The sequence below is a fragment of the Devosia sp. 67-54 genome, assembly GCF_001899075.1.
Taxonomy (GTDB): Bacteria; Pseudomonadota; Alphaproteobacteria; order Rhizobiales; family Devosiaceae; genus Devosia_A.
Genome location: NZ_MKVA01000002.1, coordinates 307,221 through 389,111, shown reverse-complemented (window position 1 = coordinate 389,111; position 81,891 = coordinate 307,221). Strand labels below are relative to the sequence as shown.

Sequence of the window (81,891 nt, the reverse complement as noted above, 5' to 3'; positions counted from 1 at the left end):
GCTATGGATCGTCGCCTTGGTAGGCCATTACCCCACCAACTAGCTAATCCAACGCGGGCTCATCCAGAACCGATAAATCTTTCCCCCGTAGGGCGTATCCGGTATTAGCTGAAGTTTCCCTCAGTTGTTCCGAAGTTCTGGGTAGATTCCCACGCGTTACTCACCCGTCTGCCACTCCCCTTGCGGGGCGTTCGACTTGCATGTGTTAAGCCTGCCGCCAGCGTTCGTTCTGAGCCAGGATCAAACTCTCAAGTTTGATATCTGACTTGGTCGACGCATGCACGTTTGCTTGACGAGGACACACACCTGTCACTGCAGATCCGAAGACCTGTGTGATTGGTAGTGTACCTCTGAGAAACGTACCGTCGAAGTCTGTTTGTCCAATCTCACGATCGGACCGCAAGAACCTCGCCGTCCACGTTTCCCTTTCTTCCATCTTCACAATGTCAAAGAGCGGACCCTGGGAACCTCTTTCGAGGGCAGCGTCAGTGGAAGCAGGGCTTCCTAATTTTTGGGAACAAGATTTTGCTTCCGGTTCCCCGGCAGCACATCTGCCCTTTCAGAAATCGCCGCCGCCGGGCCGCAAGGCCGTCTGCATCAGCGAGGCGGGTTATATGGCTGGCCTATTTGCCTGTCAACACCCGAAAATGACAAAACCGACAAAAAACCAGACGCCGCTTTTGCCACCGAAAAACCCCAGCCGTTCCGGGCCTTTGCGCCCGCTCGTCCGGTAGCCGCTATGTGGGAAGGGGGGCAAAACTCTACAAGGGGCCCGAAGATTTTTTGGTGCCCCTCGCTCCGAAACTTGCCGCAATTGGGTTTGACCAAGAGCCGGTCGCGTCGGCTTGACGAAGCCGGGGCGGCCGCGCCATCAATTTGCGGCCTTATTCGACCCGCCTGCGCGGATCCCGGGGCACCGGCGTGAATCGCGAACATCTGGGGGCGGGACCAAGGGTGAATCCGGCGCAACGCAATCGCACATTGGCCTTGGTGCGCGCCGGCTTCGAGGACGGACCGGCGCTGACGGTTGCCTCTACCGACGGCGAGATTCCGCAGGGCCGCGAGCTGAGCTTCGCCTGGCTCACCGGCACGGTGATGACCGGCCTCACCTCGGTGCTGCTGATGGGCGCCGCGCTCTATGTGAGCTTCCAGGGCCAGGACACCTTCTCCACCGCCTACGAGGCGCTACAGATCGTCACCAACAACGCCGACACCGCCACCGACCTCATCAACAAGACCAACCGCATCCGCCCGGTCACCCAGACCAAGTCGGAGACCGAGATCGTCGAGGCCTCGATCAAGGAAAGCGTCGACGGCCGCGACATCATCAAGAAGCAGCCCTTCGAGCGCATCCGCGCCACCCTCGCCACCGCCGCCACCGCCCTCAGCGACGACGTGCCGGCCTACGATCCGGCCTCGCTGATCGACTCCACCCAGCCGATCATGACGCCCGACGACACCAACACCAACATCTATGGCGGCGCCGTCGAGGGCGAGGTGACGATCAAGACCTCGGCCCTGCCGCTGACCTACGTGCCGCCCAAGGTGGTGAGCGACAAGATGGCGGAGGCCTATGTCCGCCAGACGCTCGACAATTTCTTCTCGGAGGGCGGCGGCGACGACATCGATTCCAACGGCAATGGCGACACCGGCCCCACCGCCTATGCCGCCGAGCCGGTCAATTCGCTGCGCGATCTGGGCGTACTCGACGATGGCGGGCTCGGTGGCGTGGCCGAAAACGTCACGGTGATGCCCAAGAGCACCCTCGCCGACCAGGCCAGCCTCGGCCGCACCGAGCGCATCCTCACGGTCAAGGAGCCGACCAATCTCGAGGACATGCTCAAGAAGAACGGCTTTACGGAACAGATGATCGACGCGATCACTGCGACGCTCAAGAATGTCTATCCCGACCCGGTGTTGCCGGCGCATGCGCGCCTGCGCATCCTCTTCGGCGCCTCGCGCACCTCCGACACGCTGATCCCCTACCGGCTGTCGATCTACGTGCACGACGACACCTCCAACACCGACAAGCACGCCGCGACCGTCGCCCTCACCGACCGCGGCACCTACGTGCTCGGCCTCGCGCCCTCGGAGATCACCTTCCCCGAGGAAGACACCGAAGAAGTCAACGTTTCCAACCTTCCGACGGTCTATCGCGCCATCTGGGAAACCGCGCGCAAGCACGACATTCCCGACAAGATCACCAAGCGCATCGTCGCCATGTACGCCTACGACGTCGACCTGACCAAGAAGATTTCGCCCGGCGATTCCATCGAGGTGCTGGAGACCGAAAAGGACAAGGACGGCAACCAGGACCTGCTCTACGTCGGGCTGAAACTCGGTTCCACCCTGCGCCAGCTCTACCGCTTCCGCACCGACGACGGCGCCGTGGATTTCTACGATCCCGACGGCGAAACCGGCAAGCGCTTCCTCACTCGTCGGCCGCTGCAGGGCGGCGGCCGCCTCGCCAGCCGCTTCGGCTGGCGCGTGCATCCGATCTTCCACACCCGCAAGCTGCACACCGGCGTCGACCTCGCCAGCCCACGTGGAACGCCGATCTATGCGGCTGGCGACGGCATCGTCGAGCGCGCCGGCTGGTCCTCGGGCTACGGCAACTATACCCTGATCCGCCATGTCAACGGCTACGAAACCGGCTACGGCCACCAGAGCAAGATCATCGTCAGGCCCGGCGACAAGGTGCGCCAAGGCCAGCTCATCGGCTATGTCGGCTCGACCGGCAATTCGACCGGCAACCATCTGCACTTCGAGATCAAGATCAACGGCAATTTCGTCGATCCGCTCAGCGTCAAGCTGCCGCGCGACCATGCCCTGCCGAGCCAGGACGGCGACGCCTTCCGGCAGACCATCGCCCAGATCAAGGATCTGATGAAGCGCGACGGCGAGGCCATGCCCCCGACCCAGATCGCCGCCGCAACGCCGGCCACCCCGGCCAGCAACGGCTAGAACGTTTATCTACGCTCTGTCCGATCGGCCGCAAGAGCGCCCGATCGTCCAACCGCCTGTCGTCTGCGCTCTGTCCGATCGGCCGCGAGAACGTCCGATCGTCCAACCGCCTGGTGTTTGCGCTCTGTCCGATCGGTCGCAAGAGCGCCCGATCGTCCAGCCGCTCAGGCGTCCTCGCTCGCCGCATACACCGCCAGTTCCGCCCCGCCCGGCTCGCGGAAGAAGAATCGCCGCCCGCCGGGAAAATCATAGGCCTCGCGCGTGATCGTCCCGCCGGCAGCGACCACCGCCTTCTCCGCCGCGGCGAGATCGTCGGTGCGGATCACCGCCATCGGCGCCGCGCTGCGGTCGGCCGCGTCGGCGTTGACCCCGAACAGCAGCCCGGCGCCGCGGATTTCGGCATAGCTCCCGCCATAGTCGACATGCGTCCAGCCGAACGCGTCGCTGAAGAACGCGCGGCTCTTGCCGGCATCCGCCGACGGCAATTCGAGGTAGTCGAGGGTGAAATCGGCCATGCGCGCCCGCTCCATTGTTCTCTTTTTGTTCTAACGCACGCCGTCCACAAGATCAAGCGCCGCCGATGCTGCTGCACCGGCGGCCACGCCGCTCAGCTACACCGCCGCACCGTCCTCGAGCGGCTCCAGCGCCACGAGGCCGCGCCCGCGCAGCAGACCGCCCACATCTGGATCGCGCCCGCGGAACAGCCGGTAGGCCTCGGCGAAATCGCGCGAGCCTCCCGCCGAATAGACGTAGGTGTAGAGCCGCCCGGCCGTCGCCGCGTCGAACGGATCGCCGGCCTCCTCGAAGGCCTCGAAGCCGTCGGCGTCCAGCACCTCCGACCACAGATAGCTGTAATAGCCGGCCGAATAGCCGTCGCCGGAAAAGATGTGCAGGAAATGCGGGCTCGCATGCCTCAGCGCGACTTCGCGCGGCATGCCGATGCGTGCAAGCGTTTCGCTCTCGATGACGTCGGCGTCGATCGGCTCGCCCGCCGGCCGCGTGTGATACGCCATGTCGAGCAGCGCCGAGGCCAGAAACTCCACCGTCTCGAAGCCGGTATTGGCATTGCGCGCCGCCTTCAGCCGCGTGAGCAGGTCCGGCGGTATCGGCGCACCCGTCTTGTAATGCGTCAGCCGCGCCAGCACCGGCGGCGCCTCCAGCCAGTGCTCGTAGAGCTGGCTCGGCAGCTCCACCCAGTCACGCACCGTGCTGGTGCCCGAAATGCGTGGATAGGTGACGTTCGAGAGCAGCCCATGCAGGCCGTGTCCGAACTCATGGAACACGGTTCTGGCCTCGTCGAGCGACAGCAACGCCGGTTCGCCCTCTGGCGGCTTGTTGAAATTGCAGGTGTTGACGATGATCGGCAGCACCTCGCCGCCCAGCTTCTGCTGGTCGCGGAACGAGGTCATCCACGCGCCGCTGCGCTTGCCCGGCCGCGCGAAGAAATCGCCATAGAACAGTCCGATGGTCCTGCCGTCGCGCTCGACGCTCCACGCTCGCACGTCCGGATGGTAGCCCGTAATGTCCGGGCGCGGCGTGAAGCTCACGCCGAACAGCCGGCCGGCGGTGTAGAACGCCGCCTCCACCACCTTTTCGAGCTGCAGATACGGCTTGATCTCGCTCTCGTCGAAATCGTAGCGCGCCCGCCGCAGCTGTTCGGCGTAGAAGCGCCAGTCCCAGGGCTCGAGGCGGAAGCCGCCGCCCGCCGCATCGACCAGCTCCTGCAGCGCGTCGCGATCCTGCTCGGCGCGCTTCACGCCCGGCGACCAGATCTGCTCGAGCAGTCCCTGCGCCGCCTCGGGCGTCTTGGCCATCGTGTCGGCAAGCTTGTAGGCGGCATAGGTGTCGTAGCCGAGCAGTCGCGCGATCTCGCTGCGCAGCGTCACGATCTCGGCGATGATCTTGCGGTTGTCGTGCGAATTGCCGTTGCGGCCGCGATCGACGAAGGCGCGCCACACCTTTTCGCGCACGCCGCGATCCGTCGCGTAATGCAGGATCGGCTCGACGCTCGACCGCGACGTCGAGGCGGCGAAGGGCGCGTTGAGCTTGCGCGCACGCGCCAGCTCCGCCGCCGCCGCGCGCGCGTCCCCGGGCAATCCGTCCACCTCGGCCTCGGTGAGCGCGAACACCGTCTCCTGCTCGTCGCCGAGCACGTTCTGCGCAAACTCGGTCGCCAGCACCGCCAGCCGCTCGATGATCTCGGCAAAGCGCGCCCGTTCGGCGACGCTCAGCTGCGCGCCGGCGCGCACGAAATCGAGATGATAGCGCTCCAGCACCCGCGCCGATTCCGCATCGAGGCCCAGCCCGTCGCGCTGCCGGTAGAGCTGGTCGATGCGCCGGAACAGCGCCGCGTTGAGAAAGATGCCGTTCCAGTGCCGCGCCACCACCGGCGCCATGTCGCGCTCCACCGCCTGCAGCTCGGGATTGGTGTTGGCGCTCGCCAGCTGCGAGAACACCATGTCCACCTTGCGCAGCAGCTGGCCGCTGAGCTCCAGCGCCGCGATGGTGTTGTCGAAGCTCGGCGCTTCGGGATTGCCGGCAATCGCCGCCACCTCCCGGTCGTGCTCGGCCAGCGCCCGCTGGTAGGCCGGTGCGAAATGCGCCGTTTCGATCGCCTCGAACGGCGGCACGCCGAACGGCGTGTCCCAGGCGGCAAAGAATGGATTGGTCATCGTCATGTCCTGAAATCCCGGCCGAAACGCCATGCTGGCTCTGCGCTCATTGGAATCGGCCGGTCCGGCTGTCAACAAAAAGGGCGGCTCGCAAGCCGCCCTTCAACTCGTTCGATGCGTTACGCCGCGGTCGCGGGCGTCACCGGCTCGCCTTCGAGCTCAGGCACCAGCAGCAGCCCCGCATCGCCGGCATCGACATTGACGGTCTGGCCGTCCTGGATGTCGCCGGCCAGGATCGCCTCGGCCAGCCGGTCCTGCACCTCGCGCTGGATGACGCGCTTCAGCGGCCGCGCGCCATAGGCAGGGTCGTATCCCTCGTTCGCCAGCCACTCCTTGCCCTTGTCGGTTAGGTGGAGCGTGATGTCGCGCTCCTTGAGCAGGGCGCCGAGCCGCGCGAGCTGGTTGGAAACGATGGCGCCCATATGCTCGCGTCCGAGCCGGTGGAACAGGATGATGTCGTCGATCCGGTTGAGGAATTCCGGCCGGAACGCCGCCTTCACCGCATCCAGCACCTTGCCGCGCACCAGATCCACGGTCTCCCCTTCCTTGAGATTGACCAGATACTCGGCCCCCAGATTGGAGGTCATGATGATGATGGTGTTGCGGAAGTCGACCGTGCGGCCCTGCCCGTCCGTCAGGCGGCCGTCATCGAGCACCTGCAGCAGGATGTTGAACACATCCGGATGCGCCTTCTCGATCTCGTCGAACAGCACCACCTGGTACGGCCGGCGCCGCACCGCCTCGGTCAGCACGCCGCCCTCCTCATAGCCGACATAGCCCGGAGGCGCGCCGATCAGCCGGGCCACGGAATGCTTCTCCATGAACTCCGACATGTCGATGCGCACCATCGCGTGCTCGTCGTCGAACAGGAACTCGGCGAGCGCCTTGGTGAGCTCGGTCTTGCCGACGCCGGTGGGGCCAAGGAACATGAACGAGCCGATCGGCCGGTTCGGGTCCTGCAAGCCGGCTCGCGACCGCCGCACCGCCCGGGCGACCGCCTCCACGGCGTCCTCCTGGCCGATGACGCGCGCGCCGATCGCCTTCTCCATATTGACGAGCTTTTCGCGCTCGCCTTCCAGCATCTTGTCGACTGGAATGCCGGTCCAGCGGCTGACCACCTGCGCGATATCGCCGGCCGTCACCGTTTCCGACACCATTTCCGACTTGGCCTCGCCGCCCTGCTCGGCCTCCTTGATCTTCTTTTCAAGACCCGGGATCACCGCATAGGCAAGCTCGCCCGCCTTGGCGAAATCGCCCTGGCGTTGTGCCACCTCGAGCTGGCTGCGCGCCGCATCCAGCTCTTCCTTCATCTTCTGGGCGCCCTGCACGCGCTCTTTCTCGGCGAGCCACTTCGCCGACAGCGCCTGCGCCTCGTCCTCGAGGCCGGCCAGATCGTGCTCGAGCTTTTCGAGCCGCTGGTGCGACGCCTCGTCCGGCTCCTTCTTCAGCGCCTCGCGCTCGATCTTGAGCTGCATGATGCGCCGGTCGAGCTCGTCCAGCGCCTCGGGCTTGCTGTCGACGGCCATGCGCAGCCGCGCCGCCGCCTCGTCCATCAGATCGATGGCCTTGTCGGGCAGGAAGCGGTCCGCGATGTAGCGGTTGCTGAGCGTCGCCGCCGCCACGATCGCCGAATCCGAGATCCGGATGCCGTGATGCAGCTCGTACTTCTCCTTGAGCCCCCGCAGGATCGAGATCGTGTCCTCGACCGTCGGCTCGCTGACGAACACCGGCTGGAAGCGACGGGCCAGCGCCGCGTCCTTCTCGACGTGCTTGCGGTACTCGTCGAGCGTCGTTGCGCCCACGCAGTGCAGCTCGCCGCGCGCCAGCGCCGGCTTCAGCAGGTTGGACGCATCCATCGCGCCGTCGGTCTTGCCAGCGCCGACGAGCTGATGCATCTCGTCGATGAACAGGATGATCTTGCCGTCCGACGCGGTGATCTCGTTGAGCACGGCCTTGAGCCGCTCTTCGAACTCGCCGCGGTATTTCGCGCCGGCGATCAGTGCGCCTAGGTCGAGCGCCAGCAGCGACTTGCCCTTGAGGCTCTCCGGCACGTCGCCATTGACGATGCGGATCGCCAGCCCTTCGGCGATGGCGGTCTTGCCGACGCCCGGCTCGCCGATCAGCACCGGGTTGTTCTTGGTGCGCCGGCTCAGCACCTGGATGGTGCGGCGGATTTCCTCGTCACGGCCGATGACCGGGTCGAGCTTGCCGTCGCGCACCGCCTGCGTCAGGTCGCGCGCATATTTCTTGAGGGCATCGTATTGCGACTCGGCCGACGCGCTGTCGGCGGTGCGCCCCTTGCGGATCGTCTCGATCGCCTGGTTGAGCGCGTTCGCCGTCACTCCCGCCGAGGCGAGAATCTTGCCGGCATCGCTGTCCTTCTCGATGGTCAGGGCCAGCAGCAGCCGCTCCACGGTGACGAAGCTGTCGCCCGCCTTCTGCGCCGCCTGCTCGGCGGTTTCGAACACGCGCGCCATCTCGCGGCTCAGATAGATCTGGCCGTTGTCGCCGGAGACAACCGGAATTTTCTTCAAGGCGGCTTCGACGCCGGCGCGTACCGCCTTGCTGTCGCCGCCCGCACGGTCGATCAACCCCGAGCACAGCCCCTGGTCGTCGTCCATCAGCACTTTGAGTAGATGCACCGGGGCGAACTGTTGATGGCCGCGCCCCAGGGCCATTTGCTGCGCACTCTGGATGAACCCGCGCGCCCGCTCGGTGTACTTTTCGATATTCAAGGCAACTCTCCTTTTGCCACGGCCTCCTGCCCTGTCAGGCACAGGTTTGACCGCTCGAAGCGTTGATTTCGGACCGCCCGCAATGCGGCACGGTTCCGTGACTTCAGGCAAGATATAGGAAGAGCGCGGAACAAAAAAAGGCCGGACGAACCGGCCTTTTCAAATGCGTCCGGGGCCGTTCACTCGGTCCGGTTGAACAGCTTCACCGCCAGCAGCAGCAGGAGCAGCGACGAGGCGATCACCAGCGCCACCTGCAGCAGCAGCGGCACCTGATAGCTGCCCCACCAGATGCCCGGATCGAGGATCGCCCGCGCCTCCGTCGACATGTTCAGCCGGTCGAACACCACCGCCCGCACCGGCTCGACCGCATAGGTCATCGGGTTGATGTGGGTGACCACCGTCAGCCACGCCGGCAGCCGGCTCAGCGGAAACAGCGCGCCGCTGAGGAACATCAGCGGCGTGATGATCATCTGCACCAGCGGCATCGCCGACTGCACCTGCTTGACCCGGCTCGCCAGCACCAGCCCCAGCGCCGTGATCATGAAGCTCATGATGAACAGCAACACCAGGAGCTCGAGGATCATCAGCGGGTCGTACGGCACGCCCACCAGCCCCGCGAGCAGGATCACGATCACCGCCTGCAACGTCGCGACGCTCGCCCCGCCCAGGCACTTGCCGGTGAGGATCGCCGCCGTCGACACCGGCGCCACCAGCATCTCGCGCAGGAAACCGAACTCGCGGTCCCACACCATCGAGATGCCCGCAAAGGCGGCGGTGAACAGCACCGACATCGACATCACGCCGGGAAACAGGAACGTCTTGAAGTCGACCCCGCCGGTTCCCGACGCCACCAGCGCGCTCAGCCCCCCGCCGAGCACGAACAGGAACAGCAGCGGCTGGATCACCGAGGAGATCACCCGCGCCGGATCGCGCCGGAAGCGGATCAGCTCGCGGTTCCACACCACCAGCGTGGCGCGCAATTCGTGGCCGAAACCGCCCTTGGGAACGACGACCCGCGCAATGGCGGTATGTGTGAGAGTGTCGGCCATGCTCTATCTCCCGCGGAACCGCGCCGCCATTGGATTGAACCCGCCCTTCTGCTCGGCGTCGCGCAGCGAAGTGCCGGTGAAATTGAGGAACACGTCGTCGAGCGTCGGCCGCGCCACCGCCACCGATTTGATGGCGACGCCCAGCTTTTCGAACAGTTGCGGCACGAACGCCGCGCCTTCCGCCACCGAGAACGTCACCAGCCCCTCGACCATCTTCGCCTCGAGCCCGAACTTGTCCTTGAGCGCCGTGATCGCCGCCACATCGTCCGCCGTCGCGATCGACACCCGGTCCTTGCCCACCCCCGCCTTCAGCGCCTCGGGCGTATCGAGCGCCACGATCCGCCCCTGGTCGATGATGGCGATGCGGTCGCAGTTCTCGGCCTCGTCCATGTAGTGCGTGGTGACGAAGACGGTGATCTCCTCGCGCTTGTGCAATTCGCCCAGATACTGCCAGATCGAGGCGCGCGTCTGCGGGTCGAGCCCAATGGTCGGCTCGTCGAGGAACAGCACCTTGGGCGAATGCAGCAGCCCGCGCGCGATCTCGAGCCGCCGCCGCATGCCGCCCGAGAACGTCTGCACCAGATCGTCCTTGCGGTCCCACAGCCCCACCATCTCCAGCACGTCCTTGCGGCGCTGCGCTGCGCTGGATTTGTCGACGCCGTAGAGCTCGCCGTGGAATTTGAGGTTCTGTTCCGCCGTCAGATAGCCGTCGAGCGTCGGTTCCTGGAACACCAGCCCGATCGAGCGCCGCACCGCGTCGCGTTCGGTCGCGACGTCGAATCCCGCGACTCGCGCCGACCCCGACGTCGCATCGGCGAGCGTGCACAGGATCTTGATGGTCGTCGACTTGCCCGCGCCGTTGGGACCGAGGAAGCCGAACGTCTCGCCCGGATGGACGACGAGGTCGATGCCCTTCACCGCCTCGACGGTCTTGAACGTCTTCACCAGCTTTTCGACGGCAACGGCCGGCACGGCGCTGCCTGATGAGCCATGCATGCTGAGCTCCGGGGTTCTCTAACACTGTTAGATGTGCTATTAGCCTAACATCGTTAGAGAAGGCAAGGGCGAATGGCGATTACGCGCGACGATGTGATCCACACCGCGATCCAGCTGCTGCAGGAGGTGGGACTGGACGGGCTGACCCTGCGCCGCCTCGCCACCGAGCTCGGCGTCTCCGCCCCCACCCTTTACTGGCACGTCAAGGACAAGCGCGAATTGCTCGACCTCATGGCAGAGCAGATGGCGCACGACGCCGGCGAGCAGATGCCGCCCTTCCCCGAAGGCCTGCAATGGTGGGAGCAGATCGCCGAGAGCATGCGCCGGCGCTATCTCGGCATTCTCGCCTATCGCGACGGCGCCCGCGTCGTCGCCGGCAACCGCCCCACCGAGGCGGCGCTGCCGATGATCGAGCGCTACATGAAGCTTTGGGTCGATATGGGCTTTCCGCCCGACGAGGCGCTCGCCACCATCCTCACCTTCGGCGATTTCATCGCCGGCTCGGCGCTGGAGGTGCAGGCCGAGACTGAGCGGCGGCGCCTGCAGCAGCCCGAACAGCAACGCGCCATCTGGGACAAGATCGATTCCTATCCGACGTTGCGCGCCGCGGCTCGCGCCCGCGCCGAACGGCGCGCCGAGGACCCGCATTCGAGCTTCGAGCACGGTCTTGCGCTGCTGATTTCCGGCCTGCGCCAGCGCCACGCCGAGCTGATGGCCGAACGGGCCAGCCCGGAAAACGTCACCCAACTCTCGGCGAAACGCGGCCGCTAAAGCCTGGAAACAACAGCCGAAGAGCAGACCGCCGCGCCTTACTCGGCGACGGTGGTCGATCCGTTGGCCGTCAGGAACGCCGGCAATTCGCCCACATCAGGTTGCGGCGCGTTGGCGGGATCGCCCTGCCCGTCGCCATTGCCGCGGCCACGCCGACGGCGGCGATCGCGGTGCCGGCGGCCTTCGCCCTCGCCCTGCGCCGCAAGGCCTTCGCCGCCCTCGGCGGCCGGCTCGCCCTGCGGCGGCGCCGGCTGGCCGGCGCTCTCGCCGCCCTCTTCGGCATCGCCGTTGAAGCCGGGCTGGTCCTGCGGCGGCTGGGGCTGCTGGAAGCGCTGCATCGGCTCGGGCGAGGCGAAGCGGTCGTTGATCGGCGGAAAATCGTCGTCTTCGTCGATCTCGGGCACCTGGTTGGGCTGGTCCGGCCGGAACTGCGTCTGCGCCTGCGCGGCCGCCACGATGCGGAAATAATGCTCGGCGTGCTGCAGATAGTTCTCGGCCAGCACCGGATCGCCGGAGGATTGGGCGTCGCGGGCGAGCTGCAGGTATTTCTCGGCGATATGGGCGGCGTTGCCGCGCACCTTCACGTCGGGGCCGTTGGACTCGAAGTTCCGGCTCAGCGGGTTGACGTGCTTGCGCCCGCCATTGTTGTTGCGTCCACGCTGGCGGTTCTTGTTGTTCTGGTTTGGTCTCATTGGTCGCGATAAGCCTTCAAAATGAGCCTATGGAGGTTGCGTGTCTCAGGCCCGCTCGGCCGATGGCGCCCTCAGCGGGCGGCCCATGAGGGGCGGGAACTTGTCCGAGAGCTGTTCGGGCTGAACCACTTTTGGCTCATCACGTCAGGCAGGGGTCCGAACCGGGATACCCTTGCTGGCAATCCAGCATCGCCGATGAGCGGGTGGCCGTCACCTTGGCGCTCAACCCGCGCCACTGACAGCACCGGGAAACTAGCCGGTTCGTTCCACCTTTCCAAGCGGAAAATGCCCGTTTTGCTTGACTGGTTTCCTTATCCTCAAGAATGGGAAGCCACGACTACCCGATCAAGACCCGCCAGGTCCTTTAATATTTCCACCCGCCCGAAACCGGCCCGGCTGAACACCCGGCGCACCGCCTCCGCCTGGTTGTAGCCGATTTCGAGCAGCATCTGCCCCTTCGGCACCAGCCGGCGCGCCGCCTGCGAGGCGATCGCCCGGTAGGCCTCGAGCCCGTCCCAGCCGCCGTCGAGCGCCACCTTTGGGTCGAACACGCGAACCTCCGGCGCCAGTTCCGCGATCGCCGCCGTCGCAATATAGGGCGGATTGGAGACGATCAGGTCGAACAATTCGGTATGCGGCACCGCCTGCCACCAGGCGCCCTGCCGGACGTCCAGCCGCGCCGCGACCCCGTGCCGCTCGGCATTCTGCCGCGCCGTCGCCAGCGCCGCCTCCGAGATGTCGGTGGCAAAGCCCCTGGCCTTGGGCAGCGCCTCGAGGATCGAGACGATGATCGCCCCCGAGCCGGTGCCCAGATCGACGATGCGCGGCGCCCGCTGCCCCGCCAGCCGGGCCAGCGCCTCCTCGACCAGTTGCTCCGTCTCCGGGCGTGGCACCAGCGTTGCGTCGCTGAGCGCGAATCTGAGGCCCCAGAACTCCTGCTCGCCGGCAATCCGGCTCACCGGTTCGCCGGCGAGACGCCGGAGCGCGAAGCGGTCGAGCTCGACCAATTGCTCAGGTGTGGCGGCCTGCCGCTCGCGTCGCACCAGCCCCATCGCATCGAGCCCGAACGCCGTCTGCGCCAGCAGCCGCGCATCGAGCTCGGGCGTATCGAGACCGGCGGCGCGGAAGCGGTCGCGCACCTGCCGCCAGGCGACGCCGATCGCAACCGGGGCGCTCACGCGCCGTCCATGGCGGCGAGCTGGGCCGCCTGGTCCTCGGTGGTCAGCGCCTCGATCAGCTCGTCCAGCGCATCGCCGGCGATGACCTTGTCGAGCTTGTAGAGCGTCAGGTTGATGCGGTGGTCGGTTACCCGCCCCTGCGGGAAATTGTAGGTGCGGATGCGCTCCGAGCGGTCGCCCGAGCCCACCTGCTCGCGCCGCGCATCGGCCCGCGCCGTATCGCGCGCGTCGCGCTGCGCCTCGTACAGCCGGGCCCGCAGCACCGTCATCGCCTGCGCCCGGTTCTGGTGCTGGCTCTTCATACCGGAAGTGACGACGATGCCGGTGGGCAGGTGTGTGATGCGCACCGCCGAATCGGTGGTGTTGACGTGCTGGCCGCCGGCGCCCGACGAGCGCATCGTGTCGATGCGGATGTCCTCGGGCCGGATCTCGATGTCGATCTCCTCGACCTCGGGCAGCACCGCCACCGTCGCCGCCGACGTATGAATCCGGCCCGACGCCTCGGTCTCCGGCACGCGCTGCACGCGATGCACGCCGGATTCGTATTTGAGCCGGGCATAGGCGCCCTTGCCGGCCACCTTGGCGATCACTTCCTTGTAGCCGCCCACTTCGCCGGGGGCTTCTTCCATGATCTCGAATTTCCAGCCCTTGAGGTCAGCATAGCGCTGGTACATGCGCAGGAGGTCGCCGGCGAACAGCGCCGCCTCGTCGCCGCCGGTGCCGGCGCGCACTTCCAGAATGACGTTCTTTTCGTCCGCCGCATCCTTGGGCAGCAGCAGGATGCGGATGGCCTGCTCCATCTCGGAGATCTTCGGCCGGAGCTCGAGGATTTCGGCATTGGCCATCTCGGCCATGTCCTTGTCGCCCGACTCCGCCAGCTCCTCGGCCGACCGCAGCTCGTCGACCGCCCTGCGCCAGGCGCTGATCGGCCGCACCACCGGTTCGAGCTCGGCATATTCCTTGCTGAGCCGCACATAGGCGTCCGCCGACGGCCCGGCCGCCAGCGCCGCCTCAACACTGTCGAAGCGCTTTTCGAGTTGCGCAAGCTTGTCTTCGGGAAGGCTGGGCATGTCGCTTCGTTACACCACCACGTCATTCCCGCGAAAGCGGGAACCCAGGCGAAGCGCGCGGACGTCCGAGAGGCCGGTCTGGATTCCCGCCTTCGCGGGAATGACGTGGTGGGTCAAACCGTACATTGGCTAGATCGCCAGCCCCTGCTTTTCCGCAACGTCCATCAGCAGCTCGCGAACAGCGACCCCGGACTGGCCCTCGCCGAGCGCCGCGGCAACGGCCGCCTGGATCGGCTTCAGCTCCAGGCCCAGCACCATCTCCTTAATCGGCCCGACGGCGGGCGGCGACATGGAAAGGCGCGTCATCCCGATCGCCATCAGCGCCAGCGCTTCGACCGTGCGTCCGGCCAGTTCGCCGCACATGGTGATCGGCACGCCGTAGCGCTTGGCCATGTCGACGATGTGCCGCAGCGCCCTGAGGCGCGGCAGCCCGATCGGATCGTAGGCCTTGTTGACGCGCGCATTGGTGCGGTCGGCAGCGTTCATGAACATGATCAGATCGTTCGAGCCGATGGAGACGAAATCGGCCTCGGGCAGCACATGGTCGAGCTCGAACAGCAGCGAGGGCACCTCGATCATGGCGCCGATTTCGAGCCGGCTCGGCGGCCGGACGCCGGCGCGGATCAGCCGCTCGAGCTCGAGCTTGACCACGCGCTTGGTCTCGATGAATTCCCAGGTCTCGGTGACCATGGGCACGAGGATTTTCATCGGGCCGCCATCGGCCGCCGTCAGCAGCGCGCGCACCTGCGTGCGCAACAGGCCCGGCCGGTCGAGCGCGAGGCGCAGTGAGCGGAAGCCCATCGCCGGATTTTCCTCCGGCGCCGAGCGCAGATAGGGGATCACCTTGTCGCCGCCCACATCGAGCAGGCGGAAGACGATGGGCCGGCCGGCGCTGATGCGGATCGCCTCGCGATAGAGCCCGATCTGCTCCTGCACCTTGGGCAGGCGGCTTGCGATCATGAACTGCAATTCGGTGCGGAACAGTCCGACGCCCTCGGCGCCGGTGTCGTCGAGCATCGGCAGATCGGCGACCAGCCCGGAATTGTGCAGCAGCGTGACCGTGACACCATCTCTGGTTATCGCTGGTTTGTGCCGCAGTTCGAGGTAGTGCGCCCGCCGCTTGGCACCCAGCCGCACCTTGTCGATATAGTTCTGCTCGAGTTCCGGAGTCGGACGCAGATGCACCGTGCCCGACGGCCCGTCGACGATGATGTCGTCGCCATTCTCCGAGATCGAGACGATATTGTCGGCCTGCCCGACCGCCACCAGCCCGAGCGAGCGCGCCACGATGGCGACGTGCGCGGTGGCGCCGCCCTCCTCGAGCACAATGGCGCGCAGCCGCGTGCGGTCGTATTCGAGCAGCTCCGCCGGCCCCATGTTGCGCGCCACGAGGATGGCGTTTTCCGGCAGCTCGCGCGGCGTCGTCGTGGTGCCGTCGCCGGTCAGCACGCGCAGCAGCCGGTTGGCGAGGTCGTCGAAATCGTGCAGCCGCTCGCGGATGTAGGGATCGGTCGAGCGCAGCATGCGGGCGCGCGTATCGTTCTGCACCCGCTCGACCGCCGCCTCGGCGGTGAGGCCGTTGTTGATCGCCTCCTCCAGCCGGTCCACCCAGCCGCGGTCGTTGGCGAACATGCGGTAGGTCTCGAGGATGTCGCGATGCTCGCCCGTCGCGAGGTCGCCATGGCTCAGCATGTCGTCGATGCTGAGCCGCATCGTCGCCAGCGCGTCGTCGAGCCGCTTGGTCTCCTGCGCCGTGTCCTCGGCGATGAAATTGGTCACCACCACGCGCGGGTCGTGCAGCACCACTTTGCCGAGCGCGATGCCTTCGCCGAAGCTGGTGCCCTGGATGGTGCGCGGGCGCCGGAGGTCGATGTCCTGGCCCGGCTTGATCAGCGCGTCGAATTCCGACGTCGCGATCATTTCGGCAAGGATGGTGGCGGTGGTCAGCAGCGCCTCGGTCTCGTCCTCGCCATAGACGCGGTGGTCGCGGTTCTGCACCACCAGCACGCCGAGCGTCTGCCCGGCGCGCAACACAGGCACGCCCAGGAACGCCTTGAACGGATCCTCGCCGGTTTCGGGCCGGTAGGCGAAGGCCGGATGGCTCGGCGCGTCCTCGAGCCGCAAGGGCTCCGCCTGCGCCGCGATCAGCCCTACCAGTCCCTCGCCCAGCCGCAGCGTCGTCATGTGCACGGATTCGCGCTTGAGCCCGTACGTCGCGAACAATTCCAGCGCCCCGTCGTCGCGAAGCACGTAGAAAGAGCACACATCTGCGTGCATGTTCTCGGCGATCAGGTTGACGATCTTGTCGAGCCGGTCCTGCGAAGCCAGCGGCTCCGCCATCGTTTCCCGCAACTGCCGGAGCAGCACGCGCGGACCGCCGATCGCTGTCGCCATACCCTCTCGCGGCCCCGCACCGCCTCCTTCGGCGCCCGCCGCGATTGGCGGAAGCGCCGCGAACGGCCGGCCGGACCCGATCAGGCCGCCGGCTTGTCCAGTCCGTAATACGTATGGAGGGCCCGCACCGCAAGCTCGGCATATTCGTCGTCGATCAGCACCGAGGTCTTGATTTCCGAGGTGGTGATCAGCTGGATATTGATGCCCTTGTCGGCCAGCGCCTTGAACATGCTGGCGGCGACGCCCGCATGGTTGCGCATGCCCACCCCCACCACCGAGACCTTGGCGCCGCCCTTGGAGCCGGTCACCCGCGCATATTCGATGGCGCCGGACGTCCGCGCCGCCTCGAGCACGCGCACCGACTTGTCATATTCGCTGTCGGGCACGGTGAAGGTGATGTCGGTGACCGAGCCGTCGTCCGAGATGTTCTGGACGATCATGTCGACGACGATGGATTCGTCGGCCAGGGCGCCGAATACCGCCGCGGCGACGCCCGGCTTGTCCTTGACGTCGCGCAACGTGATCTTGGCCTCGGCCTTGGCCAGCGTGACGCCCGAAACGATCTGCTTTTCCATGATCTCATCCTCATCGCAAACCAGCGTGCCGGGCACGCCGGGCGTTCCGTCCGGCGCGATCTGCGGCGCCTCCGGGTCATCGAAGGTGGAGCGGACGACCAGCCGCACCTTGTGCGCCATCGCCATCTCCACCGAGCGGATCATCAGCACCTTGGCGCCGAGGGACGCCATCTCGAGCATTTCCTCGAAGGCGATCCGGTTGAGCCGCTTGGCCTTGGGGTCGATGCGCGGGTCGGTCGTATAGACCCCGTCGACGTCGGTATAGATGTCGCAGCGGTCGGCGCCGACCGAGGCCGCGATCGCCACCGCCGAGGTGTCGGAGCCGCCCCGTCCCAGCGTGGTGACGCGTCCGGTCTCCGGCACGATGCCCTGGAAGCCCGTGACCACCGGCACCACGCCGTCCTGCATGCGCCTCACCAGCTCGTCGGGAATGATCTCGGTGATGCGCGCCGCCCCATGCGCGTCGTCGGTATGGATCGGCACCTGCCAGCCCTGGAACGAGCGCGACGGAATGCCCATTTCGCTGAGCACGATCGCCATCAGCCCCGCCGTGACCTGCTCGCCGGAGGCGACCACCGCGTCATATTCGCGCGCGTCGTGCAGCTTGCTGCTTTCGTTGACCCAGCCGACCAGTTCATTGGTCTTGCCCGACATGGCCGAGACCACCACCGTGACCTGGTTGCCGGCGTCGACCTCGCGCTTGACGTGCCGCGCCGCCTGCCGGATGCGCTCGACATTGGCGACGGACGTGCCGCCGAACTTCACCACGATACGGGCCAAGGACATTCCCCGAGGTCTTCTTTTTGCGCTCTGTCCAAGCGGCCGTCGGGAGGACGGCCGCTCGGCCAACCGCTGGGGACGCTTTTCAATTCGGCGCGGGACATGCCACAAAGGCCGCGGAGTTACAAGAATGACCGACACCACCATCAATGCCGACGAGATCGCCAAATTCGCGGCCATGGCCGACGATTGGTGGAACCCTGATGGCGACTTCAAGCCGCTGCACAAATTCAACCCGGTGCGGCTGGCCTATATCCGCGACTGGGCGCTCCGGCATTTCGAGCGCTCGGAGACGGAGCGACGCCCGCTCGCCGGTCTCGGCGTTCTCGACATCGGCTGCGGCGGCGGCCTGCTCACCGAGCCGCTGACCCGGCTCGGCGCCACCGTCACCGGCATCGACGCCGGCGGCAGGAACATCGCCGTGGCCAAGGTGCACGCCGCGCGCTCGGGGCTCGACATCGCCTACCGCGAAACCACATCCGAAGCGCTGGCGGCCGAGGGCGCCCGCTTCGACATCGTGCTCAACATGGAAGTGGTCGAGCACGTCGACAACGTGCCGCTCTACATGAAGAGCTGCGCCGATCTGGTGGCGCCCGGCGGGCTGCTGTTTTCCGCCACCATAAACCGCACGCTGCGGGCGCTCGCTCTGGCCAAATTCGGTGCCGAATACGTGCTGCGCTGGCTGCCGCGCGGCACCCATGACTGGAACAGATTCCTGACCCCGGACGAGCTCAAGGCGCTGATCACCCGCAACGGACTGCGGATCGTCGAGGAAACCGGCGTGGTCTTCCACCCCCTGGCCGACGAGTGGCGCAAGAGCCCCGACACCGGCGTCAACTACATGGTGCTGGCCGAGCGCCCCGCCTGACGCTTCAGCGCAGGCTGCTCAGCGTCGCGAAATCCTCGTCGCTGAGCGTGATCGCCGCCGCCGCGATGTTCTCCTCGAGATGCGCCACCTTGCCCGTCCCCGGGATCGGCAGCATCACCGGCGAGCGCTTCAGCAGCCAGGCAAGCGAGAGCTGGCCCGGCGTCGCGCCATATTTTTTCAGCAGCGCCTGGAACTTCGGATCGGCGGCATTGGTGCTGCCGCCATCGATCGGTCGCCACGGGATGAAGCCGATGCCGTTGGCCTCGCAATAGCTCAGCACGGCGTCGCTGTTGCGGTCGCTGATCGAGTATTTGTTCTGCACGCTGACGACGGGGAAGAATTTCTGCGCCGCCTTGATCTCCTCGACGCCCACCTCGCTGAGGCCGGCATGCCGGATCAGGCCCTGCTTCTGCATTTCGGCGATGGTGCCGAATTGCTCGGCGGCCGGAACCTTGGGGTCGATCCGGTGCAACTGCCACAAATCGAGCCGATCGAGCTTCAGCCGCAGCAGCGACGTCTTGACGCCCTGCATCAGGAATTCCGGCCGTCCCACCTGCGCCCAGCGGTTCGGCCCCTGCCGCGTGTGGCCGCCCTTGGTGGCGATGTGCAGCTTGCCGTACGGCGCCAGCACTTCGGCGATCAGGTCCTCCGACACGTACGGGCCGTACGCCTCAGCGGTGTCGACGAAATCGATATTGAGCTCAGGCAGCCGCCGCAGCGTCCGGCGCGCCTCGTCGGGATCGGCCGGCGGTCCCCAGATGCCGGCGCCGGTGACGCGCATGGCGCCGAAGCCGAGGCGGTTGACCCGCATGTCGCCGCCAATGGCGAACGTCCCCGCACGGGAGGCATCGGGTGTGGGCATCGCCAAATCTCCATCGCAGATGACGCCAACTTTATCGGCAACTGCCGATGGATGGCAACAGAGGGACCTAAGCCCCTCTGTCCGGAGCCATGATGCAGATTAGCTCGGCGCCGCGAATACGCAGGCCTTGCCGTCGCGGACATAGGACGAGTCGACCGCCACCGGGCTCGTCGAGCCGCCGAACTGGTAGTCGCCGAACCCGCCCGAAACCGCGACCAGTTGATAGTCGTGGTCGGACGGACAGGTGGCCGCGCCATTGCCGGAGCTCGGCGGCGCGCTCAGCGCATTGAGCTCCACATAGGGTGCGATGTATCCCTTGGGCGAAATGTTGGCGCCGAAGGACGCGTAGGGGAACTGGATGCCGCCGGCGAACAGCGGCGACATGGTGGCCGTGTCGATGCCGAAGCCGGCTTCGCCCTGCACCAGCGTCGAGCCGCCCACGCCGAGCAGACGCACGACGGGCGCGAAGCTGTCGCCGCCCAGCGTGAACGCCGCGTCGAGCTTGGCGCCGAGCACCAGCCCCGACACGCTGGTGTTGGTGAAGCGCACACCGGTCACCAGCGCCGGCTTCTGGACCCCGAAATTCCAGCGCAGGCCGGCATAGATCTGCGTCGATTGCACCGCGCTTGCGGCCGCGCTCGGTTGCGCGCAGTCCATCGTATACCCGCACGTCCATGAAAATGCCGCGGCCGGCACGGTACCCACCGCAACCGACGCCACCGCAAGCCCCGCGACCAGCACACCGCTCGCCAACGCCGAAACCGCAACTCTCATTCTATCGCCCCAGTAAGAAAACCAACCTCGAGCGGTCAGCCTTGGGGTGCTTCGCGCGAAGCGTCAACCGCCTGGGCGGCCTTTCCACCACGCGGCGCCGAGCGCGGCCGGCAGAGAGCGCTAATTGTGCTCTTCGGGCAGGTTCGGCAGCGGCATGAAGTCGACGCCGTCCTCGATCAGCGAGGTCACTTCCTCGCGCGTCGCTTCGCCGTAGATGCCGCGCGCATCGACTTCCTTGAAGTGGATCTTGCGCGCTTCCTCGGCAAACTTGTCGCCGACATAGTCGGCCTCGCTCGTCACCTTCTTGCGCAGCGCCAGCATGGCGTCGCGCAGTTCCTGGTGCTGCGGGTGACCGATCGACAGCGACACCTTCTCGCCGCTGGGGCGGCTCACGGCCGGCGCCATGACGGCCTTGTCCACCGCCGTGCTGAGGCAGATCGGACAGGTGACGAGGCCGCGCAGCTTCTGGGCGTCATAGGCCGCCGCGTTCGAAAACCAGCCGTCGAACTTGTGGGACTTGTCACAAACGAGTGAGTAGTGGATCACGCCAGAAACCTTTCCGAGCCGTCAGCTTGCGCCCGTAGGGTTAACGGATAACGAAAATGTGCGTGCGTTCGCAAGCGCCGGCACGCGGCCGCGCGCTTCGGCCACGGCGTTCTGGTCGATGTCGGCGCACAGCACGCCCTCGCCCTCTGCGCCGAGTTCTCCCAGCACCTTGCCCCACGGATCGATGATCATCGAATGGCCATATGTGGATCGGCCATTCTGGTGCCGGCCGGCCTGCGCCGCCGCGACCACGAAACATCCCGTCTCGATCGCACGGGCCCGCAGCAGCACCTCCCAATGCGCCTCGCCGGTCGGCACCGTGAAGGCGGCGGGCACTGCGATCAGCTCGGCGTCGGCCTCGGCCAAGGCGCGGTAGAGGCTCGGAAACCGCACGTCGTAGCAGATGCTGAAGCCGAGCCTGAGCCCGGCCGCATCGGCGACCACCGCCTCGCGACCGCCCGCATAGGTCTCGCTCTCGCGATACTGCTTGAGGCCGGGCAGCGTCGCGTCGAACAGGTGGATCTTGTCGTAGCTCGCCGCGATGGATCCGTCCGGACGGAACAGCACCGAGCGATTGGCGAAGCGCCCGTCCGGCAGTGCCACCGCCAGCGAGCCCAGATGCAGCCAGAGCCCGGTGTCGCGGGCGATGCCGGCCACCTGCGCAATCGCCGGGTTATCGTCCCAGCCGCCGGCGACGGCCCGCAGGCCCTCGCGGTTTTCGGCGAACACCACGGTGACTTCCGGGCTCAGCGCGTATCGCGCGCCCTGCGCCGCCGCTTCGCGGGCGAGCCGCTCCAGCGCTGCGAGATTGGGGCCGGGCTCGGTGCCCGAATTCATCTGCAGCGCGGCGACCCGAACCACTTTGGATCAGCCGAGCAGCGGATCGAGCTGGCCGCGGCGCTCCAGCGCGGCGAGGTCGTCGTAGCCGCCGACATGGGTGTCGCCGACGAAGATCTGCGGCACGGTCCGGCGGCCATGGGCGCGCTGCATCATGTCGGCGCGCAGCGCCGGATCGGTGACGTCGATCTCCTCGTAGGAGACGCCCTTTTCGGCCAGCAGGGACTTGGCGGCGGTGCAGTAGGGGCACCAATTGGTGGTGTAGATCTGGACTTTGGACATGTGCATCAGCGGGTTCCGTTTCCCTGTATATGGGGAATGTCCCGGCGCTGACAACGCTCAGCGGCGGCCGCGCCGGGCGACGATCTCGGCGATCCGCTGCGTGTCCTCGGCCTGCAGGAAGCGGCCGCGCTCGAGGATTTCGAGCTGGTATTCGCGATAGGTAAGGCCCAGCGATTCCGCCTTTTTCGCCCGGCGGATGACAGTTTCGACGGGGACTTTCTTGAACGCCGCCTCGGATGCGGTGCGCCACACGAAATAGCTGCCGATGCCGCCGACGCCCCATTCGGGCACGTGCTCCTCCAGCGGCGGACCACCATTGTGGCCGAGGCCGGGGAGGATGTCGCCGGCGGTGAGCCCGGGCGGCCGCGCGACGCGGCTGCGCAGGAAGCGGGGGCGGTTGATGCGGAGCTCGCCCATTTCCTAACTCCCTGTCACGACACGGGAAAAGCTGATCACATCGACATGTTCGACCCCGGCTCCGAGGAGCGCCCGGGCGACCGCCTTGACGGTCGAACCGGTGGTGACGACGTCGTCGACGAGGATGACACGGCGGCCCCGCAGCCGTGAAGCTATGTCAGGTAATGGCTGGAATGCGCCGGCAAGATTGCGTCGCCGCGCTTCGCCCGACAGGCCGACCTGCGGCCGCGTGTTCTTGCGGCGCCCGACCAGCAGCGGATCGACCGGCAGGCCGGTGAGCCGGCCGAGCACCCGCGCCAGCTCGGTCGACTGGTTGTAGCGCCGGGCGAACTGCCGCCGCCGATGCATCGGCACCGGCACCAGCACCGCATCCGGCCCCCAGAGCTCGTGGCCGGCCTGCGCCATCAGCCGGGCGCAGAAGCGCGCCAGTTCCGGCCGGTCGCCATATTTGAGCTTGCCCACCAGCGCCCCCGCCACCTCGTTGTAGACCACCGCGGCGCGGGCGCGGTCGAAGGGCGGCGGATCGGCGATGGCCTCGGCGGAGCGCGCCCCGGGCCCGAGCGAGACCTCGAAGGGAATCCCCAGCACCGGACAGAGCGGCGCGCTGATCGGACGCAGCGCCCGAAAGCACGCGGCGCACAGCGTATCGGCGGTGGCGACCGGCGCCTCGCAGGCAAGGCAGGTCGGCGGATAGAGCGTATCGAGCAGCAGCGTACCCAGCCGCCTGAGCGGCCGGGTGACGGCCCCGCTTTTGACAAGCCCCGCCCCCGTCTCCATAAGGCCATCCTGCCACCGCGCCCGGTCCGACGCCATGCCCGACCCGAAACCGCCGCCCAAGATCTTCGACCGCCGGCTGATCGCCCGCCACCTCGCCCGCCGGCCCGCCGGCGCCGACGATTTCGTCACGCGCCTGGTGCTCGCCGATCTGGCCGACCGGCTCGGCACGGTGACGCGCGACTTCACGCAGGCGCTGATCCTGTCGCCCGACGCCGCGGCCCTGCCCGTCGCCGGCCGCAGCGCCAATGGCGAGTTCAGCTTCGAGCGGGCGGCGACGGTGGTCGACACACCCGGCATTCCGCTGGTCGACGCCGAGGCGCTCGACCTGCCGCGCCGCAATTACGATCTGATCGTCTCCATCTTCGACCTCGACGTGGTCGACGACGTGCCGGGCTTTCTGGCGCGGGCCCGCGCGCATCTGCGCGGCGACGGCCTGTTCCTCGCCGCGGCCATCGGCGGCGACAGCCTGACCGAGCTGCGCGAGGCGTTCCTCAGCGCCGACGCCCGGCTCGGCGGCGGCGCCTTCCTGCGCGTTGCGCCCTTCATTCCGCTGAGCGAGGCGGCCGGCCTGCTGCAGCGCGCCGGCTTCGCCCTGCCGGTCAGCGACGTCGAGACCCATACGGTGCGCTACGAATCGCCGCTTTCGGTGATGCGCGAGCTGAAGCTCCTGGGCGCCTCCAATCCGCTGGCCGACCGGCCGACGAAATTCGCCACGCTGCGGCTCCTGCAGGCGGCGTCGGAGGCCTACGCCAATCTTGCCACCGACCTCGACGGGCGGGTGCGGGCGACGCTCGAAATCGTCTGGATGAGCGGCTGGGCGCCGCACGAAAGCCAGCAGAAGCCGCTGAAGCCGGGCAGCGCCGAGATCAGCCTCACCAGGGTGCTTGGAACGAAGAACTAGGCGGTCACACGCCGGCGGCGTCGATGGCGCTGGTGGATTTGTCGCTGACGCCGCTGAACAGAACCCTGAGGCTGGTGCCGAAGGTGGTCATGGCGACGATCAGCGCCACCGCGATCAGCCCGGCGATGAGCCCGTATTCGATGGCCGTGGCCCCGCGGTCGTCATGGACGAACCGCACAAGCATGCTTCGCATCGGCGCCTCCCGGTCACAGCAGATCGCACAGCGGCGCGATCAGCGGCCCATCCGCCGGCGGCATCGGGTACTCCCTGAGCTGCTGCGGCCGCACCCATTTGAGGGCGGCGTGCTCGCGGGCAATCGGGGTCCCCTGCCATTTCCGGCAGACGAAAAGTGGCATCAGAAGGTGAAAGCTTTCGTAAGAGTGGGACGCAAAGGTTAACGGAGCGAGACAGGCCGTTTTGGTGGCGATACCCAGCTCTTCCTCGAGCTCGCGGATCAGCGCCGCCTCCGGCGTCTCCCCCGGCTCGAGCTTCCCGCCGGGAAACTCCCACAGCCCCGCCAATTGCTTGCCGGCAGGGCGCTGCGCGATCAGCACCCGCCGGTCGGCATCGACCAGGGCGCAGGCGACGACGAGCAGCAGCTTCTTGTCGCTCATGCGGGCGGCACCCGGTAGCTGTAGTCGTACCGATGCATGTAGCCGAGCCCGCGGTAGAGCGCCTGCGCCGGCGGATTGTCCGCCGCAACGTTGAGCGCGGCGATGCGCGCTCCCGCCGCGCGGGCCCAGGCGAGCCCCGTCCGCATCATTGCGACGGCATAGCCTTTGCGCCGCTGCGTCGGATCGGTCACCACATTGCCGGTGACGACGATGCCGTCGGCCACCGCCATCAGCGCCGACGCGACCGGCTGGCCATCGGCACGGAGCACAATCCCCCTGGCCGGAACGTCGATAACCGACAGCAGGGCCCGCATGCGCGCGAGCTTGTCGTCGGCATAGCCTTGCAGCCGCTGCTGCACGGCAAGGAACTCCGGATCGAGCAGATCGTGCAGACGGCCGCGCGGGTCGGGCTCGATGGAACCAAGTTCCATGGCAAACAGATGACTGGCATCGACGCTCGACCAGCCGGCGGCGTCGAGTGCCGCGACGACGGCCGGCCCGGCCAGCGGCGTGACACGGAAGATCGGCGTCTGCCGGCGCGCCTCGTACCAGCGCCGGCTGGCCTCGAGGCGTTCGGTCGCGCCGGCCACATCGCCCGGATCGAGGCTTTGCACCGAATTGGCGCGCTGCGTGTAGCCATTGGCCCAGCGGCGAATCCATTGGCCATCATATTCGACCTCGATGCCCGGCCACGCCTTGAGGCCGGCGCGCTCGAAGACATCGGCCCCCGGCAGCGCCATCTCAGCTCCGGTAGCTGCCGTTGATGTCGATATAGCCGTGCGTCAAATCGCAGGTATAGACCGTGGCGCTGCCATGGCCGAGGCCGAGGCCGACCCGGAGGTCGAGCTCCTGGTTCTTCATGTAGGCGGACGCCGCCGCCTCGTCATAGCCCGGCGCGCGCTCGCCCTTTTCGGCCACCACCACGTCGCCGAAGGCGATGGTCAGCCGGTCGCGGTCGGCCGGCTCGCCCGCCTTGCCGACGGCCATCACCACGCGGCCCCAATTGGCGTCCTCGCCGGCGATGGCGGTCTTGACCAGCGGCGAATTGGCGATCGACTGCGCGATGCGGAAGGCGCTGCGGTCGTCGACGGCGCCCTCGACGGTAACGGTCACCATCTTGCTCGCGCCCTCGCCGTCGCGCACCACCAGCAGGGCGAGATCGTGCAGCACGTCGCCGAGCGCCGCGGCGAAGGCATGCGCGCGCGGATCGCTGCTCTCGTTGATGGCGTCGATCGGCGCCTTGCCGGTGGCGAACACCAGGCAGGTGTCGGAGGTCGAGGTGTCGCTGTCGACCGTCACCGCGTTGAAGCTCCTGTCGACCAGCGGCTGCAGCAGCCCCTGTAGAACGCCGCTCGCAATCGGCGCGTCGGTGAAGACGAAGCTCAGCATCGTCGCCATCGCCGGCGCGATCATGCCCGAGCCCTTGGCGATGCCCGCGATCGACACGGTGACGCCGTCGAAATCCACCGTCGCGCTCGCCACCTTGGGGTAGGTGTCGGTGGTCATGATCGCCTTTGCCGCCTCCATCCACGGGCCGGCTGCGAGCCGCCCGGCCGTCTCGGTGGTCACCGCCGCGAATTTCTCCGGATCGAGCGGCTCGCCGATGACGCCGGTGGAGGCGAGGAAGATCTCTCCGGCCGCAACGCCCAGCGCCTTGGCGGCATAGCCGGCCGACACCTCGACCGTGTGCTTGCCCTTCATGCCGGTGAAGGCATTGGCGTTGCCGGAATTGACCAGGAGCCCGCGCGCCACCCCGCCCTTGAGGCTCTGCCGGCACCAGTCGACCGGCGCCGACGGACAGCGGCTCGAGGTGAACACGCCGGCGACCGTGGTTCCCGGCTCGAACGCCGCCAGCAGCACGTCGGTCCGCCCCTTGTACTTGATCCCCGCCGCCGCGGTGGCAAAGCGCACCCCCGCGATTTCGGGCAGTTCGGGGTAGGATTTGGGCGCGAGCGGAGAAACGGGATGGGCCATGGCGGTGCCTTTGGAGCGTTTCCAGGAACGGTGTACGCGGCTTTCCGGTTCGGAAACGCGACGAACAGGATTTTGGCCCGTGATGCCCGATGTGACGGGCGGGCGCAAGACGCTAGCGGCCGGGTCCCAGTTCCGTCTCGATCGCGGCGAGTAGCGGCGGCAGGGCGATCTTCACGGTATCCCAAACCATGTCGGTCCGCACTGTCGGGTATTCGTGCCGATAAACATTTCCGGCGGCGGCGATTTGGGGCCAGGGCAAATCCGGATGCCGGTCCCGGAAGCCGGTGTCCACTCTGCGCGACGCTTCCGAAATGATCTCGAGACAGCGGATGACCGCGAAAACGCACATCGTGTCGCGCTCGAACTGCTCGTAGCTGCGTTCGCCGACAAATTGCTGCGCCAGCCGGATAGCCACGGCCATATCGTCCAGCCGATCAGCGTTACGATCAAAAGGCATGAATAAGGTCGGCAGCCACCCGCTCACGGATGCCGGCCTTCAGCGCGGCCCGATCGACGACATCAACCGGGCCGTCCAGCAAGCCCACGATATATTGCTGCATGCCAACATAGTCATAGACCGTTGGATGCCGGTCCACGTCGAGATCGATCGCAATATCGATGTCGCTCTCCGGCCCGGCCTCACCACGGGCCACCGATCCGAACAGCGCGGCGTGGCGCACGCCGAGCCGTTCGAGCTCGGGCCGATGCCGGCGCAGGATGTCGATGACTGCGTCCTTGTCCATGTCTCGAAAATAGCCCCGCCGGAGCGCGATTTCCAGCCACCGCGGCCTAAACAAGAAGGCCGGGATCGCTCCCGGCCCTTTGTTCATCTTCCCGCCGAACCTTACTGGTTCGGGCCGAGCTGGGCTTCCACCTGCTGCTTCAGCGCGGCGTCCGGGATGTCGATGCTGGTCGCCTTGCGCAACTGGTCGAACAGCGTGCGGTATTTCTGCACGTAGAGCTGCTGGCCGATCTGTTGGGTGAGCTGCTCCAGCGTCGGCTTGGCGGCCGGGCGGCGGTCGAGCACCTGGATGATGTGCCAGCCGAACTGCGTCTGCACCGGCTGCGAGATCTCGTTGACCTTGAGCGCGAAGGCGGCGTCGGCGAACGGCTTCACCATCTTGTCCTGGGTGAAATAGCCGAGGTCGCCGCCGGAATCCTTGGCGCCGGGCTCGATCGACTTCTCCTTGGCCAGGGTGGCGAAATCGGCGCCGCCGTCGAGCTGCGCCTTGATCGCCTTGGCGTCGTCCTCGCTGCTCACCAGAATGTGACGGGCATGCACCTCGTCGACATTGGGCATGGCCGCGATGGCCTTGTCGTACTCGGCCTTGATCTGCGCTTCGGTGATGGTGTCGCTCACCGCCTGCTTGGTGTAGGCGCGGCGCAGCGCGCGGTCCTGCAGGTAGCTCAGCCGCTGCTTGTAGAGGTCCGACTGCTCGAGATTGGCGGCATGGCCGGCCGCCGCCATCAGCTTGAGGTCGATCATCTGCGCCAGCAGCACCGCGCGGATCTGGTCCTGCGGGATCTGCTGCAGATCCTGCCCCAGATCCTCGGCGGCGAAGGCGAGGTCGGCCTCGGTGATGGGCTGGCCGCCCACCGTCGCCACCACGCTGGTCGGGCTCGGGCCCGCCGCCGGGGCGGCCGGCTCGGCGGACGAGGCCGCGGCGGCGGACGAGGTGCCCTGCGCCAGCGACGCGAAGGGGGTGCCGCACAGCGTCAGCGCCAGGAGCGCGATCACCAGGGCCTTGAGGAAGCCGGGCAGGCGCGCCGGCGAAATGTGAGATGTCATGTGATTGCTTGGCTCCAGCAGGCGCCTTGCCCTCGCGGCGCGGCCGGTGGTTTGGCCGATTTCGCCTCCGTTGACAATACTGACCCCCGCTCTTACATACCCGCAACGCCTGTAAACGCCCGAAAAGCGGCGGTTTTCGGCCCTTCAGATGGTCTGAATTCATACCGCCGGCGCGCCCCGAAATGCGGCGCCATCAAGACAAGGAACGCCCTATGGTTCTCGCCAGCATCGCCAAGGCGATTTTCGGCTCTGCCAATGACCGCCAGGTCAAGCGCTACCAGCCCAAGGTCGACGCCATCAATGCTCTCGAGCCGGAGATGGCCAAGCTGTCCGATGCCGATCTGAGGGCCAAGACCGACGAGTTCCGCGCCGCCTTCAAGGCCGGCAAGAAGCTGGACGACCTGCTGGTGCCGGCCTTCGCCGTGGTGCGCGAGGCCAGCAAGCGCACGCTGGGGATGCGCCATTTCGACGTGCAGCTGGTCGGCGGCATGGTGCTCAACGACCGCTCCATCGCCGAGATGCGCACCGGTGAAGGCAAGACCCTGGTCGCGACGCTTCCCGTCTATCTCAACGCCCTCGCCGGCGAGGGCGTGCACGTGGTGACGGTCAACGACTACCTGGCCAAGCGCGACAGCGAATGGATGGGCCAGATCTACAAATTCCTCGGCCTCACCGTCGGCATCATCGTGCATGGCCTGTCCGACGCCGAGCGCAAGGCCTCCTATGCCGCCGACGTGACCTACGGCACCAACAACGAATACGGCTTCGACTATCTGCGCGACAACATGAAGTATTCGCGCGACCAGATGGTGCAGCGCGGCCACGCCTACGCCATCGTCGACGAGGTGGACTCCATCCTGATCGACGAGGCGCGCACGCCGCTGATCATCTCCGGCCCCACCGAGGACCGCTCGGACCTCTACATGAAGGTCGACGAGATCATGCTCCAGATCGGCGAGGGCGATTTCGACCACGACGAGAAGCAGCGCTCGGTGACCTTCACCGAAAGCGGCACCGAAAAGCTCGAGGGGCTGCTGCGCGACGCCGGCCTGCTCAAGGGCGAGGGGCTCTACGACCTCGAGAACGTCAATCTGGTGCACCACGCCAATTCGGCGCTGCGCGCCCACAAGATGTTCAACAAGGACAAGGACTACATCGTCCGCAACGACGAGGTGGTGATCATCGACGAGTTCACCGGCCGCATGATGCCGGGCCGCCGCTATTCGGAAGGCCTGCACCAGGCGCTGGAGGCCAAGGAACACGTCAAGATCCAGCCCGAGAACCAGACGCTGGCCTCGATCACCTTCCAGAACTATTTCCGCCTCTACAAGAAGCTCGCCGGCATGACCGGCACGGCCGCCACCGAAGCGGAAGAATTCGCCAACATCTACAACCTCAACGTCGTCACCGTGCCGACCAACGTCGCGATCCGGCGCCAGGACGACGACGACGCCATCTTCCGTACCGCCGAGGAAAAGTTTGCCGAAATCACCGATGTGATCCTCGATGCGCAAAAGCGCGGCCAGCCGGTGCTGGTGGGCACCACCTCGATCGAAAAGTCCGAGATGCTGGCCGACCTGCTGCGCGCCAAGGGCATCGGCAACATGCAGGTGCTGAACGCCCGCTACCACGAGCAGGAAGCGCACATCATCGCCGATGCCGGCGTGCCCGGCGCGGTGACCATCGCCACCAACATGGCCGGCCGCGGCACCGACATCCAGCTCGGCGGCAATCTCGACATGCGCATCGAGAAGGAAGCCGAGGGGCTCGAGGGCGAAGAACGCAATTCGAAGATCGCCCGCATCAAGGAGCAGATCGCCCGCGACAAGCAGAAGGCGCTCGACGCCGGCGGCCTGCTGGTGATCGGCACCGAGCGGCACGAGAGCCGCCGCATCGACAACCAGCTGCGCGGCCGCTCCGGCCGCCAGGGCGACCCGGGGCATAGCAAGTTCTTCCTGTCGCTGCAGGACGATCTGATGCGCATCTTCCCGGTCGAATCCATGGATTCTATGCTGGGCAAGCTCGGCCTCGAAGAGGGCGAATCGATCACCCATCCCTGGGTGACCAAGGCCATCGAGCGGGCGCAGGGCCGCGTCGAGGCGCGCAATTTCGACATCCGCAAGAACATCCTCAAATACGACGACGTGATGAATGACCAGCGCAAGGTCATCTTCGAGCAGCGCCTCGAGATCATGGACAAGGACGACGTGTCCGAGATCGTCGACGACATGCGCCACGACGTGGTCGAGACGGTGATCCAGCGCGCCATCCCCGGGCACTCCTACCCCGAGCAGTGGAACACCGAGCAGCTCACCACCGAGGCCAAGCAATATCTGGGCGTCGACATCGACGCCAAGCACTGGGCCGAGGAAGAGGGCATCGACGTCGAGCAGGTGCACGAGCGCCTGACCAAGGCCGCCGACGACTACGCCGCGGCCAAGATCGCCAGATACACCCCCGAGATCATGCGGCAGGTGGAAAAGTCGCTGCTGCTGCAGTCGATCGACCAGCTCTGGCGCGAGCATCTGGTGACGCTCGACCATCTGAGCAAGGTGGTGGGCTGGCGCGGCCTCGCCCAGCGCGATCCGCTGAACGAATACAAGCAGGAAGCCTACGAGCTGTTCCAGAAGCTGCTGGCCGACATGCGCGAGATGGTCATCGGGCAGCTGAGCCACGTCGAAGTCCAGATGCGCGCCCCCGAGCCGCCGCCGCAGCCCGATTTCGGCCGGCTGAGCGAAATCCACATCGACCCCGATCTGGGCGAGAACGATGCCGCGAGCCAGGTCTCGGGCACCATCGGCGGCGCGCTGGCGGCGGCAGGGGCGCTGGCCGGTCTCGGCGGCGACGTGGCCGAAGCCGATCCGCGGCTCAGGCCCATCGACCCCAAGCTCCTCGTCGGCGTCTCCCGCAACGCCCCCTGCCCCTGCGGCTCAGGCAAAAAGTTCAAGCACTGCCACGGCAGCTTCTAGCGGCCATATCGGGACGGCGACGCTTCAGTCCGCGTGCGCGGCCTGCTCGACCGCCTCGGGATGCAATTCGATCACCTTGAGCAGCAGCCGGCCGGCGGGATCGGGGCGGCGCCGCCCCTGCTCCCAATTGTTCATCGTGGCGGCAGGAATGCCGAACCGCTTCTCGAACTGCCGGGCCGAGCGCGCCACCTTGCGGCGAATGGCGCGAATGCGCTCCACCGGCATGGGATCGATGTTGACCACCTCGAGCGCGATCTCGCCGCGCTTCCAGGCCAGCGCCTCGCGCAAGCCCTCCTCGAGGGCCAATCCCAGTTCCGAACGCTTCTCGGTGGTCATTTGCCGTACTCCTTCGCAATCCCGAGCAGGATCCGCCGATCCAGCGACGTCAGATCGCCCTTTTCGTTCTTGGCGTAGATGTGAAGCATCACCACCACATCATCTGCCAGCATGAGGAAGTAGATCGCCCGCCCGCCGCCGCGCTTGCCCTGGTTGCCGAACCCGAAACGAAGCTTGCGGATGCCGCTCAGGCCAGGAATCACGTCGCCGACGGCCGGATCGAGCACGATGGCCTGTTCCAGCCGGGCGACGTCTCCCGCCGAAACCCGCAGCCGTTTCAGGTCGCGAACATAGCGACTGGTACGGACGATCTTCATCGCCCGAACGATATACGCCATTGGCGCATAAAAGCAAACCCCCTACGGGGGAGCGCGAATCTTGCGTGGAAGTATATTGACGCCCCGGCCGGCACGTTTTTAGCTCGGCCCGACCATGACAAAGGAGGCTGCTGTGGCTGAAGACTGGTCTGTCGACGTCAAGAAATATGCGCCAGGCGCGGATTCCAAGGCGATCGCCGGGATCGTGAAATATTGCGGGATCGCGCTGCACAACCGCGACAGCTCGCTGGTCTCGTTCACCGACAAGACCGAGACGGCGCGGGTGCGCGACAATTTCCTGAAAAAGAAGCTGGGGCTGACCCAGACCGACGCCGAGCTGGACAAGGCGATCGCGGCGGTGGGCGAAAAGATGAAGGCCGACCACACCAAGAACCGCGTCACGGTCTACTACCTGCTCGCCGAACATTTCGGCAAGCTCGGCGCCTTCGCCTGACGCCGGACCGCGCCGGCCTTACTGGCAGGTGACCCGCATCTCGGCGAAGCCGCTGTCGTCGGCCGAGAACACCGCCAGCATGCAGCCCTTGTTGTAGGGCACCGTGGCGCCTACCGCCACGTCGCCGGCGCCGCTGATGGTGGCCAGCCCGTCGGTGACGGCGGCGACCTTCAGCACGATGTGCGTCTTGCACAGCGGGAAGCTGTCGCCCGACTGCCCCATGAAGCGCGTGCCGAGCGGGATGCAGTCCTTGGTCGGCCCGTCGGTGCTGACCGCGCTCGGCGTTGCCGTGGGCGCGCCCGATGCCGTGGCCGCCGTGAGCGGCGTGACGGCCGCCGGCTCGGCCGTTGCGACATCGGTCGGCGGCGCCGACGCCGCCGCCAGCCGGGCGCGGGCCGCATCGAGCTCGGCCGCCTGCGACGACGCGACCTGTTCGAGGCTGGCGATCCGCGCCTGCAGATCCTGCATGGCCCTGGCGGTGTCGTCGGTCGGCGGCGCCGAGGCGGCGGCCGAGGGCATCGACGCCGACGGCATGGAGGCCGATGGCTGGCTCGGCGGCGCAACTGACGAGGCGGCCGCCGGCAGCAAGGGCGCCGCGGTATGCGTCTTGCCGCTCGCCGCCCCCGGCGCGCCGAGCAGCGACATCGAGGCCTTGAGCTGGGCGATCTCGGTCGCCATCTCGCGCCGCTGCGTGTCGGCGTTGGTGTGCACCAGGATGGCGCCGCCCAGCGCGATCAGGCCCACCAGCGCGGCGAGCAGCGAAATGACGCGATCCATCAGGCCCACCCCGTCGCGGGGGCAAAGCTAGGGGACGCGGAAACCACGGTTCCGCAAAGGCGGCGCAAACGATCCATGCTCAAACGGCTAGCCGACGATCTTGGCGGAAATAGCGTGCCGGCGCGGCTTTGGCGAGATCAGCCGAAGCGGCGGGGCATCGGCGTCGGCGCGACGGTGGTGCTGCCGCTGGCCGCCGGCTGCGCCGTCCGGGCGTTGCCGCCGCCGAACACGCCGGAGATGAACCCGCCGATCGCCTCGCCGCGCGCCTTGGCCGCTTCCTTTTCGGCCTCGGCGGCCTGCTTGTCGGCCGCGCTCTTGGCGTTGCGGTCGGCGATCTGCGCCACCAGTGTCTTGAACTGCGCGTCGTCCGCCGCCTCCTTGGCGCTGAGCGCGGCGAGCAGTGTGTCGCTGCCGCGGGCCGGACAGGCGGCCGCGGCATCGAGCGCCGCCCCGTTCGGGCCCTTGAGGTCGAACACGTATTTCTTCTCGCACACGTCCCAGCTCGGCGGCGTCTTGGCCAGCTCGAAGCGGTCGTAGCCTTCCTTGATGTCCATCCAGAACGGCAGGTTCGGATTGTCGGCCACCAGCGCCAGGTTCTGCGGCGTCATGCGGAAGGGGAAGATCTGCATCTGGATGACGGTGTTGCCGGCGTTGAAGGTTTCGCGGGCGAGCGCGTAGATCTCGGCAACGGATTCGTCGGTCATCGAATAGCAGCCGGCCGACGAGCAGTCGCCATGCACCATCAGATTGGCGCCGGTGCGGCCCCAGGCCCGGTCGAACTTGTTGGGAAAGCCGGTGTTGAAGCTCAAATAGTAGTTGGAGTTCGGGTTCAGCTGCGCCGGGGTGATGTTGTAGAAGCCCTCGGGCGCCTGCCGGTCGCCCTCCTTGATCTTGGGCCCCAGCGTGCCCGACCAGGCGCAGATGGCATAGGTCTTGTAGAGCTTGTACGGCCCGGCCTTGCTCTGCTTCCAGACCTCGAACTCGCTGCTCTGCTTGAAGATGCGGATCATCATCGGCGCGCCGGGGGTCGAGCCGATCTCGGCCAGCCGGTTGATCGCCGCCTGCTTCAGCGGCTGCACCGCCTTCATCGAGGAATTGCGCGGCAAAATGTCGGAGCACGACGCCAGCAGCAGCGCCGCCAGCAGCACCGCGACCATCCCGAAAATTCTCGCAACCGGCAAGCGCATCGACCCGAATCTGCCCGAAACTACTGCCCCAAAGTCCTACACGGACGACAGTTACCGCACCGTCACCGCCGAGCAACACCACGAGTTTGTGATGTTTGTGCGGCCGGGCGCCGCCGGCGCCTAGGCCCGCGCCGTGCGCGGCCGGCGCAATTGCAGGATGGTGGCGATCACGACGCCGAGCGCGACGATGCCGATGATGACGCTGGCGAGCGCGTTGACGTCGGGCGACACGCCCAGCTTGATCTTGGAAAAGATCACCATCGGCAGCGTGCTCGAGCCGGGGCCGGAGACGAAGCTCGCGATCACCAGGTCGTCGAGCGACAGGGTGAAGCTCAACAGCCACCCCGAGACCAGGGCGGGCGCGATGATCGGCAGGGTGATGTCGAAGAACACCCGGGCCGGCGTCGCGCCGAGGTCCTGCGCCGCCTCTTCGAGGCTGAGGTCGAGGTCGGCGAGGCGCGAGCGCACCACCACCGTGACGTACGACATGCAGAAGGTCGAGTGCGCGAGGACGATGGTGAGCTCGCTGCGCCCGGCCGGCCAGCCGATCAGCGATTCCATGGCGACGAACAGCAGCAGCAGGCTCAGCCCGGTGATCACGTCGGGCATCACCAGCGGCGCCGAAACCAGCCCCGCCAGCAGCGTCTTGCCGCGGAAACGGCGGAAGCGCGTCAGCGCCACGCCGCACAGCGTGCCCAGCACCAGCGCGATGCTGGCACTCACCGCCGCGACGCGCAGCGACAGCAGCCCGGCGTTCAGCACCTGCGGATCGGCAAACAGCTCGCCATACCATTTGGTGGAAAAGCCACCCCACACCGTCACCAGCTTGCTCTCGTTGAACGAGAACACGATGAGCGAGATGATCGGCGCGTAGAGGAACACGAAGCCGAGCGTGGCGATGATCGGAATGAGCGGCCCGCGCTTCATCTATTTGCGCTCCACCACGGCGTTCTGCGCGTTCTGCATCAGCATCAGCGGCACCACCACCACGACCAGCATGGCGATGGCGACCGAGGCGGCGAGCGGCCAGTCGCGGTTGGCGAAGAACTCGTCCCACAGCACGCGGCCGATCATCAGCGTCGAGGGGCTGCCGAGCAGCGTCGGAATCACGTACTCGCCGATCGCCGGGATGAACACCAGCATCGAGCCGGCGATGATGCCGGGCAGCGACAGCGGCAGCGTCACGCTGAGGAAGGTGCGGAACGGCCGCGCCCCGAGATCGGCCGAGGCCTCGAGCAGCGCATCGTCGAGCTTCACCAGCGTGGTGTAGAGCGGCAGGATCATGAACGGCAGGTAGGTGTAGACGATGCCGACATAGACGCCAAAATCGGTGTAGAGCATCGTCACCTGCGGCAGCCCGACGGCCTGCAGCGCATTGTTGATGACGCCGTTGTTCTTGAGAAAGCCGATCCAGGCATAGACGCGCAGCAGGAACGAGCTCCAGAACGGCAGGATGATCAGCATCAGCAGGATGTTGCGCCAGCGGTCGGACGAGCGCGCGATGAAATAGGCGATCGGATAGCCGACCAGCAGCGCCAGGATGGTCGAGATGAAGGCGATCTTGATCGAGTTGAGATAGGCCGCGATGTAGAGCGTGTCCTGCCCGAGGAACATGTAATTGGAAAGGTGCAGCGTGAGCTGCACCTCGCCGTCCTCGCCGAACGTCAGCAGCGGCAGATAGGGCGGCCGCGCCACCACCGCCTCGCTGAACGAGATCTTGAAGACCACCAGCACCGGGATCAGCAGGAACACCGTGAGCCACAGCGCCGGCGGCAGGATCACCGCCCAGCGCCCGGTGATGCCCATGCGCACCAGCCAGCGCCTGAGCAGCGGCCAGGGCCCGCGCTCGGGCGCCGCCGCGGCGGCCGGCAGGTCCATGGCGCTCACGAGGTCAGCACCGAGCCGGACGAGCCCGACCAGCTCGCCCACACCGTCTCGTCCCACGAGATGGCGTCCGGGTCGCCGCGCAGGGCATTGGCCTTGGTGACGCGCATGTAGCGGCCATTGTCGAGCCGCACCTGATACACCGTCATGTCGCCCAGATAGGCGATGTCCTCGACGAAGCCCTTGGTCATGTTGGTGTCGGGCGGCACGCCCGCCTGCACCGCCGGCTTCTCGCGCGTCAGCCGGATCTTTTCCGGCCGGATGGCCCACCACAGGATCTGCTCGGGCGAGCAGTCGACGCCGTGGTCGACATAGATGTCGGCGCCCAGCTCCGCCGAGCGGATGCGCACATGGTCGGGCTCGTCCTCGGTGACCACGCCCTCGACCATGTTGGCCGAGCCGATGAAATTGGCGACGAAGCGCGAATTGGGAAATTCGTAGATCTCGCTGGGCTCGCCCACCATGGCGATCTCGCCCTGGTTCATGACGCCGATGCGGGTGGCAAGGCTCATCGCCTCTTCCTGGTCGTGCGTCACCACGATGAAGGTGACGCCCAGCGTCTCCTGGATCTTGACCAGCTCGAACTGCGTTTCCTCGCGCAGCTTCTTGTCGAGCGCGCCGAGCGGCTCGTCGAGCAGCAGCAGCTTCGGCCGCCTGGCGAGCGCCCGCGCCAGCGCCACGCGCTGCCGCTGCCCGCCGGAAAGCTGGTTGGGCTTGCGCCGCTCATAGCCCTCGAGCTTGACCAGCTTCAGCAGCTCCGCCACGCGCGCCTCGATCTCGGGCCTCGGCAGGTGGTCGCGCTTCAGCCCGTAGGCGATGTTGTTCCACACCGTCATGTGCGGGAACAGCGCGTAGGACTGGAACATCATATTGATCGGCCGGCGGTAGGGCGGCACCCCCGCCATGTCCTGGCCGTCGATCTCGATGGCGCCGGCGGTCGGCTCCTCGAAGCCGGCGAGCATGCGCAGCAGCGTCGACTTGCCCGACCCGGAGCCGCCCAAAAGGCAGAACAGCTCGCCCTTGAAGATGTCGAGCGACACCTCGGAGACGGCCACCACGTCGCCGAACTTCTTGGTCACGTCGCGGATGCGCACGAACGGCTTGGCGTTGGGATCGCGCCACGGCCTGGTGTCGGCGGCGATCTGCGGTTTCTTGGCCATCGGATGGCGCGCCCCTCATCGGCGGGGCGGAGCCGGTGGCTCCGCCCCTGTCGTCGTTTACTGGCCGGTCTTGATGCGGGTCCAGGTGCGCGTCAGATCGCGGGTGAAGCCGTCGCTGTGCGCCTGCAGCGGCGTCAGCTTGGCGGCGATGTCGGCCGGCGGATAGATGTTGGGATCGCCGGTGATGTCCTTGCTGGTCAGGTCGAACGCCGCCTTGTTGCCGTTGGCGTAGAACACGTTGTCCGAAATGTCGGCGGTGACCTTGGGGTCCATGATGTAGTTGATGAAGGCGAGCGCATTCTCCGGATGCGGCGCGTCGGCCGGGATCGCCAGCATGTCGAACCACTCGATCGTGCCTTCCTTGGGGATCACGTACCGCACCTTGACGCCCTTGCCGGCCTGCTCGGCGCGATCCTTGGCGATGTAGACGTCGCCCGAATAGCCGATCGACAGGCAGGCATCGCCATTGGCGAGGTCGTCGATATAGCCCGAGGAATCGAACTTGCGGATGTAGGGCTTGATCGAGGTCATCAGGTCCTCGGCCTTCTTCAGCTCCTCCGGCTTCTCGCTGTTGGGGTTGAGCCCCAGATAGTTGAGCGCGATGGCCATGACCTCGGCCGGCGCGTCGAGCACGGTGATGCCGCAATCGGCGAACTTGGCCGCGTTCTCGGGCTTGAACAGCAGGTCCCAGCTGTCGACCGGCGCGTCCGGCATGCGGGCCTTGATCAGATCCTCGTTGTAGCCGAGCGCGGTGGTGCCCCACATGTAGTCGACGGCGTAGAGGTTGCCCGGATCGAAGGCCTCGGTGGCCTTCATGATGGCGGGGTCCATGTTCTTGAGGTTGGGCAGCTTGGACTTGTCGAGCTTCTGGTAGAGCCCGATCGGGATCTGGTGCTGCAGGAAGAAGCCCGACGGCACCACCACGTCGAAGCCGGAATTGCCGGCCACCAGCTTGCCCTCCAGCATCTCGTTGGAATCGTAGTTGGACTCCACCACCTTGATGCCGGTCGCCTTGGTGAAATTGTCGAGCGTGTCCTCGGCGCGGTAGTCGGACCAGTTGAAGAGGTTGAGGACCTTTTCCTCCTGGGCCGCGGCCACCGCCGTCGTCAGCAGCAGCGCGCCGACGGCGACGGCGAACGATGATGTCTTCATATGGGATTCTCCTTCTTCGACCCCGCTCGGGCGCGGGGATTAGGCAAAAAGCTGAACCGCCGCAGGGGTCAGCGTGCGGCGGCTTGGATATGGCTGGACCGGCGGCTGCATCTGCGCCAGGCGGCAGGCAGGAGTGCCGGAGCTTCGGGGGGCGGCGCCGTGTCGGCAGCGCGCGAAACGGTCGGGGGGCCGGTCGGGACCAGGGACCATGATCTTCAGCGAATGCCCCGAAAGGGTGGTTGCAACGAGCGGCGACCCTAAGACCAAAACCGGGGAGGAACAAGACTTCGGCAGCCACGAATTTCCGGGGCCCTTGACGAGGTTGGCGCCGCACCCTCTATAGGGCGGAAACGGCCAAGGACTGCCCCGCACGTGCCCCTTTCCGACCTGCTCAAGATCAGCCCCGAGATCGCCGACGCGCTCGCCGACGGCCGGCCGGTGGTCGCGCTCGAATCGACCATCATCACCCACGGCATGCCCTACCCGCAGAACCTCGAAATGGCGGGCAGGGTGGAGGCCATCGTCAGGGCGGCCGGCGCCATCCCGGCCACCATCGCCATCATGGACGGAGCGTTCCGGGTCGGCCTCGCCGGCGCCGATCTCCGCCGCCTGGCCGAGACCGGCGCTACGGCGGCCAAGGCGTCGCGCCGCGACGTCGCCGCGCTGCTCAATTCCGGCGCCATCGCCGGCACCACGGTGGCCACCACCATGCAGGCGGCCGAGTTCGCCGGCATCCAGCTGTTCGCCACCGGCGGCATCGGCGGGGTGCATCGCGGCGCCGAGCTGAGCTTCGACGTCTCCGCCGACCTCGAGGAACTGAGCCGGACGCCCGTGGCGGTGGTCTGCGCCGGCGCCAAGGCCATCCTCGACATCGCCAAGACGCTGGAAGTGCTCGAAACCAAGGGCGTGCCGGTGGTCGGCTACGGCACCGACGAGTTTCCCGCCTTCTGGACGCGCGGCAGCGGCCATCCCGTCGACCAGCGGCTCGACACGCCAGAGGCGGTGGCGGCGCTGCTCGACACGCAGTTCCGGCTGGGCATGGGCGGCGTGCTGGTCGCCAACCCGATCCCCGCGGCCGACGCGCTCGACCCGCAAATGATCGCCGCGACCATCGAGCAGGCTCTCGCCGACGCCGGCGCGGCCGGCATCGCCGGCAAGGCGACGACGCCGTTCCTGCTCAAGCGCATCTTCGAGCTGACCGGCGGCAGGAGCCTCGTCTCCAACATCGCGCTGGTCGAAAACAACGCCCGCGTCGCCGCCGCCATCGCCGTGGCGCTGAGCCGGCGGATGGCGCGATGAGCGGCGTCCTCGTCGTCGGCGACGTCATCACCGACGTCATCGTGATGCCGGAGGGGCCGATGGTGCGCGGCTCCGACCGCCGCGCCACCATCCGCTCGCGCCCCGGCGGCTCGGGCGCCAACCAGGCCGTCTGGCTGGGCTCGATCGGGGTGCCGGTGAAGTTCGTGGCGCGCGTCGCCGCCGCCGAGCTCGACGCCAACATCGCCTATTTCCGCTCGCGCGGCGTCGAGCCGCTGCTCGTCGGCGACGCCGAGGCGCCCTCGGGCGTGCTGATCTCGATCGTCGACGCCGACGGCGAGCGCAGCTTCCTCACCGACCGCGGCGCCAATCTGAAGCTTTGCGCCGCCGACCTGCCGCAGAGCCTGCTCGACGACGTCCAGCTGCTGATGGTGTCGGGCTATTCGTTCTTCACCGCCGGGCCGCGCGGCGCCGTGATCGCCTTGCTCAAGGCGGCGCGCGAGCGCAACGTCGCCACCGCGGTCGACCCCGCCTCGGTGGGGTTTCTGCGCGAAGTCGGCGCCGAAGCCTTCCTCAAATGGACGCAAGGGGTGGGCACCATCTTTGCCAACCTCGACGAGGCGCTGGAGCTGACCGGTTCGGTCGACCTCAATCTGCAGATGCAGACGCTGGGCCGCTTCTATGGCCGCGTGGTGATCAAGCGCGGCGTCGCCGGCGCCGCCATCGGCGGCCGCACCGGCGTGCAATTGTCGCTGCCGGCGCCGCCCAGCGACGTCATCGACACCACCGGCGCCGGCGACGCCTTCGCCGCCGCCTTCATCGCCAGCGAACTCGCCGGCAAGCCGGTCGACGCCTGCCTCAAAGCCGGCATCGCCGCCGGCGCCGAAGCCGTCACCCGCATCGGCGGCCAGCCCCTGCCGTAGCCGCCAATCGTCACCACGCGCACCGGGTCATTCCCGCGCAAGCGGGAACCTCTGTTGGCAGCGCGGGAGATGGCCCCGGTGGATCGGGCCGGGCGTCGCCCGGCTCACCCCCGCATTGCCGACTGCATCCGCGGCAAACGGAGGTCCCGCTTGCGCGGGGATGACCCGGTGGATGGAAGGACGAATTTCGTGGAGATGACACGGAGGCGGGCGGCAGATGTCGCTTCCGCGTCCATAACGCTATGCCGCGTTGAGAACGTGGCGGACCTCACTGCCAATTCCACTCCCTTGTCCCCTCCCCCACCGGGTCATTCCCTTGTCCCTCCCCACCGGGTCATTCCCGCGCAAGCGGGAACCTCCGTTGGCGGAGCGAGGGTACGGCCCCGGTGGACCAGGCCGGGCGTCGCCCGGCTCGTCCTCGCATTGCCGACTGCACCCGCGGCAAACAGAGGTCCCCACCTTGGCGGGGATGACCCGGTGGATGGAAGGACGAATTTCGTGGAGATGACACGGAGGTGGGACGGCAGATGTCGCTTTTGCGTCCAATCACGCTATGCCGCGTTGAGAACGTGGCGGACCTTCGCTGCCAATTCCCCTCCCTCGTCCCTCCCCCACCGGGTCATCCCCGCGCAAGCGGGAACCTCCGTTGGCGGAGCGAGGCACGGCCCCGGTGGACCGGGCCGGGCGTCGCCCGGCTCACCCCGCACCGCCGACTGCACCTCCAGCAAACGGAGGTCCCCGCTTTCGCGGGGATGACCCGGTGGGAGGGGGATATCGTGGATGCTTACCCCACGATCTCGTCGAACAGATCGTGCCAATCGGGATTGGTCGTCTCGATCAGAGCGATCTTCCACTCGCGCCGCCACTTCTTGAGCCGTTTTTCGCGTGCGATCGCATCTCGCGGCAGATCGTAGAACTCGAAATGGACGAGGTTGTGGATGTGGTAGCGCGAGGTGAAGTCGGGGAGCAGTTCCTCGCGATGCGTGATCACGCGACCGAGCAGATTGCCGGTGACGCCGATATAGAGCGCACCATATTTGCGGCTGGCGAGGATATAGACGGCATAGCTTCCGAACTGCCCCATGGCCCGAGCTTAGCACCGGGCTGCGCCGCCGCCCTAGTCGAAGAACCCCGCATCTTCCTCGCGCAGATAGCGTTTGGCGGCCTTGGCGTCGATGTCGAGGCCGAGGCCGGGGCCGGGGAGCAGGTCGATCATCGACTCGTTGACGATGCGGCCGGACGGCAGGCCGGTGACGATCTCCTCCCACCACGGGTCGGACGCGCTGGGATATTCGAACGCGATGTAGTTGGCCGGCAGCGTGGCGCACACATTGATCAGCGCGCCGAGGCCGAGCAGGCCGTTGGCGGTGCCGTGCGGCGCCATCAGGATCGAATGCATGTAGGCGTGCTCGGCCACCCATTTGAGCTCAGCGATGCCGCCGATATCGGCCGGGTCGGGGCCGATGACGCGCACCGCCTGCGTCTCGATCAGCTCCTTGAAATTGTGCCGGCTGTAGATCTGCTCGCCGGTATGGATCGGCGTCGAGGTCGACAGCGTCAGCTCGCGATAGGCCTGCGGGTTGACCCACGGCACGTAGTCGCCGGTGAGCATGTCCTCGAGCCACATGATGTTGTACTTTTCGACCGCGCGGGCGAATTTGATGGCGTCGGGCAGCATCCAGCCCGGCCCGCAATCGAGCGCCAGCGACACCGTGTCGCCCAGCACCTCCTTCATGGCGATGACGCAGTCGAGCATGTGGTTGAAGCCGTGCTCGGAGATCACCCCCTGGTCCATCGCGCCGTGATAGCCCGATTTGGTCTGCACCACGCCGTAGTGGAAATCGTCGATGGTGTCCTTCATGTTCGAGTGGAACGAGATTCCCTGCTTGATCATGAAGAAGTTCTCGGGCAGCTCCTTCATCCACTTGACGTCGGCGGCATAGTCCTCCGGCCGGTCGCCGGTGCGCTTCTTGCGCAGGCTGCCATTGTAGCAGCGCACCTTGTCGCGCACCTTGCCGCCGAGCAGCTTGTAGGCCGGCACGTTGGCCGCCTTGCCGGCGATGTCCCACAGCGCATGCTCGATGGCGCTCACCGCCGCGCCATAGGGCTTGAACGAGCCGCGCTGGCGGATCTTCAGCATCACCCGCTCGACGTCGGTGGGGTCCTCGCCCACCAGCGCGTCGCGGAAATGCAGCACCCACGGCTTGAGGTAAGTCTTGGTGAATTCCACCTCGCCCAGGCCGTAGAGGCCCTCGTCGGTGACGATGCGGACGATGGGATGCCGGCCGATGACGGCGCAGCGCAGATCGGTGATCTTCATGCTGTTGTCTTTCGTTTCAGCTCCAGGTGCGATCCCAGGAGTATTCGTCGTCCCAGCGGTCGGTCGGCTGCCAGATGCCGCTGACGCCCGGCTGCAGATGCTGGCCGATCACCTCGTCGACCACGTCGTCGATGCCGAGTCCGGGCTTGTCGGGCACGGTGATGAAGCCGTCCTTGACCAGCGGCCTGGGCAGGCCGGTGACGATGTCGTCCCACCACGGCACGTCGACGGAGTGATATTCGAGCGCCATGAAATTCTCGGTGGCGATGGCGACATGCGCCGCGGCCATCGCCGCGATCGGGCTCTCGGCCATGTGGATGGCCATGGCGACGCCCTGCTCCTGCGCCATGTCGCCGATCTTCTTGGTTTCGAGGATGCCGCCGGCGGTCAGCAGGTCCGGATGGATCACCGAGATGCCGGCCTCGAGCAGCGGCGCGAAACCCTCCTTGAGATAGATGTCCTCGCCGGTGCAGATCGGCACCGTGGTCGCCTGCTGCAGTTGCCGGTACTGCTCGGTGTACTGCCAGGGGATCACGTCCTCGAGCCAGGCCGGCACGTATTTCTCGATCCGCCGCGCCAGGCGAATGCCGTTCTGCAGCGAGATGTGGCCGACATGGTCGATGGCAAGCGGGATCTCGTAGCCCACCACCTCGCGCACCTCGTGGATGTACTGCTCCAACAGGTCGATGCCCTTGTCGGTGAAGTGCAGCCCGCTGAACGGGTGGCGCACATTGTGGATGTCGTAGACGGCGTTGCGGGCGCGCCGGTCCTCGAGCGTCTTCACCGGGCCGCGGCCAGGGTGGACGCGATAGCCTTCGAGCGAGCCGGCGGGCGCCACCACCGCGCCCGGCACGTCGGCGATCTGCATCAGCCCCAGATCCATCTTGAGGAAGGTGAAGCCGAGCTCCATGCGTTCCTTGAGCCGCTTGCCGGTCTCCGTGCCGCTCGGCTTTTCGGCGTCGGTGTCGCAATAGATGCGCACCTTCTCGCGGAAGCGGCCGCCCAGCATCTGGTAGATCGGCACGCCATAGGCCTTGCCGGCGAGATCCCACAGCGCGATCTCGACCGCCGATACGCCCCCGCCCTGCCGGCCGTGGCCGCCGAACTGCCTGATGCGGCGGAACAGCCGGTCGATGTCGCAGGGATTTTCGCCGAGCAGCCGGCTCTTCAGCATCAGCGCGAAGGTGGCGCTGGCGCCGTCGCGCACCTCGCCCAGGCCCACGATGCCCTGGTTGGTGTAGATCTTCAGCAGCGCCGAGGTGAACGGCGCCCCGACAATTTCGGCCACCCGCATGTCGGTGATGCGAAGCTCGGACGGCCGCGACCTGGTGTTGACCCGGTTGAGGGCTTCGTCGGCGCGACCCGCCTTGGCCATGACATGCTCCCTGTGGTTTTCCTGGCGTCGGCGGCCCGTTGCCGCCCGATCGGGTTCGTCCCGGTCAAACGTCGATGGCGTTCGCTTCGAGATAGTCCCGGTTCATCTCGTAGCCGAGTCCGGGCTTGTTGGGGAGCTTCAGGCTGCCGTTGGAGTTGTCGAGCGGCGTGTCGATCAGATCGTTGTATTTGTTGAGGTTCCACTCCGACGTTTCGAGCTTGTAGAAGTTGGGCACCGTCATCATCACCTGCGCGCCGGCGACGACGTTGATCGGGCCGGCCGCGTCGTGCGGCGACACCGGAATGTAGTGGGCCTCGCACAGGGCCGAGATCTTCTTGAGTTCGGTGATGCCGCCGGTCCAGGTCACGTCCGGCATGATGTAGTCGGCGAGCTTGTTCTCGAGGATCGGCACGAAGTCCCATTTGGTATGGCCGCGTTCCCCCCACGAGATCGGCGCGCTGACCTTCTCGCGCACCTGCTTGAGCGCATTGACGCTTTCCGGCGGACAGGGCTCCTCGAACCAGTCGATGTCCCCCGCCTCTTCGAGGCTGCGGCAGAGTCGGATCGCGGTCGGCACGTCGAAACGCCCATGCGCGTCGATCAGGATTTCGATGTCGGGGCCGGTCGTCTCGCGGATCAGGGCCGTCAGTTCCGCCGCCGCGCGCTCGTCCTTGCGCGTCATGCTGCCGTCGAGATAGCCGTTGCGCTGTTCGCGCGCCCGCCCGTCGACGATTTCGCCCTGGTACTCGTAGGGGTCGAACTTCAGCGCCGTGTGCCCGGATCTGACGATGTCGCGGATCTCGTTGACGACACCCTCCTTGCTGGTGAATTTGCGCTGGTCGGGATGGGTGTAGAGCGCGATCTCGTCGCGCACCGCACCGCCCAGCAGTTCGTAGATCGGCTTGCCCAGCACCTTGCCGCGGATATCCCACAGCGCGATGTCGATGGCGCTGACGCATTCGACCGCCGCGCCGCGGCTGCCCATATAGGTGTAGCTGCGGAAGGTCTTGTGCCAGAGATATTCGATCTTTGCCGGATCCTCGCCCACCAGCGACGAGCCGATCTGCCGCAGCATCGCGCACAGGGCGCGGTTGGCGAGCTTGGTGGTGGTGGTGATCTCGCCCCAGCCGCTGACGCCTTCGTCCGTCGTGATCTCGATGAACAGGAACTCGCCCCAATACGAGGCGGCCGATTTGATTAGCCACGGTTTGACACCGGTGATCTTCATTGCTCTTGCCTTTCCATGAACTCTTGCGGCCACCGATAGAACGGAACTCTACCCGGCCTTGGCGGCGTCGTAGGCGCGCATCAGCTCGAGCAGATGCCGGCCCGAGCCTTCCACGTGCCGGGCGACCACCGCTGCCGCCTGCTCGGCGTCGCCGGCCTTGACCAGCCCGATCAGCTCGCGGTGATCGCGGATCACCTGGCCACGCCGCGCCACCGTGTAGTTGAAGCGCTGGTTGACCGCCCGCAGCACCTGGCGATGCTTCCACCAGATTTCGGCGGCGTGCCGGTTGTAGTGGCGCTGATACATGACGGTGTGGAACTGCACGTCCAACCCGCTGTGCAGGACGGGATCCACGAAATTGTTCTGCTCGATCAGCCGCTCGATCCGCTCCAGCTCGGCAATGTCGGCGTCGGTCGCCATACCCACGAACCAGCGCGTCAGCGCCGGCTCGATCAGGGCGCTGATCTCGTAGATGTTGCGCACGAAATCCTGGTCGATGGGGCGCACGCGCGCGCCGCGATTGGGCGAGAAGATCACGAAGCCCTCGCCGCGCAGCAATTGCAGCGCTTCGCGCACCGGATTGGTCGAGGTCCCGAGCTGCTCGGCCAGATCGGCGACCACCAGCCGTTCGTTCGGCTTCAGCCGCCCCGAAATGATGTCGTCGCGAATGATCTCGTACAGCGACAGCGCCCGCTGACTCGAGACGTCGATCTCCTCGAGGCCGGCTGGCGGCGAAATCCTGAACTCGCTGGTCTTCGCCAAGCGACGCTCCCCAAGCCGATGACACCATCGGTGTGCTATCATACATTGCTCACATTGAACAATGTACGATCCATTCACGTTGACACGCAATCCATGATCTGAAACCGTACAAGCCGAGCGGGGGGATACACAAGAACGATAAGACACCCCTCCGATCAGAGACCGCTCATGCCCTCGCATGGGCGGAATGGGAGAATCTGGAGGATTCAATGACGAGTTTGAAACTCGGCGCCGCCGTGTTGCGCGGTGCGGTCGCCTCTGCATTCCTGGCGTCGGCGATGTCGACGTCGGCATTGGCGGCGCCGCCGGTCGATCTGAGCAAATGGTCGCCGGACTATGTGAAATCGATCGCCGGCACCAAGGATTTCGACACCGCTGCCGACTGCGCCAAGGTCACCCCGCTCGACTACAAGGGGCACCTGACCTTCTGGTACCAGGGCGTGTTCGAAGGCGATCCCGACGTCCTGCGGCAGTACTACAAGGAATTCTTCGAGACCTTCCGCAAGACCTATCCCAACATCGATCTCGAAGAGCAGGGCATCACCTATAACGATCTGCTCGACAAGTTCCGCACCGCGCTCCTGGGCAATGCCGCGCCGATGGCCATCCGCCTGCAGATCCTGGGCGGCACCGAATTCGCCGCGAAGGGCTATCTGCAGCCGCTGAAGCCCGAGGACGTGGGTTATTCGACCGAGGACTTCTGGCCCGGCGCCATGAAGGCCGTCACCTGGCAGGGCGTCAGCTACGGCATTCCCACCAACAACGAGACCATGGCGTTCATCTGGAACGCCGACATCTTCAAGCGCGCCGGCCTCGACCCGGACAAGCCGCCGGCAACCTGGGACGACGTCGTCAAATACTCCAAGCAGATCCACGACAAGCTCGGCATTGCCGGCTACGGCCTGGTGGCCCGCAAGAACGCCGGCAACACGCCCTACCGCTTCATGCCGCAGCTCTGGGCCTATGGCGGCGGCGTGTTCGACGAAGCGAGCGCCAACCCGACCTACCAGAACGTCGAGCTCGACAGCCCGCAGAGCAAGCAGGCCCTGCAGGCGTCGTACGACATGTATGTCCGCGACAAATCGGTGCCGGTCTCGGCCCTCACCAACCAGCAGGCGGACAACCAGCCGCTGTTCCTTGCCGGCCAGCTCGGCATGATGATCTCGCATCCGTCCGACTACAACGTGATGCAGGACCTGCTGAAGAAGACGACGGGAACCGACACCGCCAAGGCGCAGACCGTCATCGACAACATGCGCTACGGCCTGATCCCGACCGGTCCGGACGGCAAGCGCGCCGTGGTCTTCGGCGGCTCCAACATCCACATCCTCAAGCCCGAATATGTCGAGGGCGGCAAGGTGGACGAGCCGGCGGCCAAGGCGCTGATCTGCATGTGGACGAGCCCGGAATGGTCGCTCAAGATGGCCTATGTCGGCTCCAATCCGGGCAACCTCAACGGCTTCCTCACCACGCTGATGAAGGAGCGCCTGGAAAAGACGAAGTTCCTCGACGTCACCACCTCGATGCTGCCCTACGGCATCCCGTTCCCGGCCCTGCCGCAATCGCCCGAGATCATGAACATCATCGTCCCGGACATGCTGCAGAACGCCCTGACCGGCGCCATGACGGTGGACCAGGCGGCGGACGACGCGGCCAAGAAGGTCAAGGACCTGATGAGCGGAGGCGGGCTCTAGAGCCAGCGGCGACTCTCCCGGCCGGCGGCGCTTCGGCGCTGCTGGCTTCCGATCCTGAAACGACTGGGGCGGCGCGACGATGACCACGGTAACAGGAGAGGCCGGCGCTCCGCGCCGAACCCCGGCCGCGCGGTCCGGAGTGCTGCGGCAGGCCTGGATCAATCGGACGGACTATCTCTACGTGCTGCCGGCGCTGGTGGTGATGCTCATCGTCATCGCCTACCCGATCTACTACACGATCGACCTGTCCTTCTTCAAAACCCCGCCCGGCCTGCAGCTCAAGGACAAGGTCTTCATCGGCCTCGAGAACTACACGGCGATCCTCACCAGCGAGGTGTTCTGGCGCGTGACGCTGAACACCATCATCTGGACGCTCGCCTCCACCGTGGTGTCGTTCGTGTTCGGCCTCGGCTCGGCGCTCGCCTTGCATCGCGATTTCATCGGCCGCGGCGTGCTGCGCGCCATCCTGATCATTCCCTGGGTCATCAGCGCAGTCGCCGCGTCCTACATCTGGAAGTGGATCTACCATTCCGATTTCGGGGTGATCGGCGCGGTGCTGGTGGAGCTCGGCCTCCTGAGCCGGCCGCCCAATTTCATCGACAGCGTCAACACCGTGCTGCCCTCGCTCATCGTGGTCAATGTCTGGCGCGAATTCCCCTTCGCCATGATCATGCTGATGGCCGGCCTGCAGACGGTGCCCGATCAGCTGCTGCGCGCCGCGCAGGTCGACGGCGCCTCCGCCTGGCAGCGCTTCTGGCACGTCACCTTCCCGCATCTGCGCAGCGTGTCGACCGTCACCGTGCTGCTGCTGGCCGTGGCCAACTTCAATTCCTTCATCATCCCCTGGATCATGACCGGCGGCGGCCCGTCCAATGCCTCGCATATCTGGATCACCCACATCTACGAGCTCGCTTTCGGCCGGCAGCGCTGGGGCGTAGCCGCCGCCTATTCGGTCCTGCTGTTCATCATCCTGATGACGCTCGGCTATTTCTACGTCCGCGCGCTCAGCCGCGGCGAACGCAAGGAGGCCGAGGGATGAGCGCGATCGCCGACACCCCGGCCGCCGCCCGGCCGCGCCGCCGCAAGCCGATCGACGGCTGGCGCTGGGCCGGCCGCGGCTTCCTCGTGCTGATGCTGCTCTACACCGCGGTGCCCATGATCTGGATGCTGCTGACCTCGATCAAATCCGGCTTCGCGGCGATGCAGTTCCCGCCGCAATGGTGGCCGTCGGAGCCGACCCTCGCCAGCTACCAGAAGCTGCTCGATCCGCAGAACAGCGTCGGCCAGGACTTCCTGCGGTTCTTCTGGAACAGCCTCTTCGTGTCGTCGGTCACCACGGTGCTGAGCGTGGCGGTCGCGGTGCCGGCCGCCTATGCGTTTTCGCGCTTCCACTTCCCCGGACGCCGGTTCCTGTTCTTTTCCGTGCTGCTGCGCAACATGTTCCCGGCGGTCATCTTCCTCGTGCCGCTCTTCATCCTGATGCGCTTCCTCGGCCTGGTGAACACGCACGGCTCGCTGATCCTCACCTACATGACCTTCGGCCTGCCGCTGGCGATCTGGCTGCTCAAGGGCTTTTACGACAACATTCCAATCCAGCTCGAGCAGGCGGCGCGCATCGACGGCGCCACGCGCTTCCGCGCCTTCCTGGTGATCGTGATGCCGCTGTCGATGCCGGGCATCATCGCCACCGCGATCTACTCCTTCATCGGCGCCTGGAACGAATACATCTACGCCTACACCTTCCTCACCAGGAACGACCAGCTCACTTTGCCGGTCGGCATCCAGCGCTTCTTTTCCGAGAACACCACCGACTTTCCCGGGCTCATGGCGGCAAGCTTCATGATGAGCGTGCCGGTCGTCGTTCTCTTCCTCGTCCTCCAGCGATATTTCGTGCGTGCCCTCACCGAAGGCGCCGTCAAACACTAGAAGGTTGCACAATGGCCCAAGTGGTGCTTCGGGATCTCGTCAAGACATACGGCCCCATCTATGCCGTCGACCACGTCTCGATCGAGATCGACGACGGCGAGTTCGTGGCGCTGGTCGGCCCCTCCGGCTGCGGCAAGACCACGACGCTCAACCTCGTCGCCGGGCTGATTCCGCTTTCGGGCGGCGATATCTATATCGGCGACCGGCTGGTCAACGACCTCGATCCCAAGGATCGCGACATTGCGATGGTGTTCCAGAACTACGCGCTCTACCCCAACAAGACCGTGTTCAAGAACCTCGCCTTCCCGTTGCAGATGCGCCGGCTGCCGCGCGCCGACATCGAAGCCAAGGTGCTGGCGGCCGCCAAGGTGCTCGACATCACCCACCTGCTCGAGCGCCGCCCGCGCGAGCTGTCGGGCGGCCAGCAGCAGCGCGTGGCGCTCGGCCGGGCGCTGGTGCGCGATCCGCGCGCCTTCCTGATGGACGAGCCGCTCAGCAACCTCGACGCCAAGCTGCGCGTGCAGATGCGCTCGGAGATCAAGCGCTTCCACCAGGACCTCAGGGCCACCGTGATCTACGTGACGCACGACCAGCTCGAAGCCGTCACCATGGCCGACAAGATGGCGGTGATGAGCGGCGGCGTGCTGCAGCAATACGATTCGCCCGCCGAAGTGTTCGCGCACCCCAAGAACACCTTCGTTGCCGGCTTCGTCGGCTCCCCCGCCATGAGCCTCATCCCGCTCGAGGCCGGCACCGACGCTGGCGCCGCGACGCTTCGCAGCCCCGACGGCTGGAGCCTGCCGCTCAGCCCCGAAAACGCCCGCCGCGTTGCCCGGGCGACGACCGCCAAGGTGATCCTGGGGGCCCGCCATTCGACCCTCAAGGTGCACAAGAGCGCCGTGCCCGGCGCCGTCGCCGGCAAGGTCTATACGGTCGAGCCGACCGGCGACATCACCTTCGCCCAGGTGTATCTGGGCGGCCATATCGTCATCGTCAGCCTCGAGCCGCAGGTGCCCATCGTGCCCGACGAACCGGTATGGGTTGAGTTCGACCAGGACAAGTTGCATCTGTTCGACGGCGAAACGCAGCAGGCGTTGCCGCGCAACTGAGTCCCGAAGGCGTCACCACATGAAAATCACTGCCATCAGGCCCTACCCGGTATGGGTGGGCACCCGTAACCAGATGCTGGTCAAGGTCGAGACCGACGAGGGTGTCTTCGGCTGGGGCGAAAGCGGCCTCTCGGGCCGCGAGAAGGCGGTCGCCGGCGCGCTCGAGCATTTCCGCGAATTTCTTGTCGGCCGCGACCCGATGCAGATCGGCCGGATCTGGCAGGAGCTCTACCGCAGCCAGTATTTCGAGGGCGGCCGCGTGCTGCAGGCGGCCATCTCGGCGCTCGACATCGCGCTCCACGACATCAAGGGAAAGGCGCTCGGCGTGCCGGTGTACGAGCTGCTCGGCGGCAAGCAGCGCGACCACATCCCCACCTTCGCCTCGACCTCGGCGCAGCCCGGCGAGGCCATGCTCGACCAGGCCCGCGCCTTGCTGGAGGGCGGCTGGACCGTGATCCGCTTCTTCCCGCACGACCACCAGCTCGCCGGCAACGTGTTCGAGCCGCGCGTGTCCATCGGCCCCACCGCCAGATGGATGGTCAAGGCGCGCGAGGCGCTGGGCGACGACGTGGTGCTGGGCATCGACTACCATCACCGGCTGAGCGTCGCCGAGACCGCCAGCTTCTGCCAGAAGATGCCGTCGGGCACGCTCGACTTCCTCGAGGAGCCGATCCGCGACGAGACCCCCGAAGCCTACGAATCGCTGCGCACCATGACCGATGTGCCCTTCGCCATCGGCGAGGAATTTGCCAGCAAATGGCAGTTCCTGCCCTACATCGAGCGCGGCATCCACCAGTTCAACCGCATCGATGTGTGCAACGTCGGCGGCCTGACCGAGGCGATGAAGATCGCCGGCTGGAGCGAGGCGCACTACGTCGACATGATGCCGCACAATCCGCTCGGCCCCGTCTGCACCGCCGCCACCGTGCACTTCGCCGCCGCCGTGCCCAATTTCGCCTGGCTCGAAACCCGCACCACGCAATACGAAAAGCTCGGCTTCGACAATTCCGTATTCTTCCCCGTGCAGCCTCGCCTCGCCGGCGCCGTCTACCCCGTCTCCGACGCTCCCGGCCTCGGCATCGAGGTCAACGAAGACGCCCTGAAGAAACAAAGCTTCGAATTCTGGGAAGCCCCGCATCTGACCCGCCGCGACGGCTCGGTGACCAACTGGTGAGCCGCAGGGCGGCAGGAACCGTGTCCTCGGCCTGATTCGCAAGGGGTTGTCGGGGGACTCCATCCTCATCGGCCATGGCTTTGGCCGATAAGGTGTTGGGACGCTAGGGCATGCGCTGACCTGCATTTGACGGCAGCCGCTCGCTCCATAGGCAATGACGGAACGCATAGGGCCGCTGCATCGTCCCCAGATGCCGCCCCTTCAGCACGCTACGGTTCGGCCCGATCGACAATCGTCGGGGCAACATGCACAGCCGGCCGAATGTCGATACCATTCCGGCAGATCGAATTTGCAACGGGGAGCTAAAGCAAATGCTCGCAACGGTCGAACGCAGCGCCCTGCTGGCCATGGCAGCATCGGCCGTCCTGGTCGTGCTCGCCGCGGTGCTGCACGTGCTGGGTGTCGAGGCAATACCGAGTTTTGTCGTCTGCGCCCTGGCACTGGCCGGCATCGCCTATGTGATCGGCGAGGCGACCGATCAGCTCGGGGTCTATCTCGGGCCGGCGGCAACCGGCATCGTGCAGTCGATCGTCGGCAATTTGCCCGAGCTCTTCGTCGCCATCTTCGCGCTCCGGGCGGGTCTCGTCGTCGTAGTCCAGACCTCGCTGATCGGCTCGATCCTCGTCAACGCGCTTCTCGTACTGGGTCTCGCCTTCGTCATGGGCGGCGCCAGGCACGGCGTGCTGAGATTCGAGGACCAGGCGCCACGGATGATCGCAACCCTGCTCCTCCTGGCGGTCTGCGCCCTGGTGCTGCCGACGCTCGCCGACGAGCTGCATCTTCCGGCCGGCGCGCATGAGCAGCCCCTGGCGGTGGTCTGCGCCATCGTTCTGCTGCTCGTCTTCGCGGTCCAGACCTGGACCGTGCTCACCCACGGACAACGGACGGTAAGTGCCAAGGCGCATCGGCGGGACGGTGCCTGGCCGCTCCTCCTTGCGGCCGGTGTGCTGATCGCGTGCGGTATCGCGGCAGCGCTGGTCTCGGACTGGTTCGTCGACGCGCTCCAGCCGGCAATGCAGACGCTCGGGATCAACCAGGCCTTCGCCGGTCTCGTCATCGTCGCCATCGCCGGCAACGCCGTCGAGAATGTCGTCGGCATCCGGCTGGCGGCCGAGGGCAAGGCCGACCTGGCGCTCAGCGTCGTGCTCAACGGCGCCCTGCAGGTCGCCGTGGCGCTGATCCCCATCCTGATCCTCGTCAGCTTCGCCATCGGCGGCACGCCGTTCACGCTGGTGATCCCGCCGATACTCGCCGCAGCGCTCTTCCTGTCGGTGCTCGTGGTCACGGTGGTGACCGTGGACGGCCGCGCCGATGTGGTCGACGGCGCGGCGCTGATCGGCCTCTACATCATCATCGCCACCATCTTCTGGTGGGGGTGAGGCACCGGCCGCCCGGACTTTGAGCTCCGGACGCCGCAACAGACGCAGGGTGCTGCGCGGCCAGGCCGCGAGCTGCGCCGGCGACATGCACACGACGCCTATCGATCGAGAACTCTGCCCCAGGCTTTGATCGCAACATCATGCGCGATGTAGGGAGTGAGAAACATCCCTCGCTCCGTCCCGGCTACTCAACGCCCCACGGGCGCAGTTCCTCCCGACGGCCATACAAGATGGCGATTGCTCTCCTGTAGGCGGCCAGCCCCTCGAAAACCTGCGGCACGGTCAGAGGCCCCTGATCGAGGGCGATCAGGCCGATCGCAAGCCTGCGCTCCTGCCGGCGTGCGAAGACTCGTAGGAGCATCCGGAACGATAGAGAAGCGGAAAGTCGCAGGCCATCCTCGCACGGCGGCATCTGGCCCATGACCGGAAGACCGGCTATCGAACCGCGGAAACCGCCTTGCGGTTCAAGGTCTTATAACCCTGAGGGTGCCGTGCGAAAGAGTGGTGGAGCTGAGGGGAATCGAACCCCTGACCTTATCATTGCGAACGATACGCTCTCCCAACTGAGCTACAGCCCCGTCCGCACGGTGCGCGCCATATAGCCAATCGCGAGGCGTTGGCCTAGCCCCTTTTTTCCACTCTCACGGCTGCTTGACGAGGCCCTGCGCGACGAGGCTGCGCGCCGTGGCGAGCACCGCCTCGGGGGCGGCGATCAGCGGGTGGCCCAGGAGCGCGACGGCGTCGCGCGCATCGATGCGCCGCTCCACGCCGAGCTCGCCGACATTGCCGCGGATGTCCTTGTCGACGAAGGCGAACAGCCGCACCATCCAGTCGGGCACCTCGCGCTTGGGCAGGCGCGGCGAAAACTCCGGCAGCCCGGCCCGCACCACATCGGCGAATTCGAGCAGGCTCAGCGTCCTGTCCCCGATGGCGTAGCGGCGCCCCCCGGCTTCCGGCGCCGTCATCGCCCTGACGTGCGCTTCGGCCACGTCGCGCGCGTCGATCACCGAGAAATAGATGCGCGCCGCGGCGGGAACGCTGCCGTTCATCAGCCGCCCCACCAGCGCCGCCGAGGTGCCCGGATCGTCGTCGAGCAGCGGCCCGAGGATGACGCTCGGATTGATGGTGGCGAGATCGTCGTGCCGGCCGGCGCTGTCGATGACGGTCCAGGCCTCGCGTTCGGCCAGCGTCTTGGATTCGACATAGGCGTTGACGCCCCGCCCCGCGAGATCGGTCCAGTCGGCGCCGGTGAACGGCGTGCTGCGGTCCCTGGAGTGGCCGTAGGCGATCGCCGCCATCGACGAGGTGACGACGATGCGCTCGACCTCGGCCGCGAGGGCGGCCTGCAGCGCCCGGCGCGTGCCGTCCACCGCCGGCCGGATCAGCTCCATCCGGTCCTTGGGCATGTTGGTGACGAAGGGCGAAGCCGTGTGCTGCAGATAGCGCACGCCGCGCATCGCCGCGTCCCAGCCGGCGTCGGAATTGAGCTCGAGCGCCACGAAATCGAGGCGCGACACGTCGCCGCCCGCCCGCTGCAGGCTGGCGCGCACCTTGTCGGCCTTGCCCAGGTCGCGCACCGAACCACGCACGCGATAGCCCGCCTTGAGCAGCGCCAGCCCGACATGGCCGCCGAGGAAGCCGGAAATGCCGGTGAGCAGCACGAGGTCGTCCATCTGGGGTCTCCGTAGCAATTGAACGAACTGTATGCTATCCGTTCATTCCGTTCAATGAGGCATCGATGGCGGTATCCACCGGCAAGCGCGAGGCGATCCTGGAGGCGGCGACGACGCTGTTCCTCAAGCACGGCCTGCGCGGCACCTCGATGGAGGCCATCGCGCGCGCCGCCGGCGTCGCCAAGCCGACGCTCTATGCCTGCTTTCCCGACAAGGCGGCGATCTTTTCGCGCCTCGTCGAGCAGCAGGTCGCGCTCTGGCGCGGCGATTTCCTCACGGCGCTCGCCGGCGACGGCGACCTGGTGCAGCGCGTCGGCGCCGCGCTCGTCGCCAAGCACCGGGCCGCCATGCGCCTGCTCAGCGGCTCGCCGCACGCCGCGGAGCTCTACGGCGCGGGCACCGACGCCCGCCTCTCCGGCGCGCAGTTCCGCGCCCTCGACGCCGAGCTCGCCGCCGCGCTCGAAGCCGAGCTCAGCCGCGCCGGCATCGTCCGCGCCCGCCTGCTGACGCAGATGCTGCTCGCCGCCGCGGCCGGCATCGGCCACAGGGCGCACTCTCCCGCCGAGCTCGGCCCGCCTTTGCGGCTCCTGGCGGAACGGCTGCTGCGGCCCGAGCTGCCGCCCGCGTGATAGGCTGCGGCCGCGCCGGCGATTCGGGAGGGATTTTTGGCCAACGCAGCAATGATCTTCATTCTCTACGTGGTGTCGTCCGGCAGCACCCTGCCCGATTTCACCGCCCTCGCCTCGTTCCAGAGCCAGGCGGCGTGCGCCGAGGCGGCCAAGCGCGTCAACGACGCCCTGAGCCCGGGGCAGTACCAGAAGACGGCGCTCTGCCTCACCTCGGACTCGCTCAACGAACTGGCCGACAAGAACAAGATCTCGCAGCAATAGCCGTCCCGCGTCGGGACGATCGTTCCGCATTCGCCGCCCATGGCGACCGCATTGTTGCGCAATCATGCATTGATCCCGAGCCGGTGCGGCGCTATCTCTCCATCGCCGGTTCACGATGGACCGGCGCATAACGTTCTCAGGGCGGGGTGCAATTCCCCACCGGCGGTAATGGCGGCTCCGGCCGCCTAGCCCGCGAGCGGCCCGGTTTCGGAGCGTGGTCAGGAAAGTGGTCGCCGGTTTTCCGGTTCGACCGCGCGACCAGCAAAGAGCCGGGTGTCAGCAGATTGGGTGCGATTCCCAGGCCGACGGTCACAGTCCGGATGAAAGAGAATGGGCGTTAGGGCCATCTGGCCCGGTCCGGCTATTGGCCGGCCGGACCGTCGTCCCCGATCCCGTAACCCTGAGGAAACTGGTTACGAAAGGATCGACAATGAGCCAGCTTTCCTCGACCTCCCGCACCGGCCTCGTCTGGGGCCCCATCCTGATGCTTCTGGCAAGCCTGGCGCTGGCCGGCAGCAACATCCCGCAATCGCTGTTGCCGACCCCCGAGCAATATGGCGGCTTCGGCATGGCCTCGACCGGAATGGCGTTCTGGCAATACCTCATCGCCACCGTCATCGCGCTGCCGCTGATCCTGCGCATCGGCCTCAGGAATCTGCGCACGCGCCATCCGCTGGCGCACGAACTCCGCGCCTTCGTCTCGGCGCTCGGCGTCCACGTCTTCGTCTATGGCTTCGCCGCCGGCGTGCCGATCTGGCAGATGGTGACGCTGCTCTCGACCGGACCGCTGTTCATCATCCTCGGCTCGGCGCTGTTCCTGCACGAGCGCGTCTCGGCGGCCCGCCTCGTCGCCGCGCTGGTGGCCTTCGCCGGCGCCATCATCGTCTCGGGCGTCGGCACCGAGGGCTTCAGCCCGCTGACGCTGGTGCCGGTCGGCGCGGCGGCGCTGTGGGCCACCACGGACGTCCTCACCAAATACCTGTCGCGCGAGGAGAGCCCCGAAACCCTGACAATCTCGCTGCTCGTCCTGATCACCCCCAACCACCTGCTGATCCTGCTGGTCGCCACCGCCTGGGCGTGGCTGCTGCCGGCGCTGGCGCCGGCCGGCCTCGCCACCGGTTTTCCGTTCGCGCTGCCGACGGGCGCCGGCCTGTGGCTGCTGCTGGCGCTCGGCGTGCTGACCGCCGTGGCGCAATATCTGCTGGCGGCCGGCTACAAGATCGCCGACGCCACCTATCTGCAGCCGTTCGGCGATCTCAAGGTGCCGCTGAGCGCGGTGCTGGGCTGGGTCCTGCTCAACCAGGTGCCCTCGCCCTGGTTCTGGCTCGGCGCGGCGATGATCATCGGCGCCTCGGTCTTCATCTTCGTGGTGGAGACGCAGCGCACCAAATCGCTGCCGCCGGCGGGCGAGCTGCTCGGGGCCTGACGAGCACCGGGGAGCGGCTGTTCGGGCGGACCGGTTCCAGCCGATGCCTCATGGCCGGAACCGGTGGCTCCACTCGTCGAGCACCTTCAGCATGAAGGCGCTGTCGAGGGTGTAGATCCGCTCCCGGCCCTGCAGCCCGACCCTGATGAGCCCCGCTTCTTCAAGCTGACGCAGATGACGGCTCGTCGTCTGCCAACTGTGATCCATGCGGCCCGCAATCTTCCCCGATGTCTGCGAGCCGCCATTCGCCAGCAGAGTCACGAGGATGGCACGCCGTGTCCGGTGCGACAGCGCCGCGAACACCGCATCGAGGCGGTCCAGATCGGCAAGGCCGGGGATGCGGTCAGGCGTCGGCATGGAGCAGAACGGGTACGAATTCGTCGAACACCAACCCGCGATCGACCCCGGCAGGAATATGCGGCTCGACGAGGCTGGCCAGCCGCGACCAGATCGGGATCAGATCGGGATGCTCGTGCGCAGGTCCCATGACGCCCGGGACCCATTTGGTGAGCTCGATGTAGCGTAGGGGCGTAGCCACCGAACGGAACAACAAGGGGGCGTCTTCGGCAATGAAGCCCAGACGATGCAAGGTCGCCCAGCTTTTTGGCAGCACCTGCTCGAACTCATCGGCCGCACCCTGTCGAACATAGTACGTGCCGAACGTCACCTCGTCGCCCATTTTCTCGTCAGCCATCTCATCCGCTCCTTTATCAGCAATATCGCTTACTGTAAGCAAAGTGGCTTATAAAATCAATAGCCAACGTCCGCGCCAAAATGCTGGCGGTGGCCAGACCGTCTACTTCCGCATAGCTGGGCCGATCTGCTCGTTCGGGCCCTGCACCACCTGGTCGAAATCGATGATCGAGCCGGTCATCAGCCCGGACTCGTCGCTCGCCAGATACGCCACCGCCCGCGCCACCTCGTCGGGCTTCATCAGCCGGCCCCAGGGCCGGCTTTTTTCCGCCGTCTGCAGCCAGTCGTCGGGCATGTTGTGGAAGCGCTTGAGCGTCGTGTGCTCGCCGGGCGTGTCGACCCAGCCGATGTTGAGGCCGTTGACCTTGATGCGCCGGTTGCTGACCGAATGCGCGAAATTCCTGGTCAGCGTCGAGAGCGCCCCCTTGCTGGCGCTGTAGGGGGTGAGAAAGCTGGTGCCGCCATGCGCGTTGATCGAGATGATGTTGACCATCGCCCCCTCGATGCCCTGCCGCTCCATCACCGCCAGCGCCGCCTGCATCAGGAAGAACGGCGCCCGCACATTGACGGCGAACATCCGGTCCCAGAGCTCGGGCGTGGTGTCGCGCACCGTGCCGCGGTCGGTGAGGCCGGCGCAGTTGACCAGCACGTCGACCCGGCCAAACCGCGCCTCCGCCGCCGGTACGATCGCCTGCACCTGCGCCATGTCGTCGAGCTCGGCGGCGACGAACTCGGCCGGCGTGCCGGCCGCCGCGAGCGCGCCGGCCACCGCCCGGCCCTTGTCGGCATTGCGGTCGGTCAGCAGCAGGCCCGCGGCGCCGCGCGCCGCCAGCAGCCGCGCCACGGCCTCGCCGATCCCCTGCGCCGCACCGGTGACGACGGCGACCTTGCCCGCGAACCGGGCGTGCTCGAAACTGTCTGGCATGGATTGTCCTCGCTGCGCCTGCGGCTTAGCGCCCGCGCCGGGCGTGCTCAAGCCCCTTCCTTGCGCGCCCGGATGCGCTATGCTCCGCGCATGAAGGAAAGCGACGTCAAATTCTTCCGCCCGCTCTGGATCCGCCTGCTGGTCACCGCCGTCGTCGTGGCGTGGTTCGTGCTCGAGGCGGTGTTCAGCCACGATCCGCTGTGGATGGGCGTGACTGCCGTCGGCACCGTCTATTGCGTGTGGAACTTCTTTCTACGCTTCCCCAGGGACCTTCCTCCCGCCTCCACGCCGCCGGCCGAGCCGCCCGGCCAGCCCTGAGCGCCCCGTAGGAGCATCTTAATCCTGCCGCGCGGCGGCTCTTGACCGCCGGCCGGACGCCGCCGATACAAGCCCCGCGTCCAACCGGAACGACCCGCCTATGCCTGCCGATTTCGTCCTCACCCTCAGCTGCGCCGACCGCCCCGGCATCGTCGCCGCGGTGACCACCGAGCTTGCCGCGCTCAACGCCAACATCTCCGAGAGCAACCAGTTCTGGGACCGCGAGACCGGCACCTTCTTCATGCGCCTCGCCTTCACCGCCCCCGACGGCGTCGAGCGCGACGGCATCGAGCGGGCCCTGCGCCCGGCGGTCGAGCGCTTCGGCATGCGCACCACCCTGCTCGACGAGCGGCGCAGCAAGCGCATCGTGGTGATGGTCTCGAAATTCGACCACGCGCTGCTGCATCTGCTCTACCAGATCCGCGTCGGCTGGCTCGACGCCGAGGTGGCGGCGATCGTCTCCAACCACGAGGATTCGCGCGCCACGGCGGACTACGAGGGTATCCCCTACCACTATCTGCCGGTGGCCAAGGACAAGTCCAACAAGCTGGCGCAGGAGCAGGAGGTGCTGCGCCTGGTGAAGGAGACCGGCGCCGAGCTGGTGGTGCTGGCCCGCTACATGCAGGTGCTGGGCGACAGCTTCGCCACCCGCCTCTACGGGCAGATCATCAACATCCACCATTCCTTCCTGCCCAGCTTCAAGGGCGCGCGGCCGTACCACCAGGCGCATGAGCGCGGTGTCAAGATCATCGGCGCCACCGCCCACTACGTGACCCCGGCCCTCGACGAGGGCCCGATCATCGAGCAGGAAACCGCCCGCGTCACCCACGCCATGAGCCCCGACGACCTGATCGCCGCCGGCCGCGACATCGAAAGCCGCGTCCTCGCCCGGGCGGTGAAGCTGCATCTCGAGAGCCGCGTCATGCTCAACGGCAAGCGCACGGTGGTGTTCGGCTGAATTGGCCCCCTCGTCGATCTTTGCCGATCGGCGCGCACTGGTCGGCTTCGCCACCCTCTGCTGCCTGCTGTGGGGCAGCGCCGTGCCGGCGGTCAAGCTCGGCTACGGGCTGATCGGCATCGCATCGGGCGACACCGCCTCGCTGCTGCTGTTCGCCGGCCTCCGCTTCGCTCTCGCCGGGCTGCTGTTGCTGGCCTATGGGCTGCTGACCCGCCGCCCGATCGCCCTGGCGCCGCGGCGGCTCGGGCAGGTGGCGCTGCTCGGGCTCGGCCAGACGGTGCTGCAATACATCTGCTATTACGTCGGTCTGGCGCACACCACCGCGGTCAAGACCTCGATCCTCTCCTCGACGCTGGTGTTCTTTTCGGTGCTGCTGGCGCACCTGATCTACCCCGACGACCGGCTCAATGGCCGCAAGGCGCTCGGCTGCCTCATCGGCTTTGCCGGCGTGGTGGCGGTGAACTTCGCGGCCGGCAGCCTCGATATCCACTTTTCACTGTTGGGCGAGGGCCTGCTGCTGGTCTCGACCTTTGCCGGCTCGGCCGCCGCCATCTACGGCCGGCGCCTCAGCCAGCAGATGGACGCCACGGTGATGACCGGCTGGCAATTGCTCATCGGCGGCGCGGTGCTGACTGCCATGGGCCTCGCCGGCGGCGGCCATTTCGCCGCCTTCGGCGCCGCCGCCGCTGCGCTGATGCTCTATCTCGCCGCGGTGTCGGCCGTCGCCTTCGCGCTCTGGAGCCTGCTGCTCCGGCACAACGCCGTCGGCCGCGTGGCGGTGTTCAACTTCGAGATCCCGATCTTCGGCGCCCTACTCGCCGCGCTGGTGCTGGGCGAGAGCGTGCTCGAATGGAAGAACCTCGTCGCCCTGCTGCTGGTGAGCGTCGGCATCTATCTGGTCACGACGCGCGGCCGGACGGCGGCCGCCGTCAGCCCGTAGCCGGATAGATCCGCCAGCGTTTCGGCCGGAAGGCGATGCGGGTCTTTTCGCCGGCCGGATGGTCGAACGGCAAATCGATCTCGACCCGCTGCGCATTGCCGCCGATCTCGAGCTCCACCCGGCGCGTGCCGCCGACCCGGCGCGACGCCGCGACGACCCCCGCCAGCGCCGCGCCCTCGGGCACCAGCTCCACATCGTGCGGGCGGAAGAAAAGCTGCGCGTGCCCGCCGGGCGTGTCCCCCGCGCTCAGCCCCACGGCGCGGCCGCCGACCCACACCTCGCCATTGTCGATCTCGACCGGCAGCCCGCTCGATTCCCCGATGAAGCCGAACACGAACGGGTTGAGCGGCCCGTCATAAACCGCATCGGGCGAGCCCACCTGCTCGATCTTGCCGCGGCTCATCACCACCAGCCGGTCGGCCAGCTCCAGCGCCTCCTCCTGGTCGTGCGTCACGAACACTGTGGTGTGGCCGGTCTTGTCGTGGATCTGGCGCAGCCATTTGCGCAGCTCCTTGCGCACCTGCGCGTCGAGCGCCCCGAACGGCTCGTCGAGCAGCAGCACGCGCGGCTCGATGGCCAGCGCCCGCGCCAGCGCCACGCGCTGCCGCTGCCCGCCCGAAAGCTGCTGCGGAAAGCGGTCGTGCAGCCCCGAAAGCTGCACCAGCTCCAGCAGCTCCATCGCCCGCTTGCGGATCTCCGCATTCGGCGGCCGCGTCGCCCGCGGCCTGACCTTGAGGCCGAACGAGATGTTCTCGACCACGCTCATGTTGCGGAACAGCGCATAGGCCTGGAACACGAAGCCGACATTGCGCTCCTGCACGCTCTTCAGCGACGCATCCTCGTCGCCGAACAGGATGCGCCCGGCGGTCGGCCGCTCGAGTCCCGCGATCAGCCTGAGCAGCGTGGTCTTGCCCGATCCCGACGGCCCGAGCAGCGCGATCAGCTCGCCCGAGCCGATGTCGAGCGACACGTCGTCGAGCGCCGGATAGCGCGAGAATTCCTTGAGCACGTGGTCGACGCGAATATCCAATGCATGTTCCTACGTTTGTCGCGCTCGCGAACCGCAAGACCGGAAACCCACTCTTGCTGCTCGCGCTCCCCTAATGTCCGCGTGTGCCCGCGAGCTCGTCGCCATAGCGGAACTCGAGGATGGTCTTGATGAGCAGCGTCACCAGCGCCAGCATAGACCATGCCAAACACCACCGGCGAGATCGAGAACGGCAGATCGATCAGCGTCACGACGCCGAACACCAGGCTCAGCGGCACCGCGATCACCGCCACCAGCAGCGGCATCGCCTTGCGCAGAGTGCGCTACGGCATCGCCGCACGAATACCCTAGGAGAGGTCCGGCACCCGGCCGGCGCGCACGGCATCGGCGAAGCTGGTGTGGTCGAGCACCTCGCGCTGCGCCTTGACCACCCCGGCGAACACGTGCCGGATTTCGCAGCTCGCCTCGTCCTGGCAGTCGGCGCAGCGGCGATAGGCGATTTTGCTGAGGCAGGGCAGCGGCGCGATCGGCCCGTCGATCAGCCGCAGCACCTCGCCGAAGGTGATCTTGTCGGCCGGCCGCAACAGCACATAGCCGCCCAGCCGCCCGCGCCGGCTCATCACGATGCCGGCGCGCTTCAGCTCCAGCAGGATCTGCTCGAGGAATTTCTTGGGGATCGCCTGCGACTTCGAGATTTCCGCGATCATCAGCGACGCCTCGGGCGGCGCCTTGCACAGCGCCAGCAGCGCCCGCAGCGCGTATTTTGCCTTTTGCGAAATCATCGAATGCCGATCGGTTCAGCCGAGATATAGCGGCTCCGCCGGCAAATGCGAGATCACTCGTCGACCGGCGCGACCTCGGGGTTGAACGCTGCCCCCGGCGACGTCGCCGGCCCGGAGGGCTTCGGCCGCGGCGGCGGCTGTGGCGCTTCCGGCTCGGGCACGACGACCGGCACGTCCTCGGCCGTCGGCACCTCGGCCACCAGCGGCAGTTGCGGCGTCACCACCGGCGCGACCACATAGGCGGCAGGCGCGACCTGCGGCCCGCCCTCCGGCGGCTCCGCAGCCGCTTCGTCCTCTGCCTCGACCGGCATTTCGCCCAGCGCCGGAACCACGGCCGCCGGCTCCGCCGCGCCTTCGATCACATGCGCCGGATGCGCCGCCTCGATCGCGGCTTCGAGCTCTTCCGCCGGCACCGCCTCGGGGTCGGGCAGCACCGGCGCCGGCGGCACGTCCGTCGCCGGCGTCACCACCGGCTGCACCGGCGCGAGGATCGGCTCGACCTTGAGCGCTGCGGCGATCGCATCCATCCCCGCCTGCGTCCGCGCTCCGGATTGGGCATCCTGCACCATCTCGGCCTCGGTCCAGCCCAGCATGCCGAGCCCGATTTCGCGCTCGCCCATGATGACCTCGTTGGCCCCCAGATCGCGCAGATAGCTGTCCTCTTCGTCCGAATGCGCCCGCGCCACGATGTGCAGCTTGTCGTTGACCTTGCGCGCCTGCTCCACCGCCTGCCCCGCCTCGAAGGCGTTGGGGATGGCGACGAGCAGCGTGCGGGCGCCCGCGACATTGGCCAGCGCCAGCGCCTTGCCGCTCGCGGCGTTGCCGACCACCACCTCGATGCCCGCCTGGTGCGCCGCGGCCACGCGCTTTTCCGCGTCCTCGATCAGCAGGAACGGCGTGCCCTGCCGCTTGAGGCCGTCGGCAACCACCGTGCCGACCCGGCCATAGCCGATCAGCACCGCATGGCCGTTGAGTGTCGTCGGCAGCCGCTCGTCGCTGGCCTCGACCGGCTCGGGCGGCGGCGCCGCGGCGCCGCTGAGCTCGGGCTCGACCCGCGTCGGCACCACGATCGGCGCATTGACCGCGATGCGCGCCTCGAGCCGTGGCCGCAGATGCTCGGCCACGAACATCAGCAGCGGATTAACCAGGATCGAGATGATCGACCCGGCGAGGATATAGCTCTGCGCATCGCGCGGCATCAGCCCGAGCCCGACGCCGAGCGCCGCGAGGATGAAGCTGAATTCGCCGATCTGCGCCAGGGAGGCCGAGATGGTGAGCGCCGCCCCCACCGGGCGCCTGAGCGCGATCACCAGGAAGAAGCCGAGCACCGACTTGCCCACGATGATGATGAACAGCGTGCCCAGCACCTCGAACGGATGCGTGACCAGGATCATCGGGTCGAACAGCATGCCGACGGCGACGAAGAACAGCACCGCGAAGGCGTCGCGGAACGGCAGGCTCTCCTGCGCCGCGCGGTTGGAGAGCTCGCTTTCGCTGAGGATCATGCCGGCAAAGAACGCCCCGAGCGCCAGGCTCACCCCGAACAGATACGCCGCCCCCGCCGCGACGCCGAGCGCGATGGCCAGCACCGCCAGCCGGAACAGCTCGCGCGAGCCGGTGTGGGCGGTGAGGTGCAGGATCCACGGAATGACGCGGCGGCCCACCACCAGCATGAAGCCGACGAAGGCGCCGAGCTTCACGACGGTGACGCCAAGGATACCCCAGATGTTGAGCTCGACCCCGAAGATGCGCTCGACCACGTCGACGAACGGATCGTGCAATTCCTGCGCCGTGCCGCCCATGATTCCGGAAAAGGCGGGGATCAGCACCAGCGCCAGCACCATGGCGATGTCTTCGACGATCACCCAGCCGACCGCGATCCGGCCGCGGTCGGAATCCACCAGATGCCGGTCCTGCAGCGCCTTGAGCAGCACCACGGTCGAGGCCACCGACAGCGCCAGGCCGAAGACCAGGCCGCCGCCCCACGACCAGCCCATCAGCAGCGCGAGGCCGAGCCCCATCACCGTGCCGCCGGCGATCCTGAGCAGCGCGCCCGGCACCGCCACCGCCTGCACCGACAGCAGGTCCTTGAGCGAGAAATGCAGGCCCACGCCGAACATCAGCAGGATCACGCCGATTTCGCTGAGCTCGGTGGCGAGCTCGGCATTGGCGACGAACCCCGGGGTGAACGGCCCGACCAGCACGCCGGCGATCAGGTAGCCGACCAGCGGCGGCATCTTCAGCCGGTTGGCCGCCGCACCGAAGACGAACGCCAGCACCAGGCCCGCCACGATCGTCGAGATCAGGGGTGTATCGTGCGGCATGCCTTCTCCTCGGCGGGGGGAGTGAACCTGGTTCCAGTTATGTGGGGCGACCCAGGGCCAACATGGGGTCGTTCGGTCCGCCGCGCAACCACACGCTTGGGCAAAAATGCAGCGAAATCATGAGACGCATAGAAAATGGGCCGGCATCGCGCCGGCCCGTTTGCGTCGCTCTGGCCGCCCCGCTTATTCGGTGGTCGTCACCGGCAGGATGCTCGCCGTGACCCGGCCGGCGCCGCCGCCCAGCGTCGCCTCGCGCAGGGCGCTGAGGAACGCCCGGTCGGTCTGCCTGTCGGGCAGCGCCGTGTCGAACAGCGGCTTTTCCGATGCCATCACCAGCAGCATCTCGTCGCCCACCGGCTTTTCCACCTCGAGCGATACGGTGTCCGGCTGTGCGTCGCCGAACTTGAGCTGGGTGTGCGCCGCCTTGGGCCTGAGCGCCGCCGAGCTCGGCTGCGTCAGGCTCATCACGCTGCCGTCGGCCGAGAAATACAGCGCGTACATGTAGCTGGCGAAGCCCGGCGATTCGATCCCGATCTGCACGCTGTCGCCGACCTTGGGCGCCGCCGGATCGATCACCGCCGCGGGCGTATCGCTGTCGGCGAGCTGGCTCGCCAGCGTCAGCCGCACCTCGCAGGCCGGCCATGGCGCCAGCGCCACCTGGTTGTCGTCGACACGGCCCTTGAGCGCCTCGTCGACCTTGTCGAGCTCCGCCTGGGTGCCGACGAAGCCCACCGCCACGCGGTTGCCGTTCGCATCGGTGCTGATGTCGACGCGGCCGCAGGCGAGCTGGCCGAGATCCGGCGGCGGCAGCGCCGCCTCGAGATCGCGGTCGGCGCTGGTCGGCCGCACGTTGAGCGGCGGCCGGAACACCGACGGCGGCGGCGTGTTGACCGGCGGCGTCGCCTTGTTCTGCACGTCGGCCACGAAATCGGCATCGATCAGGCTGACCTGCGGATCGCCCGGCAGGTGCATGATGTAGCCCTGGTAGACGCGCGCCGCGAAGGTGTCGTAGCTCATCCTGCCATAGCCATCGACGCCCCATTGCGTCGACCATTGGTTGATGAACTTGAAGGTCTGCGTGGCGTCGTCATAGCCCACCAGGGTGATGGCGTGCCCGCCCTCGTCCTTCTTGCTCTTGTCCGACTGCCACACCGGATGCGCCGGCGAGATGTCCCAGAACGCCTTGTCGAGCGAGGCGAGGATCACCACCGGATTGCCGCGCGCCAGCGCCCCCTTGACCTTGTCGAGATCGGGCTCCTGCTGGTCCCACACCTGCTCGAAGCTGTCGATCCGGAAGTCGGTCGCCTTGCTCCGCTGCACGATGATCGGCCGCGGGCACTTGGTGTCGTCGTAGGGGAAATCCTTGAGCGAATAGGCGCCCCGCATCAGCACCCGCATCGCGTCGGGAATGTAGGCGCCGCCGTCGCAATCGTCGCCGAGGTGGATGATGTCGAACAGCCAGGCCGGGCTCGGGATGTTCTCGGGCAGGCTGATGTCGCGATGCTCGACCTGCTGCGCGTAATAAGCGCGCGCCGCATAGGCCGTGGCCCAGCCCACGCACGAGCCCTGGTTGGCCTGGTCGCCCACCGCCGGCATGTAGCGCGACAGATCCACCGCCTGCGGCAGGAAATCGCGGAACACCGGCGCCTGCGGGATCGACTGCTTTTCCGCCTCGGGCGTCGGCAGGCCGCCGGTCCTGTGCACGGATTGCTGCGCCAGCGCGCCGCTCGCGCTCATGGCCACGACCAATGCGGCCGCGGCCACGGCTCCCCACCCGGCCCACTTCACACTTCGCATGACGTCATCCCCAAATGATCGGACCGAGCCCGGCCCCTGGCAAAACGCTAGCATGGCGATGCGGGCGGGAGAAAGGCCGAGCCGTGGCGGCGCCACGGGGGTTTGGTGGCCGGGCCTGCTCTATGCGAAGGTCTCGGCGTCGGCGAAGCGCGGCGCCACCGCGTCCTTGTCCGACAGCACCGGCGCGACCGTCGCCGGCCAGGCGATGCCGATCTGCGGATCGTTCCACACGATCGCCCGCTCCGCCGCCTTGTTGTAGAAATCGGTGGCCTTGTAGAGCACCTCGGTGCCGTCGGCGAGCGCCATGAAGCCATGCGCGAAGCCCGCCGGGATCCAGAGCTGCCGCTTGTTCGTGGCGCTGAGCACTTCGCCCACCCACTGCCCGTAGGTCGGCGACGAGCGGCGCACATCGACCGCGACGTCGAAGATCTCGCCCGTCACCACCCGGATCAGCTTGCCCTGCGGCGCCGGATCGAGCTGGTAGTGCAGCCCGCGCACCACGCCCCGCCGCGACAGCGACTGGTTGTCCTGCGCAAACTCCACCGGCCGCCCGATCGCCTCGGCGAAGCTGCGCGCATTGAAGCTCTCGTAGAAATGCCCGCGCGCATCCTCGAACACCCTGGGCTCGAGCAGGACGACGTCGGCGATCGCGAGCGGCGTGGCATGCATGACGGATCCTCCGGAGGCTCGCGCCCTTATAGCGGCGGCGCGCCGCTTGCCAAGCCGGGGACGCCCCCCGCCGGAAGAGGCGTGCAATTGTCCGGACACATTTAGCTTGCGTTCAGCTTCGCTCTGTCATCACGGCGAAACCATTGTGATGACTCTATAAATCGCGCGCTCTGCCAACAATTGCCGCAATAATGCGGTGCAACGCGCCTGGGGTAGTGAGGGAAAACTGAAATGCAGCGTCTTGCTCGGCTGGCCGTGTGGCTGGAAGTTGTCGTCGTCCTTGCGTTCGCCGTGGGCTCGCCGCTGGCGGCCGACCGCAGCGTCACCCTGCTCAAGGACAAGGACCTGCCGGGCTTCGACTACTCGATCAGCAAGGGCACGACCCTCGACAAGTGCCAGGCGGCCTGCGTCGGCGATGACCTCTGCCGCGCCTTCACCTTCAACAGCAAGACCAAATGGTGCTTCCTGAAGGGCGACGTGCCGGCCACCCCGGCCGACTTCAAGGGCGCCACCTCCGGCACCATCGCCATGACGCCGGCGCCCGCCGACATCGAAGCGGCGCGGCTGGGCGAGCTGCCCTTCCCGGCGCAGGACCTCCTGTCCTCCGCCAGATATTTCGCCTCGCAATTGCCGGCCACCAATCCGCCGCCCAAGGATCTGGCCTATGCCGATCTGGTAAAGGCCGGCGACGTCGGCACCGAACAGCAGAACCCGGCGGGCGCCGCCGTCTCCTACCGGCAGGCGCTGGCGCTCAACAAGAACGACCCCGCCGTCTGGCTGAAGCTCGCCAACGCCACTTTGGCGCAGGCCGACGCCGCCTACGACGCGCAGAATTCCTCCGACACCTACGATCTGGGCTCGACCGCGAGCTACGCCGCGCTGATGGCCTTCATCCAGACGCCCGACGCCGACAAGGCCGGCCGCGCCGCCGCCATGGGGGCGCTCGCCCACGCGCTCGAGCGCCGCGAGATGTGGCGCGAGGCCATCCAGACCTACCGCAGCAGCCTCGCCCTCGTCGACGACGCGGCGCTGCAGAAGCGGCTCGACGACGCCGTGGCGCAGCACGGCTTCCGCATCACCGGCAACGATGTCGACGCCGAGGCGGCCGACCCGCGCATCTGCATCAATTTCTCCACCCCGCTGCCGCGCGGCAAGACCGACCTGTCGGGTTACGTCGTCGTCGACGGCGCCAGCAACATCGCCGTCGAGACCGGCGAGTCGCAGATCTGCCTGACCGGCGTCGAGCACGGCAAGCGCTACCACGTGAAGGTGCGCGCCGGCCTGCCCTCGGCCGACAACGAGAAGCTCGGCAAGGACGTCGAGCTCGACATCTATGTCGCCGACCGCTCGCCCTTCGTCGGCTTCGCCAACAACGCCTACGTGCTGCCCGCCGGCCTCGGCGGCGGCCTGCCGATCACCTCGGTCAACGCCAAATCGGCCGACGTGGTGATCTACCGCATCGGCGACCGCTCCATCGCCACTGCCGTCCGCAACGGTATCTTCAAGGGCACGCTCACCGGCTATTCCGCCGAGGACGTCGCCAACCAGTATGGCGAAAAGGTCTGGACCGGCACGGTCGACCTCGCCGCCGGCGCCAACAACGCCATGGTGACCACCGCCATCCCGGTGAAGGACGCGCTGCCGAACATCGAGCCGGGCGCCTATGTGGTCACCGCCAAGGTCACCGGCGACAAGTCCCAGGACTATTGGAACGACCTCGCCACGCAGTGGTTCATCGTCACCGATCTCGGCCTCACCACGGTGTCGGGCGATGACGGCGTCCACGCCTTCGTGCGCTCGCTGACCAGCGCGCAGCCCGTCGCCGATGCCAAGGTCCGCCTCGTCGCGGTCAACAACGAGATCCTCGGCGAATCGACCACCGACGCCAATGGCGAAGCCGTGTTCGCGCCGGGCCTCGCCCGCGGCGACGGCGGCCGTGCGCCGCAATTGCTGGTCACCGAGACGGCGGCCGGCGACTACGCCTTCCTCGACGTGTCCAAGCCTGCCTTCGACCTCACCGATCGCGGCGTCGAGGGCCGTCCCTCGCCCGGCCCGCTCGACCTCTTCGCCACCACCGAGCGCGGCGTCTACCGGCCGGGTGAAACGGTGTTCCTCACCGCCCTGCTGCGCGACCCGCACGTCAAGGCCGTCACCAATCTGCCGCTGACCCTCGATGTCGAGCGCCCGGACGGCGTGGTCGCCAGCCACGAGGTGCTGACCGACCGGGGCGCCGGCAGCTATTTCAAGGCCCTGGCCCTCGACGGCAACGCCATGCGCGGCGCCTGGACGCTCCGGCTCTATGCCGATCCCAAGGCCCGCGCCCTCGACACCGTGACCTTCCTCGTCGAGGATTTCGAGCCCGAGCGCCTGGCCTTCGACATCAGCGCCCCCAACGCGCCGTTCAAGACCGGCGAGCCCAACGCCATCGACGTCGCCGCCAAATATCTCTACGGCGCCACCGCCCCCAACCTCGCCATCGAGGCCGACGCCGTGATCCGCCCGGTGACCACCATCAAGGGCTTTGCCGGCTACACCTTCGGGCGCACCGACGACACCATCCAGACCGACCGCGAGCCGCTCGGCGTCGTCGGCACCACCGACGACTCCGGCAACGCCACCGCCGAGGTGACCCTGCCCGATCCGCAATCGACCACGCGGCCGCTCGAGGCCGACGTGATCCTGCGGCTGGTCGACACCAATGGCCGCACCGTCGAGCGCACCATCTCGCGCCCGGTGATGGCCGGCGGCAACCGCATCGGCCTCAAGCCGCAATTCGCCGACGCCAGCGGCATCCAGCAGGGCACGAACGCCGGCTTCGACGTCATCGCGGTCGATCCGGACAACAAGCTCACCGCCATGAGCGGCCTGAACTGGACGCTGAGCAAGATCGACAGCACCTATCAATGGTACCGCGACAACGGCGTGTGGAAATGGGAGAACGTGACGACCACCAACCGGGTCGCCAACGGCACCGTCGACACCAATGCCACCGGCCCGGTGACCGTCGCCGCGCCGGTGCAATGGGGCCAGTATCTGCTCGAAGTCACCGCCGCTGACGGCTCGACCTCGTCCAGCTATTCGTTCTACGCCGGCTACTATTATTCCGAGGCCGGCTCGGACACCCCCGACACGCTGAAGGTCGCGCTCGACAAGCCCGCCTACAAGCTCGGCGACACCGCCCATCTCAGGCTCGACCCGCAATTCGCCGGCACCGCGCTGGTGATGGTGGTCGACAACCGCATCATCGCCATGCAGGCGGTGGACGTACCGGCCGGCGGCACCACGGTCGACCTGCCGGTGACCGCCGATTGGGGTCCGGGCGCCTATGTCACGGCGACGCTCTATCGTCCCGCCTCGGCGGCCGAAAAGCGCATGCCGGCGCGCGCCCTCGGCCTCGCCTTCGCCGACGTCGATCCGGGTGATCTGAAGCTCGACGTTACGATGACCGCGCCGAAGGAGGCGACGCCGCGTACCAGCTTCACCACCACGCTCAAGCTCGGCAACGTGCCCGCCGGCACCAAGGCCTATGTGGCCGTGGCCGCCGTCGATCTCGGCATCCTCAACCTCACCCATTTCGCGGTGCCCGATCCGGACGGCTGGTATTTCGGCCAGCGCCAGCTCGGCGTCGAGTTCCGCGACCTCTACGGCCAGTTGATCGACCCGACCCAGGGCATCCTCGGCGCCGTCCGCTCCGGCGGCGACGAGGCGGCCTCCCGCCTCGGCACCCCGCCGGCCACCTCAGTGCTCGTCGCGCTGCATTCCGGCGTGGTCGAGGTCGGCGCCGACGGCACCGCCACCGTCACCTTCGACATGCCCGACTTCTCGGGCACGGTGCGGGTGATGGCCATGGCCTGGACCGACGCCGCCGTGGGCCACGCCTCGGCCGACGTGGTGGTGCACGATCCGGTGGTGGTGACGCTGAGCCCACCGCGCTTCCTGCGCATGGACGACACCTCGCGCCTCCTGGTCGAGGTCACCAACGTCTCGGGTCCGGCCGGCACCTACAAGGTCGAGCTCGTTCCCGGCGAAGGTCTTGCGACCGACGCCAAGGTTACGAATTTCGACCTCGCAGCCGGCGGCCGCAACGCCCTGAATCTCGGGCTCACCGGCACCGGCCTCGGCGACCAGACCCTCAAGGTCATCGTCACCCAGCCCGACGGCGTGCAGCAGATCAAGGATTTGACGCTCGGCGTCCGTGCCGCGGCCCCGCCGCAGACGGTGAGCAGCCTGATTCCGATCGAGCCGGGGCAGACGATCGTCCTCGACAAGGAGCGGTTCGCCAACATGATCGCCCATACCGCCGAGCTCAGCTTCGCGGTCGGCCCGATCGCCCGCCTCGACGTGCCCAATCTGCTCGACCATCTCGACCGCTACCCCTATGGCTGCGCCGAGCAGGTGACGAGCCGCGCTCTGCCGCTGCTCTATCTCAACGACGTCGCGGCCTCGCTCGGCCTCGGCACCGATGCCGCCCTGCACCAGCGCGTCGTCGACGCCATCGCCGATCTGCTGACGCACCAGACCTCGACCGGCGGCTTCGGCCTGTGGGGGCCGTTCGACCAGACCGACCTCTGGCTCGACAGCTACGTCACCGACTTCCTGCTGCGCGCCAGGGCCAAGGGCTTCGCGGTGCCGGAGCAGGCGCTGTCGAACGCCCTCGACAACCTCGGCAACCAGGTGTCGTCGGCCTCCGACTTCGACCACGGCGGCGAAGACCTCGCCTACGCGCTCTACGATCTCGCGCGCGGCAGCCGCGCCGCGATCGGCGATCTGCGCTACTACCTCGAGGCCAAGCTCGACAATTTCGGCTCGCCTCTGGCGCAGGCCCAGCTCGGCGCCGCGCTCGCCCTCTATGGCGACCGCAGCCGTGCCGCCGAAGCCTTCGAGGCGGCGCGCGTCGGGCTCAAGACCCCGGACAACCCCAAGCACTGGCGCTCCGATTATGGCAGCCAGCTCCGCGACACCGCCGGCGTGCTGGCGCTCGCCGCCGAGTTCACGCCCGCGGGCATCGACCTCTCGGCCCTGGCCCAGCAGCTTGCCGCGCTCCGCGACGGCAAGAAGTGGACCTCGACGCAGGAGGATGCCCAGACCCTGCTGGCCGCCGCCGGCCTGCAGCAGCAGGCGAGCTCGGGCAGCATCAGCATCGACGGCACGCCCCTGACCGGAACCGTGTACCAGCGCTACCAGCAGGAGCATTTCGACAAAGCCGCCGTGACCATCGTCAACAACGGCAACACCGCCACCGAGCTGAAGCTCTCGGTGACCGGCATCCCGTCGGCGCCGCCCAAGGCCGCGAGCAACGGCTTCACCATCGAGCGCAGCTACTACCTGCCCGACGGCACCGAGGCCGACATGGCCGACGTGCACCAGAACGACCGCTTCGTCGTGGTGCTGTCGATGACAGCGAAGCAGCTCGGCTCCGGCCAGTATCTGGTGGCCGATCCGCTGCCCGCCGGCTTCGAGATCGAGAACCCGGATCTGAGCGCGTCGCAGGGCGTGGCAGATCTGAGCTGGCTCACCGTCGACACCCCGACGCATGTGGAATCGCGCACCGACCAGTACGTCGCCGCCTTCCGCTACGTCGAGGACGCCGACGATTTCTCGACCGCCTACATGGTCCGCGCCGTCTCGCCCGGCAAATTCGTGCTGCCAGGCGCCACCATCGAGGACATGTACCGGCCGGAGTTCCGCGCCAACACCGCCAGCGGTACCCTGACCGTCAAGACCCCGGGATCGTCCCAGTGAGCGATCACGGCCGCCTCTGCTCCCCTCCCCCCTGCGGGGAGGGGCCGGGGGTGGGGGCCACAAGCACCGGCGCCGCCCCATGACCACCACCACCCGCAAAAACCCCGACTGGGTGCTGTGGGCCGGCCGCGCCGCCTACGCCCTCGGCGCCCTCGCCATCGCCGGCCTGCTGACCGCGCATGTCGTCATGCGCGACATCGCGCCGGCGCTGCCGCCCACGCCCGACATCGCCACCATGGCGGTCTCGACCGAAGTGGTCGACCGGCAGGGCGAGCTGCTGCGCCCCTTCACCACCGCCAACGGCATCTGGCGCCTGCCCGTCCAGCTCAAGGATGTGGATCGGCATTTCATCGCCATGCTGATCGCCTACGAGGATCGCAATTTCGCGGTGCATCACGGCATCGAATGGACCTCGATGCTGCGCGCCGCCGGCCAGTTCGTCCTCGCCGGCGGCCACATCGTCTCCGGCGGCTCGACCCTCACCATGCAGCTCGCCCGCCTGATCGAGCAGAGCCCCACGCATGACTGGTCGGCCAAGCTCCGCCAGATCGTTCACGCCGAAGCGCTCGAGCGGAAGCTGAGCAAGGACCAGATCCTGGCGCTCTATCTCAACCTCGCGCCCTATGGCGGCAACATCGAGGGCATCCGCGCCGCCTCGCTCGCCTATTTCGGCAAGGAGCCGGCGCGGCTGACCACCGCCGAGGCGGCGCTGCTGGTGGCCCTGCCGCAATCGCCCGAGGCGCGCCGTCCCGACCGCGACCCCAGGGCCGCGCTCGCCGGCCGCGACCTGGTGCTCGACCGCATGGTGAGCCAGGGCGTGCTCAGCGCCGAGGAAGCCGCCGCCGCCAAGCGCGAGCCGATCCCCACCGCCCGCCGCGACTTCCCCATGCTCGCCGCGCACCTCGCCGACGAGGGCGTCGCCGCGCACCCCAATGCGCGCCAGATCAGGCTCACCGTCGACAAGCGCCTGCAGGGCGCGCTCGAGCGGCTGGCCGGCGCCCGCGCCGCGATGATCAATCCGAAGGTGTCGGTGGCGATCCTCGTCGCCGACCAGGCCACCGGCGACATCCTCGCCTCGGTCGGCTCCGCCGGCTATCTCGGCACCGCCAATTCCGGCTTCGTCGACATGACCGAGGCGGTGCGCTCGCCCGGCTCGACGCTGAAGCCGTTGATCTACGGCCTCGGCTTCGAGCTCGGCCTCGCCCATCCGCAATCGCTGATCGAGGACCGGCCCACCGCCTTTCACGGCTACGTGCCGGTGAATTTCGACAGCCTGAGCCACGGCACCGTCACCATCCACGACGCGCTGGCGCAGTCGCTCAACGTGCCGGCGGTGATCGTGCTCGACGCCGTCGGCGTTGCCCGGCTGGTGTCGCGCCTCAAGCGCGCCAACGCCAATCCGCTGCTGCCCGACGAGACCGCCGCCGGCCTCGCCATCGGGCTCGGCGGCGTCGGCGTGACGCTGCGCGACCTCGTCTCGATCTACGCCGCCATCGGCCGCGGCGGCTCGCCGGTGCACCTCAAGGACGGCGTGGTGACGCCGCCCGCCGATGCCTCGATCGCCGCGCCGGTGCTCGATCCGGTCGCCGCCTGGTACGTCACCGACATTCTGCGCGACGTGCCGCCGCCGCTCAACGGCTCGCCCGGACGCATCGCCTACAAGACCGGCACCTCCTACGGCTACCGCGACGCCTGGGCGGTGGGCTATGACGGCAAGACCGTGATCGGCGTCTGGGTCGGCCGCCCCGACGGAGCGCCGGTCCCCGGCATCGCCGGCATTACCGCCGCCGCCCCGATCCTGTTCGAGGCCTTCGACCGCATGGCCACGCCGATGGCGCCGTTCCGCGCCGCCCCGCCCGGCGTGCTGTTCGCCGACAATTCGCAGCTCCCCGCCCCGCTCAAACGCTTCCGCCACCCCAACGACAATCTGGTCGCCAAAGAAGCCGCGCCGGAGATCGCCTTCCCCGCCGACGGCGTCGACGTCGACCTCGGCGTTGCCGCCGGCGACACCGCGCCGCTGATCATCAAGATCAGGAACGGCGTTCCACCTTTCACCTTCCTCGCCAACGGCGCCCCGATCGGCCAGTCCGCCTTCGCCCGCCAGGAAACCTGGCTCCCCGACGGCCCCGGCTACGTCACCCTCTCCGTCGTCGACGCCAAGGGCCGCTCCGACAAGGTGAAGGTGTTCATCGACTGACTCCCGCGCTCACAGTCGGGCTCACCTCTCCCCTCGGGGGAGAGGTCGCGCGCTTGGCGAGCGTGAGCGAGCCTAGCAAGCGGGTGAGGGGGCCTTTCCCTCAGCCACCCGTCCCCACCTCCACCCAGCTCCCCGTCTCGCTCGAGCGCGCCATCGCCGCCACCGTGCGCTCGATCCGCAGCCCCGCCTCGAAATCGATCACCCGCGCCGGCTTGCCGGTGATGCGGTTGAGCAGCTCGTGGCATTCGATGATCTTGAGATCGTTGAAGCCGAGCCCGTGGCCGGGCGCCGGGATGAAGCGGTCATAGGGCGGATGCGCCGGCGCCGCGAGGATGGTGCGGAAGCCGCGCGTCTCGGCCGGCCCGTCCGCGGTATAGAGCTGCAGCTCGTTGAAGCGCTCCTGGTCGAACACCAGCGCCCCCTTGTCGCCGTAGATCTGCAGCGCGATGCGTCCCTTGCGGCCCCAGGCGCTGCGGTTGAGCGCCAGCACGCCGGAGATGCCGCCCTGAAGCTCGAACAGCGCGTCGGCGATGTCATGCGTCTCGGCGGCGCGCGGCGTGCCGTCCTTGAGCGGCCGCGTCGCATAGGGCTTGGCCTGGTGGCAGACGACGCGCTGCACATCGCCGAACAGCACCTGCAGCAGCGACAGCGGATGCACGCCGAAATCGTCGAGCGCCCCGTGCCCCGAGGCCTTGTCGCTCTTGAAGCCGAACGCCGCGCTCGGATCGGCCATGAAATCTTCGTCCATCTCGACGCGCACATGGTTCACCCGGCCGATCGTGCCGTCGCGCAGCAGCGCCTCGATCTGCCGCACCATCGGGTTCTGGATGTAGTTGTAGCCCAGCACCGTGACGCGGCCCGACGCCTTCGCCGCCTCGGCCATGCGCTGCGCGTCGCCGAGGCGCGTCGCCATCGGCTTTTCGCACCACACATGCTTGCCCGCTTCGAGCGCCGCGGTCGCCATCTCGGCATGGAACTGGTTGGGCGTGGTGATCGACACCACGTCGACTGCCGGATCCGCCACCAGGGCCCGCCAGTCGGTGCCCGATCGCGCAAAGCCGAACGCGCCGGCGCGCTGTGCCGCGAGCTCCGGCGTCACCTCCACCAGATGCTCCAGCCGCACGGCCGGCCCGTCGCCGAATACGGCGTGCACGCCGGTCCACGCCAGCGCGTGACACTTGCCCATATAGCCCGTGCCGATGAGGCCGACGCCGATGCTGTTCATAACTCTCTCCCGTGCCGATTCATTGCGAAACAGAACGCCCTTTCCACTTGACGTTGCATGGGAAACAGGGCGGAAAGGACGGCATGTCCGTGCCCGAAACGCCCGATGTCGCGCCCAAGGACTTCGATGAGTTGCGCGCCGCGATTCTCGAGCGCAAGGCCAGCTTGCCCAAGCGGCTGACGCAGGTCGCGGCCTATGCGCTGGACAACCCCGACGAGATCGCCTTCCGCACCGCCGCCAGCATCGCCGGCGCCGCCAGCGTGCAGCCCTCGACCCTCGTCCGCTTCGCGCAGCAATTTGGCTTTGAAGGCTTTTCCAGCCTGCAGCAGATCTTCCGCGCCCGCCTCATGGAGCGCAATTCGACCTATGAGGAGCGCCTGCGCCTGCTCGAGCAGGACAGCACCGCGGTGCCCGAAAGCGTCGCCATCCTCAACGGCTTCATCAATGCCGGACACCGCTCGCTCAACGCCCTGAGCCAGGCGGTCGACCCGGCCGCCTTCGAGCGCGCCGTGGAGCTGTTGGCGGGGGCGCAGACCATCTTCCTCATCGCCAAGCGGCGCAGCTACCCGATCAGCTCCTACATGGCCTACGCCTTCGGCAAGCTCCGGGTGAAATGCATCGCCGTGGGCACCGCCGCCGGCATCGACGACGACGTGCTGGCGCTCGCCGGTCCCAGGGACGCGGCCTTCGCCGTCAGCTTTTCGCCCTATGCCTCGGAAAGCGCGGCGCAGGCCCGCGCCATGGCCGACCGCGGCGTCCCCGTCGTGTCGCTGACCGATTCGGCGTTTTCGCCGCTGGCCGAATGCTCGCGCATCTGGTTCGAGGTGGTCGAGGCCGACCATGCCGGCTTCCGCTCGCTGTCGGCCAGCATGGCCTTCGCCATGGCGCTGACGGTGGGCGTCGCCGAAGCCCGCAGGCAGAAATCCGGCCGCTGATTGCAGGAAGCACATGGAATCTTTCGGGACGCGGCGCGACGCCGGCTGCCTGCTTATGAGCTATTTGGAATGAAAATTCCATATTGACTACACATCAGAACCTCTATTTCGTTTGGGCGGATGGTGCTAAGCACCGGCAAGGCCCGCGCCAGGGATCGGCGCGGATGGCAGGAGGCGTAAGGTGACAGGGATGCGCGAGGACGTGAGCGGGCGGCCGCTCGATGTCATCACCATCGGCCGCGCGTCCGTCGACCTCTACGGCCAGCAGATCGGTACCCGGCTCGAGGATATCGGCAGCTTCGCCAAATCGGTCGGCGGCTGCCCGGCCAACATCGCCGTCGGCACGGCGCGGCTCGGCCTCAGATCGGCGCTGCTGACCCGCGTCGGCGCCGAGCAGATGGGCGGCTTCATCAAGGAGCAGCTCGCCCGCGACGGCGTCGAGACCCGCGGCATCGTCACCGACGAGCACCGGCTGACCGCCCTGGTGCTGCTGGCGGTCGAGGCCGAAGGCGTCTCGCCGATGATCTTTTACCGCACCGACTGCGCCGACATGGCGCTCGAGGAAGCCGACATCGACGAGAGCTTCGTCGCCTCGGCCCGCGCCATCGTCGTCACCGGCACGCATTTTTCCACCGCCAACGCCGCCGCCGCGCAGAAGAAGGCCATCCGCCTCGCCCGGGCGCATGGCGGCAAGGTGGTGTTCGACATCGACTACCGCCCCAATCTCTGGGGCCTCGCCGGCCACGCCGCCGGCTTCGAGCGCTACGTCGCCTCCGACCGCGTCACTCGCGAATACCAGTCGGTGCTGCCCGACACCGACCTCGTGGTCGGCACCGAGGAGGAGATCGCCATCGCCGCCGGCACCTCGGACCTGCCGAGCGCGCTCAGGACCATCCGCAGGCTCACCGCCGCCACCATCGTGCTGAAGCGCGGCGCCATGGGCTGCATCGTCTATGACGGTCCGATCCCCGGCGACCTCGAACAGGGCATCGTCGGCAAGGGCTTCCCCATCGAGGTCTACAACGTGCTCGGCGCCGGCGACGCCTTCATGTCCGGCTTCCTGCGCGGCTGGCTGAAGGGCGAGCCGCATGCCACCTCCGCCACCTGGGCCAATGCCTGCGGCGCCTTCGCGGTGTCGCGCCTGCTCTGCGCCCCCGAATATCCCACCTGGCAGGAGCTGAGCTTCTTCCTCGAGCACGGCAGCACCGAAAAGGCCCTGCGCAAGGACGAGGCGCTCAACCACCTGCACTGGGCCACCACGCGGCGCACCGACTGGCCGGCGCTGATGGCGCTCGCCATCGACCACCGCGCCCAGCTCGAGGAGCTGCCCGGCGCCACGCCGGAAAGGCTCGGCAGGTTCAAGCAGCTCGCGGTCGAGGCCGCGGCGCGGGTGGCCAGGGGCCGGCCCGGCTACGGCATGCTGCTCGACGACCGCTACGGCCGCGACGCGCTGTTCGACGCCGCCCGGCAGCGCAATTTCTGGATCGCCAAGCCGATCGAGCAGCCGGCGAGCCGGCCGCTGCGCTTCGAGTTCACCCAGGACCTCGGCAGCCGCCTCGTCGACTGGCCCGTCGACCACTGCATCAAGGTGCTGTGCTTCTACCACCCGGACGATCCGGCCGAGCTCAAGCGCGCGCAGACCGACAAGCTGCGCCAGGCCTATGACGCCGCCCGCAAGATCGGCCGCGAGCTGCTGATCGAGATCATCGCCGGCAAGAACGGCGCGCTCGGCGACACCACCGTGTCGCGCGTGCTCGGCGAGCTCTACGATGCCGGCCTCAAGCCCGATTGGTGGAAGCTCGAGCCGCAGGCCAGCCGCCGCGCCTGGCAGGAGATCGACCGCATCATCGAGACGCGCGACCCCTATTGTCGCGGCGTCGTGCTGCTCGGCCTCGATTCGCCGCAGGACGTGCTGGAGCAGGGCTTCGCCGCCGCGCGGAGCGCCCGCACCGTGAAGGGCTTCGCCGTCGGCCGCACCATCTTCGGCGACGCCGCCCGCGCCTGGCTCGCCGGCGGCATCAGCGACGCCGAAGCCGTCGCCGACATGGCCCGCCGCTTCGAAGCGCTGACCGAAATCTGGCAACGCCTCGGCACCACCGCCGCGGCCTGATATGATTGACCGACCGAGTGTCATCTCCGCGACGGCGGGGATGACACCTTGGGGATGAAGGACGACACCATGACCGACACCATTCGCCTCACCATGGCGCAGGCCCTGGCGAAATTCCTGACCCGGCAGATGACGGTGGTCGACGGCAAGACCGTGCCGATCTTCGGCGGCGTCTTCGCCATCTTCGGGCATGGCAACGTCGCCGGCTTCGGCGAGGCGCTGTACCAGGTGCGCGACACCCTGCCGACCTACCGCGCCCACAACGAGCAGGGCATGGCGCACGCCGCCATCGCCTATGCCAAGGCCAGTTTCCGCCGGCGCATGATGGCGGTGACCACCTCCATCGGGCCGGGCGCCACCAACATGGTGACCGCCTGCGCGCTGGCGCACGTCAACCGCCTGCCGGTCCTGCTCTTGCCCGGCGACGTCTTCGCCAACCGCGCCCCCGACCCGGTGCTGCAGCAGGTCGAGGACTTTGCCGATGGCACGGTGAGCGCCAACGACGTGTTCCGCCCCGTCAGCCGCTATTTCGACCGCATCACCCGGCCCGAGCAATTGATCGGCGCCCTCGCCCGCGCCATGCAGGTGCTGACCGACCCCGCCGAGTGCGGCCCGGTGGTGTTGGCGCTCTGCCAGGACGTGCAGGCCGAGGCCTTCGACTATCCCGCCGCCATGTTCGAGGAGCGCGTCTGGACGCAGCGCCGCCCCGGCCCCGACGCCGCCGAGCTCGCCGCCGCCATCGCCGCCCTCGAGGCGGCCGAAAAGCCGGTGATCATCGCCGGCGGCGGCGTGCTCTATTCCGGCGCCGCCGCGACGCTGAAGCGCTTCGCCGACACCCACGGCGTCCCGGTGATGGAAACCAATGCCGGCAAGTCCAGCCTGCCGCACACCGATGCGCTCAACATGGGCTCGGTCGGCGTCACCGGCTCCTCGGCCAGCAACGTCCTCGCGGAACAGGCCGATCTGGTGCTGGCCGTCGGCTCGCGGCTGCAGGATTTCACCACCGGCTCGTGGGCCCTGTTCAAGGCCGAGGGGGTGCAGATCGTCGGCCTCAACGTGCAGCCCTTCGACGCCGGCAAGCACCGCGCTTTGCCGCTGGTCGCCGACGCCAGAGTGGGCCTCGAGCAGTTGAGCGCCGGCCTCGGCGGCTGGCGTTCGCCCCGAGCCTGGACCGATATTGCGGCGGCCGCCCGCGCGAAATGGCTGGCCGAAGCGAAAGCCGTGACCGACCCGACCAACGCCCTGCCCTCCGACGCGCAGGTGATCGGTGCCGTGCACCGCGCCCGCGGCTCGGGCGCCACGGTGGTGTGCGCCGCCGGCGGCCTCCCCGGCGAATTGCACAAGCTCTGGCCGGCCGGCGCGCCGGGCAGCTACCACCTCGAATACGGCTATTCCACCA

At 67.4% G+C, this 81,891-nt stretch carries 71 protein-coding genes, 1 tRNA gene, 1 rRNA gene, 2 pseudogenes and 1 riboswitch (1 of these 76 cut by a window edge); of the genes and pseudogenes, 25 read left to right on the top strand and 50 right to left on the bottom strand.

The window, feature by feature from the left end; translation table 11 throughout:
- A 16S ribosomal RNA gene (locus tag BGO82_RS02580) occupies positions 1–256 on the bottom strand; the annotation flags it as partial.
- Positions 257–990: 734 nt separating this feature from the next.
- On the opposite strand from BGO82_RS02580, the gene BGO82_RS02575 reads away from it, so the two are divergent.
- Entirely contained in the window at positions 991–2,964 is a 1,974-nt protein-coding gene (locus BGO82_RS02575) for a M23 family metallopeptidase (RefSeq protein WP_291303988.1), read from the top strand.
- Between the two features lie 164 nt (positions 2,965–3,128).
- Here BGO82_RS02575 and BGO82_RS02570 read toward each other — a convergent pair whose 3' ends face one another.
- The 5 genes from BGO82_RS02570 to BGO82_RS02550 all read right to left on the bottom strand — a co-directional run bounded on the left by BGO82_RS02570 (position 3,129) and on the right by BGO82_RS02550 (position 10,416).
- The gene (locus BGO82_RS02570; RefSeq protein ID WP_291303974.1) at positions 3,129–3,479 is read right to left on the bottom strand and encodes a VOC family protein; all 351 of its coding nucleotides are present in this window, start codon (positions 3,477–3,479) and stop codon (positions 3,129–3,131) included.
- 96 nt (positions 3,480–3,575) lie between these two features.
- A complete protein-coding gene (locus tag BGO82_RS02565; RefSeq protein WP_291303973.1) occupies positions 3,576–5,642 on the bottom strand; it encodes a M3 family metallopeptidase in 2,067 nt (688 codons plus the stop codon).
- Positions 5,643–5,755: 113 nt separating this feature from the next.
- Positions 5,756–8,371: an ATP-dependent chaperone ClpB gene (clpB, locus tag BGO82_RS02560; RefSeq protein ID WP_291303972.1), complete on the bottom strand. Its 2,616-nt coding sequence runs from the start codon at positions 8,369–8,371 to the stop codon at positions 5,756–5,758.
- A gap of 179 nt (positions 8,372–8,550) precedes the next feature.
- Complete coding sequence (locus tag BGO82_RS02555; protein WP_291303971.1) at positions 8,551–9,420, bottom strand: ABC transporter permease; 870 nt, start codon at positions 9,418–9,420, stop codon at positions 8,551–8,553.
- A 3-nt stretch (positions 9,421–9,423) separates the two neighbouring features.
- Positions 9,424–10,416 carry an ATP-binding cassette domain-containing protein gene (locus BGO82_RS02550; protein WP_291303970.1) on the bottom strand — a complete coding sequence of 331 codons (993 nt, stop codon included), beginning with the start codon at positions 10,414–10,416 and terminating at the stop codon, positions 9,424–9,426.
- Between the two features lie 72 nt (positions 10,417–10,488).
- Here BGO82_RS02550 and BGO82_RS02545 point away from each other — a divergent pair, with 72 nt between their 5' ends.
- The gene (locus BGO82_RS02545; protein WP_291303969.1) at positions 10,489–11,187 is read left to right on the top strand and encodes a TetR/AcrR family transcriptional regulator C-terminal domain-containing protein; all 699 of its coding nucleotides are present in this window, start codon (positions 10,489–10,491) and stop codon (positions 11,185–11,187) included.
- Positions 11,188–11,225: 38 nt separating this feature from the next.
- On the opposite strand, the gene BGO82_RS02540 is transcribed toward BGO82_RS02545, so the two are convergent.
- The 5 genes from BGO82_RS02540 to BGO82_RS02520 all read right to left on the bottom strand — a co-directional run bounded on the left by BGO82_RS02540 (position 11,226) and on the right by BGO82_RS02520 (position 17,876).
- Positions 11,226–11,879: a DUF4167 domain-containing protein gene (locus BGO82_RS02540; protein ID WP_291303968.1), complete on the bottom strand. Its 654-nt coding sequence runs from the start codon at positions 11,877–11,879 to the stop codon at positions 11,226–11,228.
- 317 nt (positions 11,880–12,196) lie between these two features.
- Positions 12,197–13,057, bottom strand: a complete 861-nt coding sequence (prmC, locus tag BGO82_RS02535; protein WP_291303967.1) for a peptide chain release factor N(5)-glutamine methyltransferase — start codon at positions 13,055–13,057, stop codon at positions 12,197–12,199.
- Entirely contained in the window at positions 13,054–14,127 is a 1,074-nt protein-coding gene (gene prfA, locus BGO82_RS02530) for a peptide chain release factor 1 (protein WP_291303966.1), read from the bottom strand. Before prfA ends, prmC begins: the two co-directional genes overlap by 4 nt.
- Positions 14,128–14,256: 129 nt before the next feature.
- A complete protein-coding gene (gene ptsP / locus BGO82_RS02525) occupies positions 14,257–16,521 on the bottom strand; it encodes a phosphoenolpyruvate--protein phosphotransferase (protein ID WP_291303965.1) in 2,265 nt (754 codons plus the stop codon).
- 80 nt (positions 16,522–16,601) lie between these two features.
- The gene (locus tag BGO82_RS02520) at positions 16,602–17,876 is read right to left on the bottom strand and encodes an aspartate kinase (protein WP_291303987.1); all 1,275 of its coding nucleotides are present in this window, start codon (positions 17,874–17,876) and stop codon (positions 16,602–16,604) included.
- Positions 17,877–18,006: 130 nt separating this feature from the next.
- On the opposite strand from BGO82_RS02520, the gene ubiG reads away from it, so the two are divergent.
- Positions 18,007–18,744: a bifunctional 2-polyprenyl-6-hydroxyphenol methylase/3-demethylubiquinol 3-O-methyltransferase UbiG gene (gene ubiG, locus BGO82_RS02515; RefSeq protein ID WP_291303964.1), complete on the top strand. Its 738-nt coding sequence runs from the start codon at positions 18,007–18,009 to the stop codon at positions 18,742–18,744.
- 4 nt (positions 18,745–18,748) lie between these two features.
- Here ubiG and BGO82_RS02510 read toward each other — a convergent pair whose 3' ends face one another.
- From BGO82_RS02510 to BGO82_RS02480, 7 genes are all read right to left on the bottom strand, one after another.
- On the bottom strand, positions 18,749–19,606 hold the full coding sequence (locus BGO82_RS02510; RefSeq protein WP_291303963.1) for an aldo/keto reductase: 858 nt from the start codon (positions 19,604–19,606) through the stop codon (positions 18,749–18,751).
- Between the two features lie 99 nt (positions 19,607–19,705).
- Positions 19,706–20,263, bottom strand: a complete 558-nt coding sequence (locus tag BGO82_RS02505; RefSeq protein WP_291303962.1) for a hypothetical protein — start codon at positions 20,261–20,263, stop codon at positions 19,706–19,708.
- 237 nt (positions 20,264–20,500) lie between these two features.
- Positions 20,501–20,926 carry a DUF1178 family protein gene (locus tag BGO82_RS02500; protein ID WP_291303961.1) on the bottom strand — a complete coding sequence of 142 codons (426 nt, stop codon included), beginning with the start codon at positions 20,924–20,926 and terminating at the stop codon, positions 20,501–20,503.
- 21 nt (positions 20,927–20,947) lie between these two features.
- Entirely contained in the window at positions 20,948–21,787 is an 840-nt protein-coding gene (locus tag BGO82_RS02495) for a carbon-nitrogen hydrolase family protein (protein ID WP_291303960.1), read from the bottom strand.
- Positions 21,788–21,793: 6 nt separating this feature from the next.
- Positions 21,794–22,045 carry a glutaredoxin 3 gene (grxC, locus tag BGO82_RS02490; protein WP_291303986.1) on the bottom strand — a complete coding sequence of 84 codons (252 nt, stop codon included), beginning with the start codon at positions 22,043–22,045 and terminating at the stop codon, positions 21,794–21,796.
- Positions 22,046–22,102: 57 nt separating this feature from the next.
- Positions 22,103–22,462, bottom strand: a complete 360-nt coding sequence (locus tag BGO82_RS02485) for a hypothetical protein (RefSeq protein WP_291303959.1) — start codon at positions 22,460–22,462, stop codon at positions 22,103–22,105.
- 3 nt (positions 22,463–22,465) lie between these two features.
- Positions 22,466–23,239 (bottom strand): ComF family protein, encoded by a 774-nt coding sequence (locus BGO82_RS02480; RefSeq protein WP_291303958.1) that lies wholly within the window; start codon positions 23,237–23,239, stop codon positions 22,466–22,468.
- A 34-nt stretch (positions 23,240–23,273) separates the two neighbouring features.
- On the opposite strand from BGO82_RS02480, the gene BGO82_RS02475 reads away from it, so the two are divergent.
- On the top strand, positions 23,274–24,140 hold the full coding sequence (locus BGO82_RS02475) for an SAM-dependent methyltransferase (RefSeq protein WP_291303957.1): 867 nt from the start codon (positions 23,274–23,276) through the stop codon (positions 24,138–24,140).
- A gap of 4 nt (positions 24,141–24,144) precedes the next feature.
- On the opposite strand, the gene BGO82_RS02470 is transcribed toward BGO82_RS02475, so the two are convergent.
- The 7 genes from BGO82_RS02470 to BGO82_RS02440 form a co-directional block, all read right to left on the bottom strand.
- Complete coding sequence (locus tag BGO82_RS02470; protein WP_291303956.1) at positions 24,145–24,333, bottom strand: Flp family type IVb pilin; 189 nt, start codon at positions 24,331–24,333, stop codon at positions 24,145–24,147.
- A gap of 13 nt (positions 24,334–24,346) precedes the next feature.
- On the bottom strand, positions 24,347–24,754 hold the full coding sequence (locus tag BGO82_RS02465) for a (deoxy)nucleoside triphosphate pyrophosphohydrolase (RefSeq protein ID WP_291303955.1): 408 nt from the start codon (positions 24,752–24,754) through the stop codon (positions 24,347–24,349).
- Positions 24,751–25,494: a GNAT family N-acetyltransferase gene (locus BGO82_RS02460; RefSeq protein ID WP_291303954.1), complete on the bottom strand. Its 744-nt coding sequence runs from the start codon at positions 25,492–25,494 to the stop codon at positions 24,751–24,753. The genes BGO82_RS02465 and BGO82_RS02460 overlap by 4 nt, the downstream gene beginning before the upstream one ends.
- A 1-nt stretch (position 25,495) precedes the next feature.
- A complete protein-coding gene (gene argJ / locus BGO82_RS02455) occupies positions 25,496–26,728 on the bottom strand; it encodes a bifunctional glutamate N-acetyltransferase/amino-acid acetyltransferase ArgJ (RefSeq protein ID WP_291303953.1) in 1,233 nt (410 codons plus the stop codon).
- Positions 26,729–26,840: 112 nt separating this feature from the next.
- Positions 26,841–27,185 carry a HepT-like ribonuclease domain-containing protein gene (locus BGO82_RS02450; protein WP_291303952.1) on the bottom strand — a complete coding sequence of 115 codons (345 nt, stop codon included), beginning with the start codon at positions 27,183–27,185 and terminating at the stop codon, positions 26,841–26,843.
- Entirely contained in the window at positions 27,175–27,471 is a 297-nt protein-coding gene (locus BGO82_RS02445) for a nucleotidyltransferase domain-containing protein (RefSeq protein ID WP_291303951.1), read from the bottom strand. Before BGO82_RS02445 ends, BGO82_RS02450 begins: the two co-directional genes overlap by 11 nt.
- 101 nt (positions 27,472–27,572) lie before the next feature.
- A complete protein-coding gene (locus BGO82_RS02440) occupies positions 27,573–28,517 on the bottom strand; it encodes a peptidylprolyl isomerase (RefSeq protein WP_291303950.1) in 945 nt (314 codons plus the stop codon).
- A gap of 212 nt (positions 28,518–28,729) precedes the next feature.
- Here BGO82_RS02440 and secA point away from each other — a divergent pair, with 212 nt between their 5' ends.
- Entirely contained in the window at positions 28,730–31,486 is a 2,757-nt protein-coding gene (secA, locus tag BGO82_RS02435; protein ID WP_291303949.1) for a preprotein translocase subunit SecA, read from the top strand.
- Between the two features lie 24 nt (positions 31,487–31,510).
- Here secA and BGO82_RS02430 read toward each other — a convergent pair whose 3' ends face one another.
- Together BGO82_RS02430 and BGO82_RS02425 are read right to left on the bottom strand one after the other, a co-directional pair.
- Positions 31,511–31,822, bottom strand: a complete 312-nt coding sequence (locus BGO82_RS02430) for a transcriptional regulator (protein ID WP_291303948.1) — start codon at positions 31,820–31,822, stop codon at positions 31,511–31,513.
- Entirely contained in the window at positions 31,819–32,139 is a 321-nt protein-coding gene (locus BGO82_RS02425; protein ID WP_291303947.1) for a hypothetical protein, read from the bottom strand. The genes BGO82_RS02430 and BGO82_RS02425 overlap by 4 nt, the downstream gene beginning before the upstream one ends.
- Before the next feature lie 133 nt (positions 32,140–32,272).
- Here BGO82_RS02425 and BGO82_RS02420 point away from each other — a divergent pair, with 133 nt between their 5' ends.
- Positions 32,273–32,593 carry a DUF2853 family protein gene (locus BGO82_RS02420; RefSeq protein WP_291303946.1) on the top strand — a complete coding sequence of 107 codons (321 nt, stop codon included), beginning with the start codon at positions 32,273–32,275 and terminating at the stop codon, positions 32,591–32,593.
- 18 nt (positions 32,594–32,611) lie between these two features.
- On the opposite strand, the gene BGO82_RS02415 is transcribed toward BGO82_RS02420, so the two are convergent.
- From BGO82_RS02415 to BGO82_RS02390, 6 genes are all read right to left on the bottom strand, one after another.
- A complete protein-coding gene (locus BGO82_RS02415; protein WP_291303945.1) occupies positions 32,612–33,370 on the bottom strand; it encodes a hypothetical protein in 759 nt (252 codons plus the stop codon).
- A gap of 137 nt (positions 33,371–33,507) precedes the next feature.
- On the bottom strand, positions 33,508–34,527 hold the full coding sequence (locus tag BGO82_RS02410) for a murein L,D-transpeptidase family protein (RefSeq protein WP_291303944.1): 1,020 nt from the start codon (positions 34,525–34,527) through the stop codon (positions 33,508–33,510).
- A 150-nt stretch (positions 34,528–34,677) separates the two neighbouring features.
- Complete coding sequence (locus tag BGO82_RS02405) at positions 34,678–35,484, bottom strand: ABC transporter permease subunit (protein WP_291303943.1); 807 nt, start codon at positions 35,482–35,484, stop codon at positions 34,678–34,680.
- A complete protein-coding gene (locus BGO82_RS02400; RefSeq protein ID WP_291303942.1) occupies positions 35,485–36,486 on the bottom strand; it encodes an ABC transporter permease subunit in 1,002 nt (333 codons plus the stop codon).
- The gene (locus BGO82_RS02395; RefSeq protein ID WP_291303941.1) at positions 36,441–37,601 is read right to left on the bottom strand and encodes an ABC transporter ATP-binding protein; all 1,161 of its coding nucleotides are present in this window, start codon (positions 37,599–37,601) and stop codon (positions 36,441–36,443) included. Before BGO82_RS02395 ends, BGO82_RS02400 begins: the two co-directional genes overlap by 46 nt.
- Positions 37,602–37,658: 57 nt before the next feature.
- Positions 37,659–38,753 (bottom strand): polyamine ABC transporter substrate-binding protein, encoded by a 1,095-nt coding sequence (locus BGO82_RS02390; protein WP_291303940.1) that lies wholly within the window; start codon positions 38,751–38,753, stop codon positions 37,659–37,661.
- Positions 38,754–39,125: 372 nt separating this feature from the next.
- Between BGO82_RS02390 and BGO82_RS02385 the strand changes: the two genes are divergently transcribed.
- Positions 39,126–40,052, top strand: a complete 927-nt coding sequence (locus tag BGO82_RS02385) for a pseudouridine-5'-phosphate glycosidase (RefSeq protein ID WP_291303939.1) — start codon at positions 39,126–39,128, stop codon at positions 40,050–40,052.
- The gene (locus tag BGO82_RS02380; protein WP_291303938.1) at positions 40,049–40,933 is read left to right on the top strand and encodes a PfkB family carbohydrate kinase; all 885 of its coding nucleotides are present in this window, start codon (positions 40,049–40,051) and stop codon (positions 40,931–40,933) included. The genes BGO82_RS02385 and BGO82_RS02380 overlap by 4 nt, the downstream gene beginning before the upstream one ends.
- Positions 40,934–41,717: 784 nt before the next feature.
- Here BGO82_RS02380 and BGO82_RS02375 read toward each other — a convergent pair.
- The 5 genes from BGO82_RS02375 to BGO82_RS02355 all read right to left on the bottom strand — a co-directional run bounded on the left by BGO82_RS02375 (position 41,718) and on the right by BGO82_RS02355 (position 46,618).
- Positions 41,718–42,017 carry a GIY-YIG nuclease family protein gene (locus BGO82_RS02375; protein WP_291303937.1) on the bottom strand — a complete coding sequence of 100 codons (300 nt, stop codon included), beginning with the start codon at positions 42,015–42,017 and terminating at the stop codon, positions 41,718–41,720.
- A gap of 33 nt (positions 42,018–42,050) precedes the next feature.
- Positions 42,051–43,253, bottom strand: a complete 1,203-nt coding sequence (locus tag BGO82_RS02370) for a mandelate racemase/muconate lactonizing enzyme family protein (protein WP_291303936.1) — start codon at positions 43,251–43,253, stop codon at positions 42,051–42,053.
- A 16-nt stretch (positions 43,254–43,269) separates the two neighbouring features.
- On the bottom strand, positions 43,270–44,628 hold the full coding sequence (locus BGO82_RS02365; RefSeq protein WP_291303935.1) for a mandelate racemase/muconate lactonizing enzyme family protein: 1,359 nt from the start codon (positions 44,626–44,628) through the stop codon (positions 43,270–43,272).
- A gap of 64 nt (positions 44,629–44,692) precedes the next feature.
- Entirely contained in the window at positions 44,693–45,856 is a 1,164-nt protein-coding gene (locus tag BGO82_RS02360; RefSeq protein WP_291303934.1) for a mandelate racemase/muconate lactonizing enzyme family protein, read from the bottom strand.
- Between the two features lie 48 nt (positions 45,857–45,904).
- Entirely contained in the window at positions 45,905–46,618 is a 714-nt protein-coding gene (locus BGO82_RS02355; RefSeq protein ID WP_291303933.1) for a GntR family transcriptional regulator, read from the bottom strand.
- Between the two features lie 209 nt (positions 46,619–46,827).
- Between BGO82_RS02355 and BGO82_RS02350 the strand changes: the two genes are divergently transcribed.
- From BGO82_RS02350 to BGO82_RS02325, 6 genes are all read left to right on the top strand, one after another.
- The gene (locus BGO82_RS02350) at positions 46,828–48,312 is read left to right on the top strand and encodes a sugar ABC transporter substrate-binding protein (RefSeq protein WP_291303932.1); all 1,485 of its coding nucleotides are present in this window, start codon (positions 46,828–46,830) and stop codon (positions 48,310–48,312) included.
- 79 nt (positions 48,313–48,391) lie between these two features.
- Positions 48,392–49,351 carry a sugar ABC transporter permease gene (locus BGO82_RS02345; protein WP_291303931.1) on the top strand — a complete coding sequence of 320 codons (960 nt, stop codon included), beginning with the start codon at positions 48,392–48,394 and terminating at the stop codon, positions 49,349–49,351.
- Positions 49,348–50,238 carry a carbohydrate ABC transporter permease gene (locus BGO82_RS02340; protein WP_291303930.1) on the top strand — a complete coding sequence of 297 codons (891 nt, stop codon included), beginning with the start codon at positions 49,348–49,350 and terminating at the stop codon, positions 50,236–50,238. The genes BGO82_RS02345 and BGO82_RS02340 overlap by 4 nt, the downstream gene beginning before the upstream one ends.
- 11 nt (positions 50,239–50,249) lie before the next feature.
- Positions 50,250–51,347 (top strand): ABC transporter ATP-binding protein, encoded by a 1,098-nt coding sequence (locus BGO82_RS02335; RefSeq protein ID WP_291303929.1) that lies wholly within the window; start codon positions 50,250–50,252, stop codon positions 51,345–51,347.
- A 19-nt stretch (positions 51,348–51,366) separates the two neighbouring features.
- Positions 51,367–52,521 carry a mandelate racemase/muconate lactonizing enzyme family protein gene (locus tag BGO82_RS02330; RefSeq protein WP_291303928.1) on the top strand — a complete coding sequence of 385 codons (1,155 nt, stop codon included), beginning with the start codon at positions 51,367–51,369 and terminating at the stop codon, positions 52,519–52,521.
- A gap of 311 nt (positions 52,522–52,832) precedes the next feature.
- On the top strand, positions 52,833–53,900 hold the full coding sequence (locus BGO82_RS02325) for a sodium:proton exchanger (RefSeq protein WP_291303927.1): 1,068 nt from the start codon (positions 52,833–52,835) through the stop codon (positions 53,898–53,900).
- Positions 53,901–54,402: 502 nt separating this feature from the next.
- On the opposite strand, the gene BGO82_RS02320 is transcribed toward BGO82_RS02325, so the two are convergent.
- Both BGO82_RS02320 and BGO82_RS02315 read right to left on the bottom strand, forming a co-directional pair.
- Positions 54,403–54,478 (bottom strand) — tRNA-Ala (locus tag BGO82_RS02320).
- Positions 54,479–54,541: 63 nt separating this feature from the next.
- On the bottom strand, positions 54,542–55,573 hold the full coding sequence (locus BGO82_RS02315; RefSeq protein WP_291303926.1) for an NAD-dependent epimerase/dehydratase family protein: 1,032 nt from the start codon (positions 55,571–55,573) through the stop codon (positions 54,542–54,544).
- A 65-nt stretch (positions 55,574–55,638) separates the two neighbouring features.
- Between BGO82_RS02315 and BGO82_RS02310 the strand changes: the two genes are divergently transcribed.
- The 3 genes from BGO82_RS02310 to BGO82_RS02300 all read left to right on the top strand — a co-directional run bounded on the left by BGO82_RS02310 (position 55,639) and on the right by BGO82_RS02300 (position 57,889).
- Positions 55,639–56,202: a TetR/AcrR family transcriptional regulator gene (locus BGO82_RS02310; RefSeq protein ID WP_291303925.1), complete on the top strand. Its 564-nt coding sequence runs from the start codon at positions 55,639–55,641 to the stop codon at positions 56,200–56,202.
- Between the two features lie 36 nt (positions 56,203–56,238).
- A complete protein-coding gene (locus BGO82_RS02305) occupies positions 56,239–56,463 on the top strand; it encodes a hypothetical protein (RefSeq protein ID WP_291303924.1) in 225 nt (74 codons plus the stop codon).
- Positions 56,464–56,591: 128 nt separating this feature from the next.
- A riboswitch (FMN riboswitch) is annotated at positions 56,592–56,799 on the top strand.
- Positions 56,800–56,893: 94 nt separating this feature from the next.
- A complete protein-coding gene (locus tag BGO82_RS02300; protein ID WP_291303923.1) occupies positions 56,894–57,889 on the top strand; it encodes a DMT family transporter in 996 nt (331 codons plus the stop codon).
- Positions 57,890–57,937: 48 nt separating this feature from the next.
- Here BGO82_RS02300 and BGO82_RS02295 read toward each other — a convergent pair whose 3' ends face one another.
- From BGO82_RS02295 to BGO82_RS02285, 3 genes are all read right to left on the bottom strand, one after another.
- Complete coding sequence (locus BGO82_RS02295; RefSeq protein ID WP_291303922.1) at positions 57,938–58,246, bottom strand: helix-turn-helix transcriptional regulator; 309 nt, start codon at positions 58,244–58,246, stop codon at positions 57,938–57,940.
- Entirely contained in the window at positions 58,233–58,583 is a 351-nt protein-coding gene (locus BGO82_RS02290) for a hypothetical protein (RefSeq protein ID WP_291303921.1), read from the bottom strand. Before BGO82_RS02290 ends, BGO82_RS02295 begins: the two co-directional genes overlap by 14 nt.
- A gap of 102 nt (positions 58,584–58,685) precedes the next feature.
- Entirely contained in the window at positions 58,686–59,507 is an 822-nt protein-coding gene (locus BGO82_RS02285; RefSeq protein WP_291303920.1) for an SDR family oxidoreductase, read from the bottom strand.
- A 90-nt stretch (positions 59,508–59,597) separates the two neighbouring features.
- Between BGO82_RS02285 and BGO82_RS02280 the strand changes: the two genes are divergently transcribed.
- The 3 genes from BGO82_RS02280 (at position 59,598) to BGO82_RS02270 (ending at position 61,723) form a co-directional block, all read left to right on the top strand.
- Entirely contained in the window at positions 59,598–59,825 is a 228-nt protein-coding gene (locus BGO82_RS02280) for a DUF3329 domain-containing protein (protein ID WP_291303919.1), read from the top strand.
- 100 nt (positions 59,826–59,925) lie between these two features.
- Positions 59,926–60,783 (top strand): formyltetrahydrofolate deformylase, encoded by an 858-nt coding sequence (purU, locus tag BGO82_RS02275; protein WP_291303918.1) that lies wholly within the window; start codon positions 59,926–59,928, stop codon positions 60,781–60,783.
- A gap of 1 nt (position 60,784) precedes the next feature.
- Positions 60,785–61,723, top strand: coding sequence for a DMT family transporter (locus tag BGO82_RS02270; RefSeq protein WP_291303917.1), 939 nt, complete (start codon positions 60,785–60,787; stop codon positions 61,721–61,723).
- Here BGO82_RS02270 and BGO82_RS02265 read toward each other — a convergent pair.
- From BGO82_RS02265 to rfbC, 6 genes and pseudogenes are all read right to left on the bottom strand, one after another.
- Entirely contained in the window at positions 61,713–62,753 is a 1,041-nt protein-coding gene (locus BGO82_RS02265) for a sulfate/molybdate ABC transporter ATP-binding protein (protein WP_291303916.1), read from the bottom strand. The genes BGO82_RS02270 and BGO82_RS02265 overlap by 11 nt on opposite strands.
- A gap of 152 nt (positions 62,754–62,905) precedes the next feature.
- Positions 62,906–63,016: pseudogene (cysW, locus tag BGO82_RS02260) on the bottom strand (sulfate/thiosulfate ABC transporter permease CysW); the annotation flags it as partial.
- A gap of 42 nt (positions 63,017–63,058) precedes the next feature.
- Complete coding sequence (locus BGO82_RS02255) at positions 63,059–63,493, bottom strand: Rrf2 family transcriptional regulator (protein WP_291303915.1); 435 nt, start codon at positions 63,491–63,493, stop codon at positions 63,059–63,061.
- Positions 63,494–63,753: 260 nt separating this feature from the next.
- Positions 63,754–65,817 (bottom strand): annotated as a pseudogene (gene ybaL, locus BGO82_RS02250) (YbaL family putative K(+) efflux transporter); the annotation flags it as partial.
- A gap of 183 nt (positions 65,818–66,000) precedes the next feature.
- Positions 66,001–67,554 carry a C1 family peptidase gene (locus BGO82_RS02245; protein ID WP_291303914.1) on the bottom strand — a complete coding sequence of 518 codons (1,554 nt, stop codon included), beginning with the start codon at positions 67,552–67,554 and terminating at the stop codon, positions 66,001–66,003.
- 180 nt (positions 67,555–67,734) lie between these two features.
- Positions 67,735–68,283: a dTDP-4-dehydrorhamnose 3,5-epimerase gene (gene rfbC / locus BGO82_RS02240; RefSeq protein WP_291303913.1), complete on the bottom strand. Its 549-nt coding sequence runs from the start codon at positions 68,281–68,283 to the stop codon at positions 67,735–67,737.
- 231 nt (positions 68,284–68,514) lie between these two features.
- Between rfbC and BGO82_RS02235 the strand changes: the two genes are divergently transcribed.
- Positions 68,515–74,025: an alpha-2-macroglobulin family protein gene (locus tag BGO82_RS02235; RefSeq protein ID WP_291303912.1), complete on the top strand. Its 5,511-nt coding sequence runs from the start codon at positions 68,515–68,517 to the stop codon at positions 74,023–74,025.
- A 79-nt stretch (positions 74,026–74,104) separates the two neighbouring features.
- A complete protein-coding gene (pbpC, locus tag BGO82_RS02230; protein WP_291303911.1) occupies positions 74,105–76,222 on the top strand; it encodes a penicillin-binding protein 1C in 2,118 nt (705 codons plus the stop codon).
- A gap of 100 nt (positions 76,223–76,322) precedes the next feature.
- On the opposite strand, the gene BGO82_RS02225 is transcribed toward pbpC, so the two are convergent.
- Positions 76,323–77,447, bottom strand: a complete 1,125-nt coding sequence (locus BGO82_RS02225) for a Gfo/Idh/MocA family oxidoreductase (protein ID WP_291303910.1) — start codon at positions 77,445–77,447, stop codon at positions 76,323–76,325.
- A gap of 83 nt (positions 77,448–77,530) precedes the next feature.
- Between BGO82_RS02225 and BGO82_RS02220 the strand changes: the two genes are divergently transcribed.
- The 3 genes from BGO82_RS02220 to iolD form a co-directional block, all read left to right on the top strand.
- Positions 77,531–78,382: a MurR/RpiR family transcriptional regulator gene (locus BGO82_RS02220; protein WP_291303909.1), complete on the top strand. Its 852-nt coding sequence runs from the start codon at positions 77,531–77,533 to the stop codon at positions 78,380–78,382.
- 190 nt (positions 78,383–78,572) lie between these two features.
- Positions 78,573–80,492 carry a 5-dehydro-2-deoxygluconokinase gene (gene iolC / locus BGO82_RS02215; protein ID WP_291303908.1) on the top strand — a complete coding sequence of 640 codons (1,920 nt, stop codon included), beginning with the start codon at positions 78,573–78,575 and terminating at the stop codon, positions 80,490–80,492.
- Between the two features lie 69 nt (positions 80,493–80,561).
- Positions 80,562–81,891 carry the 5' portion of a 3D-(3,5/4)-trihydroxycyclohexane-1,2-dione acylhydrolase (decyclizing) gene (iolD, locus tag BGO82_RS02210; protein WP_291303907.1) on the top strand. Its footprint extends 512 nt past the window's final position, so 1,330 of the gene's 1,842 nt are visible here — the first part of the coding sequence; the start codon lies at positions 80,562–80,564; its stop codon lies beyond the right edge, outside the window.

Excerpts from the sequence above, each read along its gene's own strand:
- BGO82_RS02570 (WP_291303974.1), bottom strand. The coding sequence starts at position 3,479 with ATGGCCGATTTCACCCTCGACTACCTCGAATTGCCGTCGGCGGATGCC.
- BGO82_RS02565 (WP_291303973.1), bottom strand. The coding sequence starts at position 5,642 with ATGACGATGACCAATCCATTCTTTGCCGCCTGGGACACGCCGTTCGGC.
- BGO82_RS02555 (WP_291303971.1), bottom strand. The coding sequence starts at position 9,420 with ATGGCCGACACTCTCACACATACCGCCATTGCGCGGGTCGTCGTTCCC.
- BGO82_RS02550 (WP_291303970.1), bottom strand. The coding sequence starts at position 10,416 with ATGCATGGCTCATCAGGCAGCGCCGTGCCGGCCGTTGCCGTCGAAAAG.
- BGO82_RS02545 (WP_291303969.1), top strand. The coding sequence starts at position 10,489 with ATGGCGATTACGCGCGACGATGTGATCCACACCGCGATCCAGCTGCTG.
- BGO82_RS02540 (WP_291303968.1), bottom strand. The coding sequence starts at position 11,879 with ATGAGACCAAACCAGAACAACAAGAACCGCCAGCGTGGACGCAACAAC.
- prfA (WP_291303966.1), bottom strand. The coding sequence starts at position 14,127 with ATGCCCAGCCTTCCCGAAGACAAGCTTGCGCAACTCGAAAAGCGCTTC.
- ptsP (WP_291303965.1), bottom strand. The coding sequence starts at position 16,521 with ATGGCGACAGCGATCGGCGGTCCGCGCGTGCTGCTCCGGCAGTTGCGG.
- ubiG (WP_291303964.1), top strand. The coding sequence starts at position 18,007 with ATGACCGACACCACCATCAATGCCGACGAGATCGCCAAATTCGCGGCC.
- BGO82_RS02510 (WP_291303963.1), bottom strand. The coding sequence starts at position 19,606 with ATGCCCACACCCGATGCCTCCCGTGCGGGGACGTTCGCCATTGGCGGC.
- BGO82_RS02505 (WP_291303962.1), bottom strand. The coding sequence starts at position 20,263 with ATGGACTGCGCGCAACCGAGCGCGGCCGCAAGCGCGGTGCAATCGACG.
- grxC (WP_291303986.1), bottom strand. The coding sequence starts at position 22,045 with ATGTCCAAAGTCCAGATCTACACCACCAATTGGTGCCCCTACTGCACC.
- BGO82_RS02485 (WP_291303959.1), bottom strand. The coding sequence starts at position 22,462 with ATGGGCGAGCTCCGCATCAACCGCCCCCGCTTCCTGCGCAGCCGCGTC.
- BGO82_RS02480 (WP_291303958.1), bottom strand. The coding sequence starts at position 23,239 with ATGGAGACGGGGGCGGGGCTTGTCAAAAGCGGGGCCGTCACCCGGCCG.
- BGO82_RS02475 (WP_291303957.1), top strand. The coding sequence starts at position 23,274 with ATGCCCGACCCGAAACCGCCGCCCAAGATCTTCGACCGCCGGCTGATC.
- BGO82_RS02470 (WP_291303956.1), bottom strand. The coding sequence starts at position 24,333 with ATGCGAAGCATGCTTGTGCGGTTCGTCCATGACGACCGCGGGGCCACG.
- BGO82_RS02465 (WP_291303955.1), bottom strand. The coding sequence starts at position 24,754 with ATGAGCGACAAGAAGCTGCTGCTCGTCGTCGCCTGCGCCCTGGTCGAT.
- BGO82_RS02460 (WP_291303954.1), bottom strand. The coding sequence starts at position 25,494 with ATGGCGCTGCCGGGGGCCGATGTCTTCGAGCGCGCCGGCCTCAAGGCG.
- argJ (WP_291303953.1), bottom strand. The coding sequence starts at position 26,728 with ATGGCCCATCCCGTTTCTCCGCTCGCGCCCAAATCCTACCCCGAACTG.
- BGO82_RS02450 (WP_291303952.1), bottom strand. The coding sequence starts at position 27,185 with ATGCCTTTTGATCGTAACGCTGATCGGCTGGACGATATGGCCGTGGCT.
- BGO82_RS02445 (WP_291303951.1), bottom strand. The coding sequence starts at position 27,471 with ATGGACAAGGACGCAGTCATCGACATCCTGCGCCGGCATCGGCCCGAG.
- BGO82_RS02440 (WP_291303950.1), bottom strand. The coding sequence starts at position 28,517 with ATGACATCTCACATTTCGCCGGCGCGCCTGCCCGGCTTCCTCAAGGCC.
- secA (WP_291303949.1), top strand. The coding sequence starts at position 28,730 with ATGGTTCTCGCCAGCATCGCCAAGGCGATTTTCGGCTCTGCCAATGAC.
- BGO82_RS02430 (WP_291303948.1), bottom strand. The coding sequence starts at position 31,822 with ATGACCACCGAGAAGCGTTCGGAACTGGGATTGGCCCTCGAGGAGGGC.
- BGO82_RS02425 (WP_291303947.1), bottom strand. The coding sequence starts at position 32,139 with ATGAAGATCGTCCGTACCAGTCGCTATGTTCGCGACCTGAAACGGCTG.
- BGO82_RS02415 (WP_291303945.1), bottom strand. The coding sequence starts at position 33,370 with ATGGATCGCGTCATTTCGCTGCTCGCCGCGCTGGTGGGCCTGATCGCG.
- BGO82_RS02410 (WP_291303944.1), bottom strand. The coding sequence starts at position 34,527 with ATGGTCGCGGTGCTGCTGGCGGCGCTGCTGCTGGCGTCGTGCTCCGAC.
- BGO82_RS02405 (WP_291303943.1), bottom strand. The coding sequence starts at position 35,484 with ATGAAGCGCGGGCCGCTCATTCCGATCATCGCCACGCTCGGCTTCGTG.
- BGO82_RS02395 (WP_291303941.1), bottom strand. The coding sequence starts at position 37,601 with ATGGCCAAGAAACCGCAGATCGCCGCCGACACCAGGCCGTGGCGCGAT.
- BGO82_RS02390 (WP_291303940.1), bottom strand. The coding sequence starts at position 38,753 with ATGAAGACATCATCGTTCGCCGTCGCCGTCGGCGCGCTGCTGCTGACG.
- BGO82_RS02380 (WP_291303938.1), top strand. The coding sequence starts at position 40,049 with ATGAGCGGCGTCCTCGTCGTCGGCGACGTCATCACCGACGTCATCGTG.
- BGO82_RS02375 (WP_291303937.1), bottom strand. The coding sequence starts at position 42,017 with ATGGGGCAGTTCGGAAGCTATGCCGTCTATATCCTCGCCAGCCGCAAA.
- BGO82_RS02370 (WP_291303936.1), bottom strand. The coding sequence starts at position 43,253 with ATGAAGATCACCGATCTGCGCTGCGCCGTCATCGGCCGGCATCCCATC.
- BGO82_RS02365 (WP_291303935.1), bottom strand. The coding sequence starts at position 44,628 with ATGGCCAAGGCGGGTCGCGCCGACGAAGCCCTCAACCGGGTCAACACC.
- BGO82_RS02360 (WP_291303934.1), bottom strand. The coding sequence starts at position 45,856 with ATGAAGATCACCGGTGTCAAACCGTGGCTAATCAAATCGGCCGCCTCG.
- BGO82_RS02350 (WP_291303932.1), top strand. The coding sequence starts at position 46,828 with ATGACGAGTTTGAAACTCGGCGCCGCCGTGTTGCGCGGTGCGGTCGCC.
- BGO82_RS02345 (WP_291303931.1), top strand. The coding sequence starts at position 48,392 with ATGACCACGGTAACAGGAGAGGCCGGCGCTCCGCGCCGAACCCCGGCC.
- BGO82_RS02340 (WP_291303930.1), top strand. The coding sequence starts at position 49,348 with ATGAGCGCGATCGCCGACACCCCGGCCGCCGCCCGGCCGCGCCGCCGC.
- BGO82_RS02335 (WP_291303929.1), top strand. The coding sequence starts at position 50,250 with ATGGCCCAAGTGGTGCTTCGGGATCTCGTCAAGACATACGGCCCCATC.
- BGO82_RS02330 (WP_291303928.1), top strand. The coding sequence starts at position 51,367 with ATGAAAATCACTGCCATCAGGCCCTACCCGGTATGGGTGGGCACCCGT.
- BGO82_RS02325 (WP_291303927.1), top strand. The coding sequence starts at position 52,833 with ATGCTCGCAACGGTCGAACGCAGCGCCCTGCTGGCCATGGCAGCATCG.
- BGO82_RS02315 (WP_291303926.1), bottom strand. The coding sequence starts at position 55,573 with ATGGACGACCTCGTGCTGCTCACCGGCATTTCCGGCTTCCTCGGCGGC.
- BGO82_RS02310 (WP_291303925.1), top strand. The coding sequence starts at position 55,639 with ATGGCGGTATCCACCGGCAAGCGCGAGGCGATCCTGGAGGCGGCGACG.
- BGO82_RS02300 (WP_291303923.1), top strand. The coding sequence starts at position 56,894 with ATGAGCCAGCTTTCCTCGACCTCCCGCACCGGCCTCGTCTGGGGCCCC.
- BGO82_RS02295 (WP_291303922.1), bottom strand. The coding sequence starts at position 58,246 with ATGCCGACGCCTGACCGCATCCCCGGCCTTGCCGATCTGGACCGCCTC.
- BGO82_RS02290 (WP_291303921.1), bottom strand. The coding sequence starts at position 58,583 with ATGGCTGACGAGAAAATGGGCGACGAGGTGACGTTCGGCACGTACTAT.
- BGO82_RS02285 (WP_291303920.1), bottom strand. The coding sequence starts at position 59,507 with ATGCCAGACAGTTTCGAGCACGCCCGGTTCGCGGGCAAGGTCGCCGTC.
- BGO82_RS02280 (WP_291303919.1), top strand. The coding sequence starts at position 59,598 with ATGAAGGAAAGCGACGTCAAATTCTTCCGCCCGCTCTGGATCCGCCTG.
- purU (WP_291303918.1), top strand. The coding sequence starts at position 59,926 with ATGCCTGCCGATTTCGTCCTCACCCTCAGCTGCGCCGACCGCCCCGGC.
- BGO82_RS02255 (WP_291303915.1), bottom strand. The coding sequence starts at position 63,493 with ATGATTTCGCAAAAGGCAAAATACGCGCTGCGGGCGCTGCTGGCGCTG.
- BGO82_RS02245 (WP_291303914.1), bottom strand. The coding sequence starts at position 67,554 with ATGAGCGCGAGCGGCGCGCTGGCGCAGCAATCCGTGCACAGGACCGGC.
- rfbC (WP_291303913.1), bottom strand. The coding sequence starts at position 68,283 with ATGCATGCCACGCCGCTCGCGATCGCCGACGTCGTCCTGCTCGAGCCC.
- BGO82_RS02235 (WP_291303912.1), top strand. The coding sequence starts at position 68,515 with ATGCAGCGTCTTGCTCGGCTGGCCGTGTGGCTGGAAGTTGTCGTCGTC.
- pbpC (WP_291303911.1), top strand. The coding sequence starts at position 74,105 with ATGACCACCACCACCCGCAAAAACCCCGACTGGGTGCTGTGGGCCGGC.
- BGO82_RS02225 (WP_291303910.1), bottom strand. The coding sequence starts at position 77,447 with ATGAACAGCATCGGCGTCGGCCTCATCGGCACGGGCTATATGGGCAAG.
- BGO82_RS02220 (WP_291303909.1), top strand. The coding sequence starts at position 77,531 with ATGTCCGTGCCCGAAACGCCCGATGTCGCGCCCAAGGACTTCGATGAG.
- iolC (WP_291303908.1), top strand. The coding sequence starts at position 78,573 with ATGCGCGAGGACGTGAGCGGGCGGCCGCTCGATGTCATCACCATCGGC.